Raw genomic sequence first — 113,861 nt, 5'->3', positions numbered from 1 at the left:
ATCGAGGCGATGTTGACGATCGCGCCGCCGTTCTCCTTCTGCCAGGCGTGCCAGGTCTTCTGGGCGAAGCCCAGCGCCGAGATCACGTTGGTCTCGAAGACCTTGCGGGCGACGTTCAGGTCCAGGTCCGCGATGGGCCCGAACACCGGGTTCGTGCCCGCGTTGTTGACCAGGTGGTCGAGGCGGCCGAAGGCCTCCATGGTGCGCTCGACGGCCTCGCTCTGGTGGTCGAGGTCGTGCGCCTTGCCGGCCACGCCGATGACCCGCTCGGCGCCGAGCTTCTCGACGGCCTCCTTGAGCGCGTCCTCGTTGCGGCCGGTGATGCACACCCGGTCGCCGCGCGCGACGAGGGCCTCGGCGACACCGTAACCGATGCCGCGGCTGGCGCCGGTGACGAGGGCGACCTTGCCGGACAGGGGCGGGAGTTCTGCGGTAGTCATGTCCGGTGTCCCCTAGTCGAGCGGTCCGCCGGCGACGTACAGCACCTGGCCGGAGACGAACCCGGCCGCCTCGCCGGTGAAGAAGGCGATGGCGTTGGCGATGTCCTCGGGCTCGCCGACGCGCTGGACCGGGATCGCGCCCGCGGCGGCCTTCTTGAAGTCCTCGAAGCCCATGCCGACGCGGTCGGCGGTGGCCTTGGTCATCTCGGTGGCGATGAAACCGGGGGCGACGGCGTTGGCGGTGATGCCGAACTTGCCCAGCTCGATGGCGAGGGTCTTGGTGAAGCCCTGCAGACCGGCCTTGGCGGCCGAGTAGTTGGCCTGGCCGCGGTTGCCGAGCGCCGAGGAGGAGGACAGGTTGACGACACGGCCGAAGCCGGCGTCGACCATGTGCTTCTGCACGGCCTTGGTCATCAGGAAGGAACCGCGCAGGTGCACGTTCAGGACGGTGTCCCAGTCGGAGACGCTCATCTTGAACAGCAGGTTGTCGCGGAGCACACCGGCGTTGTTGACCAGGATGGTCGGGGCGCCCAGCTCCGCGACGATCCGCGCGACGGCCGCCTCGACCTGCGCCTCGTCGGAGACGTCGGCACCGACCGCGATGGCCTTGCCGCCGGCCGCGGTGATCTTCTCGACGGTGTCCTTGCAGGCGGCCTCGTCCAGGTCGATCACGGCGACCGCGCGGCCCTCGGCGGCCAGCCGTACGGCGGTGGCGGCGCCGATGCCGCGCGCCGCGCCCGTGACGACCGCGACCCGCTGTTCAGTGGTGGACATGTGCTGTTTCTCCTCGCCCTTGAGAGAACCCGTACGACCCTTCGGGAGGGCCTTCCGGAGCGGTGAGCGACCGCTTAGTATCTTCAGTCCACACGACGCTAGAAGCCCTGGCACCCGGTGTCAACGGCACATCCGGCCGTTGTGATCCATTACCTCACCAGGAGGTCCAGCAATCGCTCCGTCTCGGTGGCCGGGTCGGCGGTCAGACCGGTGTGCACCGGGCCGGGCTGGACCACGGTGGAGCGGGGCGCGATCAGCCAGCGGAAGCGCCGCCCGGCGTCGTCCCCGGCCGCCTGCCCGGCCTCTGCGCCGCCCGCGCAGTGCCGCTCGATCGCGGTGAGCGCGGCCCGGATCCCGGCCACGTCGGCCTCCGCGTCCAGGGCGCGCAGCCGGGCCTCGTCCAGGTGGGTGCGGGCGCCGACGTAGCCCCGGGCACGGCAGTAGACGGCCACGCCCGCGTTCACGCACTCGCCGCGCTCGATCCGGGGTACGACCCTGATCAGCGCGTACTCGAAGACGTCCCGGTCGCCGCCCTGGCCGGCCCGGGTGATGTGGCGCTCGGTCACATGGCCGGCCATGTGGATGTGGGTCTCGCTCACTTGTCCTCCTTCGAGCCGACCCCGGTGACGCGGTCGGCGATGCCGGCCGCACGGGCGAGCAGCGGGCGCGCGTAGGCCCGGCGCAGGTCGTCCGGGGTGTCGAAGCCGGGTTCACCGGCGAGCCAGGCGTCCGGGATCTCGGCGGTGACCTCGGCGAGCAGATCCTCGGTGACGCGGGGCGCGAGGTCGGCGGCGGCCGCCGCGAGGTCGGGGGCGAAGCCGGCGAGGGCGTGCTCGGAGGCGTCGTAGGGGCGGGCCGCGGAGGCCTCGGCGGAGGGCCAGTTGTGGTGCCAGATCATGGTGGCGCCGTGGTCGATGAGCCACAGCTCGCCCCGGTGCACCAGGAGGTTGGGGTTGCGCCAGGAGCGGTCCACGTTGTTGACCAGCGCGTCGAACCAGACGATCCGCCCGGCCTCCTCGGGGCTCGCCTCGAAGGCGAGCGGGTCGTAGCCGAGGGCGCCGGAGAGGAAGTCCATGCCGAGGTTGGTGCCGCCGCTGGCCCGCAGCAGCTCCTGCACCTGCGGCTCGGGTTCACCGAGCCCCAGCACGGAGTCCAGTGCGACGGTGACCAGGCGGGGCATCCGGAAGCCGAGGCGCCGGGCGAGTTCGCCACACACCACCTCGGCGACGAGGGTCTTGCGGCCCTGACCGGCTCCGGTGAACTTCATGACGTAGGTCCCGAAGTCGTCGGCCTCGACGAGTCCCGGCAGAGAGCCGCCCTCGCGCAAGGGCGTGATGTAGCGGGTCGCGGTGACCTCTCTCAACATTTTCCCAGGCCATCCATCTCTTCAGCCTTGCAATGCAAGATCAACTTCAAGGGGGCGCGGCAGCAGGAATCGCCCGTCAACGACCCTGGGGAGAATCTGGGGAGTTTTGACCGGCATGCAGATGTCCCTGTCTCCCCAGGAGTCCGTCAATGGCCGTTCGCCCCTTGCTTCCGGCCTCGGGCATGAAGTGAGCATAGTAACCGAGGGTGATCGCCGGGGAGGAGTGCCCGAGCCAGCGCGCCAAGGTCACGACGGACTCTCCCGCCTCCAGCATGATCGAGGCATACGTGTGCCGCAGCACGTGGAAGCCGTCCTTCGGGGCCGCCGCCCACTGCCAGGGTTTCGCTCCCTCGGCGCGAGGCGGGATGATGCCGGCCTCCGCCAACGCGGGCTTCCAGGTGTAGGGGTTCCACGTGTTCACCGCGACGGCGTTGCCAAGTCGTGTGGTGAGCAGCAGGGAGAACTTCCTTCCCTGCCCCTCCGGCTTCCCCCACGGAAGCTCCACCTCCACTGGCGGGAACGCTTCGACGTGGCGCTTCAACTCCTCGGCCACCGAGGGGGGCATGTCGACGGTACGGGTCTTGGCTCCCTTCGGCAGGGCGAAGTACAGCCTTCCCTTGATCGCCTGGATCTGGCGGCGTACGTGGAGGACACCTCGCGCGTAGTCGATGTCCTCCGGGCTCAACCCGAACACCTCGCCCTGGCGGAGTCCGCAGCCCAGGCCGACTACGACGGCTATCCGGTTTCGCGGGCTGATCGCATCGCGGACTCGCAGTGCCCTCTCCAACGGCCACGCCTCGCGTCGCTCCTGCGGCGCCTTGGGCCACCGCACGGACTTCGCATGCATGGGATTCCTGGCAAGCCGCTTGTCGTCGACGGCCGCCTCCAGAATGGAGGACAGCTCGGACAGGATGCCGCGTCGGTAGTCGACCGAGGAGACAGTGGCCTCCAACTTCGCTATGTACGCACGCAGATCCGCCGCCGTGATGTTTCTTAGCGGGCGTTCGCCCAGGTGCGGAACGATGTGAAGGCGCACTCTCCGCTCCTGGTTGTCCTGAGTCTTCGGAACACCTCCTTTGCCCGGCGCCCAGTGCATCGTGATGTAGTCGGCCAGCGTGATGGATCCGTCGCGCGGGTCCACGAACTCGCCTCGTTCCTCGTCCGTGGCTGCCCGACGAAGCCACGCCTTGGCGTCCTCAAGGGTGTCGAAGGAACGGTCGCGGATGCCGGGGATGCCGGCGACCTTGTACCGCTTCCCCTTGCCATAGCGGGCAGTTCTTTCCCTTTTCCCGGATATCGGATCCTTCTTCTTCTTGATCCAACGGTCTTCGATGTAGCCGGGCAGGTTAGCCTCCTTATCAGGGTGAAACGGCGCTCTACTGTCTAGGGCGCGTCAGGCGTTGGGGATACGGCTGAGCCGTTGCTGTGGAGTGGCGTTCAGGGGATTCAGGGCGACGTTGGAACGGGAATCGGCCTGCTCCTGTTTACAGATCCACACATCAAGGGCTTCCCGCCGGTACATGACGCGCCCTCGCGGACCCATGCGGAAGCTCGGCGGTCCCTGCCGCCGGTGCCGCCAGACATAGAGCGTGTGTGGTGAGAGGCCGAGATACTCGGCGGCGTCCTTCACGTTGAGGAACGCGGCCCGGACGGCAGCCCTGGGAACGAGAGCGGATGAAGAGGCAAGCGACGGTTTTGCAGGCATAGAGTTTTCCACGGGGTGAGGTGGGGAGTGGGCTCAGGCGGGCGGAGTACCGGCTCTCCGCCCGCCCATCGCCCGTGGTGATGCGGCGGACAATCCGCGGCTCAGCCGGATGCGAACACGTCCATGGTCTCTACGATCGCCGGTTTGGTTAACCGGCGATCGTCGTCTATGTTGCCCCTCGCTAGCCCTGCGACCGGAAAGGTTCACCGGCTCGCGACGCCCGGCACGGCACCTCGCCGCGTTGTCGCGTCACCCGCGTACATCCAGTACGCGAGCGATGCTCCGCTTTGCGATGCACCGCGCCGGACGCCGAGAGCTTTCCGGCAAACCTTCCCGGCCACAGCACTAGCCAGGTCTCGGCTCCACCGAAAAGGCTCTCCGCTCAGACGGAGACACAGGACCCCGTGGAGACCGCGAGATAATCACCGATCGTTGGAGCGTCCCAGGCATCCAGGCCGCCGAGGGACAAGAGCACGGGTGAAGTGAAGCGAGCCGATCGGGTAGCAGACTCAGACAGACGGGCTTCCCAAGGTGGAGCCACGCCAGCGGGCCAACCCTCGCGGCGCTGACCCCGAGTGGTCTCGGAGAAGTGAGCGCAGCCGAGCGGTGGCACCGTCTGGCCTGGATTTTTGCGGGACGTTGTACGTTGACATGCCCTCGCGCAGCTATCCAGTCTTTCTGTGGTCCTTCTTGTCTGCCGTAGGCGAATGCGTCGCTTTGGCAACCCGGAGGCATCGCGGCAAAGAGTCATATTGCCGATCAGGCGGTGTGTCTAAAACGGAGTAAGGCCGCCCATGAGGCGAGTATCTACACGTGAGCAGCTGGTAGTGGACTACATGATGCCCTTCCATCGCCACGGCGGCGCTCCTGCCCGGCCGCGCAAGCAGTCAATGCGGTATTGCGCCTCACGCCGCCATTCCGGGCGACTGGCAGCGTGCTGCGCGGCATATGTCGCCATTCGCAACTCGCGTGCACCAGCGAGGAGTTCATACCCCTCCCACTCCGTGACGTCAACGCCGTAGGTCTTGCAGAACGCGGCGTACTCCTCTGCAGACACCGCGCCGGTCGTCGTGAGCTTCACCGCGGTCGACACGAGATCCCATTCCGGCGGGCCAAACGAAGCGCGCTCGAAGTCCATCAGCAACGGGCCGGCCTCCGTGCGCGCCACGTTGCCGACCCATGCATCCCCGTGGACTACACACTCGGGCAGGCCCTTCGGCCTCGAAGCCCATTGCTGCTTGAGATCTTCAAGCCGGCCGTTCAGCCATTGCCGGTCATCGTCAGAAATTGTGCTTGCCGCGTCGATGCGCTCAACCAGCCGGACGAACGGGTCCAGCTCACCCAGTGGCAGGTCTGGTTTTGGCAGGGCGTGCAGTTGCTTGAGGAGCACGACGACGTCGGTGACGGTCCCGATTTCGTGTGGCGGCAGCTCTTGCCAGAACGTCACCGGGTGCCCGCTGGCTGCGACCGGCTGCCGCAGGTCAAGGGCGCGTACGGCGGGCACGCCTTGGGCGGCCAGCCAGCGGGCGACCTGAACCTCGCGCGTTGCGGCGGCGGACTGGCCGGGCCGAGCGATACGCACCACCGTCCCCCCAGGCAGACGCCATATGGCGTTCTCGGCGATGCGTATCGGTTGGGCGTTGGTCGCGTCGAGGCCGGCAGCGAGGCACGCCTCCGCAAGTACGGCTTGGGTGGGCGTGGGCGAAGTGGTCACGCCTGCACCGTAGCCGCGATGCGTTCGCGCAGGTCGCTGGCCTCGGGGAGCTTCCGGTGATGGCTTGCGAACCGGGCGAGTTCCCGCAGGTCCTCGGCGGCCCGGCAGGAGGTCAGCTTGCCGACGTCGTCCAGTGCTCGGTGGCCGAGCACGACCGCGTGCCGCGGATCGTCGCCCTTGGCCATGACCAGGGAAGCGAGTTTTGTCTCGGAGATGGCACGCGAGCGGGCGAAGGCGTTGCCGTGTCCTTTCACTGCGATTTCGAAGCGGCGGGCCGCCTGCCCGGGGTCTTGGTCCGCGTGGACCGCGAGATCGAACAGCGCGTGGGCGGTGTCGCCGTGGTGCTGGGCGTAGTCGTAGTAGGCCATCCACGGCGGATCCTGTGCCGGGTCGGACTGCTCGAACGCGGCGTCGGCTTCTCCGACCGCGCGCAGGGTGTTGGCCACGTCGCGCATCTTGCCGAAGGCGCGGGCGCGTGCGGTGTGCAGCATGGCACGCTCAGTCGCGGTGAGTCGGTCGGAGCGCACCAGACCCTTCTCTGCGTGGGTTAGGCCGGTATCCGGATCTCCGACCCAGATTTCCTGCCGGGCCATGAACGAGTACGTCTTGGCGCGCAGGTGCCACTCCCCGGCTTCCTCCGCACATTCAGCGGCTAGCCGGAAGCTGACTCGGGCATCGTCATGGGCGTACGCGTCGAACTGCGAGGCGCCGACGACGATCCCTAACCGGGCTACGGAGGCGAGGAGTTCAGGCCGTAGGGGTTCGGGGCAGGGCACCGGCAGCAGGGAGGCGCCCCACGTGATGGCACTGCGGGCGAGTTCTCGCACCGCGCCGCCGCCTCCGTACTCGTTGTCCTGGCGATGGATGACATCGGCCAGCGATTTCAGTTGCCCGATCTCGCGCGGGCGGATCTGAGTCGGGATCTCCCGGGGGGCGGCTGGGGTCACGAGGTGGACAAGGTCTATGGGGGCGATGGCGGCAAGGCCGCTCGTGGCGAGGAAGGCGCGACGGTCCACAGAGGCAGGGCTCCCGCTTGGAGGTGTTGTGCTACCTCTGCCCAGGATGCGGCCTTCATGGACCTGAACCGGTTCCTCCGCCCTGGCAGGGGGTGCGCTTTCCGTTTCGGGGCGGGGTTTTTCCGTTTGCCCGAACACCATCCCCCACGCCCGGGTGAGGACTCCGCCCGTCTGCAGGACCTCGTCCAAGCGTTCAGCCAAGTCCTTCGAGCAGGTGGCGGTCCCCTTCTCGATCTTCTCAGTGAGTGAACCGCTGACCTGTACTTTCGCACCCAACTCGGCGTGGGTGAGAGGGCCGCGCTTCTTGCGCCAGGTCCGCAGTTCATGACCGAACCAGTCACGCGGGGACGCGTCCGGGGTCAACTGCTTCTCGGGTCTTGGCATGGGCTGTTCCTCGCTCGCGAATCGGAAGATCGAGGTTTCCGAATCAAGATCTGCACGCGGTCCTGGCGGCCTGGCTCAATGGTTGCTCACGGCCGCCACCCCAGTACACACCGCATCCGGCGCCGGTTGGAGAGATTTCGTCGAACGAGGGACTCCCCGTGAAGGCATATCTGATGGAGGCTCAACAGCCCGTTATCGATGGCACAAGCTCTGCGTTGCGCACGCAATCGGGAACATGCGAAATCGACGTCGCTCTGACAGCCGCTGCCGTCTCGGGCGTTCGTGACCTCGTCCGTGCGTGCCTGCGTCTGTGGGGCTTGGCCGAACTCGACTGGCGGGTCACTCTCACTGCGTCCGAATTCTTGACGAACGCCTTCCAGCACGCCCGCAAGGAGGATGAATCCTCGGTTCCAGTGAAGGTTGTCCTCACCCGCACCCCCGACGGGGTCTTCCTGTGCGTCAGTGACCCGCACCCCCGGCTTCCGGTCCCCGTCCCGGCTGGCGGCAACGACGAGGGCGGTCGCGGCCTGATGCTGATCAAAAAGCTCAGCAACAAATACGGCTGCTCGTCCACTGCACGTGGCAAAGACGTTTGGGCCACGATCCTGCGCTCCGCGTAGCCGCAACAGCCCTGCCTCCCACGAGACCCGAAAGGACCACCACCATGTGCCGGCACTCGCCGCTCTTCCACAGGGCCAACGCGAAGGCCGACGGCGGTTCATCGCCAACGACGCTGAGTTCGGAAAACTCGAATACGGTTTCGGGTTGGGGCCCGGCCCTCGCGCGTAACCTCTCTTGGGAGAGAGGCGCTGGCGAGGACTCTCGTACTTCCTGGTCTGCCTTCCGTATCCCCGCGGGCAGGGCCTGATGTATGCCTGCAGGGGCTTCAGCGTCGTGCAGTTACGACAAGCCTGCCTTCAGGCGCTCCGCTGCATCGCGCCAGTAGTCGACGAGCATCTCTCCCGGCCAGGCCGGCTGGCGGACGGAGCCTCGGGGCCCCATTTCCTGAAAATAGGGGGCCAGGTCAATCACTGGCGTCCCGTCGACGGCGTCGAGGTCGGTCACCAGAAGGTCGCGGCCGTCCACGCCCAACAGCCTCGGGTAGCTGACAGCCAACTGGTTGGGGCGCCGATGGTTTCGGTGGACGAACGTTCCGGTGGCCGGCCACTGCGCGTTGCCCCTCGGGCTGCGGGCGTGGAGCTGGATGTCCTCGGGCTGCGCCAGGTGGAAGCGCCACGTCACTGTCAGGTGAGAGAACTCGTCGATACCTTGCAGCGCTTCCAGGGGGTATGCCTCGTTGAGTCGGATCACCGACTGGACCCCGCCCTGGTAGTCGTCCTGAACGTGGGTGTGGCCGCCGACGACCGTTGCGATCGATCCGACTTCGTACGTCGTCACCGGTACTGGTTCCTCTCCATAGGGGATGCTGGTCCGCGGGCTGCCGTGGGACATCGAATGTCCGCGTCGCGATCAGCCTATGGCCCGGAGCATGCCGCGTGCCCGGTGATCCACTTCGGTGACATGGCGGCCTCCGCGTTGCCGGAGTGGCGAGAGGTCGCTTTGGATGCGGACGATGACGTCACGCGCCCGGCCGGACTGGATACCTGTCATAGCGTCGAGTGCTTCGTTCCAGGTTGCGCACGCCTCGTCGAGGCTTCCCCGCTGGACCTGCACCGAGCCGAGGTAGCCGAGCGTCACGCTGTGGGTGCGGGCGAACTGCTGACGTCGGCGCGTGGCCACACTCCGCTTGAAGTGGATCTCGGCATCAAGGGGCTGACCCATGTCGCGCAGAGCGCAGGCCGTCTCGTGGGCGAGGGAGGCTTCCTGGAAGAAGCCGACGCGGACCGGCGCTTCGTTGGTGTCGGCGCGTGCGAGGTCCCGCTCTGCGCGGCTTATGGCCGCGAGGGTGCCGGCCCTGTCGCCGTCGGCCGCGAGTGCGCGCGCGTGGACGATTGCCAGCAGCGCCCTTTCACGATGGCTGGCCTGGCCGTAGCGGTCGCGGGACATCGAGGCGTCGGCCAGGGCGAGCGCCCTGCGTGGATGCCCGAGGTCCACGGCCTGGTGGGCGAGGGCACGCAGGATATGGCCGCCGAGCGGGCCGTTTCCGGCTTCCGCCGCGATGCGGGCGGCGATGGTGAGGTAGCGCTGGGCGGTGCGGTGTTCGCTGGCGTCGAAGGCCATCCAGCCGGCGAGGTATGTCATCTCCGCGACGGCGGAGTACGTGTCGCGGCGGAGCTGATCTGTACGGAATCGTCCGCCGAGCAGCGGTACCGCTTCGTCGAGCAGGTGGCTGGCGAGGGCTTTGCGGCCGGATGCACCGCCTCGCTGCTGGTCGCGCGCGGAGTAGTAGACCGTAAGGTCGCGGACGTCGTCGACGTCGGCCTGGGTCACCGAGCGCGAGGAGACCGGTCGGCGGTTCGCCGCTGCAGCGGGGGCGGCTGCCCACCACGACGTGGTGGGCAGGGCGAGGCCGGCCGCGGAGTATGCGGCGGTGGCCAGCAGCTTGCGTCGGTGCATGTCGAGATCGTCGCTTCCAAGCTCGGCCAGTGCGGTCAGAGGGTCGACGCTCCAGTCGGATCCGGTGTCGGTCGTGCCTGTCGGCTCTTCTTCCAGTCCGAGGTCGGCCAGGGTGAGGCGGCGGCCGATCTTGCGGGACAGCGTCTCGCGCAGGATATGCGGCGCTCTGCCACTCGGCTTCGTGCCCTGGACCCACATAGCGATGTGCGAGCGGGAGATCGCCTCCAGCTCACGCACTCCGCACTCCGCGGCCACGCGGGCAACAGCGGCGGCTGCCTGCGGCTGGGACCAGCCTGCTTCGCGCAGGAGTGCGGCGAAAGCGGCGTTTCGTTCACGGGCCATGGACTGCCCCTCGGTTCCGAAATGATCTTTGACGCCTTTGACGGCCTTCCCAGCCGCACAGGCATACCCCTCGGACGGGATTCACGGTTCGCTCAACGTAGCTGCCAGATCACTCACTTCGCACACCAAGCGTCGGCTCCGGCCGATGATCTCAGCTCACTTTGGCTTGATCCGAACAGGAGTTGTGCCATGCGCCTTTCGCTGGACCCTCACCGAGGTGACAGCCAGCCCGTGGGCGGGCGCGGGCGGCGAGCGCCCGTCACCGAGGCGCCGGCGCCAGAGCGCGATCACGTGGTGGCCGCGTCGGAGACGGTGACGCTCGTGCTGGGCGAGGGTTCGCCGCTGCCCGCGAGCGCTGCCGATGTGGAAGATCTCGTTCGTCTTCTGCGCGGCCATGTTGCCCAGTTGGGCGCACGGACCGCTCCGGGGATTCCCGCCCTGCTGCGCGCGCAGCGGCTCTGCTCCGACAGCGTTCCCGAGGGCTTCATGGCGAGCCGGGTGTATCTGGTCAGGCTCGCCAAGGCCGTCCAGGAGCTGATGGCTTATGTGGAACGCGGCGGTCCCGGGCCGATCAGCGTGGAGGGCGGGCGGCGTTGGCGGAAGCCGACGGTCAACGTGCTGCGCGGGGCCGTCTTCGCCCTCGCCCTGGCCTGTCTGGTCTTCGCCGCTTCGGTGCCGCGGACGTGACCGTGACCGGTGCCGTCGTCATTGCTCTGGTCCTTGGGCCGACGGCCTGGCTGGTGCTTCGCGGCGAGCGGGCGGCGAGCCCTGTACGAGCCGTCGAGGACCTGCCGCCGCCCGGCAACGCTCCCCCCCAACTCGGTGGCCACCGACCTGCCTTCTGCCCACCGTTCCCGGCCGCTGCGGCGGCCCCGATACCACCCCGTCCCTGCGGGGCTCACGGAGATCCACACGATGAAACGGCTTCCGCGCATCGAGCAGTACGGCCTGATCGGCGACATGCAGACCAGCACCCACGTCTGCGATGACGGTTCGATCGACTGGCTGTGCCTGCCCCGCTTCGACTCGCCGGCCCCGTTCGCGGCCCTGCTCGGTTCGGAGAAGCACGGGGCATGGCGCATAGCCCCCGCCGCCGCCTACCAGGAGGGTGACGCAGCAAGCGCCGAGCGGCGCTATGTCGGCGAGTCCCTCGTGCTGGAGACGGTGTGGACGACCTCCTCCGGCAGTGTGACGGTCACCGACTTCATGCCGCCACGCAACGGAGCGCCGCAGGTGATCCGGATCGTGGAAGGCAAGGCCGGTCAGGTTGCCATGATGTCGGCGCTGCGCGCCCGCCCCGGCTATGGGCGTATCAGTCCGTGGGTCCACGAGGTGGGCGGGCGCATGGTGGCCGAGGGCGGCGAGGACGCGCTGTGGCTGGACACGGCCGCCGAGCAGCAGGAGAAGGACGGGGCTATCGTCGGCTCCTTCACGGTCGGCGCCGGGGACAGCGTGGCCTTCGTGCTGAGCTGGAGTCCGTCCCACGGATGCGCGCCCGAGATCTCGGAACCCGAAGTTGCGCTGGAGGAGACCCTGGCGTTCTGGGAGAGCTGGACCAGCCAGTGCACCTACACCGGGCCCTACCGTGACGCCGTCATCCGGTCGCTCATCACCTTGAAGGCGATGACGTACGCGCCCAGCGGGGGCATCGTCGCCGCGCCGACCACGTCGCTGCCCGAGGAACTCGGCGGCGCGCGGAACTGGGACTACCGCTATACCTGGCTGCGCGACGCCTCCACCACCCTGGCCGCGCTGCTCGGGGCGGGCTTCCGCCAGGAGGCCGACTCCTTCCGCCGGTGGCTCCTGCGGGCGGTGGCCGGCGATCCGGAGAACCTGCAGATCATGTATGGCATCACCGGCCAGCGGGATCTGCCGGAGCGGGAGCTGGGGTGGCTGCCCGGATACGAGAACTCCGCGCCGGTCCGGATCGGCAACGGCGCGGCCGACCAGGTGCAGCTCGACGTCTACGGCTACGTGATCGAGACCCTCTACCTCGCCCACGCGAGCGGCGTCGCCCCGTGCGGGGACACTGCAGTCCTCCACCAGCGGCTCGTTGAGCACCTGGCCGAGCGGTGGCAGATGCCCGACGAGGGGATCTGGGAAGTCCGCGGACAGCGGCGGCACTTCGTCCACTCCAAGATCCTGATCTGGGTGGCCGTCGACCGCACCATCCGCCTGGTCGAGGCCGGCGCCATGGAAGCCGACCTGGTCGCGCTGATCGAGCTGCGCGAGGCCATCCACCATGAGGTGTGCACGCGCGGCTTCGACGCCGAGCGCAACACCTTCACCCAGTCCTACGGATCGCCGGAGGTTGATGCCGCGCTGCTGCTGATCCCCCGGGTGGGCTTCCTGCCGCCGGACGATCCGCGCGTGGTCGGAACGGTGGAAGCGGTGCGCCAGCAGTTGTCCACCCCCGAGGGCTTCGTGCACCGGTACCGCACCGCCGGGAAGCGCGCCGGGGTCGACGGCCTGACCGGTAACGAGGGGTCCTTCCTCCTCTGCTCGTTCATGATGGTCGACGCGCTCGCCCTGACCGGCCGCCTGGACGAAGCCCACGCGCTGTTCAGCCGGTTGCTGGCCCTGCGCACCGACCTCGGCCTGCTCGCCGAGGAGTACGACCCCACCAGCGGGCGGCAGCTGGGCAACTTCCCGCAGGCGTACAGCCACATCGGGATCATCGGATCCGCGCTCCTGCTGCAGCAACTTGGCGCAGGTGCGCCTGCGGCCGAGGCGGACGTCCTCGTGGCGGCGAGTGCCTGATGAACACGCTCGCCATCACCACGCTCGTCCTGCTCGCCCTCGCGGCCGTCGTCGCCGGAGCGGCAGCCTGGGTCACCCGTCGCCGCTTGCTCGCGGCACGACAGCAGGTACATCTCCTGGCCCGCGAGCAGCAGGCCACCGAGCAGGCCCTGCACCGGCTGGTCCACGAGGTGCTGCCGCGGATCCACAAGACTGGCGGCGGGGCTGCTTCGTCTGTTGTGGCGCCGGAGTTGACCGGCACTGCGGTCGGCGAGCGGCTGGAGCTCGCGGCCAAGGCCACCGCCGGCCTTGTCCAGGCCACCGTCCGTGACATCCAGTACACCGCGCACCAGGAGATCGAACGGGTCAAGACGCGCGGGGCGGAGGAGCTGCGCCGTTCGCACACCGACGCGCAGGCGGAGATCGCACGCGTGCAGGCGAACGCCGTGCGGTCGACCGAGGCCGCAGTGCGCAGCGTGTCGTCGGCGCTGGTGGGCATGGCCGCCCGGACCAGCCGCAAGGTCAGCGAGGGGGTCCGGGCGCATCAGGACGACGCCGCCTTCGAGACGCTGACCGGGATCGACCGCACCGTCCAGCAGACGCTGCTGGTCGCGCAGGGCTGGACCGTCCTGGCCGGCGGCAAGCTGACCCGGCACTGGACCACCACGACCCTGACCGACGTGGTGCGGGCAGCGATGGGCTACGTCGAGGACTACCAGCGGGTGGCGCCGCAGGAGCTGCCCCTCGCGGTGAAGACCCATGCCGTGGGGCCCGTGGTGCACACCCTCGCCCTTTTGCTGGACAACGCGCTGCGGTTCTCCCCGCCGCAGTCCCGCGTCCACGTCTCCTTCGAGCAGGGCCACCACGGGGTCACCGTCATCGTGGACGACAGCGGCCTGCAGATGACACCGGAGCAGTTGGACGAGGCACGGGACGTCCTCACGGGCCAGCGCTGCGACGACATCACACGGCTCGGCGCCCTGCCCAAGACGGGTTTCCGGGTCGCCGCCGCTCTCGCTCGCGCCTATGGGTTCCGGGTCGACGTCCAGGCCCCCAACGCGCTGCTGGGTACCCGCGCGCTCCTCACCCTGCCCGAGGGCCTCCTCACCACCGTGGCCGAGGCCGCGCCCGCGCAGGCGGCGCACAGCGTACCGCAGGGCGCGCTCGCCCCCGTCCCGGAAAGCCGCCTGGCACTGGCCCCGCCGACGCGAGGACCGCAGCCCGTGCCCCTCCCGGCGCACCCGCCGGCAGAGGAGCGCCTCGACGCACCGGCCGCTGCCGGGACGACGGCCAGCGGGCTGACTCGGCGCCACCGGCGCGGCACGCCGGCGCCTGCTCCCGCCCGCCGCCCGGTCAACGCGGAACCGGGACGCGCGAGCGTGATCGCTTCCTGGGCCCGCGGCACCCAGGCGGCACGCGCCGAACTTGACGCCACCCCCTCCCCGATCCCTGACGAGCAAGGACACGAAGCATGAGCGAGAAGAACATCGGCTGGCTCCTGGCGCGCCTGGAGGAGACCGACGGCGTGGAGTACGCCGTGCTCGTCGCGGCCGACGGCATGAGCCCTGACTACACACCCCGCCTCCCGCAGGAGCAGGCGGAGAAGATCGCCGCCATCACCTCGACGCTGTGGGCGGCGTCCCGGGCCTACGACCACGAGACCGGCGGCGGGGGCGTGCGCCAGTTCGTCATGGAGTCGGTCGGCCACATCTCCCTGCTCATCCCCGCCGGGGAGAACACGATGCTCGCCGTCCGCACCAGCAGCCCCCACGTCGACATCGGTGTGATCGGCGAGGCCGCCCTGCGGCTGGCGGGAAGCGTCGGCGACCAGCTGGGCGTCAAAACCCGGGTGACCAGCGGCGTGGAAGCACCGCCGGCATGAGCAGGCCGCGGCAGGATCCCGACCTGGTCAGGCCCTACGTCCGCACGGGCGGACGTACACGCCCCAGCACGGATGTGCGTCTGGAGAGCGTGGTCTTCGCCGCGACCGGCACCCACCCCGGACTTAATGCCGACGGACGCCGCCTGCTGGCTCTGTTCGCCGGCGCCCGCGGCGGCGGTCTGGCCGTCGCCGAGATCGCCTCCGACCTCGCCCTGCCGCCCTCGACCACCCGCATCCTCGTCGCCGACCTCATCGGACTCGGGCTGATGACCCTCGCCCAAGCCCAGGACGACGACCGTCCTCCCGCCTCACTGATCGAAAGGGTCCTTCATGGCCTCCGCGCTCACGCCTGACCGGTTCGTCGCGCCGACGGTGACGGCGACCGCGAAGATCGTGGTCGCCGGAGCCTTCGGCGTGGGCAAGACCACCTTCGTCGGCAGCGTCTCCGAAGTGCCGCCCGTGCACATGGAAGAAACCATCACCCAGGCCAGCGCCCTGATCGACGACCTGGCCCGCACGCCGGAGAAAAGCACCACCACCGTCGGCGTCGACTTCGGGCGCAAGCACCTCGGCGACGACCTGGTGCTGTACCTGTTCGGCACACCGGGACAGGCCAGGTTCCGGTTCCTGTGGGAGGAGCTGATCACCGGCGCCCTCGGCGCCCTGGTCCTCGTAGACCCCCGCGACTTGGACGCCTCCCACGAGATCCTCACCCTCCTCGAAGAGGCCGGCGTGGCGTACGCGGTTTGCCTCAACCAGTTCGACGGCGCACCCCGCTACCCGCTCGCCGAGATCCACGAGGCGCTCGCCTTGGAGGCACACACCCCGCTGACCGTGTGCGACGCCCGCGAGCGGGCGTCCTGCATGCAGGCCCTGATCCAGCTCACCGAATACCTCGCACGTCTGGAGCCCCGACCGTGAGCACCGCGCCCCTTCGCATCTCCCTGTACGAGCCGGACTTCGCCCAGGACCCGCACGCCTTCTACCGGCGTATGCGCGAGCAGTTCGGGCCGCTGGTCCCGGTGGACCTGGCGCCCGGCGTGCCGGCCACGCTGGTCGTCGGCTACGAGCACGCTCGCCGTATCCTCGGCGACCCGCAGCGCTTCCCCGCCGACCCGCGCCGGTGGCAGACCACCGTCCCGGACACCTGCCCGATCCGGCCGATGATGGAGTACCGCCCCAACGCGCTGCGCTCCTCCGGCGGTGAGCACGCCCGCTACCGGGCCGCCAACACCGCCGCGCTCCGGGCCGTCGACCAGCATGCCCTGCGGGATCACGTCGAGCAGGTCGCCGCCCAGACCATCAATGCCTTCAAGACCGGTGGGAAGGCCGACCTGCTGTCCCAGTACGCCTGGCCGCTCGCCTTTAGGACGCTCAATTATCTGCTCGGCTGCCCCGACGAGGTCGGGCAGCGGATCGCGGACGGCATGTCCAAGATCTTCGACGGGGTCAACGCCTCCATCGGCAACCAGATCCTCGCCCAGGCCGTCACCGACCTCGTCGCCCTGCGCCGCCAGCGTCCCGGCGACGACGTGACCAGCAGGCTCCTGGTCCACGTCGCCCAGCTCAACGACACCGAACTGGGCCAGCAGCTCATCACCCTCTACGGCGCCGGCATCGAACCGCTGACCAACCTGATCACCAACACGCTCCTGGAGATGCTCACCAACCCCGACTTCTCTGGGGACCTCCACGCCGGAGACGCCTCCGTCCGCGAAGCCCTGGACACGGTCCTGTACCGCGACCCCCCGCTCGCGAACTTCTCCATGAGTTACCCGCCCCGGCCGGCCGATGTCGGCGGCTACCTGCTCCCGGCCGACGAGCCGGTGGTCATCAGCTACGCCGCCTGCAACAACGACCCCGACCTGGGAGCCCGCCCGCCGCTGGGCAACCGCGCCCACCTCGCCTGGGGCGCCGGCCCGCACAGCTGCCCGGCCAGCTCCCACGCCTACCTCATCGCTGAAGCCGCCATCCTCCACATCCTCGACGCCCTGCCCGAGATGGACCTCGACGCCCGCCGCGAGGACCTCACCTGGCGCCCCGGCCCCTTCCACCGCTCCCTGGTGACCCTGCCGGTCACCTTCCCCACCAGCTGAAAGAGACCCCGACATGCCCGAACAGATACTCGTCCTCGACCCCGCCGGCAGCGACCCGGACGCCGAACACCAGGCCCTGCGCGAGCGCGGCCCCGCCACCCTCGTGGACATCCTCGGCGTGCGCGCCTGGTCCGTCTCCGACCCCGCCCTCCTCAAGCAGCTCCTCACCAGCAAGGACGTCTCCAAGGACGGCCGCGCCCACTGGCCGGCCTTCGCCGAGACCGTCCCCACCTGGCCGCTGGCCCTGTGGATCGCGGTGGAAAACATGTTCACCGCCTACGGCACGGACCACAGCCGCCTGCGCCGCATGATCGCCCCCGCCCTCTCCGCCCGCCGCACCGCCACCCTCCAGGCTGACATCGAGACCCTGGTCACCGGCCTGCTCGACACCCTCGACGCCCTCCCGCCCGGGGAAAGCATCGACCTACGCGAGCACCTCGCCTACCCGCTGCCGATCGCCGTCATCGGACAGCTCATGGGCGTCCCCGCCGACCAGCGCGCCAAGTTCCGCACGGTGGTCGACAACGTGTTCGCCACCCACCTCACCGCCGGAGAGCAGACGGCCAACACCGCCGCCCTCTACGGCCTGCTGGATGCCCTCATCGCCAGCAAACGCACCACGCCCGGCGAGGACATGACCTCGCTGCTGATCGCCACCCGCGACGAGGAAGGCGACGGCTCCGCCCTCAGCGACGCCGAACTGCGCGACACGCTCCTGCTGATGATCAGCGCCGGGTACGAGACCACCGTCAACGTCATCGACCATGCCCTCACCACTCTGCTGTCCGACCCGCAGCAACTTGCCCACGTCAGGGACGGACGGTGCACCTGGCAGGACATCGTCGAGGAGACCCTGCGGTACGAGCCCGCGGTCAAGCACCTTCCCCTGCGCTACGCCCTCACCGACATCCCGCTCCCCGACGGGCAGACCATCCACTCCGGCGAAGCCATCCTCGCCTCCTACGCCGCCGCCAACCGGCATCCCGACCTGCACCAGAACGCCGACCAGTTCGACGCCACCCGAACCAGCAAGGCCCACCTCACATTCGGGCACGGCGTCCACTTCTGCCTCGGCGCCCCGCTGGCCCGCCTCGAAGTCGCCACCGCCCTGCGCCTGTTCTTCGAGCGCTTTCCCGACGCCCAGCTCGCCACCCAGCGCGAGGACCTGCCGCGTCTCCGAAGCCTCATCAGCAACGGCCACACCACCGTCCCCGTGCGCCTGTGCCCCACGACGACCATCTGATCGATATCAACGAGGAAGCTCGCCATGACCGCCCCCGACCCCTTCCCAACGCGGCGCCTCACCCCGTCCGAACGGCGGCTCGCCGCGTATGTGGTGAAGGGCCTGAACGCTCGCGAGATCGCATCCGCAGCCCAGCTCAAGCTGGGCACCGTCAACTCCAAGTTGCACAGCATGCGCTGGACGTTGCGCTGCCCCGAACGCTGTTCCCTCGCCGTCGTCGCACACCACCTCCTCGACGCCGAAGTGGTCATCGCCCCGACACCGCAGCGAGCCGCTCCGGTCCTCAGTCCCGAGCAGTTCAGCCTGCTCAAGGCCGTCACCACCTATAGCCAGCCCCTGTACATCGCCCGCGCCGCCAACCTCGTCACGGCCGACCTGCCCGCCGCGCTCGATCAGCTCCTCGCCGACACGGGAGCACAGAACACCACCCATTTGGTGGTCCTGGCTCACGGCTGGAAGCTGCTGCTGGCCGAGCAGGCCCACACGAAGCGAAGCGGAGCGAGCCAGTGACCCGGCCGACGGCCTCCACCACCAGCCAGGAGTGCCCCCCTCAGTTCCCGTTCGCTCCGGCCCCGCCGACCGCCGCATACGAGATGCGCACGCTCAGCACGGACGCCGAGCGCGAAGAAGCTGCCGCCCTTGTCCAGAACCGCCAACACTGGCTCACCATGCGCGGCCTGCCCGTACCTGCCCGAGCTGACATCCCCGCGCAGTTCCGCGAGGCGCAGACCCTCTCCGCCGGACTGTACGAAGACGGAAGGCTGCTGGCCTGCATGATCCCCGAGCATGACCCCGACCTCGGATGGGGTCAGCGGCCCGGCCTCTACCTGAGCTGTGTCCACACCTTGCCCGGCCAGGCTGATGACATCGCCCGCCTGATCACCCTGTGGGCGTCCGACTTCGCCGCCCGACTCGACCTCCACGTCGTACGGGCCGAGGCCCTGGCCCGCCACGCTCTCGATGCCAACCCCCTCGCTGCCCTCCTGCGTCGGCTCACCGACATCGGCTGGGACGTGCGCGGATCCGGCCCCGGACGCGACGGCGACCGAGTCGCCCGCCTCGAACTCCCCGCCGAGCACCGCCCCAGGCTCCGCCCGCTGATCAGCTGCCAGGTCCACGCGCCGCAGCCGACCCCGGATAATCGGAGCAGCATGTGACAACTGACGAACCGCAGCGGCCCGACCTCGCCCGCGAGCTGATCGCCCGCGCCGCGGAATCGGCCGCGTACCGGGCCAAACGCGTGCGCGACCAGCTCGACGCCGTCCAACTCGGACGGGCCCGGCACACCGACCACGCCAACACCAACGTGCTGCGCCGCATCCTGGGCGAGCACGACTGGCCCGGCCACCGCCTCGTCGGCCCCACCGCGGCCCGTGCCGCGTGGAGCATCGCCCTGCACAGCGACGACGACCCCGCGTTCCAGCGCGCCGCCACCACCCTGCTGGGACGTGCGGTCCAGGCCGGCGACGCGCTGGTCCAGCACTGGGCACGCCTGCACGACCGCGCCCTCATCACCAGCAGGCGCCACCAGGAGTACGGCACCCAATACCAGCTATGCGACGACGGCATCGAACTGTGCCCGCTGCGCGCGCCGGAGTCAGTCGACGCACGCAGGGCCACCGTGGGTCTGCCGCCGATCGCTGTCGCTCTGAAGGCGGTACGCCGCCGGTACGCCCCTGACGGCTCTGCCGATGAATCCCCGACCGTCGTCCTCACGGGGGCCGCGTGAAGAAGCGGAACCCCAGCTTCTCCACCAGTCGGCCTCCCGGCCGCAACTCCACCCTGCGAAAGGATCGTTGACAGATGAAGCTCACCACCGCCGTCCTGGCTGCCGGTGCTGCCGTCTCCCTCACCACCGCCGTGGTCGGAGCCGCCCGGCTCAGGCAGGACGCGCAGCACCAGACCGAGCGCAACGAGGCGGCCGTCACCCGCAACCAGCTCGACTGGCTGGCCCAGGTGTCCACCAACGCCGACCTCGCCAAGCTCTGGGCACCCGCGGACATCAACGTCGAGGAGTACATGCAGCTGCTCAACGCCAACCAGCTGATCTGCGCGCTCAGCCTCCGCGACCGCCTCGGCTTCGTCCGCGAAGGGCAACTCCCGTTCTACGCCTCGCTGATCATGAGCAGCGACGTCTGCCGGCGCTACTGGCACCGCTTCGGCGACCTCCGCGCCCGCGAGGCCGAGGGCGATGAGCGGGCCGAGCACTTCACCCGGCTGCTGGACCAGGCCGCGAAGAAACACCCGCAGACGCAGCCCGAAGCAGTCTGACCGCACCACACACCGACCTCCAGGCGTGCGACAGCTCAGGCGACTTCACCGCCCCGTCGCCGTCCGGCAGCAGACTCCGGGGCCCGTCCGGGCCTCGGCATCCCGCACCATCCATCACTCCTAGGAGGCATGCATGACCGCCATCCAGGCCGAGAGGCCGACCGCTCCCGCGCAGGCGGACCTCGTGAAGACCGACGACGACCCGTTCGGGCTCGACATCACCTTCATCGAGGGCACGCCGGCGACCGAGACGGTCCTGATGTGCAGCACGGGCGACACCTGCGGCAGCTCCTGCCCCAGCGCCTGCACCACCTCGTAAGCCGGATCACCCCGGCAACGCGGGCCGGACGGGGCTCTCCCCCGCCCGGCCCGCCCCGCCCGCCATACAGAAGATGAGGAGAGCCTGATGACACGGCACCGGCCCAGCCTGTACGAGGCCGCGGGGCAGGCCATGCTGCGCGCCGCGGTCCACACGACCGAGCCCGCCATGCCGCCCTGGCCGTCGACCGCGGCATCCGTGGACGAGTGGCGCGCGTGGCTGAGCACCGTGTGGTCCGACACCGACTTCCGCCAGAGCGTGTCGCAGGCGAGCCCTCGCTTGGCGGACCAGGTGCAGGCCATCATCGACGGCCGCACACCGAAGGTGCGCCGGATGCGCCGGGCGGCGCTGTCCACCGCCCGCTACGCGATCCGCTACGCCCGCCGTTCCACGCCTTACGGCCTGTTCGCCGGCGTCGCCCCGCTCGGCTTCGCCCAGACCACGTCCGTCCGCATCTGCGAGCAGCATCAGGCTGTGGCCCGCCCCGAGCCGGCCGGACTCGAAGAAGTGCTCAGCACCTGGGAGAGCGACGCGGCGCGCATGGCCGACGCCGAGGTCTGCGTCAACACCCTGATCCGACAGCGCGGCCAGCACATCCACGTGCCCTCCGAGGGCGACGCCGAGTTCCGCCTCACCCTCAGCCCCGCACTGCGTCTCGTCCTCGACCTGGCCCGATCGCCGATCGGATACCGCCAGTTGTCCGACAAGCTGGCCGCGGAGTTCCCCGCCGCGAGCGGCACGGCGCGCGACTGGCTGCTGGGTGAACTGCTGCGGGTTCGGCTGTTGCGTTCCTCGCTGCGCGCGCCCGCCACCGTCGCCGACCCCACCGACGCCTTACCGCCTGCAGCGCGCGCTCGGGCAGCCGGCCTGCGAACCGCGTGCGACCTGCGGCTGGACGCCGACGTGCGGCTGCCTGGCCAGGTGCTGACCGAAGTGGAGACCGCTGCGACCGTCCTGGCCCGCCTGGTCACCCATCCGAACGGGACGCCGACCTGGCGGCGGTGGATCGAGCAGTTCTCCGAGCGCTACGGCGAGAACACCGTGGTGCCGGTGGACGCGGCCACGGATCCCGACCGGGGCGTGGGCTTCCCGGCGGGGTTCGTCACGGCGAGCGAACCGCCCCGGCCGATGTCCCGGCGTGACCGCCTGCTGCTGGAGCTGGCCGGCACCGCCGCCACCGAAGGCAGCCGCACCGTCGCGCTGACCGGGGCGATGATCGAAGAACTGGAAGCAGCGGCCGGCGACAAGCCCCACGACCTGGCGCCCCACCTCGAACTGGCCGCACAGGTCCATGCCATCTCTGTTCCGGCCCTGGACCGGGGCGACTTCCAGTTGCGTGTGCTGACCGTCTCCCGCTCGGCCGGATCGATGACCGGCCGGTTCTGGCACCTGTTCCCTGGCGTCGAGGAGGCATACGCGAACCTGCCCACCGTCGATCCGGAGGCGGAACTCGCGCAGCTCTCCTTCCACGCGGGGCGGGTACCGGCCGACCTGCTCACCCGCGCGCCCCAGGCCCTATCCCGCATCGTCAGCGTCGGCGAATTCCGCCGCCCCGCCCCACACGTCCTCTTCCCCCGTGATCTGTCGGTCACCGTCGCCGACGGCCGCCCCCAGCTGGTGGAGTCCGCGACGGGCAAGCCGCTGGAGCTGCTGGCCCCCACCGCCATCAACTTCCTGTGGAACAGCTACACCCCACCGATGGCTCGCTTCCTCGGCGAGATCAGCAGGGCCACCTCCCCGCAGGTGACCTGGTTCGACTGGGGCGCCGCCTGGACCCTGCCCTTCATCCCGGCCCTCACCTACCGGCGCACCATCCTCACCGCCGCCCGGTGGAAGATCCGCAGCCGCACGCTGCCAGCCCGCACCGCACCACTCCAGCAGTGGACGGACCAACTCCACGCCTGGCGTGTCCGGTTCAGGGTGCCAGAGCGGGTCCTGCTCGCCGAGGACGACCAGCAGCTGCCCCTCGACCTCACCCGCGATGTCGACCTGGACCTCCTGCGCGCGCACCTGGACGCCAGTCCCTTCGGCATCGCCACCCTGCACGACGCGCCCCCGCCGGGCGCCGACGGGTGGATCGGCGGCCGGGCCCACAGCATCGTCGTTCCCCTGGCCAGGCGCTCATAACCATGACGACCGTGCCCCGTACGCAGGACCTTTCCGAGGGCGCCCTGGGGATGGCTCTGCTCGACATCGAGCGCCATGACCTGTCCACCGCCCGCCGCCACCTCACCCAGGCCACCGCCCGCGGGGTCAGCACCGGAAGCAACGCCAGTCTCTTCCACGGCGCACCCGCCCTGGAATTCGTCCTGACCCGCGCCCACGGGGCCAGCGACGACGTCCGCGCGGCCGTCGACCGCGTCGTGGACGCCCGGCTCGCCGCCGCCCACCGCCGCCAGGCCGCTGGCGCTCTGCCCCACCTGGCCGAATGGGACCTCATCCGCGGCCTGACCGGGCTCGCCGCGCTGCTGCTGTCCCGTCGCCCGACCGCGCCCCGGCTGCCCGACGTACTCGCCTGCCTCGTCGCGCTCGCCCACCCCACCCGCGACGACGGCCGAATCCTGCCCGGGTGGTGGTCGCCGGTCGGCCCGGACGGGAAAGAGATGGCCGGCGGGCACGGCAACAACGGCATGGCCCACGGCATCGCAGGGCCCCTGGCCGTGCTCTCCCTCGCCCTGCGCGCCGGCGTCAGCGTCCCCGGCCAGGAGGAGGCAGTCGGCACGTTCGCGACCTGGCTCGACCGGCACGGCGCCCACTACTGGTCCACGGCAGCACACCTGAACGCCGAGCAGCCGCCAGAGGCGGAACGGGCCCGCCAGTCCTGGTGCTACGGCCAGCCCGGCATCGCCCGCGCCCAACAGCTCGCCGCGCTCGCCCTCGGCGACCCCGCCCGCCGCCAGGCGGCCGAGAACACCGTCGAGACCATCCTGACCGATCCGCTGCGGCTCGCCCGTATCACCGACTCGACCCTCTGCCACGGCTGGGCCGGTCTGCTGACGCTCACCCGCGCGGTCGCCGCCGACAGCCCCAGCCCTGCGCGCTTCACCTCGATCATCCAGGACCTGCACCGACGGCTGGCTGCCGACTGGGAGCACCTGCCCAAGCCGGGCTTCATGGAAGGCCGTGGCGGAGCCCAACTCGCCCTGGACGCCACCGATACCACCGGCTGGACCCGCGTCCTGCTGATCACCTGACCACCATCTTGCCGCTTCGCAAGGAGTTCCCTGCCCATGACCTTCGACGATGAGAACCTGCCGCTCCCCGCGGACACGTCCTGGTGGCATGCCTCCGTGGCCTTCCCCGACCCGCCCGCCAACGCCGCGCGGGCCCTCGCGACCGCACTGGCCGGGCGGCGCTTCCACTTCCTGCGCAAGGACGCCGGCGTGCGCCTGCGCACCGAGCAGCCCGCCACCGGCCTGCTGGACCAGCTTGTTGCCGACCGCGTGATCACCGGCTGGACGAGCGGGATCTACGAGCCGGAGACCCATGCCTTCGGCGGCCCCGAAGGCATGCAGGTCGCACACGACGTGTTCTGCGCCGACAGCCCGGCCACGCTCGCCGAGACCGGCACCCCCGGCGCCCGCGAGCGAAGCGTGATGCTGCTGTCCGCCATGATCCGCGGGGCCCGCTTGGACCCGTTCGAAGCCGGAGACGTCTACGCCCGGTGGGCCGCCCTGCGGCCCGCCGTCGCCCCGCCCCAGGGGCACGCGCTGGAGCAAGCCGTCTCCGCGATGCGGCGGCTGATGAACGCGGACGCGGCTCTGCGCCCGGAGCCGGAGGCTGGCTGGGTCGAGCGCGTTGCCGCGTTCGAGGACGCCGGCCGCCGGCTGCGCCGACTCGCCGCCGACGGCCGACTGATACGCGGAATCCGGGGCGTCATCGCCCATCACGCGATCTTCGCGTTCAACCGCGCGGGCGTGCCTGCCCCCATGCAGGCCGCCACCGCGTGGCTCGGCCGTCACGTCGCCTTCTCCACCGGAGAAGGGGCTGACGTGTCTACCCGCAAGTCCGCCTCGGCGGACCCTAGCCTCCCTCGAATGGAGACCACCGTGACACCCGTGACCGACCCCAACCAGCTGCGCGAAGCCCTCGCCCAGCGACTCGTCGGCAGCGGCCACCTGCACAGCCAAGCGGCCATCGACGCCTTCCGCACCACCGACCGGCACGCCTTCCTGCCCGGCGTCGACCTGGAGAGCGCGTACAAGGAGGACGCGGTCCCGATCAAGCACGACGAGCACGGGGAGATGATCTCCTGTATCTCCGCGCCGTCCATCGTCGCCACCCAGCTCGAACAGCTCGGCGCCCAGCCCGGTCACAAGGTCCTGGAAGCCGGAGCCGCCACCGGCTACAACGCCGCCCTCCTCGGCAAGATCATCTCCCCCGGCGGGCAGGTCTGGACCCTCGACGTCGACCAGGACCTCGTCGCCGGCGCAAGCCAGCACCTCGCCGAAGCCGGTGTCGACAACGCCACCGCGGTGATGGCCGACGGCGCGGCCGGCCTGCCCGAGCACGCCCCCTACGACCGGATCATCTTCACCGTCGGCGCCGGCGACGTCCCCGTGAAGATCCTCGACCAGCTCGCCCCCGCAGGGCGCCTGGTCCTGCCGATGCGCATCCGCGGCAGCATCTCCCGCTCCTTCGCCTTCGAACGCGACGGAGACACGTGGAAGACCGTCTCCTGCGAGATGGCCACCTTCATCCCGCTGCGCAAGGGCGTCTGCGACGACGTGTACACCCTCGTGCCGATGACCGGCGAGGGCAACGTGCGCCTGGAGACGTTCAGCGAGCAGGACATCGACCGCGACGCTCTGCGTACCGTCCTCGACCAGCAGCAGACCAAGATCTACACCGGGGCGAAGTTCCGGCAGGGCTCCGCGTGGGAGTGGCTATACCTCTACCTGGCCTGCGTGCTGCCCAACGGCCTCTCCCGCCTCCCGGGACAGCGCCCCGGGTTCACACCGCACTTCGGATGGGGGTCCATGGCCGCCCTCGACGGCGGATCGCTCGCGTACCTGACCATCCGGGAGGGCGAGGACGAGAAGGGCCGGTACTGGGAGATCGGCGTGATCGGCCACGGCGAGAGCGGCGCCGACCTTACCGAGCGCGTCGTAAGCGAGATCCGCGCCTGGGACGCGACCGGCGGCAACGACGCTCCCGAACCGGGCTTCCGGATGGCCGTCGCCGACGCCCGTGACCGGCTGACGGCCAACGACCCGCGCTTCGTCGTCGACAAGCCCTACAGCCGACTCGTCGTCGACTGGACGCGCAAGGGCTGAGCCGATGATCCCCGCGATAGCCAGCCGCATCCCCCTGGTCCGCCGCACCAAGGCGCCCGCACTCCCCTTGAATGAGCGCATCAACCACCTCACCAGGCTGACCGTCGCACCCGCAGGTGCGAGCCATCACGACCTGGTGGCCCGCGCCTGCGGGGTCCTCAATTACGCCGCGCTCATTGCCTCCGACATCGGCCTGCCCGACCTGGCCGAGGATCTGTGCTGGCGCCAGCACCAGGTCTTCGCCAATGCCGGACGCCTTAGCGGACGGGTCGCCGTGATGTCACTGATGCCGCTCGTCAACCTCTCCCGGCTGCAGACTCGTGCCGGCCACGGCGAACTTGCCTACAGCTTGTTGCACTACCTCAACGACGCTGCCCGACACCGGAACAAGACCGACATCGACGGCCGCACCGTCGACCTCTCGGCCCTGACCGGCACGGACGAGGACCACCGCACGGTGTGCCAGGAGCTGTACGTCACCCTGCTCGTGGACGGCGCCCGCGCGCTCGCCCAAATCGGCCGGTGGACCGAGGCAGCCGACGCCATGGCCCAGCACCGCGGCATCGGCAACCGTCTCCTCGACGGCCGACAGATCAAGACCATGGCCCTGATGGAGCAGGGCCTGGACCAGCAGGCCCGCGACCTGATCGACACCACCCAGCCCACGGAGCCCTGGGAGAGAGCCATCGCCCTCCTCCTGCACGCCCACTGCCAGCCCGAAGACACCCCCGTTCCTGAACCCGACCTCGACCGCACCCTGGGAAAAGCCCTCCAGCTCCTTGCCCATCCCGATCCGCCGACCGCCGCCTTCCAGACCCGGACGGGCCTGTCAGCCCTGGAACTGGACCGCACCGGACGACATACCGCCCGCGTACTCGACTCCCTCGTCAGCGTCGCCCGACTCGACGCCTACGCCGCACGAGACGCACTGCACCACCCCGTCGCCGCGACCGCCCTGGACGACGGGGCAACAGACGCACTCAACGCAGTGATCGCCGCGGCCGGTCTGGGATCCGGCCTCCTGTCCGCCCACCACCACGAGACTCTGACAAACGCGGTCGACCACGCCGAGACAGAGCTGGAAAGCCTGCTGCAGGCCAGCCCAGATCCCAGCTAGGAGGAGGCTCCCGGGATGATCCGCCGTACTGCCCAAGCCGGTTGGCCCTTTCGGTGATTCGGCCACTTCCTGCCCGTACCCGCTCCAAGCCAGACCAGGGATCCCACGCCCTCAGGGCTCCCCCACGCACGAAACAGCGGGCTCCCCGACACGCCCGAATGACACGCGGTCGATATTGCAGCCTTTCCAGCCACACCTTCGGACCGCGTTGCAGCGTCATACGCGCGACAGGCCCCCCACTGACCAAATGCCCTCCGATCCCTCTTCAACGAAACCGAGGAACCGACCGACCGTGGCGCAGCAGCAAGCCCATCACTCCCTGTTTCCTCACCAACGGGAGGCTGTGGATATCCTGGGTAAAGCCTTGTACGACCTTCCGTGATGCTGCCTGCGGCGGCGCGCGCAAGCCGGGACAATCGGAGAAAGAACATCTGACGGAGAGGATGCGGTGAATGTCTGCGGAGCGGGTCGATGTCGCGTACACCCTGGTGAGCGACGCGGCCGGGGGCCGGGTGCTGCTGGTGCGCAACAAGGACACCTGGAGCCTGCCGGGCGGGCGGCGCGAGGCCGGGGAGACGCTCGCCGAAGCCGCGGTCCGCGAGACCAAGGAGGAGGCTGGCGTCCTCGTCGAGGCCGGCCGGGTCGTCCATGTCAGTGAGCGCATCGACGCCGCGGTGCACGACGTGTTTACCGTCTTCCGTGCCGAGTTGCTGTCCGGGGAGCCTGCGGCCGGGGGCCACGACGATGACGTGGTGGAGGCGGCCTGGGTGCCGGTGGACGAGGCCAGCGCGCTGATGCCGTGGTACCCGGATGGCGTGGCCGCGCTGCTGGCGGAGGCCAGTGCCGGCTACAGCACCAGCCGCGAATAGACGTCCGTCACAGCGGGCGGCGGGTCGCGGCGGGCAGACTGACAGCTGCGGCGTTGCCGTCCAGGGCGCGAGCGCAGACGTCGGCGGCGTGCCGTACTGCCTGCGTGGTGAGTTCCAGGTGCTCGTCGGTGTGGACGGCGGTCGGGTAGAAGATCCCCCGTACCAAAGCCCCAGCGCGAATGGCTTCGGCGAGGAACAGCGTCTTCAGCTGTGGCCCGTTGACCTGGGTGTTTCCAGTGGTCTCGAGGCCGAGGAAGCAGTCGTAGCCGGTCAGCCGGATGTGATCGGCCAGGCCCGCCTGTGCGAGCTGGGCGTCCACGGTGTGGCGGAGTTCTGCGCCGGTGGCGTGCGCGCGGGCGAGGGCGTCGGTGGTGGCGATCTCGGTGACCAGCGCGATCATGGCGGCCAGGGCCACGGCGTCGCTGCCGTGGGTGGTCGACAGCAGGAACAGCGGCGGCTGCCCCGGGAGCGGGCGGGTGTGGTCGCCGAGTTCCATCAGGTCGCGGCGGCCGGTGAGGGCGGACAGGGGGAGGCCGCCGCCGATGCCTTTGCCCCAGCAGGTCAGGTCCGGGTGCACGCCGGTGAGGGCGCGGGCGCCGCCCAGGCGGTACTTCAGCCCGGTGACGGTCTCGTCGAAGATGAGCACGGTGCCGTGCTGGGTGCACAGCTGCCGCAGCCGGGCGAAGAACGCCGGGTCGGGCGGGGTGAAGCGGACCGGTTCCAGGATGACCGCCGCCAGATCCTTGCCTTGGGTGGTGAAGAGGTACTCGATGGCGGTGGTGTCGTTGTAGGGGATGTTCAGGGTGCGGGCGGCGGGCTCTGGGTGGGTGCCGCCACAGGCGGCGGTGGTGCCGATGAACCAGTCGCCGGTGGAGAAGAACGGGTGGTCGGCGCATTTGGCGACCAGAGTGCGGCCGGTGGCGTAGCGGGCGAGTTTGAGGGCGCCGTCGACGGTGTCGGAGCCGTTCTTGGCGAACTTGACCATGTCGTCGCCGGTGGCGACCAGGCCGAGGAAGGTCTCGGCCGCCTCCAGCTCCATGGTGGTGGGCAGCTGAAAGGCGGTGCCGTGCTGCAGGGCGCGGGTGACTGCGGTGGTGACGGCGGGGTGGGCGTGGCCGAGCGGGCAGCAGGTGAGGCCGGCGAACCAGTCGGTGTAGCGGTGGCCGTCGGCGTCCCACACGAAGGCGCCCTCCCCGTGGGTGAGCAAGGGCGGGGCGGTCGCGGGCCACTGGTCGGCGGCCTTGCTGTAGGCGTGCGCCCCGGCGGGGACCAGGTGGCGTAGCCGCGCGGCGGCGGTGCGGCCGTGGGGGTGCAACTCGTGCATGACTACCGCTCCTTGCGTATCAGGTGAGTTTCAGGGACAGGCCGCCGTCGACGGTGATGACCTGCCCGGTCAGGTAGGCGGCGTCTTGGCCGAGCAGGAAGGCGGCCACGTTGGCGATGTCGGTCGGTTCGGCGAGCCGGCCGAGGGGGATGCGGCCCTGCAGCATGGCTCGGGGGAAGCCGGGATCGGCCAGCGAGCGTTCGGTCTCCACCGCGCCGGGGGCGACGGCGTTGATCCTCACTCGGGGTGCGTACGCGGCGGCCAGCGACCGGGTCAGCATCGAGGTGGCGGCCTTGGAGGCTTCGTAGGCGGCGGAGTCCGGGCCGGTGAAGGTCGCGGCGATGGAGGAGATCACCACCGCAGCGCGCATGGTCGGCTGCATGGCGGCGGCCCGCAACAGCAAGAAGGCCGCGGTGACGTTGGTGTGCAGCACGTTGTCGAAGCCAGCGGCGGTGAGCTCGTCGAGCCGGGTGGTGTCGATGACGGCTGCACAGTGCACGACCGAGTCCAGCCGCCCGTACAGGGCCACTGCCTGCCCGACGAGGCCCTCCGGCCCCCCCGGGTCGGCGAGGACCCCGGGCACGAAGACCGGACGGCGCCGCTTTGAGTCGAGGTCGGCGGCTAGCGCGTCGGCACGCTCGGGGTGATGGTGGTAGGTGGCCAGGATGCGGTGACCGTCGGCGTGCAGGCGGCGGACGACGGCCGCGCCGACGCCGCTGCTGCCGCCGACCACCAGCGTCACCGGCCCCTGGGCGCCGGTCGGGGCGGTCACGAGCGTGCCCCGGCCAGGTGGTGCCGGTCCATCCAGTCGGCGAGCAGCTTGCGGAAGCCGTCCAGCATGGCCTCATCGGGCCAGGCCGCCCCGAAGTAGGGGAAGGCAGCGAGGTATTCGATGCCCTGGTAGACGGTCAGCCGCTCCTCGAAACCGTCCGGCAACGCGGCATGGGCGGTATACCCGGCAAGGAACGCGCCGCGCAGCTGCGGGTGCGTGTCGAAGACCCACATGCCGAGCTTCACGAAGTCCCACACCGGGTCGTAGAACGCGGCGGCCTCCCAGTCCAGGAGCCCCGCAGCGTCCGGACTGTCTTTCAGCAGAAGGGTGTTGGGCAGGTAGGCGTCGCGATGGGTGAGCCGGGGCGTGATGTCGCCGTTCAGGCCGTCGATGAGCGCGGTGAGGCGGTCGGCGACCGCATAGAGGATCGGCGCTGGGAGGGCCTTGGCGTTCTCGGTCGCGGTGACCAGTCGCTGAAGGCGGGCGGTGCACGCGGCCTGCCAGGAGGGGTAGGTGACGGTGCCAGCGCAGTCCTCGGCGAACCGGGGCCCGGGTATGCGGTGCAGGGCGGCCAGGGCTTGTCCCAAAGCGCGGCCGAACTGGGAGGTTCCCTCAGTGTCGAGGCGGGCCAGGGCGGTTGAGCCGTCGGTGCCCTGGATCCAGGTCTGCACGTAGCAGGGGCGCTGGAGCGGGCCGCCGCCGTCGCCGACGGCGACCACGAGCGGCGTGGTGACCCCGCCGGCGGCAGCGATCTGCTGTGCGGCGACCTGCCGGAAGAGGTCGCACTGGTGCGGGCGCCGTATCCCGGTCTTGATCAGGTAGCGGCCCGAGGCGGTTCGTACGGTCCATGACAGGTGGCCCCAGCCACGCGAGAGCGGGGCAATGCGCTCCACGTGCTCCCCGGTGAGCTGGGTGAAGGCCACGCGGGCCAGCTCGATGGGCGGGTGGTCGGCGGCCAGGGCCGGCAGGGTCATCTCTAGCCTCCAGGGCGGTCGGAGAGTTCGGCGAGCAGGTCGGCGGAGGTCTCCAGGGCGGTCAGCGGTTGAGTCAGCCGCCACACCGGCACCTCCTGGGCCAGGGCGAGTGCCTGCTCCGGGCGCGGGTCCAGGGCAGGCAGATGCGGCTGGAGCCAGGACTCGTACGGGTCTGCGGCCGTCAGGTGAGCCGCGACCGGGGAGGCCGCGGCCTCGGCGGTGAGGCGGTGCACCTCGGGACGAGCGGTGCCACGGGCGAGCAGGACCAGGGCGGACACCTCGGTGGTCTCGGCGAGCGCGGTGCCGAGCGCGGCGGCCAGGCGGTGCGGCATCAGGTACAGCGCACGCCTCGGGCTGTCTTCCTCGGCTGCGGCGGTCAGCAGACCGGCGGTGCCTGCCAGGTGGGGCAGGACCTCGCGGCGGACCTCGACCGCACGAGGGTAGCCGCGGGCGACCACCCGGCCGTTGCCGCCCAGGTGGAGGGATGTGTCGTCGTTGGCGACCAGCACCCCAGGGTGGCGGTGCAGCGTGGCGAGGAGCGTGGTGGTCTTGCCCGCGCCCGCACCGCCGAGCAGGAGGACGCCGCCACCGTTCAGGGTGAGGACGGCGGCGTCGAGGAAGGCCGCGCCGTGGGCGGCTAGTTGGCGCCGCATCAGGGCACGCAGCAGCCGCACCAGTGGCCTCAGCCCGCCCGAAGAGGCGGGCGGGGGAAGATGAAGGGTGCGCTGAGCGGACCCGAGATACACAGCAGTCCCTGTGCGGGAGGGCACCGCCTCGCCGGCGGTGTTCCGTCCGACGTGTACGGCCCAGGTGCCCGGCGGGGCGTGGCCGGCCGGGCTGGAGGTGATCCACGGGTGGCATACGGCCGTGAGCTCGTCCAGCAGCACGTCATCGGCCTCCACGGTGACGCGGGCTCGGCCGCAGTGCAGCACGGCGGCGCTCATCGTGTGGCCCCTTCGGTGATTAGGTTGGTCAGGCGTGTGCGCTCGGCGGCGAGGTCGCGCAGCGCCGCCAGCGGGCGGGCGAGGGCGGGACCGAGGTCACGTCCGGCACGGCGCAGCGCGGTCAGGTGGGCGGGGTCGGGGAGTTGGGACAGCACCATGGCCGACCACAGTGCCCGGGTCTCCGCTGCGGTGAGCGGAGCCGCGGCGTGTCGCTGGTAGCCGGTCAGGACGGCACGGAGCAGGTGGGGCTTGAGGCGGTAGTCGCCGCTGCCGGTACGGGCGAGCATCAGCATCGCGTATGCCACGTCCGTGATCCTCGGGCGGCGGCCGACGCCGTCGAGGTCGATCACGCCCGTGATCCGCCCGCGGTGGTGCAGCAGGTTGTGGCCGTGGAAGTCCCCGTGCCCCCACACCCGGTCGGTCGTCTGCCGTAGCGCAGGGGCATGCTCGTAAAGCCGGTCCAGGTGGACCCGGTAGGCGTCCAGCAGCACGTGGTGCCCGGCTGCCACCTCGGCACAAGCCCGCCAGGTGTCCTCTGGCCCGGTCAGCCACGCGTCCCAGGTGGTCTCCGGGCCCACCACGGTGGTCGGGAGGCCGAGCTGATCGGGCAGTTGGTGGAAGTCAGCGAGCCGGGCGGCGGCCATCTCGGCCAGCTCGGCGGTCACCCGGTCCAGGGGACGGCCGGGCAGGTACTCCAGCAGCAGCCACGGCCGACCCTGCGCGTCGTACGTCCACGGCTGTCCGTCGACTGTGCGCCTCGGCACCGCGACGGGCAGGCCCCGGGTGCGGGCGGCGTGGTGGAAGCCGAGCAGGAAGGCCAGCCGCGCGGGGCGGGCATCGCGGCGCGGTCCGCGCAGCGCCCACCGGCGGCGCCCGGCGCTGTCAGTGAGCGCGACGACTTGGTTGGCGGTCGCACCGCCGCCCAGCAGCACGCCGCCGGCGGCCGGGATGGCGAAGGCGTCGCGGGCCAGCGCCACCTCCGTGTCAATGTTTGCTTTCACCGGTCACCTGCCGGGGCGAAGAAGCGGGCCAGTGGCCCGCTGGTCAGAGCAGCGGCGGCCCTGGTCAGGTATGCGGCGGTATCCGCCGTGTACGGCTCGGGCCGGGGGACTTCGGCGGCCACCGGCCCGGTGTAGCCGCCCGCTGCCAGTGCGTCGAGGGCATCGGCAAGCGGCAGACGGCCCTGGCCGGGCAGCACACGTGCCGGTCGGTCCTTCTCGGGTGCGGGTTCGGCGAGGTCGGCGAGGTGCACCCAGCCGACAGCGCCACGGGGCAGGCAGGCGATGTACTCGACCGGGTCGAACCCGGCCAGGGCGAGCGCCGCTACATCCACCAGCAGCCCGGCGTTGGCGCAACCGACCGTGCGCCAGATCCGTACGGCCTCCTCAAGGAGGGCCGGCGAGTGGATTTCGGCGTTCACTCGCAGGCCATGGCCGCTTGCCACGGTGGCGAGCCCGCCGAGCCGGGCCGCCACCATCGAGCCGCCCGCGGTCGCCGTGCGGGGGACGAACACCGACAGCCGCGGGCAGCCGACCGCGACGGCCAGGCGGCACGAGCGCTGCCACGCCTGAAGGGTCTGTGGCCACCGGTCGGGCGGGACGGTGAGGTCGGCGGGGGTGCCGGTGCCGCATGAGAGCTGCCCGACCCGGAGGCGATGGCGGGCCAGGAGGCGCACCAGCCCGGTGTGCCCGTGCCGGGAGTGGTAATGGGCGAGGGCGAAGGCGGGCACCTCCAGCACCGGGAAACCGGCCCGCCCCGCGGCCGGGACCAGTTGGTCGAGCGGCAGCCGGTACCCGGCGGTCGCCTGGTCGACTGCCGGCGTAAACACCGCAGCAGTGCGGGCCGGTTCCCTGGTCATCGCCCCACCTCCTTGTCAGTGCATCCGGTAGGAGCCGGCGAGGATGTCCGGCACACTGCCGGGCAGGGCCGCGAGGGCCTTGTCGACCAGCGGTGCCACTGCCTCCACGTCCGGGGCCGGGCCTCCGTCGGCTGCGGGTTCGACGCGCACCGCCGCGGCCCACGGATCGGTCAGCTCTCGTCCGCTCTGCCCGACCAGCAGCACCTCGGCGCCGTGCCCGAGCTCGGCGTGGATGCCGCTGGCGATCAGGTCGGCGGCCACGCAGTAGACCTTGCCGGTGTGGTAGACGGGGTTCTTGCCGGAGATGCCCTCCATGGTGAAGGGGCGCATCGCCGAGATCAGCCCGCCGTAGCGGTTGCCCCGCCCCACCAGGCCCTCGTCCCCGGTCTCGATCGAGGACCCGGTGTGGGTGAGGTACAGCTCCGGGCGCTGCTCGTCGTCGCGCGTGTTCAGCCAGATCCGCACCTGAAGATCGGGGTAGTGCTCCGCGGCGTGCCGGGCGAGTGCGGCGTGGGCCGCCTCCCGGTTGGCGACGTATGTGTCCAGGTCGGGGACATGGACGGCGATCTGCGGCACCGCGCAGGTCAGGTTCACCACCGCCCCGGAACGGTGGGCCATGACCTTGATGTCGCTGCCCAGCCAGGACGGCCGCGCGTCCCCGGCGAGGACGTGCTCGACGTCGAGGACGAGCTGCTCGGTCGGGGTGGGCGGGGAGAACGCCGCGCCGGAGGAGGTGTCGTTGCACGCCAGCTTCTTCAGCTCCGGCAGGTCGGCCAGAGACTGGGGGGCGAACCAGCGGCTGCGGACGTTCGCCGTGTTCTTCGCGCCGATGCCGCCGGGGCTGTCGCCCTGGCTGACTTCGTAGATCAGCCGCAGATCCTGCTGGATGTCCAGCATGGGGAAGCGGTCGGCGAAGAAGGTGCGGGTGGCGTCGGTGAGCATCTCGTGCACCGGGATCGGCTCGCCGGCGAACGAGCCGGAGGCGCGGCCGCAGAGCAGGACGCGGACGGGGGCGAGCATCTGCCCGCCGCCGAAGGCGACCTGGACCCGGCCCCCGAGGATGCCGGTCTTGTCGAACTGGTGGTGCAGCACCGCGCCGAAGCGCTCGTGGGTGTAGCGGGAGTAGACGGCCGAGAGGTGCTCGCCGAGTGCGTCGGCGAGGGTGTCGGGGTGGCCGTGGCCCTTGCGCTCGACGATCTCGAACGGCTCGTCCGCCCGGCGGGCGGCGGCGGGCACGTAGGTGAGGTTGCTGCGGTCCATCGCGGGAATCTCCTTGGCTCAGGCGGCCGGAACGGTGGCAAAGGCGGCGAGGTCGGTGGCGAAGGCGCACAGCTGCTGCCACTGGGAGAACAGGTCGTGCGGCGCGCGCCCGTGAGGGTCCTTGAAGAAGAACGCCAGCTCGTGAAGCGCTCCGGCGCGGCCCGTCTGGTGGGCGCGGGCGGTCAGGCGGGCCAGGTCCAGCACGAGAGGGGCGGCCAACGCGGAGTCGATGCCGGACCAGGTGAAGTCCAGGCGCATCCGGGCACCGAGGAACCCGGTGAACGTCACCAGGTCCCACGCGGTCTTCGCGTCCCCCAGGTCGGGGACCTCGTCGATGCGGACGCCACCCTCGGGCAGGTAGCCCAGCGTGGCTTCCAGCACTTCGGCCTTGCTGGCGGTCTTGGCGGCGTTCGCGCCAGGCTCGGCCAGAGTGGCGCCGTCCCCGCCGCCGAGCAAATTCACCGATGACCAGGAGCCCACCCGCAGGTTGCGGCAGGCGAACATCGGGGCCAGCACGCTCTTGACCAGCGTCTCCCCGGTCTTGCCGTCCCGGCCCGCGTACGGCACCCGCTGCCGCTCGGCGAGCTGGGACAGCGCGGGCAGCCGCGCCCCGGTCGACGGAGTGAAGTCCACGTAACCGCAGCCCGCGCTCATGGCCGCCCACGCGTACAGCGAGCTCGCCGGCAGCACCGCGTTGCCCGCCTTCAGAACGGCGGCGAGCGCGCCGGCGTCCTGGTGAGCCGGGTGCGGTGCGGCGGCCGGCTCGGTGGACGCGACGTGCACGACCACGACGCGCTCCAGGTCGTGGCGGTCGGCGAACGCGGTCAGGTCCGCGGCGATCTGTTCGGCGTCCCGGCCCGCGTGTCCGCTGGCCGGGGCAGGCCGCAGCTCACGTTCCACCTCGGTGAGGTCCTCGGCCAGGGCCTTGACGAGCCGGGCCGGGAGCACCCCGGCCTCCGCCAGGGCCTCGGCCTTCTTCTCCCACGGCACCTCGGCGACGTCGTGGCCGCCGAAGACCAGCTCGTCGACTCCGGGCAGGGCTGCCTCGGCGAAAGGCTCCAGAGCGGTCACCATGCCGCCGGTGCCGGCCAGGCCCGCCCGGATCGCCAGCGCGCCGATCACCGTGGTGGTCGCCACCGACCCGCGCGCCCCGACCAGCCACACGCCCGTACGGCCCGTGCCCGTCTTCTGTGCAGACATCCCCCACACCCCTCCATGACTCCGCGGCCCCCGCTGGGAAGGAGGCCGGTTGACGGGGCCTCAAGACAAGCGCCAACCGGGCCGGGTGCGGAATGCCCTTGTTGTTGCTGCGTGTTGCCTCACCACGACCGCCCTGGTCCCGGGTGTCAGTGGCTGCCCCTACGGTGAGCGGTGCACCGCCTCGCACTCTGTTGCTCGTCCTTCAGGGAGGCACCCCGCCGTGACGCCGCAGATGTTCACCCACCCGCTGGCCGTCCTCCGGCACACCTTCGGGCCCAAGCCGCTGACCGCCGAGCAGTACCTGCGACTGGTGGCGGTCCGTCATGCCGCCCTCGGTTACGGGGTCATGGCCACACGGCGGGAAAAGCAGAGCCGCTGGGAGAGCGGCGCTGCGACCCCCGACCTCCCGGCTCGGCTCGCCATCGCCGACCTGCACCGCATCCCGGCCGAAGCCGTGCACACCCTGCCCTGGCCCGACTGGTTGCTCCTGGCCCTCGATAACCGCTCGGTCATTGACTTACCGTGGACGCAGGCGGGCATGCTCCATGCCCTGGCGGACACCGCTCGCGGAGGGCCCATGGACCGACGTGCGTTCCTCATCGCCACCGGCGCCACCCTCACCGGCGCCGCCGACCACTTCCTCGCCTCCCTCGGACACCCAGCCCCCACCGCGACCACCGGCCGACTGACCGTCACCCCGGCCATGGTCGACCACCTCGAACAGCGCCTCGACCACCTGCGGCACCTCGACGACAGCCGGGGCGGCGGCAGCCTGCGCACCCTCGCCACCGAGGAACTCAAGCACACCACCAGCCTGCTGGACGACGCCCGCTACACCAGCACGGTCGGCACCCGACTCCACTCCGCCGTCGCCGAAGGCGCCCGGCTGTGCGGCTGGCTGTCCTTCGACTCCGGCCACCACGCCGCCGCCCAGCGCTACTATCTCACCGCCCTGCGCGCCGCAGCAGCCGCAGACGACCACGCCACCGGCGCCAACACCCTGGCATTCATGGCCATCCAGACCTACTCCACCGGCAACCCAGCCGACGCCGTCGACCTCGTCCAGATCGCGCAGAACGCTGTCGGCCCAGGCGGCACCCCACGCGTAAAGGCGATGCTCCATGCCCGCATCGCCCGCGCCTACGCCAAGACCGGCCAGACCAAACAGTGCGCCCGCGCCCTGAACGCCGCCTACGACGCCCACGCCCAAGGCCCACACGACGACGACCCAGCCTGGTCCTACTGGCTCTCAACCGGCGAGCTGGAAAACCTCTCAGGGTCGTGCGCACTGGATCTCGGCGACCCCGCCCGCGCCCTGCGCCACTTCGACGCCGCCCTGGCCGCCGCCTACGACCAGGAGGGCTACCACCGCGACCACGCCCTCTACCTCACCCGCACCGCCGAGGCCCACCTCGCCCAGGGCGACGTCGAACACGCCTGCGCCAGCGCCTCCCGGGCCGTCACCCTGCTCGGCGGCGTAGCCTCCGCCCGCAGCTCCTCCACCCTGAGCAGCTTCCGCGGCAAACTCGCCCCCCACCGCGAAGCACCGGCCGCCCGCGACTTCCTCGCCTCCCTCGCCACCTGACCGAAGCGTGGATACCCGCGGCCGCCCACCCGGCCTGCTTCCGCAGCCAGGTGCGGGTCCATCTCCGCCTCCACGGCGGCCTGCATCAGGTACTGGGCCAGCTCGGGCAGGGACCCCGCCCTCACCCATCAGCCTCAACCCGCCCTCGGCGGACTTCTCAGCCGCCAGCGCGGCCAACTCCTCCAGCAACTCGGCGGACAGACCGTTCGCGGATACCGGCATCGACTTCACGTCGGCACCCTCGAACCCCTCGGCAAAGCCGGCAAGCGACACGCCGCCGCTCGTCCCGATCGTGTGATCCGTCATCGTTCCCATCAGGTGACTCCTTCGTGGAGACTCAAACCTGATTCATGACACTCCCTCGACTCACAACCGGGTTCCCATGGTTCAGAATGCCTGGATTGGCAATTCGAACAATGGCATCAGGTCTTCCGCCAAGGCGAGCAGGAGACGGTCCGAGTACGCCGGTCCGACGAGCTGCACGCTGATCGGCAGCCCTTCCGCGGTCCGCGCAACGGGTACGACCAGGCTGGGCAGACCGATGTGGCTGGTGAGGTTGGCCCAGCTGGCCTGGTCGAAGAAGCTCCGCTCGGCGCCGTCGACCGTGAGAGTGCGGCCACCGGCGGGGAGCGCGGGGGTCGGGGCGGCCGGGGTGATGAGTACATCGTGCTCGACGTCGGTGAAGAACCGTTGCCACGTCTCCCGGAGCCGGAGACGTTCTTCGTTGGCCCGGAGCCAGGCGCGGTGCGTCTGGGTGCGGTGGCGGAGGAAGGCAGCCCGCGGGCTCGTGTCGTTGTCCTGGAGGCCGCGTGCGGCTGCGAGTTCGGCTGCGGCGGACTCGTCGTCGGTGGCGGCCGTCGCGGTGGCGTGGAGGAGTTGCTCGAACAGTCGGAGGGAGTCGGTGAAGCTGACGGGCCCGGTGGTGCTGCGGATCTTCATGCCAGCGGCGGCGAGGGTCTGCTCGACGGTATCGAGGGTGTGGGCCGTCGCACGGTCGATGGGGCAGCCCGGGTCTTGGGCCCACAGCGCGATGCGGAGCTGGCCGGCTTCCCGGTTCGCCGTAGGCAGCCTGATCTGCCAGGGGTTGTTCTCGGTGGGGGACGGTGTCGTCAGCGCGTCGAGTAGTAGTCCGAGGTCACGGGGGTGGCGTGCCAGGGGGCCTGGGGTGAGCATGTCGCTGCTGGTGATCCAACCCGGCGGTCTGGGGATGTGGCCGCGGGCGGGGACGAGTCCGAGCGTGGGTCGCAGGCCATAGATGCCGCAGTAGTGGGCCGGAAGCCGGAGTGAGCCGGCGAGGTCGCTGCCGAGGTCGGCGGGGGTGAGGTGGGCGGCGACGGCCGCGGCGGGGCCACCGGAGGAGCCGCCGGCGGTGCGGGTCGGGTCGTGCGGGTTGAGTGTGGGTCCGAACAGGCTGTTGTCGGTGTGCAGGTCCTGGCAGTAGGCGGGCGTGTTGGTCTTGCCCATGATCACGGCTCCTTGATGGCGGAGCCGTGCGACTGCGTCGGCGTCACGTGCGGGGACGTGATGCGCCAGTTCCTCGGCCCCGCTGGTGGTGCGGAGGCCAGCCGTCTCGAAGCTGTCCTTGATCGTGACCGGGAGGCCGTCGAGGGCGCCGATAGTCTTGTTGTGGGCGCGGCGTTCGTCTGCCGCGTGCGCGGCGTCACGGGCCGTGTCGTCGCGCGTGATGACGGCGTTGACGTGGCTGGCGGCGATCCTGTCGAGGTGGAGGTCGAGCAGTTCGCGGCTGGAGATTTCTCGACAGTCCAGCGCCTGGAGCTGGACGTACGCGGGCTGGTGGATGAGGTCAGTGGTCATGCGGGTACTCGCTCAAGGTCGTGGGCTCGCACGGGGTGGCGGGGCAGGTGGCGGGCGACGTCGAGTAGGGCGTCGACGTCGCCCATCGGCCGGTTGGTCTGCCGGTCAGCATCGGCGAACTCTGTGAGCTGGTCGGCAGCGGGGCGGTTCCCCTCGGCTCGGGCTGCGATGCCGGCCAGGATCTGGTCGGCCGTGACCGCGGCCGCAAGCTCCTGGCCACGTAGCCCCCGGGCTCGGTGGTGGGCTTCGCTGGTCTCGCGGACCGCGGCATCAAGGTACTGGCGGATTACGAACCGTCCGTCCCGGATTTCGATCGCGCGCCGGTAGAGCTTGATGGCGATGCCTCGGAATCGACGCCGCTGGGCCGGAGCAACTCGGTCGATCGGCAGTTCGATCTCGGGCGCCTCGCTGTAGAACGCCAGCCACAGCGGGCGCAGGCCGTAGTAGCTGCGGTACTGCTTGATCCGGTATCGGACGCTCTGGGCCTGGTCGCTGATCGTGGGCACGAGCCAGCCGATCAGTGTGAGCATGGCGCCGACATCGCCGCAGGTCCAGGCGAAGCCCTCCCATTCTGCGAGGGAGGTGTTGAAGGCGCCGGCGATCACGTCGCCGATGCGGACGGCGCTGTATCCGAGCGTGATGGTCGCACCGAGGGCGACGATGCGCAGGCCGACGCGGACGGACCCGCGGGCACTGCGGCGGGCCAGGCGCCAGCAGGCGCGGGCGAGGAAGACTTCGCCGATGGTATAGGCCGTGACGTAGAGGGTGAGGTACGCGGCGTACCAGCTGTCGTGCGCGTAGTAGAGCGTGAAGTCGATCGGATGCGGCGCCCTGGGCGTCAGCAGGGCGAACAGCACCAGCAGCCCGGCGATCACCGCGAAGCCGGCGCCGAGCCAGCGGCGACTGCGCCGACGGGCGGCCTCGGGCGGAAATCCCCAGTAGGTGAGGACCACCTGCTGGCAGGCCAGGAGCGCGACCACGCAGCCCTGCGCGAGGGGCACGGCGATGTTGACGGTGCCGAGCACCCGGTCGAGGTAGTCCCACATCGGCGTGATGGAGAACAGGAACGAGAGCCCTGACAGCAAGAAGACGGCGGCCAGCGCGGCCGAGGCGGGGTCGCGGCGCCGGGTGGGCACGTCCCGCAAAAGGCAGAGGAAGCCGAGCGTCGCGACGACGAGGCTGATCGGGTGGAGCAGGTCCTTCACGGCCGGGCCTCCCGTCGGCGCAGCAGCGTGTGCGTGACCCGGTCCTGCACGTCGTCGCCGGAGGACTCGTCGCTGCGCAGCCACCGGTCGATGATCTGGCGCTGGAGCAGCGAGGCGAGCTGTTCGGTGTCCCGCTCCTCGTCCTCGTCGTACTTGGTGCGCCCCAGCATCATCTGCACGGTGGCCGAGCCGACGCTGGTGAAGACCGTGGAGGTGAGCGCGGACGCCGGCCGGTTCTCGTGATGGCCGAGCAGCAGGTGGCTGAACTCGTGGGCGATGATGTGGTCCTGGTGCAGGACGCTGGTCCGCGGGTCGTAGAACACGTGGACGGCACTCTCCGTGACGGCGCACGCCCCGCACACGGAGGGCGCCTGCTCCCGGGGCACTAGGACCACCTTCCGTCCCGTACGGCGTGAGACCTCGTCGCCGAGATCGCGGATATTGGTGACGGGTGGGAGCTTCAGCTCGGCCAAGAGGTCAGGCCGGCGCAGCCTACGTGCGGACCACATTGTTTTTCCTTGATCACTTACTGAACACGGGCGCTCTATGCGCCAGTTGAGGGCGGCAACCCTTCGGATTTTCGTACACTCTCGACGATCCCCAGCACGGCATCTTTCCCGTCTGCGGAGACGTCGGATAGACGAAGAAGAACGTTCTTGATCTTTGCGTCGCGAAGCAGCGCGAGCAACTCCAGTTCCTGCACCGTCTTTTCGGCGACGACATCATCGAACCAGTAAGCGGGATCCACTCCGAAAAACCCTGCGAGCGCTTCGAGATGACGCTTCGTCGGGTTATCGCGTTGCCCGGTCCGCAAGAGCCACAGGTACTGCGCCGACAACTTGCCCAGCCCGCGCTTCTCCACGAGTTCGGCCACTTCGGCGTTGCTGAAGGGGCCGCGGTCGGGCGGGTGCACCGTGTCGAACAGGCGATTAAGGCGGTCCATGAGCCTCTTGGGGTTCACCTGACCTTCGGTCGACTCTCTCATGATCCTTTCCTGGGTGGACTTCGTCGTCACTTCAATGACCCTACCCCGCCATAAACGCCAGTTGACGGCATGATCCCGCGTATGAAAAGTTCTTCCCCACCAGCACGTATCCGTGTGGCGCATGCCGACCGCTTCAGGTCGGCCTGTCCGTTTGTACCGGCAGGAGCACGCCGGGCGACGTGGCGCAAGCCACATTCACCCAGCGACATACATCACGTCTGGCACGCAGTATTTGATCTTCGATCGGAAAGCGCGGAGGCGACCACAGAAACACTCCATTCACATCGCATTTCCGCCAGCCATCCACCAATTCGGACACAACGACACGCTCCCGACGTTCAAGGTAACCGCGGCAATGGCGCGCTTCGGCGCAAGGAAGTCGCACCGTATCGCGCCGTACAGGTGGCCGCGGCACGCGCTCATCGTGACTCTCTGCAACTAGTACAGAGTTTAAGAACCAAGTCTGGATCTTGACGCGGGTCCGTGCGTATGTTCGTCGTCCCCGGGCAGCCGCCCGCCGCGACGAACATGAGGAGAGCGCGAGCACGGACCGGACCGCGAAGGTCCACAAACAGCGACGGCGCCCGGGAGCGGTAACTCACGGACGCCGAACGCTAAGCGGCAACCCGCCCCGGCAAGGGCGGGGATTGCCCACCATCACCACGCTGAGTCCTTCCGACGGGCGCACCAGCGTGGCAACACTGCAAAGGGGAGTATCGCATGCCTCCTGCCCTGCGCAAAAGGCTCTTCCGCCGGGCCTGCGCCGCAGCCGCCTCCGTCTCGGCGCCTCAGCGCCCCGAGCCGGACCGCACCATCCTGGCCCCGGCGAGCCGCCGGACCCGCCCGCTCGTCGGGAGCGGCCGATGAGCAGCGAAGCCCGCGAGTGGGTGTGGGAGCACAGCTCCAGCCGAGGGGCCGCGCGCCTGGTCCTCCTGTCGATCGCCGACCGGGTGGCCGACGACCAGTGCATCTCCTGGGCCTCGCTGTCCAGCCTGGCCAAACGCACCCGCGCCTCGGTCTCCACGGTGCGCGAAGCCATCGAGCGCCTGCTCCTGGCCGGCGAGTTGGAGCAGCTCGACGACCTCGTCGGCCCACAGCGCAGCACGGTCTACCGCATGCCTCTCGCTGCCGAAGCTGTCACCCAGGGCCAGCGCGAGCAGCAGGAGGAGGCAGACGGCGACGCGGCGGCGGCAAACGAGCCCGCCGGTCCCGCGAAGCTCCGGCTCTCGGCTCTGCGGCGGTACGGGATCCGCCCGCGTGAGGTGCCGGAATCCCCTGCGAGGGTCCGGAAACCGGCAGTACCGGAAACCGGCAGGTCGAGGCGGAAACCGGCACAGCGGCGTACCGGCCACCGACACAGCGATGTACCGGCCACCGGCACACAGAACCGTAGTGAACCTGATTTGAACCGGAGGTACAGCAGTGGTGGTGCTGCCGTCCTCTCGGCTGCCGAGTGGCAGGTCGACCCCGCCACCCACACCTGGGCCCGCCAGCAGGGACACCTCGACCGCCTCGGCGAGCAGGGCCTGCGGGCCGCCGACGCGAAGTGGCGTGCCCACCGGGCAGGCCACGCACCGAGGCCGGCGGAAGCCTGGGCTGCCGACTGGCGCTCCTGGATCGCCCGGGAGCACGCCCCCAGCCGCCCGAACCTCTACGCCGTGCCCGGCCAGAACACCGCCGCGCTGGGGGGCATGACGCGGACGGAGGCCCACACCGCCGCCCTGCTGGCTGCCCTCGACGAGCCGACCGGAACGGAGGGCTGACCGTGGACCGCCGCGAAATCGCCGCCCTGCTGGCCTACATCGGCCGGCTCGACCCCCGCCTCATCCGGACGACCGAACGCGAGGCGGCCGACCAACTCGCCCAGTGGCACGAGTTGCTCGACGACGTGCCGATGGCCACCCCGCACGGCTGGGACGTCCGCGTCGCCGCCCGCCAGCACATCCGCACCTCGCCGTACCAGATCCTGCCCGCGGACCTGGCCCGTCCCTGGGAGACCTACCGGCGCGACCGCCTGGCCCGGCACTCCGACCCGACGCCGTCCGTCGACCCCGACGACCAGGCCGCATGGACCGCCGAGCTGGCCGGCACCCGCCGCGCCGTCGCCGCCGGCACCGCCCAGCCCGCGCAGGCCCGAGCGATCACCAGCGGTCGCGACGGGATCGGCCCGAAGCTGAAGGCGCGGCTGCGGGAGATCGGCTCCTGCATACCGCCCGCCGCTCGCGCAGCCCTCGCGCCCTACCGGCCCGCCCGCGCAGCCCGCGAGGCCGCCGTCGCGCAGGGAATGCCCGACGCGCTGAGCGTGCGGTGCGAGTGGTGCCTGGCCCAGCCCGGCGAGCCGTGCCGCCGCCGGCGGATCGGTCCCGACGGTGGTGCTCATGGAACCGCCCCGCGCGCGACCCCGCACCCCGGCCGACTCGACCTCGCCGCCGCCCAGCAGGCCCAGCGCACCGAGCAGGTCCAGCAGCCCGCCCTGGCCTGACGGGCGCACCTGGCGCGTGCACCCCGTCCGCTGCACCGCCACCCCACATCACCATCCCGCACTGGCTGCGGCGCACGCCCCGCGCCGCAGCCGGCACCCGACGCCGCAGCCACCGAGCACTGCCCTAACCGGTAGGCGCGGCAGCACATCGGAGACCCGCCTTGCGCCACATCACCACCCACGACGCGCCGGCCACCGGCCTGCGCGGCATCGGAGACACCAGCTGGCACCCCCTTGGAGCGTGCCACGGCATGGACGTCGAGGACGCTGACGCCGTGTTCTTCCCGGGGCCCCGGGATCACGAGGAGATCGCGGAGGCGAAGGAGCTGTGCGGCTGGTGCCCCGTACGCCGCGAGTGCCTGGACTTCGCCCTGGAGAACGTCCTCAAGGAGGGCGTCTGGGGCGGCCTGACCGAAGCCGAGCGGCGCCCGCTGCACGACAACCTGCACCAGCGCCTGGACTACCGGCGCGTGACCGCCTTCTTCCAGGGACGCAACGTGCACCTGACCGAGGCCGAGCGGCAGGTCGTCATCGACCACGCCTACGTCCGGGGCTGGCGGCCCGACCGGCTCGCCGCCGCCCTGCAGATCAGCCACAAGCACGCCCGCGACCTGCTCCGGCAAGCCGCCAACAAGGTCCTCGACCGCGACCGTAACTACGGCGTGCCCCGCCCCAAGAAGAAGCGGAAGAAGACCTCCAAGGCCAAGGTCACCCCCGCGCCCGCCGCTTCCGGCACTCAGCAGCCAGCATGCCGCCCGGCAGCGTCGGCCCCGGCGCACGCCTCTCTCGGAAAGGCAGCATGATCCACCCCGTCCTCGCCTTCGGTGCTACTTCGGACCTCCCTCTCCTCCTGGCCGCTACCGGGCCCGCCGCCCTCGCGCTCGTGCTGACTGCCTGGGCCATCCGGCACCGGGGAACCCGCCCGCAGAAAGGTCTCGGCGGCCCGGCGGTCAAGGTCGCCGCCGTCGCCGCCCTGGGCTGCACGGCCTACAGCGCCGACACGAGCTGGCGCTTCGCCGCCGACTACCTCGACATGGCCGGCACATCCGAGCGGATCGGCATGTTCGGCGCCGCCGAACTCGCCCTGTTCGCCACCGCGCTGATGGCGCGGCAGAACCTTGCCGTCCAGGGCGCCCCAGGTCTGCCGGGCACGCTGGTCTGGGTGATTACGACTGTGCAGGTGATCCCCGCCTACGCAGAGAGCGGCCCCATCGGCGGCACGGTCCGTGCCTTCGTCGGTCCGGTCATGGCGGCGATGCTGTGGCACCTGGCCATGGGTATCGAACTGCGGCTGCGCACCCCCGGCACCGCCTCGAACGGACTGTTCGCCGTCCTGGGCCGGGAGGCGCGCGAACGGCTGCTGTCCCGCCTGGGCATCGCCGCGCGAGACCGCGACGCCGCGCAGATCACCCGGGACAGGGCCACCGCCCGCGCGGTCACCCTTGCCGCCCGCCTCGCCGAGCGCACACCCGAGCAGCAGCGAAACCGTCGCGGCCGGCGGCTGACCCGACGCCTGTCAAAGGCGGTCGGCAGGGCCGCGGTCGGCACCGATCCCCTCCAGCGGGCACAACTGCTCGACCAGCTCGCCGCCCGGCGACACGCACTCGCTCTCGCCACGGTCCCGCTCCGTTCTCCCTGGTCCGCCGCGCACAGCGACGCATCGGCGGCCACGGTCCCCGCACAGCCGACACCGAATGTGGTGGTCCCCGTCTCCGGTTCCGACGAGCCGGTCCTGGACCGAGGACCGAGGACAGCTCGGGGACCGGTCCCCGAGGAGGCGGATCCGGAAGCCAAGGTCGGCGCGGGGACCGAGGGCGACGAAACAGGAATGCTCGCGGGGACCAAGCCGCCTGAAGACGGTGCGGTCCCGGGGACCGGTCCCGCCGATCCAGAAGCCGCAGCGCGAGACGCAGTGGCCACGCTGATCGACCACAACGCGCGAGAAATAGCAGCTCAGGGCCCGGAGTCCCATCGGGGACCGGACCTCGCGAAGTCGGGGACCGAGAGCACCGAGGACCGAGGACCGACCACCACCGAGTCCGGGACCGAAACCACCCAGGACCGAGGACACAAGGTCCCGCTCCACCGGAAGTCGGTCCGGAAGTCCCGGACGAAGACCAAGGACAAGCGTGCCCGGTCCCGCTCTCCCCAGACGGAGCGCCCGACACGCGAGCTGGGTGAGCCGGAGCGCCAGCTCGTCCACGAGGTACGCCCCCACGTTCCCGCCCTGCTCGAACGGGACGGCAACGGAGCGATCACCCGGGTGCAGCTGCGCGAAATCATCCGCCGCCAGGGCCTGACGGGTGTCGGGAACGACCGACTCGGCCTCGTCCTCCAGGAATTGCGGAACGAGGACATCACCACGACGAGGAGCGCCGCCCGATGAAGACCTGCCACCAGTTCAACACCGTCCGCGCGGAGTACGAGCGAGAGATCGGCTTCATGCTCGCTCACTCCGAGCGGCACGCGGGCAAGCCGTCCGCGAAAGCCAGCGCCACGCGGGCCGCCTCGGCGACACAGCGGATGGCGCGCGCGCTCAACAGCCACGTCGAGCGCTGCCCCGAGTGCGGCTGAACCGGCAAAACCCCAGCTCAAACCCCATCCCCTTCAGGTGGCCCGGCTCCACGCCGGGCCCCCGCCCCACTCAGGAGGTATGTCGTTATCCCGCGCCCACCTCGCTCCTCCGAGCCCACCGCCGCCGAGGCCGATACCTGGGCGGACGTCCTGGTCCATCGGCAACTCGTCCACGCCGTCGTCCGCACCCCGACCGGGCAGTGGCTCGTCCAGGACCGCCCCGACGGACCGGTCCGCGTCCTTACGAGCCCGGCCGATGTTCTCTCGCTGGCCACAACCATCCAGCATCGCACCCGCCCTATGAGGCCCGAATCCCGATGACGAACGCCAGCCTGAACGGCACCACCCCGGAACCTGATCGCGACTCCAACTCGGTCTCGGCGGGAGCAAGTTGGGGCGGAAGCATAGCTTCCGCCGAACCTGCCCCCGAGGGGGCGGGAGAGGACCTGCACCGGGGGGCGCAGGTCCTTCGGGCTTCGACCGGGGGCGGATCGAAGCCGGGGCAGGAGGAGAAGCAGACCGAGCTGCGCGCCCACCGACAGCGCGCTCTCCGCGCCCGTCAGCGACCGCGTCAGCCGCCCGAGAAGAAGCGCCTGCGCCAGCCCGCCACGCGATTCAACGAAGACGAGTACGCCCTGATCAAGTCCGCCGCCGCCCGATGCAATCTGTCTGTCGCCGGGTTCCTCGCCCGCTCTGCGCTCGCTGCCGCCCGTGACCTCGACCGCACCAGCGCTGAGATCGCCGACGAACGCGAAGTGATTACAGCCCTGTTCGACAGCAGGCGTCGGCTCGGCTGGGCCGGCAGCAACCTCAATCAGGCCGTCAAGGCGTTCAACTCTGGTGCGGACGTTCCTCAGCTCGAAGCGGCCGTCACCGCTGTTCGGCGTGCCGCCGACGCCGCGCATGAAGCAGCTGCACGGTTGATCGAGCACCGCGGTCGATGATCCCCAGCGTCAACGAATCGGGCTCCCGGACCATCGGGCTCCTCTCCTACCTCTACGGCCCCGGTAAACATGAGGAGCACACCGACCCCCACCTCGTGGCCTCCTTCGACGGGATGTCCCCCGACCCCGGCCGCGACCCGAACAGCACCCTCAAGGACCTCCAGCAGCTCCTGGACCAGCCCGTGATGGCCCTTGCCAAACACGCCCGTCCCGCCAAGCACGTCTGGCACACCTCCGTCCGCGCCGACCCCGGCGACCGGGTCCTGTCCGACGAGGAGTGGGCCGGCATCGCCCGCCGTATCGTCGCCGCCACCGGCATCGATCCCGGCGACGGACAGCCCGGCTGCCGCTGGGCCGCCGTGCGCCACGCGGACGACCACATCCACATCGTCGCCACCCTCGTCACCGAGGACGGCCACCGCCCCGACGACTTCCGCTCCGGCGCTCGCGCCCAGGCCGAAGCCCGGCTCATCGAGAAGGAACTCGGCCTCCACCAGGTCGCGCCGGGCGACGGCACCGCCGCACAGCGCCCCACGAGCGCCGAGCGCCACAAGGCCGAGCGGCTGGGGCGCGAGCGCACCGCCCGCGAGGAACTGCGCGAAGCCGTGCGACGCGCGGTGAGCGGGGCGAGGAGCGACGAGGAGTTCTTCGCCCGGCTGGCTGCCGCCGGACTTCTGATCCGTAAACGCGCCGCGCCCTCCGGCGACCTGCTCGGATACAAGGTCGCCCTGCCGGACGACCTGAACAAGGACGGCGAGCCGGTGTTCTACCCCGGCGCGCGCCTCGCCCCCGACCTGTCGCTGCCCCGCATCCGCGAACGCTGGTCCGGTGACGCCCAGGACGCCCCGGCTGTCCGGCGGGAGGATGCGGTCCGTACGGGGCCGGGCAGTCCGGCCGCCGCGCGTCGCGGGACGGCATCGGCCGTATGGCAGGCCGTACTCGTCGTCGAGCACGGCGAGGACGCCGTCGTCGCCGCCCACATCGCGGCGGCCGGCGAGGTCCTGGATGCCCTCGCCAAGACGTCCGCCGCCCACACCCGCCGCGAGCTGCGGGACGCCGCAACGGCTTTCGAGCGGGCCTCGCGCTCTCACGTCCGCGCTGTACGCGGGCACGATCGAGCACTGCGGCAGGCCGCCCGCGACCTCGTCCAGGGCGGGCCGGCCCTCGGCCGCGGTGAGGACGGCGCCACCACGGCGATGGCGATCGACATGCTGTTCTTCCTGATCACCGCCGCCGCGCACTGGCACGCCAGGAAGGGGCACGCCCAGCAGGCCGAGGCCGCCGCCCGGGCCGCCGAGCACCTGCGCACCGCCTACCGGGCCGCTGCGGCCCAGCCGCTCGGTGTGCTCTACCAACGCGGCCGGCGCCTGAGCCGGCCGATGCTCCAGCGGCAGGCGGTGCTGCTGCACGAGGCGCTGCCAGGGCTGGCCGAGCAGATCCTTGCCGAGCCCGGCTGGTACGCCCTGGCGGCGACCCTCGCGGAGGCCGAAGCCGCCGGCCACGACCCGGCCGTCCTTCTGGCCGACGTTGCGGAGCGCCGCGAACTCGGCACCGCGGGCTCCGTCAGCGACGTGCTCGTATGGCGAATGCGGCGGACGGCCGATCTGCCCGCCGACGCCTCCCACCTGCCCGAGACCAGCACCGCGGGGCGCCGGTCGGCAACGCGCGGGACGACGGCCAGGCCCTCCGCGCCCGGCAGGCGGCGCAGCGCAGAGGAGACGTCGCGTAAGCCCCTGTGAGCCCGTCGGCACGCGACCTCAGCGCATCACCGAGAGAAGGGATAGCGCCACCGCTGCGCCCGCAATCCACAGCATGGTCATACGCCACTTCGGACCTCGGTGGCGACCAGGTCCGATCTGTCCGGCGTCGGCATCTGTGCACCCACAGGACGGACAGGCATGGCGCAGGTGGGGTGAGTCAAGCCAGTAGGCGTCGCGAAGTTGAGCGGTCGAGGGAGACGACGACGTGTGATCGGGCACACCGTGGCAACGTCGCCGCGCCGTACCGAGACACGCTTCGCGGCCAACTCGTCATCTGGGCAGCCGAGAAACCGAGCACCCCCTCTGACCCGGCCGGAGGTGACTGTGGACTTTGCGAATTGAAACCGCAAGGGACGTGGGGCACGATCATGAAGCGCGCAGGACGAGGTAACAAGGTAGAGGAGGACGCCAGGGTGTTTCACCGGATACGCCGCCGGGCCAAGGAGCCGAGCGAAAGGCAGTTCGCCGAGCTGTATGCGCGGCTGCAGGGCCAGGTCCCGCCGGGCTTCGGAGTGCCGGCACCCGAGCCGCAGTCCGCCGAGTCGGCCGCCGTCGTCGACGACTTCCTTCCGCCCGAGTTGCGCGTGCCGAGCCACGACCAGGTCGAGGGCAAGATGATGCCGTGGAAGCAGCCCCTCGTCCTCGACGGCGAGATGGCCGCCTGCGCCCAGTGCGGCGCGTACCGGGACTGGCTCATCCTCTCCACCCGTGGCGAGATCTGGCTGCGCTGCCGGGCAGGCCACCAGCAGCAGGAGACCCGCATCGACACCGCCTGGTACAACCGGCACTCCGGGCCGGCGGACGCGACGCACGCCACGTTCGAGGACTGCCTGCGCCACCTCGGGCACTGACCACCACTTCTACGACCCCACCGGGCCCGCGGGCCCGCACTGACCACCCGTCGCCTAGCACCAAGGGGTCGCCATGCACGTTCACGTCTCCGTCACCGCCCTCGGCATCACCGCCGCTCTCCTCGCCCTGCCCGCCTGCTCCACCGACACCACCGGAGCCAAGACTTCCTCCGCCGCTCAGACGGGAAAGCCGGCCGACGCGGTCCAGGAGCCGGCCGCGCTCTCCTCGGCCGCGCTCGAGTCCCGCCTGCTCGACCAGAGCGACCTCGGCAGCGGCTACCTGCGCAAGCCGGAGCGCCCCGCCCAGCACGATGACGTCACCGTCATCGGCTGTCCGGCCCTGAGCGAGCTGGGCGGCGACGCGGCCACCGGCGGTACGCTCGCTTTCCCGCACAAGGCGAAGGCGGACTTCACCTACGGCGGCAGTTCCTCGGAGATCTCCGAGGAGCTGTACAGCGACAGGGCGCAGAAGCTGTCCGACGGCATCGGCCGGATCTTCGACGCCATGACCGGCTGCCCGACCTATCAGGTCGTCGCAGGCGAAACCTCCATCGGCATAGCCTCGCAGAGGCTGCGCGCACCCCATGGCCTTGGAGACAAGCAGTGGAGCCAGCTCCTGACGTTCTCCGCCGGAGGGCGAAGCAGCGTGGTCAAGCAGACCGCGATCCGCGACGGCAGCCTGCTGCTGATCGTCTCCGGTTCCCCGGCCCTCGTCGACCGCCACCTCGGCAAGGCTCTCGCCAAGGCCACGGCGACGAGCTGACAGCGAATCGGTCTGGCCTGGCCGCCACTGTGCGGCCGGTACCTCCGGCGTGCCGGAGCCTGTGCGGGCACGACCTCCTGAAGCGCCCCGTGTCGCGCGTCCACGCGTTGCCTTTCACTGGTGACCCCAGCATGTACGAAGCCCGGCCTTTCTCTCGGGGAAGGCCGGGCTTCGTCGTGCCTGGTGAGGCGGGCGGGGTCCGTGGGCGCCATTCCCACGTCGGGGCTCAGGGCCCGGGGATACCTTCGGGCGTACCGCGGTCCGCCCGCCTCTCCCGCTCTGGCCGAGAGCGGGGGCCTTCACCGCCGGACGGTGAACGCCTCCGCTCTCGGATGGAGCAGGTGCGTCGTCGACGATGTCATCGGCCCCAGTGCCGGCCGAGGACGTGTCGATAGATTGTCTGCGTGCTGACCCCAAGGGTCCGTGCCGTGGCGGTGACGGTGGTCCCGGGGGTTGCGAGCATGTCGCGAGCCTGTGCGATCTGCCCCTCGTCGAGCGGTACGCGCCTTGGGCGGGAGGGAGAATCGCTGGCGGCGGGGTCGTAGCCGAAGGCGATGGCGTCCTCGTAGGTCAGGCCGGAGGCCATACAGCGGAAGAGACACAGGACGATCTTGCGTCCCAGTTTCCTCAGCGCCGTGGCGTGCGCGTCGCCGCCAGCACGGCGCATCGTGTAGTAGGCATGGGCGCCCGGCGAGTGGCTCACCATGGAGAAGGCCACCGCGTGCAGCGTGCTCCGTAGGTGCGTGGAGGACGCCCGGCGGAAGGCGACCCGCACGGTCTGGCCCGAGGCCCAGGTGACCGGAGCGACGCCCGCGTAGGCGGCGAGGGAACGTCCGCTGCCGAAGCGCTCGACGGGCCGGTCCCCGATCTCTGCCAGGAGGTAGGCGCCGAGGATGGCGCCGACTCCTGGAATGCCAGCCACCAGGGGGTGGAACGGATGGGCGGTGTAGAGCTGCGCCAAGTCCCGCTGCAGGTCGTCGGCCCTCCGGACGGCATGGTCGAGGGCTGCCAGGAGGTGCCCGATGCGCAGGGCTTCGGCGCGTTCGACGCGGGGGTCGAGGAGCATCACCGGGCGGGAGAAGACCATGCGCAGGCGCTCGGCCTCATCCTGGACCGTGCGTTTCCTGCCCGCTGCGGTCAGCAGCGCCGCCAGACTCCTGCGGTCAAGCTGGGCGGCGGCACGAGGGCTGGGGGCGGCGGTCAGGACGGCTCGCGCCTGGGGGCTGCGCAGCCCTCCGACGCTGGCCGGCCACGCCGATACGGCCGCCGGCCAGATACGCATCAACGCCGCCCGCAGAGAGTGCAGGGCTTCGGCACGGTGGGCTACGGCTGCCCGGTGGGCGTGCGCCACGACGCGGAGTGCCTCCGCCTCCGGGGAGTTCACGACGAGGGGACGGTACTCGCCCGCCAGAGTCATCGAGGCGATCAGCCTCGCATCGGCGCGATCTGTCTTGGCGATCCCCCGAGCGAGCCGGTGCCGAGCGGCGCGGGTGGGGTCCACATGGACGACCTCCATCCCCGACGCCGCCAGCGAGCGGGCGAACAGGAGGTTCACGTCCTCGATCCCGGTGACCGTTGCTCGCCACCTGCGTCCCAGCGGGGCGAGGAAATCCTGGTAGCGGGCGACGGGATCCGGGCTCTCGGCGTAAACGATCCGGGTCTCGCCGAGGACGGTACCCGACCGGTCAACCACGGCGACGTCGAGCCACTGGTCCGACCAGTCACATCCCGCGAAGAGCAAGCAATCACCTCGGATTGTCAGGGAGAAGAACGACGTGCCGGAGATCTAGCCGGCCGGGGCGCGCAGGAGGCGCTCTCGGGTGGCCTCGGGCAGCACCCGGCGCAGGACCGGTGCGGTCGAGCTGAGGGAGGCGGCGAAGGCTGCGACGAGATCGTGCGGGACGCTGGCGGCGAAGGAGGCCGCCCACAGGCACGGTGCCCCGAGTGTGGGCTGGGCCCATGCCTGCCATCCAGCCGGTCCCGCCTCGTCGGCCTCGACGGCCAGGGCGCGCGGGTCGGCGTCCTGGATGAGGGGCGGGACCTCGCCGAGGCTGATGTGCGAGGTGAACGTCGGGTCCGTCGCTGTCTGGGGCTGGTCGATGTCGTAGAACCATCCGTGGGCGGCGACAGCGTCGAGGACCAGTTCGGCTCCGGCGAACGGCACGGCAGGCTGATCGCTTGCGTCGAGCGCGACGAGGAAGTCAATCACCGCCTCGCCGGGGACGTCGCGGGTGAAATAGGCCGACCATTGGGCGAGCGGGCTGCTCGCCTCAGCGCGGGCGGAGATCTGCCAGGCGATCGGCAGATCCCCCAGGTGGAACGGCTCGTCCGGCAGGACCCACTGGGCCCAGCGCAGGGCGTCGGGGCTGATGTGCAGGACGGTGCTGCGCAGGACCTGGCGGTCCTCCGGTGCCTCGTCCGGCTCCTGTCGTCCGCGGACGATCGTCAGGTTCGTCCAGCCCAGGCCGGCGAGCGTGTCGGCGACGATGTCGTAGAGGCGCCCATCGTCACCGGCAAGGTGCCGGGGACCGACCCAGAACGCGGGCTGGCCGCCGCGCAGGGTGGACGACTCAGGTGGGAAGTCGGGGTACAGAGGCGCCTCCAAGGGCTCGGTGCGTATCTAGTTGCCGCCGGCGCGGCGGCGGGGGCGGCGCGGGGGTGCCTGGACGGGGCCTTGCCACGTCAGCTCGATGGCGACCTCCGGCGGCAGATGGCCGAGCTGTGCGTCCGCGCCCCGCCCTTCGGCGAGGTAGACGACGGTCCGGCCGGTCTCGTCCACCGACTGCAGCACCTGGGCCAAGCGGTGGGCCATCGGGAAGAACGGGTTCATGGCCTGGCGGACCGGAGCACTCCGGTCGCAGCCGGACAGCAAGTCGATGAGATCGCCGACGGTCATCTCCGGGGACGTCACGAACAGCCTCCTGGGGCATGGGGGAATGGGGGCGGTGGAGCTGGCCGGCCTTCGGACGGCCAGCCCGCTCATGGGGAGGGCACTGCCTGTCGGTGTCCGCATTGTCAGAGGCGGCGTGAGGCCTCCAGCACGCGCGCTACGGCTGCGGCGACGATGTCGGCCGGCGTCTCGATGTCGAACGACAGGTGGTAGCCACGCACCTTCGACGTGCCGGTGACGGCGATCTTCCATCCCTCGCCGTCCGAGCCGGGGCGTCCCAGCGGGAACCAGCCGTCCTTGGAGCTGACGTGCACGTCCGCGCGATCATCGACAATCAGGTGGAAGTCCTCGGCGGAGAACTGGTCGATGACCAGGGTCGGCTGACCAGGGCCGAGCTGCCACTCCCGCAGTCGCAGGGCTTCGACGGTGGTGGAGAAACCGGGGCCCGCAGGGGCTACGGTCACGGGCAATCACCTCTCCGACCTGCGGTTTCTTGCAAGGTCGTCTACGTTGACATGCCCTCGCGCCCGTTGGCCAGTCTTTCCGCGATCTTTCCTGTCTGCCCCCGGCGAACTTGTCCTTGGGCAATGAAGCCAGGCGCCCTGCCATCCAATCGAGGCGTTTGACACCGAACCTAGGCGTCCACGCCCTCGCCCACTCCGATCGGCCGGTACCGCCGCGGTCTGCGATCAACCATCGATGTCATAGGTCGCTTCCAACTGCGCAAGGTATTGGGCGGCGGCGGGGGCCTCTGCCGCGCCGATCCGCTGGTAGAGGCTCACCGCTTCGCGGAGACTTGAGAGCGCTGCGGGGTAACTGCTGGTGAGCTCGCAACAGCGGGCGACACCTTCGAGAGCGCGGGCTTCCTCAAGCTGATTGTGGATCGTGCGGGCGAGTTCCAGGGCGCGCTCGTAATGAGCCTGTGCCTGCCCCGGGTCCCCACATATCAGACGAAGCGCTCCAACGCGGTTCAGCACCTCCGTCTCACCGGCCCGGTCACCGATGTAACGGTAGGCATCGTGTACCTGCTCCAGTACAACAGCGGCACTTGTATAACTACCGGTTGCGACCTGCACAGCCGCCATGTGGTTCAAGGCGTTAGCGTGGCCGTTTCGGTCGCCGATGTCGCGGTAGACGTCCAACACTTCCTCAAGCACCACGGTGGCACCGGCGTGATCCCCTGTCGCGATCCGCACAACCCCCACGCCGTGGAGGGCGTGGGCATGGCCGAGTCGGTCTCCGGTGTCGCGGTAGGCGGCGAGGGCCTGCTCGAGCACCACCGTGGCTCCCGAATAGTCCCCAGTCGCGATCCGCACAGCCCCCAGGTAGTTGAGCGCGTGGGCTTGGCCGTTGCGGTCGCCGATGCTGCGGTAGGCGGCGAGGGCCTGCTCCAGTACCACGGTGGCTCCTGGATAGTCCCCGGTCAGCCGCCGCACACCTCCCAGGTAGTTGAGCGTGTTGGCTTGGCCGAGCTGGTTACCGACGATGCGGTAGATGTCCAGAGCCTGCTCCAGCACCACCGCGGCCCCCGGGTAGTCCCCGGTCAGCCACCGCACAGCCCCCAATTGGCAGACGACGTTGGCTTGGCCGAGCTGGTTACCGACGGTGCAGTAGATGTCCAGAGCCTGCTCCAGCACCACCACGGCCCCCGGATAGTCCCCAGCCAGCCGCCGTACAGCCCCGAGTTCGTGGAGGGCGCCAGCAAGACCAGCTTGATCACCGACATGTCGTGCCGCGGTGACGGCAGCCACGTGCAAGGTGATGGCTTGCGCCCAGGGACCGTCGTTGCGCAGGTACGCAGCGATTGCAGCAGTGAGGCCGACGATGCAGGCGTGGTGGTCTTGTGCGGTGGCGTGGTCGATACAGGCAAACAGGTTGGCGCGCTCCATGATCATCCATGCCTGTGCTCGGTACCGGTCGGGCAGGTCGGGTGCCGCTGTCGGAGTGGCGACGGGCACGGTGTCAGCGCGTCGGGGACTGCGGGCGAGTTGGACGTCGGCGCGCTCGGCGGTGTGCTGGTAGTAGTCCAGCAGCCTCCTCAGCGCCTGCTTGCGCTCGACGGCACAGTCACCGGCGGCAAGGTCGTGAGCGTAGACGCGTAGCAGGTCGTGCAGGCGGTAACGGCCGGCGGCCGGAGAATCGATCAGGTGGTCGTCGTAAAGGGCTTCCAACTCTTGCCGTGCTTGGGCGAGCGAGATGTCGGCGATAGCAGCAGTGGCGTAGGCGTCCGCATCGGTGCCCGGATGTAGGCCCAAGCGGCGGAAGAGGCGTTGCCGTGCGGTGGGCAGGCCGCTGTAGGAGGTGTCGAAGGCTGCGGCGACGGCGCGGTCGTCTACAGCGAGTTCACTCAGGCGATCGCTGGTGGCAGCGAAGTCGTCGGCAAACTGGGCGAGGCTCCAGTGGGGGCGGTGCGCGAGACGACCGGCGAGCAGCGCGATGGCCAGCGGCAGGTACCCGCACAGCCGCACGATCCGCACAACGGCATCGGTGTCGGCGGCCGTCGTGATGGGGCGGTGGGCCAGACGGGTGAACAGCACAGTCGCGTCGTTGGGCGGGAGGGTGTCCAGCGCCAGGGGCGTGGCACCGTCCAGGGCGGCGATGCGCCGCCGGCTGGTAACCATCACCAGGCAGCCCCCGGATCCGGGCAACAACGGCTCGACCTGCGCGCGGCCGGCAGCGTCGTCCAGCACCAACAGCATCCGCTTCCCGGCCAGCCGGTCCCGCCACAATCCGACGCGGGCTTCGAGGCCGTCGGGGATGTTGCGCGGGTCCACGCCGATGCCGAGCAGCAGGGCAGCGAGGGTTTCTGCGGGGTCTGCCGGGTGCTGGCCGGGAGTATGGGCCTGCAGACGCACGAACAACTGCCCGTCGGGGAAGCGGTCGGTGAGCTGGCGGGCGACATGTACGACGAGGGCGGTCTTGCCTACCCCGGGCATGCCGTCGACGGTGTGGATGGACACCACCTGGGCCAACTGGGCGGCGGCCAGGAGCTGGTCCACCTCGGCCTGGCGACCGGTGAATTCGACCACGTCCCGCGGCAGGGTCCGCAGCGCGGTGACCGGCGCGGGCGCTGTTGGCGCCTCCGGGGTGACGTGCAGATCCCGCCCGGCCATATAGACCCGCGCGTTGCCTCCGGCACGCGCCTCGATACGCATCGGCGGTGTGAAGTTCCCACCTGCGTCTTCGTTCGGGAAGTAGGTCATGAGCCGGTGATGTGCTGGTCGCGGCCAGCCATATACACCCGGGCGTTGTCACGCGCTTCCGCCTGCATGACAAGCGACTGGGTCCAGGTCTGCCCGCCTGGGGGCAGGGCCGGGGTGAGCTGTTCATCCAGCAACCTCTGCAACTCGGCGCCCAGAGTGGGGTTGTCAAGGAGGAGCTGCTGCAGGCGCATGCGCCAACTGCCCACGAGGGCCTGCTCGGTGTCTTCATCACCTTGCTGCCGGGCAGCGAGGACCCGGGCGCGGAGGGCTTCCAGCTCGGCTCCCACGTGGTCGGCCTGCTCGGGACGGATCCGTCTCCATAGGGCTACCGTCGCCGCTCTTGCCTGCTGCCAGGCGTCCGTGGCCATAGCGCTGACCAACGCCGTTCCTGCCGCGAGCACGATCGGATCCATCCATCCCCCTTGCGGAAGGCACCCGGAGCATCACTGTACGTGCACAGAGGGTTGCCAGGGAGAGGCCCTGGCAATGTCGGCCCGTTCGAGACCACCGGTTCGCGCCCGTGGCCAGTTTGGTCAAAGTGACCGCCCCGGCATGGGCGTTGCCGTGTATGCGGCTGAATTGGATGACAGGACGACTACCTGAACTGGTCGCCGCAGGTCAGCGACCCGACTCGGGCCCAGATCATTTGAGACCAGACAGCGTCGGAGGAGGGCCGGATCACCCCGCCACGGCCCCGCACCCGGCGCCGGGAGCGGTCTGGGGCCGTGCCGGAGTAATCCGCATGATCCCCGCACACGTCCCCGACGAACCGCCGCTGACCTACGCCGACAGCTTCGACTTACCCGTCCTGTTGCGTAGCGGGCCTGCGAAGAAGCCCCGGCGGCAGTGGCGGACGGCCAAGCATAAGGCGTGGTCCGGATCGGACGGATTCCCGGCCGCCGACGGCTGATACACGCCGACCACCACGTGGCGAGAGATCATCAAAGCCGCCACCGAAGTCGGCCTCAGCGGCGGTCACAGACGCGCCGAGCACCGTTGCGGATGGCCGGCACGGTCAAGCCTGTTCCGGCCATCCGCTATACGGGTCCAGACGCCGGCGCGGCGGCCTCGCGGACGTAGTCGGTGAGGTCTTTTGGTTGACGGCCCGGGGCCTCCTGGACGTGGATCTTCACCTCGCCGTCGACCGGCGGCCTCTCGACAACCCGTGTGCCGGTGTCGGCCTCGGGCACGCCCCGGGAGCTTCGTGACTACTTCAACCGTTGGCGGATGCGTTGCCGTGCCCAGAGCGCCGAGACCGTGGGCACGATCGCGGGGCGTTCATCACGGCCGGAGGCTCAGGAACCAGCCACGTTTGTGGGCGCGGTCCAGCCTGTAGCTCGGATCCACTCGACCAGGTCCAGGGTGGCCGGCTCGATCGAGCGCACCGCCGCGAGGTCCGAAGGGTATTCCACCGCCTTCGCGAACTCGCGGAACATCACCTTGTCGAGGTCGTTGGAAAGCACGCTCAACGGGAGGGCCTCGTACCGTGCCGGGAGCCCGGCGCGCGCGCCGAACGCCGCGGCGATCTGGGGGCCCGTCAGCTCGTCGCCGACGAGCTCGACGGCTCCGCCGGGCGCCTCCGCGGTGTCGAGCAGGAGCGCGGCAGCGACCCGGCCGATGTCCCTGACCGAGATCATCTTCAGGGCGACGTCCTCCGGCAGCGGCATCCTCAGCACGATCTCCCCATGCTCCAGGCTCGGTGCCATCACGCTCGCGAAGTTCTCCATGAAGGCGGTCGCGCGAACCATCGAGGCCCGGAGGCCGGACTTTCTCAGGTGCTCCTCGATCGAGTGCTTCGAGTCGTGGTGCGGCACACCCCGCTCCCGGTCCGCTCCGAAAACCGAGTTGAACACGACGTGCGGGACGCCCGCCTCGGCCGCCGCGTCGACGAGCGCGGTACCGACGCGGATCTCCGCCTCGACCTCTTCGAGGCTGTTCGCCTCCGGGGTCATGAAGTAGAACCCCTCGACCGTCGCCAGCACGGCGGCCAGCGACGCCGGGTCGTCGGCCCGGATGGCCGCCAGCTCGACGCCGCGGGCGACCAGCGCCTGAGCCCGGTCGGACTGCGGGTTGCGGACCAAAGCCCGCACCCGCGCCTTGTGGTCCAGCAGCGCGTCGACCACCGCCCCGCCCTGTTGCCCCGTCGCGCCGAAGACTGCGATCGCGCCGGTCGTCTGTGTGCTCATCGCTGCCACCCCTCACTAGTTCACGCCATGAACTAAATTAGTTCACGGCATGAACATCGTCAAGGTACGGGTGTAGCGGGACCTCACGGTGTGATGGGTTGGTTCGAGGTGGGCGAAGAGAGGTCCGAGGTGTCCACGATGGCGGTGGCCACGCGCTCGAAGTCGCGCTGGTCGTCGGCGTCGAGGTTCCCCGCGATCTCGGGCAGGCGCTTGGCGACCTCGGCGAAAACGGCCTCGGCGAGCGCCTTCCCCGTGGGCGTCGCACTGAGCATGACGACCCGTCGATCCTGCGCCGAGCTTGCCCGGCCGACCAACTCGCGCCGCGCGGTGCGATCGACCAACTGGCTCAACGCGTTCTTGGTCATACCCAACGACGCGGCGAGGTCAGCCATCTGCCGCGACTCGTTCCTGACTGCGCAGAGCAGCGTGGCCTGCGAGGGGGTCAGGTCGAACTCGGCACAGATCTGCGCGTACTTGCGCTGAATCACAACCGAGAGCCAGAAGAGCTTGTCGCCATAGTCCACGCCGACCTCCCCGGTCCGATGACAAACGAACAGGCTACTCGTCGCGGGCCGGCAGTCTGCACCGGGCGGCCTTCTAGGCTCGACCATTGGCGTTCGTCCCACAATTTGGGTGATGACGGTACCGCTGGCCGCCCTCCTGGCTGGTCCTGGCGTTGAGCCCCGCCGGCAAGGTGCGCGAACCGCCGCCCACCGTCGCGTCAGACCATCTGGCCGGACAGGCGATACAGCTACGTTGCCAGAGGCAGCCGAAGGATAAACGGCTATCCGAGCCCCGAGCAGGACTCGCCCCCGTGCCCCGCGCGGGCACGGGGGCCAACTATCGCTGAACGTCACACCTCACCCGCAAGGATGCGACGAAAATCGAACACATGATGCAATAGCTTGTATGTGTTGCTCTGCTGTCCCCGAGGATCTGGTCGCCGCGCAGTACACCTGGGAACGGACCTATCGGAGCCTTGCCGATCCGGCTAACCGGCAGCGAACGACGGCCCTCCGCCGGCGCCTGCTGCAGCTGTCGGTCCAGGTGTGGTGGCATCCCTGCTGGCAGCAGGCCGGCACCGGTCAACGGACAGCGCTGCGCTCCTCGGCGGGGGAACTGGAACCAGGGACCCGTTAGGTAACAAGCCCGCACGGTGACCGGCGAGCTGCCGGAACCCCTTCGGCCGACATAGCGCTCACCGCAGAGCCCCCAGCTTCCAGGCTGTGGAATCCGGGGGCTCGGAGTCGTGGAGAGGGGTGGAGGGCGGGTCAGCGCTCGGTGGAGTCGTCGGTGGGACTGTCCGTGCGGCTGCGGCGTGACAGGAGGAGAGCGCCTCCGCCTGCTGCGAGAGCCGCGCCGCCGATCAGCCACGGTGTGGCGTCGGCTCCGGTGTGGGCGAGGGAGCCCGTCGGCGCCTTCGGCGTGGAGTCTCCGACCGGGGTCGCGGCGACGGGCTCCGGTGTGTCGCTGCCCGAGGCGGAGGGCGTGGCCCCTCCGGCACCGCTGCTCGGCTTGCCCGGACTGGACGGGGAGGGGGTGGGCTTGTGCGTCGGCTTGTCTGAGGGGTCGGGCTTCGGGTCGGTGGCCTTCTTGGCGTTGGTGACGGTCACGGTCACCGGGGCGCCGGGACCCTCGGTGACCGTCTTCGTCGGCTTGTACAGGCCGTAGCCAGCGGGGGCCTTGATCTCCTTGACCCAGAACTGAGTACTGCGGCTCGACACGGGCAGCTCGCCGGAGGCCGTGCCCTTGGCGCCCGTCGTCAGGATGAGCAGTGCGGAGGTACCGGTGCCGATGTTCACGGTCGCTCCGGGCAGGAGCTTGCCGGTCTTGTCGTCCTTGGCCTGCAGAAGGACCTTGGCGGCCTTGAGCAGTTCGATGATCGTCAGCCGGGTGGCCGCGCCCGAGGTGACGATGACGTCCTGGTCGGCGACCACCTCGTGGAGCGGGCTGCCGGACGCCGTCTGCTTGAGCCGGTAGACACCCGGTGCGAGGCCGGGGAAAACCAGCTTCCCCTGGGCGTCGCTCTGTCCACGTGCGGCTTCCTGGCCAGCGGAGTCGAGCAGCAGGAAGTGGCGCCGGGCAGGGCGTCTCCGGCCGTGTCCTTCGTGGTGATCTCGACGCTGCCCGAGTCCGGGGCCGGTGACTCGGCGGGGGCGCCGGACGCTGAAGGGTTCGGCTCTGAGGCGCTCGCGGCGGGCGCCCAGGTCAGGGTGCCAACTGCCGCGACGGCGACGGCAGCAGCGGATCGGACGAGACGTGCGTGCACGAGGAAGAAAGCTCCTTGGGACAGGAGATGGAAAAGGTCATCGGGTGTGGCCGGAGGCCGGGGCGGGAGGTGGCGGGACGACGGGTGTGGTGCCGCTCGGTTGCCTGCCTGTCGGGGTGGCGATGTAGAGGGCGCGGCGGGTGGAGGTGGGGACGTCCTGGACGGTGCGCTGCAGCGGTTGCGTGGAGATGAGCGAGGCGGTGAAGGCCGCGACGAGCGTGGTGGGCGTACCGAATGAGAAGCGCGCCGTCCAATGCGGCTCGTCGACGAACCCGCCCCAGGCTCGCCAGACCACCCCCTTGGGAGCCGCGGTGGCGTACTGATGGCGTACGCCACCGAGTCCTTCCGGGGTGAAGAAGCTCTGGGTCCCGTCGGTCTTGACCTCGTGGCGCCAGCCGCGGGCGAGCAGCGGCGCGTACGCCGGGTGCTCAGCCATCGGTTCCTTGAACAGCCAGTCCCGGTCGGAGTGCCGGTCTTCGAGGTAGAGGTCGAGCAATTCGGTGTGGACGTCGTGGAGCAGTTCGACGGGAGTGGTGGCGTCGAAGGTGATCCGCCAGGCCGGCTTGGTGAATGGGGCCCGGTGGGCGTTGATGGTCCACGTGCCCTTGCCGGGCTTGTCGGGCTGGGGGTCGAAGGTGGTCTGCAGGCGTAGGCACGGGCTGGACGCGGCGGCCGTGCCTGCTTCGGTCTGGGCGAACGGCCAGCGCTCGTCGAAGGGGAAGGCCCACACGGCGCGGGGGTCAGCGACGCCGGGTCCGGCGAGGTGACGGGGCAGGATCTGCACGCTCTGGGCCGGGTCGAGGTTCTCAAGGGGGTGGGTGAGCATGGGCAGGGCTCCTGCTGGAAGAGTGCGGAATGCCGGGTTGGAAGGGCGCGGCTCAGCGAGTGCGAGCGCCACTGGGCGCGGTCGGCGGGACGGGAGCCGTGTGGGCGGTCCTGCTGGCGGCATGGCGCGGCGCGGACGCCGTCCACGCTCCTGGGAACCAGACGGCGGTGTATTGCTCGATGGCGTCGCGGAGCCCTGTGAACTCAGCTCCTTCCCAGGGTGGTTGACCGGCGCGGTGGTACTTGCTGAAGGTGCCGTGAGTGGAGTTGTCCAGGGGCCTGTTGCTGGCCACGTCGCGGCGGTGGAAGGTGCCGTGGTCCAGGAAGCTGAGGGCGACTGCGTCGATCTCGCCGCGGTCCGGGTGGACGACCGCAAGGCGGAGGCCGCCGTAGGTGTCCGCGTAGATGGTGCGGGTGAAGTCGATGCGGAGCCGAAGGTGAGTGCCTGGAGTCGGGGTGGCGAGGTAGGTGTTGCCCACGACGGTGCTGTCGTGGAAGGGGAGGCGGAGTTCGGCGAAGAACTCAGGGGCTTGCAGGGACAAGGAGGATCTCCGGTCAGGTCAGGAGCTTCTACCGGCGCGGGCCTGGCAGGGCCGGTCGGCTGGTGGTGCTCCAGCGCGGGACGCTGGCCGCGGGCAGGGCAGCCGGACGGCGGGATGCAACGGCCCTCTGCACGTCGAGCGGAGTGGGAGCCGGCGGGCCGGGCGGGAGGATCGGGGTGAGCTGGGCCATCCCCTTGATGTAGCTGGAGGTCGCCTCGCGCCACCGGGGCAGGGGAGACGGGTCGGCGACGCACTCGGTGACGGCGGTGAGCAGGGCGACGGGGGTGTCGGTGCTGGCTGTGGCGTACCAGACGGGCCGGTCGATGGACTTGCCCGCCCAGCTGCCAGCGGGCATCGCGCGTGGTCAGTTCGGCTTCCGGACCGAGGTCGCCCGTGGTGAACTCCATGCCGGCGTGCCCGTCCGGGGCCTGGACCGCGAAGACGCCCAGCGCGGACGGTCGATCTGCCAGCCCTGCTTCAGAAGCGGGACGACCGCGAGGAAGGGATCGTGCTCGTCGATTCCGGCGACCGGCCGGGCGAGGTAGGCGTCCGGCCCCTGCTCGTACGCCGTGGCCAGGGCTGTGGTGAACGCGGTCACGAACTCGGTGGGGGTGCGGTCGTTGAAGCAGACGCCCCACGCGGGCGGCCCGAAGGAGTCCTTGTAGGCGTTGATGCGCTAGAGTCCGTCGTCCTCGCCTTCGGGCAGGTAGCCCAGGCGTACGCGCCGGTCGGAGGCACTCACGTACACGTTGGAGTCCTCGTCGTACCGCAGGTCCCAGCCGAGGTCGAGCAGCGGGGCGAGTGCGGGGTCGCCGGTTCCGGTGGTGGAGGCGAGGTGGCGCGGCCAGACGTAGGCGTCGCCGTCGATCTCGTGGTGCGGATCGGGCTGTGGGTTCATCGGTCGGCCCTCGTGGTGACGGTGATCTCGTCGGCGGCGGTGTCGAGGCGTTCGGTGACCTCGGCGGTGGTGCGGCCGGTGACGATGTAGAACCCGGCCCGGGCGGTGAACAGGTCGCCGTCGGGCGGCAGGACGAGCTGGTCGCCGATCTCGCGGATCCACTGCACCTGGCGCAGCCAGGGAGTGTGGGCGGCGAAGGGCTGGGTGATGTGCCGGGCGGTGAGGGTGCCGGAGGCGTCCGGGTAGAGCATGCGGATGCCCGCGGCTGCGCTGCGGGTGGGGGTGAGGTCGGGTGCTCGGCCGCAGGCAAGGTCGGCGGCGGCCCTGGGCAGGTCGATGCCGGTGGCGAGGCGGACGAGGTGGCCGATCATGTCGCCGCCGATGCGCGCGTTGACCTCGATCAGCCGGGGCCTGCCGTCCACGAGGCGCAGTTCGACGTGCTGCACGCCGTCGGCGATGCCCAGGGCCTTGACCGCAGCGGCGGCGGCCGGGGCGACCCAGGGCAGGAGCGGGTCGGCGGCGTCGACGGTGTGGCCGGTCTCGTCGAAGTACGGTGCGGGCCCCAGGTGCTTTCGGGTCACGGCGACTGCCGTGGTCACGCCGCGGTGGGTGACGCATTCGACCGAGACTTCCGGCCCGTCGAGGCACTCCTCGACCAGGACGCCGGTGTCTTCGCGGCTGCGGCTGGCGCCGGCCGAGGCGAACGCGAACGCGGCGGGCAGTTCTTCGGGCTCATCGATGCGGATCACGCCGATGCTGCCCGCGAACGCCGCGGGCTTGATGACCGCCGGCAGGCCGAGGGTCATCGTCGCCAGGCCGGCCTCCAGCAGGGTCCGTGCCTTCATCGAGGCGGCCGAGGGCACCCCGTGGCGGGCGAACAGGGTGCGAGCCGTGGCCTTGTTGCGGCAGGCCCGCATCACCTCGACGGGCGGCGAGGCCAGACCGAGTGCGCGGGCGAGTCGGGCGGTGGCGACGAGGTGCCACTCGTCCCAGGTGACCACGCCAGCAAGGTCGTGGCGCCCGGCCAGCGCCCGGCCGCCGGCGAGCAGCGCTGCGGGGTCGCCCAGATCGACCACGGCGTGGTCGACGATGAACAGCTTCTCCCACGACGGCTCGGTGCCGGTGAGAAGGACGACGTCGTACGCGGCGGCCACCTGCTCCAGGCAGTAGCCGCGATAGGTCTCGTCGCCGGGAGAAACGACGAGCACGAGGGGACGAGCGGACAAGAAGAGGTTCTCCGTATCAGTGGGCGGCGGGACGAGAGGCGAAGGGGTGTCTCAGGCGGCACGGCGGCGGCGCAGCTCGAACGCTGCAGCCCAGCGGGGGTGTTCGCTGATCAAGCGGCGGGCGTAGAGGGCGGTGTAGTTGTTGTTCAGCCCGTCGACTCCGTCAGGGAGCTGGCGGCGCAGGTCCTCGAACAGGTCCTTCAAGCTGACCCGGGTGGCGCCGGCGGCCAGGCGGCGAGCGGCCATGCGTTCGAGGGCCCGGTAGATGTGCGGGTTGTGGGCGTCGAAGGCGTGGAACTGCTCGGTGATGGTGCGGCCGGTCGCGCGGTGCGATCCGAGGGCGGCGATGGACATGCAGTTCTCCACAAACTGGGGGTGCAGCGGGGTCAGGTGCGCAGGGCGGGATCGGTTCGCAGGCGGGCGAAGGCACAGAACAGGCCGAGGGCCTGCAGCGCGGCGCAGATAGTGATGACGTGGCCCAGTGCGTCGGTCGGGGTGAGGGCGGTGAGCACGCCGGCGACGGGGAAGGGCAGCAGGAGGATGAGGATGGTCGCCGACAGGGTGCTGCCGAATTTCTCCGGAGGGATCAGGCGGGAGCGCAGGGTGCGCAGGACGGCCGTCATGCCGCCTTCGCCCGCCATGAGGACCGCGACCAGGACGAGGTAGGACCGGTAGTCGGGGGCCTGGGCAGCGGCGAGACAGCCGAGGGAGGCGAGGGCGGCGCAGGTGGCGCCGACCGGCCACAGGCCGAGGCGGTCGAGCGTGAACCGGCAGAGCGTGACGCTGAGGAGCGTCGCTGCGGCAGCGGTGGACCAGACCAGGCCGACTGCGGTGGTGGACTGCCCGAAGTGCTGGACGACGATCACGGGGCCGGCCGCCTGGAGCAGGCCGGTGGCCAGGTTGGACAGGGTCAGCCCGGTCACGAGCCAGCCGAGCGCGGGCAGCGATCGGATGGTGCGCCACCCCGTGAGCAGTCCGGCGCCGGACTGTCCCTTTGGTGCATGGGCCGGTGTCACGGGTGAGGGAGGGGTGCGCAGGGCGAGCAGCGCGGCAAGCAGCGAGAGCATGGTGATCACCGCGAGCATCGTCGGCGGGCCAGCGAGCAGGAGCACTCCGGCGAGCGCCGGACCGGCCAGGGTCGCTGTCTGGTCGATGCCGAGCAGGACGGCCTGGACACGGTGGGCCCGCCGTCCTGCTCGGCGTCCGGCGGCGGCGCCCGCGGTCTCGGCCGCGATATAGCTGAACTCGGTGAGCACGCCGGTCGTCGCCGCCAGCACCATCACGGTCGCGCTCGCCACGGTGCCGGACGGGCGGAAGTGGAGCAGAACCGCGCCGACGGCGAGGGCCAGCGCCCGGCCCAGGGAGGCCAGGTGGAAGACCGCCGCGGCACCGCGCCGGTCAACGAGCGATCCGGCCCACCCGACCGCAGCCAGCCGCGGGATCCACTCCAGGGCGAAGGCGGCGCCCGTCAGCGCGGCGGAGCGCGTCGTGGCCAGGACGAGCAACGGGACGCCGTAGGTGGACATCGCGAACGCCAACGCGTCCGCCGTGCGCGGCAGGTAGACGCTGCGCATCAGCCCGCCGGTGTGGCGTGCGTACCGGGGTGTGACCGCTGCGCTCACGCGACCGGCTCAGGCTCAGACACCCTGGCCACCTGGGGATTGTCGGCCAGCCACTGGCTCAGGAGCATGCGGCAATGGGCCAGGCCCGCCTCGGCCTTGTCGCCGGTCCGCGGGGAGGGACCGCCGACTCGCTCGGTGGTGAGCGATGGTGCCAACAGGCCGAGGACGTGTCGGATGCGGCTGCTGAACTCGCAGACGGGGGCCGGGACGGCGTGACGCCGGGCCCAGCGGGCCATCGCGTCGTACACGTCGGCCAACTCCGTCCCGGGCTCGGTCAGTTCCAGACCGGTGCCGGGCGCGGTCCGGATGAGACCGTGAGCGCGGGCCATGCCAGACGCACTGCCCAGTTGGTGCGTGGAGAGGTCGGGCAGGATGCCGGCCAGTCGTCGCGGCGGTATGGCGCCGTTGTCGTCGATCTCGGTGACCAGGCGGACCAGGGGGCGCGAGGCGAGCAGTTCGACAGCGTGGCGCACTTCGGCAGCAGTGAAGGGGCTGTTCATCGGCGCGGGCCTCCCGCCGGGATGGCTGCCTGCGGGCGGGCGGTCGTGGCGTGCGAGAAGAGATCACCGTTGTGCCAGGCCGGAGAGGACTGGGGTATCCGGGCGGGTGGGAGTGCCGTGGGGGCCGGCCGTGACTGGCTGCTGAGCCACTGCCTCGGCGCGGGCTCCGCCTGCGGGTGGCCCCAGACCGGGTGCTGGGCCGCCTGTTCGAGGGGCTGCCCGGCGGACCATGCGGACAGGGTGCCGAGCACGGGGCCCAGGCCGTCGCCGGCCGCAGACAGCCGGTAGGGCCGGCCGATGCCGTCGGTGTCGACCAGGCCGTCGGCGACAAGCTGGCGCAGCGGCGGGTAGATGTTGGTCCAGTCGCTGCTGGGCATCACGATCCGGGCCAGAGCCCGGCCGCTGACCTCCTGGCGGGACCTCAGCGCCCATAGGATGGCGGCGGCATGGCGCCGGGTGAGCAGGGTGAGGCTGTCCTCGATCTGCTCGATCGCGGCCAGCGGGCCGTCCGCGTTCTCCAGATGTTCCTCGGCCCAGGTAACGATCAACGGCAGGACCGGCAGCAGCGCAGCGCCACGTTCGGTGTGGCCGTAGGTCACATGCCGTGCGGTGTGTTCGGTGCGTTCGACGAGTCCGGCGTCGCACAGCACCTTGAGCTTGGGGTGAAGCTGGCCGTTCTGCAGCCAGGACACCTTGGCCGCCAGCTCGCTGTAGCGCAGCGGCGGGCCGGAGAGGGCAAGGAGGATCCTCACATTCCAGCGCGGGGTGATCATGGCGAGGGCCTCGGTGACCCGGGCGATGTCGGCGTCAGTGCCAGGGGGCAGAGCGGTGATGGCCAAGGGAGGAACTCCTGGGTGAAGGAAAGGGGGGATCGCCTGCGGTCAGCGGCTGTGCGCCGGACTCGGGGCCGCAAGAGGCGGAGCCGGAGCAGGCGGCGAGGGAGTCGGCGGGGTCGGGGCCGGGACGCGGGCCAGGCTCTGCAGGACGGCGGCGACCGTTTTGACCTGGACCTCGCGGACGGCGACGGCTTCGGCGAGGCGGCGCGCACCGTCGAGGAGGTGGGAGACCTCGTGCGGGCCGATCTGCCGTTCGGGGTGGATGAGCCGGGCGAGGTGGTCGCGGTGGAAGTCGATGCTGCGCTCGGCGAGGGCGAGGTCGTCGTGCATGCCGAGCAGGGCGGAGAGCATGCCGGGCGGCTGGTCCTGGGCGTGGGCTTCGAGGTCGGCGAGCGGTGCGCCGTACAGGTCCTCGATCCGTCCGGCTATGTCGGTGGACGTGGGGTGGAGCAATCGGGGGCTTTCACGGTCGGCGGGCCCGGGCCGCCCCGGCACGCTGGGGTGCCGGAGCGGCAGACGGGGGCAGGGCTGCGGTGGCCCTGAGCTGTGCCGTGCGGAGGGGCCGGGCCTGCTGGGCGGGCGGGGGCATGGTGCGCAGCAGCTCGCCGAGGGCGGCGCGGTAGCCGTCGCGGGCCTCCAGTGCGGCATCCAGCCACTGCGCGTCGAAGCGGAGCTTGTCCGCCGACAGTTCGCCCATGTCGCGGCCCGGATCCATGTCGGCGTGGACGCGGTCGCGGACGCGGGCGACCTGCTCCTCGGTGAGCGCCAGGAAGGACCGCAGTTCCAGGGCACGGGCGAGCGCGGGCGAGGCATCGTGGCCGGCAGCCGCCTCATACAGGTCGGGCACCGGCTTCCCGAAGATCTTCTGCAGGTCGGCGTCCATGGTGCTGGCCTTGTCCCGGCTCATCGGGCGGCCCTTGCCGATCGCCACGCCGTCGCCGGTGCGGCTGTACCCGCGGGCCGGTTGGGGGCGCTGGTCTGCACCGCCGGCCCTGTGCGGGGCCGGCGGGCGAGGCGCTCTGCGGCGAGGTCCTTCTTCGCCGGAAGGTCCGGGTCGAGGAGCCATCGCACGACCAGGGCCCGGCCGTCGCGGGCGGTGACGGCAGCGTTCACCCGCTGGGCGAGGCCCATCGTCGGGTCGTCGACCTCGCTGGGCTGGGTCTGCAGCGCGGCGAGGAGGTCGTCCTCCGCGCGCTCCAGCACCAACTGGGCCTCGACGAGAAGGCCGTGCCACTTGACGACGTCGGTGGCGTCAGGATTCGCGGTCGGCGCAGCGGCGACCGCGGCCTTCAACTGGTCCATGCCCATGCCGAAGCACGCTTCGATCCGTTCCGTGAGTACACCCACGACATCCGCAGAATCCTCGGATATGCCGTCAGACAAAGGGGATCTCCTGTTCTGGAAAGGCCAATCCCTTGGGGACTATGAGGGGCGCCCGGGCCGATGCATGGGGGGAATGCCCGGGGCGCCCGTACCCGGCGGATCAGCCGCTTGCCGGGACGTGCTGAAGTCCGGTCAGCCCAGGCACATACGGACGTCGCGGTAGACGTACGTGCCGGAGACCCAACCCTTGACGCCGGTCGGTGCCGCGCTGGCAGTGGTGGCGGACAGCACCGGCAGCGCGAGTGCGCCGAGCATCGCCGCGGATATGGCCATTCGGGTGGAGCGCATGCGGAAGAAACCTCCGAAAAGGCGTGGGGAATGTGCGGAAGGGCGCCGCGGGGGTTGTCCCGCCGGCTGTATAAGAGTCCGGAGAATCGCCGGTTTGGCCAACCGGCGATCGTCGGCTATGTTGCGCCACCCACGTCGGGCTGAGCGCTCAGCGCCAACGGCCCGGGCGGGCGCGGAGCAGGGGCCTTCGCCACACCGGCCGGGCGGCTGCCGGGACGTACCGGCGGGAGAGAGCCGGCCTCGCCGGCAAGCCGGTCGTCGCGCCACTGCAGGGCCTCGCCCACCGAAGCCGAGGTACTTCTCCTCGTCAGCGTCGAGGTCGTCCAGATCGAAGTCGACTTGGGGGATGGACTTCCAAAGCGGCGCCGGTTCAGTGGGAGACAACAAGAGCTTTTCGGGGGAATTCAGCGCCGCTGCGCCGGAGTGGACGGCGATGTGCCGGGTCGAGCTGGGACCTTCGGCGCCTGCGCCGTGGGGCTCCGGCGGGCGGCGAACAGCGCAGTGCGTCCGGCGTCGGTGAGCGCGACCGGCTGGCCTGCGTGTACGGGGTGGGCGGTGTCACGGGCGACCAGGCCGGCGTCCTCCAGTCGCCGTAGCTTGGCGTGGGGGATGCGGGTGCCGGAGGCGGCTGTGACGGACATCCGGCCGGTCAGCAGGTGTTCGTAGAGCTTGGCGCCGCCGGCGATGGCGAGCAGCGCCGCCTGGTCGTCTGTTGAGAGCTGCTGCGGGTCGGGCGCGGTGGACGCTGCTGCGGCTTCGATGGGTTCCAGGGCGGCGAGCACCGCGCGGGCAGCGGCGTCCCGCGCGTCGGCAGCCTTTTCCAGCTGGTCCGCGGTGCGGTCGATGCGCGTGAGCAGGGAGCCGTCGACGTCGAACTCACCGCTGGAAAGGCGGTTGAGGAGGCACAGGTAGAAGGTGACGCCAGTCTGGGTCTTGGCCAGTTCCCTGTGCCGGTCCACCAGTTGGGCGTGCTGCTCGTCGAGAACGCCGCGGTCGGGGTAGGCCCACAGGGTGTCGATGTCGTGCCCGGTGGCGGCTTCGAGGCGATGGTCGAGCGGGGAGACCGCGCGCCGGGCGGGTGTCGGCGCGAGTTCAGGGGGCATAGGCGGCGCTCCGTGCGTTCAGCGAGTGGGGTGGTGCGCGGGGTTCGGTGCGGGACGGGGCAGACCTGGCGTCGCGGTGGGCGGCGGAGCGGGCCGGGGAACGGGCGCGCGGGTGGTCAGCTGCGGGGAACGGGAGCGTGCCGCGTGGGTGCGGGCGCTCAGCGGCCGGCGAGTCATGCCCAGTCTGCGGCCGACCTCGTCGTAGACGTCGTTGCCCGCGCGCGGCCGGATCGCGACGACGTGGATCTCCTTGTGGTGGGCGGATTCCGCGGGCGCCGGGCGGACGGCGTAGACGACTCGCCAGTCCTTGCGCGCGTCGACGAACAGCTTCCTGAAGCCCTCCAGGTCGCCGTCGAGGCGTAGCCCGAAGCGCTGCGCGTTCACGACTTCCTGCAGGTAGGCGAGGGTGAGGTCGCGGATGTCGCTGGGGGCCTGGAGGAGATCAGTCAGCGCCCGGGGGTCGAAACTCAGTGCGAATGCGGGCTGTCCCTGCCCCGCGGTCATGACGTCGACTCGTCCGGCTCGGCGGGCCCTGCGGCTTGTGCCGTGGCCGCTGTCTCCGTACGCACGGAGGGCGGCGGGCCGGGCAGGAGACGGTGTGCGGGCCGGTCAGGAGAGGTCATGCAGGCCGACAGCGGTCCGCCCGGTGCGCGGATCGCCGCGACGGCGTGGGTGAGGAAGTCCCGGTGCCACACGAACAGACCGGAGAGCCCGGATTCGGGGTCCTTGTGGTGCTGGTAGGCGAGCCACAGGGCATGGAGCCAGGCCACGACGTCGTCGTGCTCCTGCCATTGCAGGCACCAGGGCGCTGCGGTGGTGACCTCTGCTCCGTAGACCGGGAGGAAGAAGTCGTCGACCCAGTCGGACAGCGCGTCGAGTTCGTCCTCGCGTTCCTCTCCGTCCAGTTCCAGGATCGGGCGGGGCTCGGGTGGAGCGGCGGCCGGCGGGCCGCCGAGTCCCGGCATGCCGAACGCGGCGAACGGCGCTCCGCCCGGCGCTGGGGCGGACGCGAGGTGGTCGAGTTGCTGGGCCTGTTGCGCCGACTGCTCCATGAGCCGCCGCACGCTCGCTTCGATTCCCTCCAGCTGCGGATCCGGGATACGAATCGGCTCCAACTCTCCATCGCCAGAAGGTTTTACGGATTCGGGCATTGAGAAGTTCGGCCTCCTACGAGACGCGGAATGAGGGAAATGCGGGGGCGTCCTTGCGCGGCGCCGCCGGCGAATTGCATGGTGCTCCGGCGGTATTCGCCGACGGCTGCGCGTGAGGGCTGGTCGCCTTGGCGGCGGGCAAGGACGCGGCTCAGGCGGTGAGAACCACGTCGTCCTGCGTGAGGGTCGCGCGGATCGTCTCGGTGAGCCGGTCGGCCGCGATCGACGCGTAGTGCTCGGTCTTCTCCACGCCGATGAAGTCCCGGCCTTCCAGCAGGGCGGCAACGCCCGTGGAGCCGGAGCCGGCGCAGAAGTCGAGGACCGTGCCGCCCTCGGGGCTGATCTTGACCAGCTCGCGCATCACCTCGACCGGCTTCTGCGTAATGTGCTGGCGCTTCGCACCCGACGGCTGCGACGCCGAGTACATGCCAGGCAGATAGACCGGGTTCCGGGAGCCGTCGATCGGCCCCTTACTGGCCCAGACGATGAACTCACAGTTCTGGGTGAACCGGCCCTTCTGGGGCCTGGCCTGCGGCTTGTGCCAGGCCAGGACACCGCGCCACAGCCATCCGGCCGCCTGGATCGCGTCCGTGGTGGTCGGGAGCTGACGCCAGTCGGTGAACAGCAGCGCGGTCCCACCGGTCTTCGTCAGGCGGTGCGCTTCGGTCATGATCTGCGTCAGCCAGAAACCGTAGGAGCGCTGGTCCATGTTCTCGCCGGTGAAGTCGGCGAGGTCGTTCTTGGCGTCGGCAGAGGTGTACTTCTGCTTCGCGGAGCGCGTGGTGCGCTCCTTCGCGGTCCGGCCGCCGCTGTTGTACGGCGGGTCGGTGATGACGGAGTCGACGCAGCCGTCCGGAAGGCCGGAGAGAACGGCCAGAGCGTCGCCCTGGTGCAGGGAAAAAGGCAAAGATGAACCCCGATTCGGGTGCGGAAACGCGGAGGGAAAGAACCGCCTCGCGCAGGAGTCCTCGCGGGCCGGAAGTGGGCATGCAGAAGCCCAGGGCCGCAGACCGAGGAGGGCGAGGGGGAATCCAAAAACTGTAGAGGCGAAACCGCCGACGACCAAGAAGTGCCCTGCCGAGGTATCGGTTTCCGGCACCTCACGCCGACTTTTTGGTCAACCGCCGATCCGCGCCTACTGTTTTTGAACCGCCCGGCGCACACCGCCGCTGGCTACTCCCACGCCACACCTCACGGAGGTACCCCCTGCCCTGGCACGCCTAGCTCACCGGCCCGGCCGCACGGAGCGAGCGGCAACTCGCCCCGCACCGGCCCGCCTCCGATCGCCCACCCCGGCCGCCGCGCCCTTCCGAAACGCCTCGCGCACGCGGCACACCGGACACCGCACCCCCAAGGACACGTTCATGACGTCTCACTACCCACCCATGTCCGCTGACCGGCGAGCGGTCCGCTCGGATTGAAGGGGCCCGCCGCCGGCATCGGCGTCGTCTTCCTCTCCCCGATCCTGATCGCCGGCATCGGCATGATGCTGGCCTCCTCGGCCGACGCCGTGCAGAGCAGCAGTTCCTTCACCAGCTGCCTGAGCGACATCGACAGCGACAAGGTCGCCGAGCAGGTAACCAAGATCCTCGACGGCGCGTCCGGCAAGGACGTGCACGTCGAGGGCCTGGACCTGCCCGCCGAGCAGGTCCCCAACGCCCAGACGATCGTGGCCGCCGGCCTCTCCCTCGACGTCCCCAAGAAGGGACAGATCATCGCGCTCGCCACGGCGATGCAGGAGAGCCGACTGCGCAACCTCGCCTACGGCGACCGCGACTCCCTCGGTCTGTTCCAGCAGCGTCCCTCCCAGGGCTGGGGCAGCGCCGAGCAGATCCGCGACCCCACCTACGCGAGCGAGCAGTTCTACAAGCACTTGCTGAAGGTGAGCGGGTGGCAGCAGATGACCGTCACCCAGGCCGCCCAAGCCGTCCAGAAGTCCGGCCTGCCGGACGCATACGCGCAGTGGGAGCAGTTGGCCACCGCGTTGCAGGCCGCCATCGCCAAGACCTTCCCGGGCGGCGGTGACGCGGGCGGCAAGGGCGCGGACAAGGAGCCGTCGACCAGTGCGACCGGCTGCGCGGACGGTTTCGGGTTCGGCCGCATCCCCGAGGGGAGCGTCCCGAAGGGCTACGCGATCCCCAAGGACGCGGATCCGAAGGCCCGTAAGGCCATCGCCTGGGCGATGCAGCAGCTCGGCACGCTCTACCAGTGGGGCGGATCCTGCACGAACGCGCACGGTCCCGACCCCATGGGCCGCTGCGACTGCAGCTCTCTGATGCAGCAGGCGTACGCGCACGCCGGCGTCACGCTCACGCGCACCACGTACACGCAGGTCCACGAGGGCAAGGCAGTCCCTCCCGCCCATCTCAAGCCCGGTGACCTGATCTTCAGCCGCGGTAGCGCCACACGGCCCGAGCACGTCGGCATGTACATGGGCGAGGGCCTCGTCATCGAGGCGCCGCGCACCACCAAGCCGGTCCGGATCACCCCGATCAAGGACTGGACGATCCTCGCCGCCCGCCGCGTCCTCTGACGCCGCACCCGCCCGGCATCGCCCCGGGCGGCCCGGCCCCGCGGCCGCTTCCGCGCCCTGCGCGCACCTCCCCTTCCGCTTTCGCCTTCCCCGCCGGCCCCCGCTGGGCCCGCGTATGCAAGGAGCCCCACCACCCCTATGTCCGTCCTTCTCGCAGACCGCGTCATCCAGCTCGCTTACGACCCAGGAATCTCGCCCAAGGGGGGTGGCCTGCCCGGCCTGAGCGTGCTGAAGAACGTCGTCAACTCGATCAACATGTTCGGGATCATCGCCGTCGTCGGCGCCCTCGCCGTCTCGCTCGGCGTCTGGGCCTGGGGCCACCACACCGGGGGCCACCAGGCCGAGGCCAACGGGAAGAAGGGCGCTGTGATCGCCGCCGGTGCCGCCCTCGGTCTGGGTGCCGCGAACGGCATCGTGACCTTCTTCTCCGGCCTGGGCTCGCAGGTCCATTGATGCGGAAACGATCCCCCTCCCTCTCACTGTCCTCGTACGGCACGGGGTGGTCGGCGAACCGGCGCATCGCGATCGTCGCCGCCGCCGTCGCCGTCCTGCTCGCCATCGCCGGGGTCGTCGCCCTGCTGACCGGAGGCGGGAACAGCCACCCGGCTCCGGATACTGCGGCGCCTGCCCCGGCCAGCAGCCCGTCCTCCTCCGAGGCCGCACCGAAGCCTGCCTCCGGATCCGGGTCGGTGCCCAAGCCGCCGCAGATCTCCGAGCCGGTCGCCTACGCCAAGTCAGCGGCCCGGATGCTGTGGTCCTACGACACCCGTGACACCAGCCGCGACCAGCAGCTCGCCGGCATGCGCGCCTGGATGACCACCGAGACCAAGTACGCCGACTGGGCCTCGGTCTCCGGCCAGGTTCCCGACCCGGTCCTGTGGTCGAGGATGGCCGACCAGGACCAGCACGCAACCGCCCACGTCACCGAGGGCCACTACCCCGGCGCGTTCAAGCAGGCCCTGGCCGAGGACCCCTCCGCGATCACCGAGGCGTACATCTACGTCGTCACCGTCAACGGCAAGCAGACGCTGAGCTGGAAGAAGGGCGGCTCAGGGGCCGAGGACCGGGCCGTGACCCTCGCCGTCCAGTGCCGCCCGGACCACGACTGCACCCTGGCCGCCATCGCTCCGAGCGTCACGCAGTGACCCGCGCCTGAGACAGGAAAGGAGGAGCAACTCCCCGTGGGTTTCTGTGATTACCCCCTGGCCGACAAGTTGTGCGCGGCCGGTGACGCGGTGGATTTCGCATCCGACCCCGGCAAGGCCATCGGTGACTGGATGGCGAAGTCCGCCGGTGAACTGGCCGCCGCCGCAGCCGATCTGGCCGCCGAGGCGGTCGACACCACCACGAAGGTGGATCTGAACGCCGGATGGTTCCGTGACAACTACGAGATGCTGCTGCCACTGGGCCTGGTCCTGCTGGTCGCCGCACTCTGCGCACAGCTGGTCCGGGCCGCCATCCGGCGCGACGGGCAAGCGCTGACACAGGCGTTCACCGGCACCATGAGCGGCGTCCTGTTCGCCTTCTGCGCCATCGCCCTGACCACGGTGGCCGTCGACGTCGTCGACGCCGTCTCCGATGGCCTGTTCAAGACCGCACACCTGAACATCGAGACCGCCGTGCGCCGCATCGTGAAGGTCAGCCAGATCGGATCGCTGTCCGGACTCGGCTGGCTCGTCGCGGTCGTCGCCGGGCTCGGCGCGGCCATCGGCGCCTTCCTCTACTGGTGCGTAATGATGGTCCGCAAGGTCGGCATCCTCGTCATGGTCACCCTCGCCGTCTTCGCGTCCGCCGGCGGCGGCTGGGAAGTCGCCCGGCGCTGGCGCAAGGGCTGGATCGAAGCCACCGCCACCCTCGTGGTCTCCAAGCTCCTGATGACCGTGATCTTCGTACTCGGCATCGCCGCCATGGGCAAGACCGAGGCCAAGGACGGCACCGCCGCCCTGGCTGACGTCATGTCCGGCATCGTGATCATGATCCTGGTGCTGCTGTGCCCGTACGCGGTCTTCAAGTTCGTGCACTGGGCGGCCGACGGCACCGACGGCGAATCCATCCACCGTGCCGGCGGATCCGGTGCACAGATCGCTCGGGCCCACGCCGAGAAGGCCGCCCGCAAGGTCGCCGCTGCCGCAGCCACCGCCGGAACCGGTGGCGCCGCTGCCGGCGCAGGTGCCGCACCCCAAGGCCCCGACGGCGGAGGCTTCCCCGGCGACGTCGCCGCCAACCCGACCGGCGGAGGCGCCGAGGGCAAGGAAAGCTCGCAGAGCGACGGAACGGGTGCCTCGCCCGGAGGCGACGCGGTCAAATCAGGTTTGGAGAAGGCCGTCCAGCCCGCGCCGACCAGGGTGTCCAGCGACACCAGCGGCCAGGCGGGAGGCAGCCCGGGACCTGGCGGATCCGGCACGAGTGCCGCATCAGGGCAGAGCGGCGGTTGGCAGTCCACCCCTCCGATCACAACCCCGCCGCCGCAGGGCGCACCGCCGTCCTCCGGCACGCTGGACGCCCCGTCCAGCGGGGCGAGCGGGCCGCCGCCGCCTCCGACCGGCCTCTGATCCCCTGACCGACCCCCGGGGGCGGGACGTGCACGCTCCCTCCCGCCCCCGGGTTCCACCCGCGCCCTCCAGGACCCGCCCCTTGACTGATCTCTCCGTCGCCCCGGTCACGGTGAAGTTTCCGCACCGGTCGCGCCGCGGCATCCTCCTCGGCCTCTCCCTGCCCCAACTCATCCTCCTCTCCTGCACGCTGGCCCTGCTGCTGATGACGGTGATCTCCACCGGACTGCTCGGTGCCATCACCCTGACACCGCTGTGGGCCGCCTCTGGTGCACTCGTCGCGATCCGTCGGCACGGCCGCTCCCTCATCGACTGGGCGCCGATCGTCACCCGGTACGCGCACCGCCGCCGCACCGGCCAGACGCTCTGGCTCGCCCGGCCCGTCACCCGACCCCGGCAGAACGGGCTGCTCCACCTGCCGGGCGCCGCCGCCTCCCTCAAGGTCGTCACGCCCGGCGACTCCGCCAACGGCGCAGCAGCCATCCACGACCCGCACCAACAGACCCTGACCGCCATCGCCCGCGTCTCCGGCCGCGCCTTCGCCCTCCTCGACCCCGCCACCCAGAACCACAACGTCACGGCCTGGGGGCGCGCGCTTGCCGGCATCGCCCGCACGGGGCACGTCGCCACCGTGCAGGTGCTGGAGCGCACCGTCCCCGACAGCGGCGACACCCTCACCCGCCACTGGACACAGAACGGCCAGCCCCAGGCCCCGGTCGCCGGGCAGATCTACTCCGAGCTGGTCGCTTCGGCCGGTCCCGCCGCCGCCCCGCACGAGACCTACCTCGCCATCTCCCTCGACCTCAGGGCCGCCCGGCGTCTGATCAGCCAGGCCAGCGGGGGTCTACCCGGGGCGTTCACCGTCATGGAGCAGACGACCGCGTCCATCGCCCAAGCTGCCCGCAGCGCCGGCCTCCAGGTCACCGGGTGGCTGAGCGCGCGGGAGATCGCCGCCGTCATCCGCACCGCCTACGACCCCAACGCGCTCGCCGCACTCCAGCAGTGGTCCGAGACCGGCCGTGCCGAAGCCGACCCCGCAGCCGCTGGCCCCGTTGTCCAGGTCGAGGAGATCGACCGTCTCGCCACCGACAGCGCACGGCACGCGACGTACTGGGTGGAGAACTGGCCGCGCATTGAAATGGGGGCCGGCTTCCTGCACGGGATTATGTTCACGGCCGGCGTGCGGCGCAGCCTCTCTCTTATATATGCGCCGCAGGGGCTTGAGTCCGCGCTGCGGGATGTCCAGCGGAAGAAGGCGGCGATCATCGCCGACGCCACCGAGAGGGCCCGCCGGGGGCAGGTCGACAGCGAGGAAGACTCCGTCGAGTACGCCGACGTCAAGACGCGGGAGCGCCAGCTCATCGCCGGGCACGCGGACGTGGCCCTGACCGGTCTGGTCACTGTCACCGCCGACACCGACGCGGCCCTGGACGCCGCCTGTGCACAGATCGAGACCGCCGCCGTCACCGCCGGAGTCGACCTGCGGCGCCTGCTCTTCCAGCAGCCCGATGCCTTCACTGTCGCAGCGCTCCCCCTCGCCCGCACGACTCTGTAAGCCTTCCGATTGCCGGGACATCCGCTGATACCCATCACCGAACACGACCACCTGGTACACGAGCTGCGGAGCCTGCTCTCCTCCTGCCAGGAGCTGACCGCCCGCCACCAGACCCTCCTCGCCCCCTACCGCGATCCCGACGGCTACGTGTTCGAGGACCAGGCCGACGACTACGACAAGGTCCGGATCAAGACCGCCGTCGAGGCCAGCGACCACCTCGACACCGTCATCGACCGCCTCACCACCCTCGTCGGCCCGACAGCGCCCCGGGCGTTCGCCCTCACCTTCGCCGGTCGTGAGCGACACGACGGCGAAGCCCCGACGACCTTCGTCGTCAACGCGACCAGCCTCAACGACGCCGCCCTGGTCCTGGCCGGCCTTCCGAGCTGGCACGAGTGGTACCAGAGCACGGGCGTGGACATCGTCTACCTGCCGGAACAGAGTCACCCGGGCCTCCCGACACGCGGCCACTTCGCCGACCTCCGCAGCGAACAACGAACCGCTGCGTCCCCGCCCGACACCACGCTGCCCTCCGCCGCCCGGTTTGCCGCTCCCGTCACCGCCATGCCACCGGCCCCCACTCCCGCCTCCTCGGCGGCAAGGACACCTCATTGACCCAGCCACGTCCCGCTGAAACCACCTCACATCCCTACCTGCGGGCCGCCACCGCCGGAATCCGCCACCACACCCGGGCCCTGAGCCGTTCGCCACAGCCGAGACCTGTGGACCGCACCCACCTCGACACGCTCCACGCCCACTGCGTCCAACTGCACCAGCTCCTGGACCAGTTGGCCGAGGCAGCGCGGCCCCCCTATCCCGGAGCGGGCCGCCACCTTGCCGAAGCGCACACCCGACTATGGCAGGCCACCAACGAGATCCACACGGCCTTCCACCTCCTGCCGGTCGCACACACGGACTCCACAAAATGCCGTCCCGAGCAGCTCCCGGAAGGACCGCCCTTCCTCACCATCTGCCAGCGCCACCTCGCCGCGGGCCACATCGTCCGCCGCAAGACCACCCCCACCGACCTCCGCCCGCACACCACGGCCTGCGTGCGATGAGCACCACCCGCAGAATCGAGGGCCTCCGATGAGCCACCGGCCCGCCCGTCGCGCCCGCCGCGCGTCCGCCAGCCCGCTGTTCACCCCCCACGGCACCGACCGCGCCAGCCGCAAGGCCGCCCGCCGCCAGCTCGCCGAGGCCATCGCCAAAGCCCGCGCCGAAGCCAGCACCCACCAGAGCGACAGCACGGCCGCCGAGCACCAGATGCCCGCCGCGCTCTACCCAGCGGGCGGACGCCCCGGGCCTGCCTCCGCGCGCGGGAACCGGCTGAAGGTGCCCGCCCACCGCATGACCACCGCGGTCGCGGCCGGCGCCTATCCCTTCCTCGCCGAAGGCGGACTCGGCGCCGAGGGCATCTACATCGGCCGCGACGTCCACGCGGAAGCGTCGTTCGTCTTCGATCCCTTCGCGCTGTACGGCCGCGTCGAGGGATTCACGAACCCGAACCTGTTGCTCGCCGGCGTGATCGGCCAGGGCAAGAGCGCGCTGGCCAAGTCCTTCGCGCTGCGATCGGTCGCTTTCGGATACCGGGTCTACGTTCCGTGCGACCCGAAGGGCGAGTGGACGCCGGTCGCGGAAGCCCTCGGGGGCCGGTCCGTTGCCCTCGGTCCCGGACTGCCCGGACGTCTGAATCCCCTGGACGCGGCCCCGCGGCCGGAGAGCGTGTCCGAGGCCGACTGGGTCGGGGAGGTCCGCAAACGACGCCTGCTCCTGCTCGGCTCCCTTGCCCGCACCGTCCTGGGCCGGGACCTGATGCCCATGGAGCACACCGCCTTGGACGTCGCTCTCGACGCCGTCGTCATCCGCGCAGCTGAGATGCACCGCACCCCGCTCCTCGTCGACATCGCCGCCACCCTCAACAACCCCCACGCGCTGGTCGAGGCCGCCGGGATGATGTCGGGCCAACTCGGCGACGCCGCCCGCGACCTGGCCCACGCCATGCGGCGCCTGGTCCACGGTGACCTGGCCGGCATGTTCGACGCCCCCTCCACCGTGAGCTTCGACCCGAACGCGCCGATGCTCACCATCGACTTGTCCCGCCTCGGCGGCTCCGGTGACGACACCGCCCTCGTCCTCGCGATGACCTGCGCCTCTGCTTGGATGGAATCCGCCCTCTCCGACCCCGGCGGCGGGCGACGCTGGATCGTCTACGACGAGGCGTGGCGCCTCATGAGACACGTCGGCCTGCTCCAGCGGATGCAGGCCCAGTGGAAGCTCTCCCGCGGTCTCGGCATCGCCAACCTCATGGTGATCCACCGGCTCAGCGACTTGCTCACCGCAGGCGACGCCGGATCACAAGGCCGGGCCCTGGCGGAAGGACTCCTCGCCGACTGCAGCACCCGGATCATCTACCGCCAGGAGACCGACCAGCTCCGCGCCGCGGCCTCCCTGCTCGGCCTGACCTCCGTCGAGATGGACGCCATCGCGCACCTCAACCGAGGACGCGGCTTGTGGAAAGTCGCAGGTCGGAGCTTCATCGTGCAGCACCTCCTGCACAGCCACGAACTAGCGCTCTTCGACACCGACGCCCGTATGCACTGAGAGATCAAGAGGCCCGTGAAGCCCGACCTCCAACGCGACCTGATACCGAGCGACGACGTGCTCCAGCTTATCGGCGCCCTCAACGCGATGAAGGACAAACTACTCAACGCTGCCCAGCAGTAGGAGCTGCTGGACGAGTACAGTCACGTACCGGCCGCGCCTTCCTACACCGCGCTGCTCCAGCACGCCACCGACGCACACGATGTCCTCCGGCTCGCCGCTGACTTTGCCCGGAGTCCACACCACACCACCCGCGCCGACAGCACCGTTCTGAAGCATCTCGGCACTGCGGCGACCATGTCGAGCCACGCAGCACCGCACTTCACCGAGACCGCGAAGTGTGCCGTGGCCCTGCCCCGGTCTGCCAACCCGACCGACCGGCACTACCTCGCGAATCGCCTGGTCATCGATCACGCCTCAGCCCGCGCCTTCCTGCGGCACACCGCGGAATCACTTCGCGACGCGGACAAGGAACTTGACGACCACCTCGGCTTCCAACGCTTCCTCGCGACGCTCATCCGTCAGGAAAGCCCGCCAGCCCCTCCGCCACCAGGCCGGGCGGTCGCCACCACTGACCGCGCCTGCCCGGAGCCCGATCCACCCACATCCCCAAGGAATGCTCTGAACCGCACCGCTCATTTCAGCGACGCCGACTGGGCCGAATACCAGCAGTGCCAGGCCGAGCACGACGACCTCATGGCACAGCTCGCCGACCGCGAAGCCCAGCTGGAACACGACCTGATCGCCGCCTACGACGAGTACGAACTCGACTTCAGTCCAGTTCCGAAGCCGGAAACCGACCTCGCTCGCCGAACGCCACCGCCACACCGACCGGCGTCCCGCAGGAAAAGCCGTGGCCACTGACGACGCGAAACCCACCGACGCCCGCGCGGCTCCACCCGCGCCGCTTCCCGACCACCGCGACGTGAACATGCCGTGGTGGCAGGAGCTGTGGCGTCGCCACGCGCACATCACCACCCCGCTGCGGGCGCGCGGACTGCCATGCGACATTGAGTTCGGCCTCAGCGCCTACATCGTGCGCGTCTCACTCCCTGACGACAGCTGCCTGATCATCGGTCCGCCGCAGGAGCCGCCCTCCGACCGCCCGCCCGGAGACCCCGAGGGCTGGATCGTGACCCGTGAGCGCATCAGCGACCGGTCAAGCCTGTCCGAACGCATCTACGACTCAGCTCCTGCCGCCTACCCGGGTGGCCCCGAGCAACCAGAAGCCCGCCACGGCGGCAGCGTCCAACCCCTGATCGAGGCGATCGACCACCGCCTCGCCCAGCTCGGGCTGCTGCCACATCGCCTCTCGCCCACCGCAAACCCGCCCACGCTCACGGACACGACGACGCACCACACACCCAAGGCCCCCGCCATCCCCAACACCACCGACCCCGCCTCCGCCTCCGCCTACGGTGACGCCATCCTCGCCCTGACCGACCAGCTCAACGGATCCCAGTCGTATACGGACGCCGCCGCCCTCCTGCACCAGATCGCGGACCCGAACACCGGTCTTCTGGAACGGCTCGCCGACTTCGTCGAAGCAGCAGCGGAGAAGGCCAAGGAATCCGAGGATGACGACGGATTCGACCTGTCGTACGACCTCGCCGACGCCGCAGCGGACATCCGCAAGCTCGTCGAAGTCCTGGACGTGGCCGAAGACCGGATGCGGGCCCTGTCCCCAGTGCCTGCAACGCCACGGCCTCCAGCCGGCCCTTCCCGTACGCCGGCGCCTGCCCCGCCTGGCCTCCCACCAGCGGCGCCGCGGCGCGCACGGTGACGCCGTCGTGCCCGTATCCGGTTTCATTCTTCGCCAAGGAGGACCCGCCTGCCCGCGCACACCACCATCTCGTTCGCCGCCGAACTTGCCGCGCGTCTCCCCGGCCAGTGGCACACCGAACTCCAGCAGTACCCCGCGTTCGAAGACCAGTGGCCACTCGCCGACGTGATCTGGGACTGGGGCCCCTCCCACTCGGCACCCCAGGACTGGCCGCTCCATCACGCCGTGCTCGCTCACGGCCCCGGTAGCCAGCAGTTGTGGATCGCCCGTCGTCCCCGTCACACCCGGCAGTTCCTCGTGGCTCCGCTCAAGCCCGCCGAAGCCAAGCCCCACCACTTCCGCCACGCGATCGAACCGCACGGCATCTCCGTACCCGATGACCCGATCCGCGCAGCCGTCCAGGTCACGCGCCGGGTGCTGCCCCTCTACACCAAAGCTCTCAACGCAGTCCGGTGCGCCGCCCGCAACGAGCCCGACCCGCCGCACCGGACCGCCGCCCGAGAAGCCAGCGAGTCACTCACCCTGGTCTGGTATCCGGACGGTGTCGTGGGCGCCCCGTATGCGAGCGTGCCCCCCGCGGCCCGCACCACCCTGTTCGCAGCCCGTTTCCAGTACGACCCGCACCAGGCGGCGTTCGTCCTGCCCCTCGCCTACAGCCCCGAGACGCGGGCCGTAATGCTGCAGCAGGTGGTACAACGGCTCACCGCCGACGGCATCGGCGTCGACTTCCGCCAGGCCGCCACCGGCACCCGCATCCACCGCCCGACACCGGCACCCGGCACGCCCGCCAGCGCGCGGCAGCCGACGTCCGCAGCACGGCGATAGAACGGGCCGCGCATGCATCGCCTCCTGCCCTCCGACGCGGATCAACGCGCGCTGCTGCACGACGTGGCCGACCGTCTCAACACCATCGCCGACCAGCTTCCCCTGCCCGACCAGATCCGCGCCGACCCCGGGCTCAGCGAGATCCTCGACGACGAAGTACGCCACCTGACCCGCCTCCTGGGCTACCTCACCGGGGAGAGCGCCTTGCGACAGCGGGCCGCCGCCCGTTACCCGGCCCAGGTCACGGTGCTCCAGCGCCGCACGACGCTCGCGCTCGCGCGGGCAGCCGAGCCCGCCGGTGCCGCGCTCGCCGCTTTCGGCGCCGCGGTCCACTGCCTCGGGATCCTCACCGACCTCACGCACCAGCCGGCGGGCCCTGCCCGCGCCCGGGCTCACTACACCGCGCTGGATCAACTCGTCGTCCGCTTCGCCGAGAGCCGCGCACACCTGGCCCGCGCCGCGAAGCACCTGCGGCAGGCCGCCGACACTCGCTCGGTGCCAACCGGCCCGAGGCCGGCCCCGCCCTCCCCGGCGGCATCCCCAGCCCGCCCTCGCTGAACGTTCTCCCCGAGGAGTCCCCCTGAGAGACCCCGACTTCGATCTGTACGACAACGTCGGCCGCGACGCCGACCAGATCGCCGCCGCACGCTCCGGCATCGCCACTCACAACGACCTGCTGCGGTGGGCGAAACGGGACGCGAAGCCGTTCCTTGCCGAGCACCCTCTGCCCGAACAGCCGCTGTCGACACCGGACATCGCCCCCTACCTCGCCGCCCTCACCGCGGCGAAGACACCCGCCGAGGTCAGCGCCGTCACCCAGCACCTCCTGGACGCCGCGCAGCCCGCGCTGAGTGCGGTGAGCGCGGTCCTCGTAGCCATCGCCCGATGGGGCGGCCGCAATCGCGCCGCGGAGCCGGGGAGTCCGCCCAAGATGCTGATGAGCGCGGCCAGTCAGGTCCTGGCGCCACTGGACCTTGCCGACCTGGCCGACCTGACGGTCCTGCGCACCGAATACGACCCCTCACCCACCCCGCCGGCACCGCCCCAGGACCGGACAACGCCCAACCCTCCCGCGGCTCCGCCCGGCACGCCCGGTCCGAAGCGCGCCCGCTGACCCCCCAAACCCCTCACGAAGGAGGCACCCCCTGTCGACCAGCTCCTTCCTAGCCCGCCCCACGACCGACGGCTACGACGGCATCTTCGTCCACTACGACGGCCAGCCGAGTCAGAGACTGCCTCTGCTCCTCGCCGCCTTCCAGCACCGCTTCGACCGTGATGTGGACGCCATGGCCCGGCACCTCATCGACGATGTGGCCATCGGCTGGGACGAACTGGGCACCGATCTCCTCGACGGTGCACCGCCCGCGATCGTCACCGCGCTCACCGGCGGTGAGCAGTGGCCCAGCAGGGCCCTCGACAACTTCCTGATCACACCTGACGGCTCCCCGCCGGTCCGCATGACCGTCACCGAACGGACGGCGGTTGACCAGGAGTTGACGTGGGGCTATATCCTGCGCCCCAAGGGCATCGAAGTCATCAGCGTACAGCTCCTGGCGGGCTGGGGTCCGGTCGTCGGCTGGGACACCGACCCGCGTACTCGCTTCAGCGACCACACCGCTCGATGGGCTTTTCACCTGCCGGTACCGGCGGTCAAACCCGGCCGGGCTGCCCGGCCCGCGCAGCCCGCATCCGGCACCGCATCCCGGCGCAGCGCCGCTCGCCGCTGAACCACCCCGCTCATCGAAGACCCTGCCTTGCCCGCACCCCTGATCACGGTGCTCATCGCGCCCCGCCTGCGCGAAGACCACGCCTGGCATCGTTTCCTGACCGTCGTCGACCACGCCCCGACGCTGCTGGACCGGTGCCGACCCGCGAGCAGCCCGTGGCCCGACGATGCCGCAGCCCTCTCCCGTCCGGCCGACGCCGTGATCGATGCCGAGGGTCTGGTCGACGAGATCGTCCACGGCGGGGACGTGCCACAGCAACGAGCGCCGAGCACGCGCGTGGTCAGCCATCGAGACGTGGCTCACCGACGGCCAAGCGTTCTTGCGTCCGGCCCGCATCCGCGCACCCCACCGCCGCCCGGCCCTGCCCCGTCACCGCGCCAGCCTGGCCCGCGCACCGCGGCCCCTGATCCTTCCGCCCACGGCCCCGAGGAGAAACCCGCCCCCTTGCGACCCGGCACCCACTTCGCCTTCGGCGACCACGAGGAACACGGCTTCGTGGCCTCCTTCACCTCCTCCATGCCCGCACACCTCGCCCACTGGTACCTGAAGCGCGAGCAGTTCGAGCCCCTTCCCGGAAAGCCCGGTCTGTACCGGCTCAGCGAGCCCGAGCGCGACGGAGTCCGCCGTACCCGCCAAGCCGTCCACGACCTGCGCCGCCACGGCTACACCGTGCAGGCCGACATCCGCCTCGACCCGTCCCTCTCGGCCGGCCCGCCACGCCCTGTCCGGCCCAACGGAATCCAGGAGCGCCGCAGCCGTCTCGCCCAGGCCGCCGCCGGCCGGACGACGCAGCGCCCCGCACCGCCCACCACGTCCCCGCCGGCGGGCCGGCCGGGCCCGCCGAAGCCCGCGCACGCTCCGACCGTCCACCTGACGGCCGCGACCGGCGGGCGGTCCCGATGACACCCGCGAGCAGTCCGCCCCCCGACGGCCCCTTGCCGAAAAATCCCGAACTGGCCAATTTGGCACGCGGCTTCCGTTTGCGGATGGCGGTCATCGACTGCGAGACCGAGACCGCGCTCGACATGACACGCGACCGCTACGGCCGTACCGTCCACGCGGGCGCCGCGGCAGCCGCACGAGCCCACCGCGACAAGGCCGCGGTGGAGGCATACGCCATCTACCTCGCCCCGCACGCGGAGGCTCTCCTTGATGCCGCTCGCCTCGTGCTCGACGAGCTGCCACCCGCCCGGCACCTGGCCGGGTGGCGGGCCGTCCTGGACGGCCTGGCTGCCTGCTCCGCCGAGATCCGCCGGGCCCTCGACCACCCGGCCGCCCCCGGCTCCCCGGCCGAACGCACTCAGCACGCGGCCCTGTGGCCCCACCTCACCGCCTGGGCGGACCACAGCTCCATCATCAGCAACCTCGTCGACCAGCGCGACGGCCAGCACCACAAGGCTCCGCTGACCGACGAGGAACAGCAGATGTGGACCGAGAGGGCCCAGGCCGCGCAGCGGCGCGGTGAGCTGGATCTGACCGAGTCGTGGTACGCCGCCGACGGGCAGCCGATCACCCTCGCTTACCTGGTCGAGGACGACGACTCGACGGTGGTCGCGCTGCGCGGCGATCCGGGGGTACCGGGCTGGCAGGTGATCGGGCACTACGCCCACGAGTACGAGGCGGGCAAGGCCCTGCCCGCTCCGGTCCCGCCCGGCGTGCTGCGCGCGGACGTCTCCCGATTCAACCGCCCGGCACCGGCACCGGAACTGCCCCTGCAGGACCTCATCCGCGACGTCGTCGAAGGCCACAGTGCCGGTGACGCAGCGAACGCTCTCCTCGGCGCCGTCCAGCGCGGCTACGCCGCCGGTCCGATGGTCCGCCTGCAGGAACTCCTGGAGACGAGCAGCCAGTTCGCCAGCGCTTTGGAGACCGTGCAGGGCCGTCAGATCGCCGCCCGCCTCACAGCGCTGGGCCGGCAGATCGAGTTCCTCACCCACGAGGTCGAAGAGGCGGCCGAGGACCTGGGCGCGACCGTCGCCGTTCTGCCGCCGCACCGCACCCCGGTGCTGCGCACCCGCTCGCGCCCGGCCGTGGACACCACACCGCCCACGCCGCCACCCCGCGCCAGCACGACCGCCCGCCACCGCTAGACCCCGAGAAAGCCCCCCGTTGTCCCCGACTGCACCCCGGCCTCGGCACCGCGCATCACCTACGGCGCGGTGCCGGGCAGCCCGCAAGTCCGGCGTCTCCTCGGCGGCACCCTCACCGGCCGCCTCCCCAACGAAATGGCTCTCGTCGCCATCCTCGTGTGGGCCACCACGAGCGGCAGCTGGATCGTCTTCGGCGGACTGCTCAGCGCCCTAGAAGGACTGTCATCGTCGGTGGTGCAGCCGGTCAAGGGGCGCCTCATGGACCGCCACGGCCAGACGGCGGTGCGTCTTCCGGCCGCTGTGCTCAACTCGGCCCTTCTGGTGGCCCTTCCACTGACCGGACGGCCGGACATGGCCTCGCCACGGCCACCGTCGTCGCCGCCTGCCTGACCGCCCGGCCCCTGGAGGCCGGCACAAGACGTCCTGATCAGGGCGCACCCCCACCTTCCAACCCCTTTTGCGGAGATCGAATTATGGCCGTACGTACGCACTGGACCGTGGAGCACGCCTGCTCCCACATCGTGGATCATGACCTGTCCGATCGCCCTGCCGACAAGCGGGCAGGCTTCGCCCGCTGGCTCGCGTCGAAGAACTGCACCGACTGCTGGAAGGCGGCACGCGACGCCGACTCCGAGTCCAAGGAGGAGTGGCTCGCGACCAAGCGGGCCGAGGAGCAGAAGGCAGCCGTCGCGTGGGCGAAGCAGTTCGACATGCCGCAGCTGGAGGGCCCGGAGAAGGCCCTGGACTGGGGCGAACGCTCCCGCCACCAGCTGATGACTGCCGCGCACACCGTGCTCGTCGTCGAGGGCACGTGGGACGAGGCGGACTGGGCGGAGCTGGAAGGGAAGGCCCGCGCCATCACCCGAGCCGGATGGTGGATCGACCAGCGCGACGCCGACGGCACTGACCTGCTCGAACTCCTCGAAGCAGCCAGTGAGGCGGACCGCGGGACGGAGAACCCGTTCCGCTGACGGCGGGGCAACATAGCCGGAGAACGCCGGTTAGCCAAACCGGCGTTCCTCCGGACTATTGATGCTCCCACCCCGTCACACATCGCGTGGAAGGAACCGCGTGCTCCCTCCGTCCTGGGAACATCAACCCACCCCTGTCACCGCCGTCACTCCCGATCCGCTCACTCCCACCCGGGACATCACCCACGCCCACTTCCAGGCCGGTGACACCGTGGTCGTCCTGAAGGGGGTGGCCGGCGGAGAGCTGTGGGGCGATGCGATGCGGGTCGTCGCTCCGTCCTGGCACACCCCGACCGACGAGGACGGGTGGCGGCTGCGTGACGCGACCGGCGGCGCCCAGTCCTACGTCACCGCCCACCCCCGCTACCTCGTGCACCTCTCACGCCGCTGCCCGGACTGCCTGATCTACCTGCGGGCCATGGAGGACACCCTCCTCGCGCGGTTCGCCGGCCGCGACGAGCTGATCGACTGCGGCTGGTACGCCACCACCGCCCTGGGACATCTCGTGCACATCGCCGACGTACGGAGCGGTCGGTGATCCCCCGCCTTCACGAGCGAACCCACTCGCCGCGCGAACCGCTCGCCGAGGCGCTCGGACGGCCCCTTTCCCCGAACGAGGGCTTGACGGAGTACACCGTCGTCGCCCACTGGCCGGGCCTGGACTACTACACCCCGGACGACGAGCAGAGAACCTGGACGTCCGTTCAGTGGGCCGAGCACCTCGCAGATCCCTACCTGGAGCATCCGGTCGCCGTCAGCCCGGACGACGACCGGCGGGCGATCCTCCACCTCGACATCCGACTCCACCCAGACGACCGGGAGCTGACCGGCCCCGAGTGGTCCGAAACCGCCCATCGGCTCGCGCGGGCCGCTGGTATCGAGGTACCCGGCGCCGCAGAGCACGGTTGGCGGTGGATCGCCGTCCAAGCCCAGCCCGGACGCTTGGATCTGATCGCCAATCTGTTCCACCTCGATGGCACCTGGCGCACCCCGCCCGCCGACATCCTGCAGCGCCTTGCGGGCGAAGCGCGCCGCATCGAACAGGACTTGAACCTGATCCCCGTCCACACCGGCCTAACCATGCGGTCCGCTGCCCGCTCGGTCCCCGCCGCATCCACGCAGCTCGCGGGCGTCCTCGCGCGGCTCGCCGGCGAACAGGACGGCCCGCTGGCCACGGTCTGCGGACTGGTCGAGCACACCGCTTACCGGATCGCCCGCCAGCCGGGGGCTGCCAGCACGGACACGGCGCACCGTCTGGAGCTGATCGCCCGCCGCCTCCACGCGATTCAGCAGGACCTGGACACCACTGCGGCCCACCTGGTCCACCCCCGTGCCGCCGCCGCACCGGCCGCGCCCCGGCGCACCGCCCACAGATCTCCGTAGGAGAAACGTCTCCTTGCCCCGCACCACCGACCGCTTCCTGGACATCCGCCGTGACCCGCACTCCGAAGAACTCCTCGCCCGCGGCGGTGACCTTGAGGCACACAGCATTCTCCAGCGCGCGGGGTTCATCGCGGTTGTCCGCCTCCACGAGACCTACCACCGCGCCCCCCGCCGGCCTCACCGAGGCCGACGAGTCCCGTCTCGCCAGCGACGCCGTAGGGCGCCTTCGGGCCGTCGGGTACCACGTCGACTGCGACGAACCGTTCGACACCGAAGCCCGCCCCGCCAGCTATCCCACGCTCGGCGCGTCGGTCTGCCACCTCGCCGAACGCCTGCGCGAAGCCACCGATACCGCTGAGGCAGCTGGCATCCTCACCGAACTCACCGCGCCCCACGACGGCGTCCTCGCCGGGTTCGAGGAAACCCTCGGCGCCCTGGCGGAGTTCTTCGACGGCCTCGGCAACGCGAGCGATCCGTACACCGCCCGGCGCCTGCGCTACCTCGCCGACGAATACGTCCGCGTCATCCACTCCGACCTCGCGCACACCCGCGAACGGCTGGCCGACCGGCACGCCGCTCACCCCGGCCGCCGCCCCTGCGCCGAGCAGGTTCCCGACCACGAGCCCGAACGCTCCGCCATGTGCGCCTGCCCACCCCCGCCTCGTGCACTGCCGGCCCCAGCACCGCCGCCCGTCGGTGCCACCCGCCTTCGCCGCTGAGCCCCCGCAACTGCCCAAGGACACCATGCACGACCACGACACCTCCGAGCGCCTCGCCTCGTACGCCGACGTCCTCGCCGGTGAACTCCCCGACACCTGGACCAGCACGCACCTGCCAGCCGACGCCAAGGACGACCTCGCCGAACTCTCCGACCGGATCTGGGACCTGGATCTGGTCGCCGCCTCCCTCGCCCAGCACCCGCTGACCCAGGCAGCCGTCCTCAGCCGCCCCGACGGCGCCCAGCTCGCCCTCCTGGACCGGCACGACGGACGCGACGGTTTCCTCATCGCTGCCGTCGCCCCGCGCGCCCTGCCCGACGAGGCGTACCGCGCTGTCCCCGAGCCCAACGGCGTCGCCCTGGCGGACGACCCCTTCCTGAGCGCCGAGCAGGTCGCCGGTGATCTGCTCACCCGCTACGACCGTGCGCTCGCACAGGTCCGGCACAACGCCCTCGGCGGCATCCAGCCCTCCCAGCCGGACCGGATCGTCCTGACCTGGCAGCCGGACGGCAGCGTCGCCACCGCCCCCGCCGACGACCGGGCCGGCACGATCCTCGTCGCCCACGGCTTTATCCAGGACCCGCAGAGCGGCATCTACCGCCTGGGTGGTGACGACACCCAGGTCCAGGCCCGCGCCCTGCGCGCGATCGGCCCGCGCCTCGACGTGCTCGGCATCGGTACCGCCCTCCAGCACCCCGCCGGACGGACCGCGCCCACCTCCGCCCCGGCATCCATGCCGCCGGCCCCGGCCGGCACCCGTACGCCAGCCGCCAGGACTCGATGAACCAGCCGGAGGCCGACCTCGGCATCCCCGCCCTGCTCCTGACCGGTCATGACGTCAAGTGCACGCCCGGCGTCTTCGACGAAGCCACCCGCCGGCAGGCCATGCCCGGCCTCCGCACCAGAGCGGCCCGTCCCCCCGCGCAGCAACCGGCACCGGACGGCTCCCCGTCGCACTCCGCACCGGCCCGCCGTACCCCGTAAGACGCCCGGGCGGCCCCGGCACCCCACCGGGGCCGCCCAGCACACAGCCCGACTCCCGGAGAAACCCGTAGCACCCCGCACACCCCCACCGATCAGCAACCGGCTCAAGCCCCGACTCGCCACGGCCCTGTTCCGCCGCTATCTGCGCGCCTGCATTCCCACCGGCCCCGACCACACCTCCCCGCCGACCGGCGCCCGCCCGGAGGCTGCCCTCGCCGAGGCACAGCGCGTCGGGCAGCACCACCACCACTGACCGTCCACCGACCCGGAGGAGCATGTCCCACACCGCCCCCTATCCGGTGAGACTGGCCGACCAGATCACCCGCCAGCTCGGCCAGCTCGCCGACCACCTCTCGCAGCTTCCCCCGCCCCAGGCCGCGCAGGTCATCGCCCGCGTTCTCGACCCGGACGTCGGAGTCCTCGGCGGCGTCACTCACCTCGTCGCCACCGGAAGCGTGTTCGCCAAGGACCAGGCAGAGCGCGGCGCGCCTCCCGCGGAGGTGTGGCTCGCTCTGGGCCGTGCCTCGAACGAACTGCACGACATCACCCTCGACCTGGATGAACACAAGGACGCCCTGCAGCACGTCAGCACCCAGCCCGCCACCACTGCGGCGAATCCCCCAGTGCCTGCACCGCTCGTCGTCCGGCGGCGTCGGTGAAGAAGAAGCAGTGGCAGGGCTGGGGGCCCGGCGAGCAGGCCGAGCAGCACTACCTCATTCAGCCCCGGGCCCTGGCCGGAGGCGGCGACATCCGGCACGTCTCGGAGTTCCTGCGTGCCTCGGGCTGGCGGGACAAGTCCCAGCCCGGCGGCCCCTTGTTCATGGAAAGCCCTGACCGCACAGTCCGTCTCTCCTACAGCCCCCACACCCAGCCGGGCGGATGGACGATCCGCGGCGCGGCCCGGGGACCGCAGGCCGAGTGGGAGGTGCTACTGGGCCGGCATACGCCGGTGGAGATCATCGCCGGGCTGACCGACCAGCTCGCCCAGCCCCGCTCCGCACACGCCCCGAACGTGTGGGCGCCCCTGGAGGAGCAGCAGTGGCGGACGCGGACCGAGGGCATGCACTACGTCGCGACCAGCCCCGACGGGCTCGCGTGGATGCACTTCCGGCAGAACACGGACGGCCGCGCCCCGTGGTGGGCCGGCGCCCAGGACGGACAGGGCATCGGCTGGAGCGCGCAGTTCACGTCGAGCACGCCGATGCATCTGGTGGAAGCGTTCTCGGCCGCGCTCGCCAGCCCGGAGCCGGTGATGCGCCCGCGCGGACGCGTCCCGCACAGCGCGCAGATCACGGCCACGTCGGTCTCCGTCCTGCCCTCCCAGCTCAGCGCCTGGCAGCAGGCCCGCGTCACCGCTGCCCGCGCCGCCACCTGGGCCCGCAACAGCGCCCGAAGCACCAGACCGCGCACCACCACCCGCGCCCACGCCGCCGCCGACGGCGCACGAACCCGCCGCTGACCACGACACCCACCACCCCGAGGAGCCCGATGCCCGCACTCACCCCGGACACCATCCGCGCCGCGACCGACACCCTCTGCCGCCTCACCAAATACCTGCGCGAGAACCCCGACCCCAAGGAGGCGCTCGCTCTCGTCGAGCCCCTCCTCGACGAATACACCGGCCTGCCCATCCAGCTCGGCGACACCCTGCGCGCCCTCGCCCGCGCCGTACAGAGCCACCCGAACACACCGCACAGCGAGAAGATCAGCGATCTGGTCACCAAGCTGCGTGCCGCAGCGTGGGTACAGACCGACCAGTACATGCTCCACTACGTCCTGGACGAGCTGCGCAAGGTGATCGTCAGCGCCGCCTCGAGTGAGCCGGGTTGCGGTCGGTGCCACTGAGCGAACAGCAGCTCGCCCCCTTCGCCGACAAGCACGCCTGGCAGATCCCCTTCGACACCAGCCCCCGCCACCTCGCCGGCCCCGGGGATGCCCGCCACGTCACCCACGGCCTGGCCGCCGCCGGATGGAACGCCGTCTCCGACCCTTTGAGTGCCGAGATCGTCCTGCGCAGTCCCGACCTTCGCCACAGCCTCCAGTTCGACCCGCAGTCCGCCACCTCCGCGTGGTGGCGGCTGCGGGCCGAGACCACCGACACCGAGCCCGGCTGGTAGGCCGAGTTCGGTGAACTCGTGCCCACCGAGGTCCTCGCCGGCTTCACCGACGCCCTCATCACCTTGCCGCCACAGCAGCAGGATCCGTGGCAGCCGGTGACCTCGGCAGACTGGCACCGCGACTCGGACGGCGCGGCGCGCTCGCCGGACTCCATGTGCCACATCGAACTGCGCCCGCTGAGCGAATTCAGTGGCCGGTCGTCCTGGCACGTTGAGACCTGCGAGCCCGGCGACGGGCAGTTCCCCGGCCCGCGCATCTGGCACGCCTACTTCAACGAGGACGTCCCCGCCCACCTCGTCGGATCGTTCCTCACCGCGCTGGCCGACCGCAGCCCGCTCCCGCGCGGCATGTACGACCGCACCGGCCACTACAGCGCCGTGCAGGCACCCAGCCCGCTGCGCCCACAGCAGGTGGTCGACGCCCACACCGCACGCATCGAGTCGCTCCGCGCCCGAGCACGCTCCGCCCACCGGCAGCAGACGAAACCCGCGCCGACCCCGTCAAAGGCCCACACCGCCCAGCCAGCCCCCCGCCGCTGAACCGACAGGACCCCTCCCCATTTCCGCCGATCACCGCACCCACCGCGCCCTCCTCCGTCACCTCGACCATTACGTGAGCGACAGCCAGAAGATCCTCGACGCCTGGGACGCCTACTCCGACGAGCACACCGACCTCGACGGCTGGCCCTACGACGACCATGCCTACGGAAGGCGCGCGAGCCAGCGCGACGCCGACACCGCCGCGGCGTTCGAGCCGCTCCGGTACGGCGCCCGTCACTTGCTGGCCACGGCCGAGACACAGCTGACACGATTGCCGGAGAACACGGTGCAGAGCCGCTGGGTCTACCAGTTGGGCGTCCTGCGCACGGCCCTCGACCGGCTTGACGAACTGCACGAGCAATGGCTGCTCGCCCGCGACGCCCTGCCCTCCACTGCCACGCCCGGCACGCCGGACTTCGACGACGCCCTCGCCGAGCATCACGCCGAATCGTGGAGCTACCTCGACGACTGGGCCACCCACGGCAAGGCGCTCCGGGAAATCAACACCGCAGCCCGCAAGGCCCCTTCACCCCTGGCCCCCGCACCGGCCCTCGCCCCCGCCCGGCGAATCGCGGCACGGAAGTGACCATGCCCCCGGCTCCCGAGACCGTCGAAATCGACTTCATCACCCCGCGCCACCTCGCCGGCGGCGGCGACCCCGCCTGGATCACCGTCCCCCTTTATCGCGCCTGCGGATGGAGTTACGGCGACGACCCCCTGATGCCGCGCGTCCTGCTCTCCAGCCCTGACCAGAAGGCCCTCCTGTGGCTGGAGCCCGACCCCGACGACCAGTGGTGGACCCTGCACCACGCCGCCGAGCCGGACCGTCCCGCCTGGTACGCCAGCTTCGGCGCCCGCACCCCGGTCGAACTGATCGCCGCAGTGACCGACGCCCTCACCGATCCGGCACCAGCCACTGACGCGCTGTGTGACCCGTACGGAGCGCTCCGGCAGGCCGGCTGGTCACCGTACGGCGACAACGGCCTCGCTTCTCCCGACAAAACTGCGTACGTCGAGCGGCTGGGAACACCGGCTGATCCGGGAGCCTGGTTCGTCACCGTCACCCTCGGCACGTACCAGAAGGTCTGGCAGGCCCGCTTCGGCGCCCACACCCCGCCCCACCTCGTCGCCGCGTTCACCACCGCGCTCGCCGACCCGAAACCCGTGCTGCGCACCGACGGCCCCGGCGCTCTTCCGACCCGCGACACAACCATCGTCACCCGCAACACCACGAACGTCCTCGCCGTGTACGTCGCCAGCGCACTCGAAGAACGGGGCCGCCGACTCGCCGGCCGCTCCACCCCGTCCCCGGCACCGCCCCCAGCAGACCCTGCACACAGGGCCAACCGGGGCCGCGCCCTGTGACCCGCTCTCCGCTGGATCTCGCTTGACCGAACACGCTGCCCCACCCGTCCTGGTCGCCCCCCGTCACATCGCCGGTGCCGGGGAGGCCGGCATCGTCATCACGCACCTGCGTGAGCACCACTGGCGCGACCTGCTGGAACCCGGCAGCCTGCGTACCTACCTCGAAAGCCCCGACTCCACGATCCGGCTGTGCCTGGAGCCCAACCCGGAACGCCCCTGGTGGACCGTGGTCGGCACCCCGCCCGATGGCGAACTGTGGCACTCCAGTTTCGGGGCCCGGACCCCCGCCGAGATGGTCCTCGCCTTCGCCCAGGGCCTGACCCACCCGGATCACGTGCCGGACATGGATCTCTTCGATGTCCTGCACGACGCGGGCTGGACCCGCCCCTTCGCCAGGAACCCGTACTACAAGCTCCAGGCACCGGATCAGCTCGCCCTCTGGGACCTGCGCCGGGACGAAGAGGTCACCGGCTGGTACGCACGCTGCCGCGTCTACGGCGAACCACTGTGGTCCGCCGTGCTCAGCGCCCACACTCCACGCCCCGCGGTTACGGCGTTCGCCACCGCCCTCGCCGACCCCAGGCCGCTGCCCCGGTCACCTGACGTCATCCCCACGGCCGCCCACAAATTCCTCGCCCGCCGCACAGCCGTCCCGCGTCCCACGACCGAGCTTCCGGCCCGCACGCCTCCCACGCCGGCCGTCCGCATCCGTTGACTCCTGGCTTCCCAGATCCCGGTCCACGGTGCTCCCCGCATCGCCGCTCGCCTCCCTTCCTGGCATCGAGGCCGTGCCGAGCCGCTCAGCACTCCCGACCAGTAACTCCCCCCTCCGGAACAGCCTTTGCCTCAGCCCTCCTCCAACTCCAGCGACGGCTACGACATAGCCTTCAAGATCCTGCTCGGGATCCTCGCCGTCACCGTTCCCCTGTCCAACCTCGCCTGGCTCGGCGGGCAGATCGCCTCCCGGGCCACCGGCTCCGGGCCCGACGCCCCCTACCAGCCTGTCCAAGCCCTCCTGCACCCCGCCCGGCTCTGGCCCCGCCTGGGGGAAACGTCCCTCCTCGTCGGCACGCGCATCCTGCCCGCCGCCGTGCTGCTCGCTCTCGGAATCACCGCCGTCACCCTCTACCAGCGGTACAAGGGCAGTGGCGGGCGCAAGAAGCGCGTCACCGGCATGGCCAAGCGGTCTGACATCGAGCCGCTGATGGCCAAAGCCGTCACCAGTAAAGCCCGTTCGCTTCGTCCGAGCCTGAAGACCGCAAAGCGCATCGAGGGCCGCGACACCGGCGTCCTCCTAGGCAACCTCCAGGGCACCCGGCACGAGGTCCGCATGGGATTCGAGGATGTCGCCGTCGCCATCATGGCCCCGCGCTCGGGCAAGACCACCTCGCTCGCGATCCCCTCCATCCTCGCCGCCCCCGGCGCCGTCCTGCTGACCTCGAACAAAGCGGCCGGCGACGCCTACACCGCCACCTACGACGCCCGCGCCGCAGTGGGACGGGTCTGGGCGATGGACCCGCAGCAGATCGCCCACGCCGCCCGCGAGATGTGGTGGAACCCCTTGGCGGACGCCAAGACACTCGACGGCGCCGGGCGGCTGGCCGGCCACTTCCTCGCCGCCTCCGTCGACGCGAGCCAGCAGGGCGACTTCTGGTCCAAGGCCGGCAGCAACGTGCTGAGCCAGTTGTTCCTCGCCGCCGCCCTGGACGAGCGGCCGATCACTGACGTGATGCAGTGGCTGGCCTTCCCCGCCGACCGCACCCCGCTCGACATCCTGCGCGACCACGGCTTCACCGCGGTCGCCGCCCAGCTCAAGGGAACCGTCGAGGGGCCACCGGAGACCCGGGACGGCATCTACGAGACCGCCCGGCAGTACGCTTCCGCGCTCCTGAACGCGGAGATCACCGCTTGGGTGACGCCGCAGAAGGACGTCCCGGAATTCCGGCCGGAGCAGTTCGTCACGTCCACCGACACGCTGTTCCTGCTCAGCAAGGACGGCGGAGGCGGAGCCTCGGCTCTGATCGCCGCGTGCGCGGACTCGGTGATGCGGGCCGCGACCGCGCAGGCCGAACGCGCCGGCGGACGCCTGGACCCACCCATGCTGGCGATCCTCGACGAGGCCGCCAACGTGTGCAAGATCAGCGACCTGCCGGATCTGTACTCCCACCTCGGCAGCCGCGGGATCATCCCGATCACCATCCTCCAGTCCTACCGCCAGGGCCAGAAGGTATGGGGGGAAGCGGGCATGGACGCCATGTGGTCCGCCTCGACCATCAAAGTCATCGGCAGCGGCATCGACGACCCCGACTTCGCCGACAAGCTGTCCCGCCTGATCGGCGACCACGACGTGGAAACCACATCCACGTCCCACTCGGAATCCGGCAAGAGCACGTCGGTGTCGATGCGGCAGGAGCGAATCCAGCCCGCCGACGCAATCCGCGCCCTGCCCAAGGGCACCGCCCTGCTGTTCGCCACCGGCCTGCGCGCCGCCATGCTCGACCTCCGTCCGTGGTACCGGGAGCCCGGCGCGCAGGACCTGTCCGCTGCCTCCGCCCGAGCGTCGCAGGCGATCACCGCCCGCGCCGTCGCGAAACACACGCCCACGCAGTCCGACTTCGGGAAGGCCGCGTGAGCAACACCCCGCTGTACCTGGTGCCGGTCCGCTCACGCCAGGCGAAGGAGTTCGTGCGGACCTGGCACCGCCACCACCCGCCGCCCGCAGGGCAGATCTTCGCCGTCGGTGCCGCCGACGAGACCGGCATCCTGCGCGCCGTCGCCATCGTCGGCCGCCCTGTCGCCCGGCACCTCGACGACGGCACCACCCTCGAAGTCACCCGGACCGCCAGCGACGGCACGCGCAACGCCAACTCGCTGCTGTACGGGGCGGCGTGGAGGGCAGCGAAGGCGCTCGGATACCGGCGGCTGATCACCTACACGCAGGCCGGTGAGAGTGGTGCCTCGCTGCGCGGAGCCGGGTGGCGCGTGCTGGCCCGCCGTCCTGCGCGGCCGGGCTGGCACACACCGTCCCGGCCACGGACGGACCGCGGGATCGATCAGATCGCCCGTACCCTCTGGCAAGCCCCCTGAACAGGGCTGCCATCGACATTCACGAACACCACGAACTCGACGACATGTGCCCTGCGGCAGCGCTGGCCGCCGTCATCGACGACGTCCGCTCTCACTCCATCGGCGCCGGGCCCAGCGGCTTCTTCACCGCCCTGCGCCACATCGACCTGCTCAGCCATCTCGCCCTGCGCTTCGCCGGCGACGCCTACCACCACCTCGGTTCAGCCCACGAAGCAGGCTCCCTGGCACCCGGTGGCCGCACTTGCCGCTGCGGCCGTCCCACTCAGCAGAGCACAACACCACTACACACAGGCCATGGTGGCGCTCGCCGCGCTCAACAAGCCCCACGCCGGCACATCCATGGCGGCACGACTGAACAACATGGAGCACCACCGCGCGCTGCGCGCCCACCTGCACGCCGCCGCACAGTCCCTTGACGAGGCCCGCACCACACTGCACACGCCCGCCCCGTCCCGGCCCCCGTCTCCGTCAGCCAACCCCTCTGGGCCCGACGGGACACCGCACCCCATGCCCCACCCCGGAGAGACCACCATCACCAACAGGATCCGTCGGCTCGATCTGCTCGCGCAGGCCGACCGCCTCCAGCAGCTCGGCTCCGACTTCGACACCCTGAAGAACGACATCAGCAACCTGACGGCGCACCCTGGCAGCGAACTACTGGAGCAGCTCACCCCCAAGATCACACAGACCCACCGGCTGACCGGCCGAACTCTGGAGCGGCTGACCGAACTCGGCACCAGCCAGTACGCTGCCGTCCCCGGCAGCAGCGCCTCTCTGGCGGCCCTCAGCAGCGTCGTGGAGTCCGCGTCGATGGCCGCGGCCAGTCTCGCGTCCGCCATAGCCGCGAATCCACTGGACACGACTGACGAAGCGGACCACAAGGCCCGCCAGTCCTCGGCCGCCCCCCGCCAAGCCGAACTGCTCACCGAGGCCACGCGCTTCCTCGACCTCAGCGTGACCGGCTGCCACTTCGTCGCTGGAGGCATCCTCCGCAACCTCAGAGCCCACCCCGCGCACATGCCGCTGCTCCCCCAGCTGACCGACGCCCAGTACACGGCCCTGGAGAAGATCGGCCAGGACGGCACCAGGGTCATCCGGTCGCTGCGCGGCGACCGGCAGACCGTCCGGGCCGGCGACGGCAGCACCATCCACGCCAAGCCCTTCGCCGTACTCGCGGAGAACCGGCTCATCCGCGTCCCGCTCCGCGGCACCTCACTCGTCCTGGACGTCACGGTCACCGCCGCCGGGCAGCTGATCCTGGACATGCACAAGCCCGCGCGCACGCCGACGTCGGCACCGCCCAAGGCCAAGCCCGCTGCCGCTGCTGCAACCGGCCACCGGCGATGAGCGCCCTCGCGGACAACGACCTCGTACTCGTCTCGCCCCGGTACCTGGCCGGATCCGGATCCAAGCCCGCCAACGCGCTCGGCCCCCTGATCCACCTGTTCCACTGGCACCACCACGACCCCGCCAGCGGCCACATTGGCCTGGACAGCCCCTGCGGCACCCTCTTCGTCGACTTCGAACCGGCCCGGGCCGACGGCATGTGGTGGACCATCCGCCACCACGAGCCCTACTGGCAGGCACAGTTCAGCCGTCAGACGCCCATCGAGGCCATCGCCGCGGTCACCCAGGCCCTGCCCCAGCTCCTCGACGACATGCGGCACGCCGACCGCATCCCCCTCGCCCCGTACACCATCGCCCAGAGCGCCGCCCTCAACAGCTGGAGCAGCCACGGCGAGGACGGGACCACGGTCCACACCTCCCCCGACGGACACTGCGTCCTCACCCACGAACCGAGCAGCGAGCTGACCTGGCGGATCAGGAACTCGCTGTACGAGGGCTTCGACACCAAGTGGAGCGCCACCTTCACCGTCGATACCCCCGAGCCTGTGGTCGCCCAGTTCTTCGCCCACCTCACCTCCATCGTCCCCGTCGAGCGCATCTTCGGCGAGGTGCCGTTCCTCGTCCGGGACAGCGCCAGCGCGCTGATCACCCCGGTCCGGAGCGCAGCGGTGAACCCCCACACCCACCACGCCATCGCCCAAGCCGACCAGGCGTACACCGACCAACGCCGGAGACGATGACTGCCGCCCCAACCATTCCCGAACGCCTGCTCGGCCTCGGCGCCGAAGCAGCAGCCATCCGCGGACTGCTACCCGCGCTCTCACACCTGCACGACGACCCTCTCACCCACCCAGTGAGTGGCGCTGGAAGCCGTCGCCGCGGGACGCGTCATCCTCGCCCGGCACCTGAACATGACGCGGCTCGGACGCGGGGACGTCCGTGTGCACATCAGTAGCATCCGTTCCCTCGAAGACCGCGGCCTCGCTTCCCCCAGACAGTGCACGCGCGTCTCTTCGGCCTCCCAGCCGGCGACGAACCGCTGCCCACCGCGCTCGACGCGCTCCTGCAGGCCACCCACACCGCGACCAGCCCCGAGCAGAAGACCGCGGTCCTGCACCGGCTCGCCGACCAGCTGGGCAACGCCGCCTACATCATCGAGCGATACCACCACCCGGGCCGTCGCCCGCACCGCTCCCGGACCGTCCCGGGCGCCCGCGCTGGCCCCAGCGCCTCCTGCTGGACGAGCGGCCCGCTCCCACTGATCCCACTCCGCCTCCCAGACCCGCAGCAGATGACGACATCACCCGACTCCGACCACACGCTGTACGACATGGACGCGCCCGTGTCCCCGAAGCCCGAGGAACGGCTGCTGGCCCTCGCGGGCCTCTACACCCAGCACAACGACCGGATCGACCTCTGGCTTCACGGGCGCGCCGTCCTCGGCCCGGACGCCTACGCGGCCTCCGCCCGCCATCTGGAACGCGCGACGTACGCCTGCATCACAACGGTACGGAAACAACGCCTGCCCTCCACCGAGCCGATGGCCAGCGCCGTCGTGCGGCTCAAGCAGATCGCTCACCTGACCGGCGGAGCCACCCGCTACCTGACGACCGCGCAGCCCGTCGTACGCGACGCCGACGCGAAACGCGGGATCCCCGGCCCCCGCCGCAGGCTCGCTCAATGCTTCCAACTGGCGCGCGAACTTACCGCACTTGCTGCGCCGGCCATCATCGACTCCGCCACCTGCATCGCCCACCGGCTGCCCGTCGGCACATACAGCAGCAGCCCCGCCACCACCGGCCTCGACTCGGCCCGGCGCGACGTCCTGGTGGAAGTCGCCCGTGGCCGCGTCACCGCCTTCCAGACAATGCCGATGACCTACGTCCAGGCCACAAGAGTGGACTCCGGGACTCTGCGCGACCTGGAGGCGGAACACCTGGTATGCCGTGAGCCCGGCTCCGCGCCCTCGCCCTATTACGGCGGCGCACCGTACGACCGTGTACGTCTGACGGCCCTCGGAATCACCGCTCTCAGCACAGCGATCCGCTGGCCCACGCGCATCGGGCCGCCCGCAGCCCGCCCTGCCCTCCCCCCTGCCCCCGCATGGGCGAGCACCCGCGCGCACCGCTGACAGCACCTCTGGCCCAGCCAAGTCACCTGTTCGGTCACGGACTTCCCCACACGCCCATCGCCAGGCTCTCAACCCGGGCCTGAACACCTCCGCCCCTCCCCCACTAGGACACGCCCATTCCCGCCTCCCCCACGCTCACCTGCATTTCGCTCGGAGGCGGTCTGTACCGAGTTCAGCGTGTTGCATGCGGTCTGATGCGGTACGGCGTGGTTCTGTTCCGGGCCATGAGCGATCAACTGCACGACGCTGAGCATCGACTTGGGGTCTGGAGTCTTCGACGGTGGGGGTCCGACCGGGCGGTTCCTTGGTACGCGACCGATCCAGCGCTTGTCGGCCTGCCGAGTCTGGGTGAGCTGGGCTCGCGGCTCGGATTCCGTACGGGCCAGGAATTCCTGATCAATTCCGATGGACGCGCCATTCCCACGGTAAATGCGTTCTTCGGATCACTGCGTATGCGGAACCGGTCGGCGGGAACCCGGGAGAAGTACGGGTACGCGCTGTGCACGTGGCTGGGCTTCCTCGACGCGGTCGGCCGCCGCTGGGACGGAGCTGACGCGGAGGACGTCGGGGGCTTCAAGTTCTGGCGGATGACAGATGAGGCGAATCCGCAGCGGGTGGCCGGCGGCACCGTGTCGGACAACCTGGACGCGGTCAACGCGTTCTACGACTGGGCCTCCGCCCGCTACGGGGTACGGAATCCTGTGATCCGGGTTGCCCGTCAGCGGGGTTCGTCGCGGGTGGGCGGGGACGGGTTCGAGGCCGCGCCGCATGTGGTGCGCGAGCGGGATGTGAAGTGGCTGGACCCGGGCGGCTACGCGTTGTGGCGGGATGTGGGCCTGCGGGGCCTGGACCGTGAGGGCCGGGAGGTGACCCGGTGGCGGGGCCGCAACAGTCAGCGCGACTGCGCCTTCGCGGACGGTCTGTTTGGCACGGGGCTGCGGCTGACGGAGTGGGCCAGCGTTTTGATGCTGGAGCTTCCCGCCGAGGAGCACGGGCGGTCGTATGCCACGTCCCGGTTGGCGGCAGCCTGTGCGAAAGGCGGCCGGGGGCGGCGATTTTGGATGCCGCGCACGGTGCTGGCGGATGCGCTCGGCTACTCCGAGGGCGAGCGGGCCGCGGCGGTACGCCGCGCCCAGCGCCACGGCCGCTACGAGCGGCTGCGCCAGATCTTGGTGCTGCACCGGGTGCTCGGCAGTCGCCGTCTGGAGTTGGCCGACGGCTCGGGGACGCTGACCCGGGTGTCGCTGGATGCGCTGACGCCGCAGGTCAGGCGACGAATCTTCCTGGAGACCCCGTCGGGACTGGCTCCGGCGGCCTTGTGGCTGAACGAGGACGGCATGCCGCGGGCCCCGCGCGGCTGGCAGCACACTTTCGACACTGCGAATGAGCGGGTGGCCCGCGCCGGGCTGCACGGAGTGGCGGCGACCGCCCACATGCTGCGGCATTCGATGGCTCTGCGCTGGTTCTCGGTGGGGCGGCTGCTCTATGAACGCCGCTTCGCCCACCTGGACGGCGAGGAACTGCGGGACTTCCGTGCTCAGTTCGGCGACGCCTGGCACCTGGTGCAGACACTCCTGGGCCACGCGGACGTGTCCACCACGATCGACGTCTACCTGGAGCCGTTTCGCGACCTGGACGTCTCGCTGCTGATCGAGCACGCCCACGGGGCGGTCCTGACGGAGCTGATGGCGGAGATGTTCGCCGGGCACCGGCAGGTCATCACCGCCCCGGCGGGGGCGGGCCGGTGAACGGGACGGGACGACGCGCGGTGCTGCCGGGATCCGGCTACCGGCTGCCGCAGCGTTTGTTCGCCGACGAGGACCAGTGCCGGGTGCGGTTCTTTCCCGAACGCGGCGGCGAGCCAGTGGACATCGACCTGTCCGTGCTACCAGTGACACGGGAGTTGCGTGACTGGATGGCCCTGGGGGTGCTGGGGGTGACCGGCCCGGCCGGGACCCGTCGCACCACTACCTCGGCCCTGGACACCGTGAACATCCTCAAGCGGTTCTGCCGCTATCTGGTGTCCCTGTCGAATCCGCCGACCACACCGGCTCAGCTGCGCGCCGTCCACCTGGACGGATTCATGCTGACCGGGACCAAGACGCTCCACCGGGACATGTCCGCGCTGCGCACCATCTTGCGCTTCGCGCCCGATCCGCCCGCGGAGTTCGCGGCCCGCCTGGCCCAGGCCAAGGTCGCCAAGTCGGACGCGCCGACCCGCAGTTACACCGAAGCGGAGTTCCGCCGCATCGCCGCACGGGCCCGCACGGAACTGCGGGCCGCCGCGACGCGCATCCGCGCGGGCCGCACGCTCCTGGCCCAGTGGCAAGCGGGCGCCGTCAGTGCCGAGGACGCGCCCCGGGAGTGGATGCTGGGTTCACTGCTGGACCACGTCGACCGGCACGGAGACATTCCGCGCTACGACTACGGACACCCCCGGAACTGGCCCCACGTCCGCGAAGCTGGCGGCATCGGCGCGGTGATCACGCGCCTACACCTGACCTACCGCGAGATCGGGGCGGCGGCAGTCCTGCTGTTGTGTCTGACCGGGCAGAACTATTCGACACTCGCCACGGCGACGACCACGCATCACCGGCCCGACGGGCACGCCGGGGGCACCGCGACAGCGCAACTCGACCTGGTCAAGCCACGTCGCGGGACCCGCAAGGCATCCATGACGGTGGCCCTGCGCGATGTTCCCACCGCCGGTGAGCACGAGACCCGGGATGATCTCCGCACTCCCTTCGGGGTCTACTCCCTGCTGCTCGACCTCGGCTCTGCCTCCCGCAACGTGCTGAAGACGGACGCGCTGTTCGCGTTCTACAACGCCAAGAACGGGCCGAACGCCCAGGGCTACCGGCACGGACTGCCCAAACAGATCCTGCAGTTGTGGGGCAAGGGCACCGATCTGGTCTGCGACGAGCCCGACGCCGATGGACGGCCGGTGCCGCTGCACATCGACAGCCGCCGCCTGCGGCTGACCTGGCTGGAACTCAATCAGCGTCCCGTCGCCCATACCGAGACGACCCTCGCCAACGAGTACCTGGCCCGCAACCGCAGGAATCTGGCCGAGTACCAGAAGGTCGTCGCGGGCGTCCTCGATGAGCAGGTCGCCCGCGCCCGCAGCACACCGCCGATCCCGGTGCTGACCGCAGCCGATGTCGAACGGGCCCGCACCGATCCGCAGGCCGTGGCCGCCCGGCACGGCTTGGACACCCATACCCTCCAGCAGCTCGTCGGCGGCCGACTCGACACCGTACTGGCGGGCTGCACCAACCCCACGAGCGGCCCCTTCAGCCCGCCGGGCGAGCCCTGCGGAGCCTCCTTCCTTCTCTGCCTGTCCTGCCCTTGCGCCCGGGCGATGCCGGCCCATCTGCCCGTCCAGGTCCTCGTGATGGACGCGCTGAAGGATCGTCAGCAGGAGATGACGCCGCTGAAGTGGGCCGAACGCCTGGCCGAGCCCGCAGCCCGGCTGGCCGATCTTCTCGGCCACCACTCACCCGCCACCGTCGAGGACGCACGCGCCGCGGCTACCGACGCCGACCACGCACTCGTCGACCGCTTCCTGAACCGAGGACTGGACCTGACATGAGTTCCGCCATCACAGCCACCGCCGAGCCGGTGGTCCGTCGCCTGCTGCCCGGCCCCGACACACCAGTCCTGTCCACGCGCCCTCTGCGGCCCGGCAGCACTCCCGCGGAAATCGCGGCGTTCAGGGACGACCGCTGGAACCTGACTCCGGCGCTGTTCCAGGAACACGCTTCCCGCGTCTGCCTGGACTTCCGCGACGCCCCGGACACGTTCCGGCCCGTGGTCAAACTCCTGGTCTGGCTGATGATCAACCACAAGGACAGCGACGGCACCGGCTTCCTCCCCGGCGTCCAGCGCCCGGCGATCCGCACCGTGGTGGGCTACTGCCGACACCTCAAGCAATTCACCCAGTGGCTGATCGGCCAGGGCATCAGCCGCCTTGGCCAGGTCACCGCCACGGACCTGGACAAGTACGCGGCCAGCGTCAGGGCCGCACCGTTCTCCCACGACCTGCGCGAGGACCTCCTGGCCGCGGTGGTACGCACCTGGACCCTGCGCGCACTGCTGCCCGGCGAGGAAGACCGCCTTCCCCAGGCACCACCCTGGAACGGCGAACGCGTCCAGGACATCCTCGGCCAGCGCCGCACCAGCGACGAGAACCGCACGCCCCGCATCCACCCCGCCACCGTGACCGCCCTGATGAAGTGGTCCCTGCGCTTCATCGAGGACTTCGCCGACGACATCATCGCCGCCTTCGACGAGTACAAGACGATCTCGGCCCCCACCGGGGCCACCCCGCACTCCGACAGCACTCTCACGCGGCGCCCGCCCAACACCGTCCCCGCCCTGCTCTCCGGCCTCCTGGACGACTACCGCACCCGCGGCCGGCCCCTGCCCGGACGCCGCGACGCCAGCGGCAGCGTCACCGCCAACACCTACTTCCTCAGCCGTCAGCTCGGCGTCCAGATCACAAGACGGGCCGCCGCCGAGATCACCGCGTCCGGGCTTCCTGTCGCGGACGACACCTACCTCACCACGCCCGTTCACGCCCTCCTCGACGACCGCCCCTGGCTGGACACCCACATCACCTATGACGAGGCCCCCGTACTCGCACGGCACCTGAGCACGGCCTGTCTGGTGACCATCGGCTACCTCTCCGGCCAGCGCCCCGGCGAGACCCTCAATCTCGAACGCGACTGCATCGAGCACGACCCGGCCACCGGCCTGATCCTGCTGCGCGGCAAGCACTTCAAGGGCGTTCGCCACCCCGACGGCAGCCCACGCGCCGAAGGAGAACCGCGAGCCGATCCCTGGGTGGTCACCACCCCGGTCGCCACGGCCGTCGCCGTGTTGGGGCGCCTCCACGACGCACGGCTGCTGTTCCCCAACACCCTGCTGGTCAACGGCAGGTCACGCGCCGGCTCCCTGCGCGAACGCGTCGGACGCGCCCGCGGCGACTCCATCTGCAATAAGGACATCGGCCGCTTCATCGACTGGATCAACCAGTACTGCGACGCCCGACAGCGCGCCGACGCGATCCCCGCCGACCCCGCCAACCCGAAGATCGCGCTCGGCCGACTGCGCCGCACGCTCGCCTGGTTTATCGTCCGCCGCCCCCGCGGCCTGGTCGCCGCCGCGATCCAGTACGGCCACGTCCGCGTCAAGATGACGCTCGGCTACTCCGGCAACTACGCCTCCGGCTTCCCTGATGACCTCGCATTCGAGGAATGGCTCGCCCGCCTCGACGACCTCGCCGACGCCCACGACCGGCTCCAGGCCGGCGAACACGTCAGCGGACCCGCCGCCGACACCTACCGTCACCGCGTCACCGCATCCGCACGATTCGCTGGACGCGTCCTGCGCACTAGCCGCGAAGCCCACACCCTGCTCACCAACCCCGACCTGCAGGTCTTCCCCGGCAAGGGCATGACCTGCGTCCTCGACGCCGCCCGCGCCGCCTGCCGCCTCAGCGCCGACGAACGCAGCACACGCCGCACCCCTGACATCGACGGCTGCAAGCCCTCATGCGTGAACATCGCCCGCACTGACCGGGACATTGAAGTCCTGCGCATCCGCGCCACCGATCTGCAGACCGCGGTCGACGACCCTCTGGCTCCACCGATGCGCCACACCCGTGAGCAGCACGAACTCGCCCGGCTCCAGCAGATCATCGCCGACCACCAGGAGAAGCGACCGTGAGCACCGACCGTCAAGCCGAACGCGACGCCATCCAAGCGGCAATGCAACGACTCCTCGCCGGAGCCCCCATCCGTTCCACTGGGGCCCTCACCGTCGTCCAACTCGCCGCCGAGGCCGGAGTCAAGAGATGGGTGCTCACCCACAAGCACCCCGACCTCCGCCAGGAATTCGAAGCCGCCCGAGAGAGCGTCAACGGGATCCCGGCCGCGTTCCAAAGCCTCAAGGCGAAAGCCCACGACCTCGAAACCGCGAACACGCGCCTACGCCAGCACAACACCGAACTTGCCGAACGAAACGAGATCTATGCCCAAGTCATCCACGCTCTCACCACCGAACTCGACGGGCTCCGTGCCCCGCGGTCGCTGCCCTCAAACGTTCGAAGACTGTCTTAGCAGCTCACCAGCCGCAGCCGACCCCATCTCCATAAACAGCGACCACACCATGGGTTGGCGAAAGGAGCCACGCCCTAGTCAGCACCCCTGGCCAGTCCGTCGCGATCTCACTCACCAGCGCGCCGACGACGTCTGGTGGAAAGTCCATCACAGGCTCCGGCTTTCCTTTCCCAGGACTGAGCATCGGTCTGCTATCGATGAGCAACCCAATCGGCTTGCTTGGCGCCACTGCACGCACGCCTGCGAGCTGCTTCGTGAGCTTCCCCTCGATCGCGCGTCCCACACTCCCCCGCATCTCACGGAGCGTCACACGCCACCGTCCATCTGGCGCCCACCGTCCGGACCAACCAACGGTGATGTCGTCAAAAGAAACGATCACGCGGAGCTCGTCGGGACAGTCCCAAAAGCCGATCGTGGGAACGGGGAACGGCCCACGCGGCAGCTGTCGCATGTCGACGAACGGCTTCCCGCGCTCAACTGCTTTGGTGGCCATGGCCACCACTCGGGCATACAGCCGGTCGCGCTCTTTCGGCTTAGCGCCCATCCATGGGCCAGCGCCGACAGACACGATGAGACCACCGCCGGGCGCTCTCGTCGCGATACCCGTCAACCGCTCAATGAGGCCATGCGCCACCGCGTCCTGCGTCGCCACCCGCTGCTTGTTCTCCTGTGGTGCCGGGAGAACCGTGTGATCGACAAAGCCAGCGAGGCCGCCAATGGCTATCTCAGCATCCACCGGGATCGGTGGAACGAACGGATAGTGGTCGCTCTGACGCTCGGGACTGCCCATCAGCTCAGCCTGATGTCCCTCATCACGCAGGGCCGCGATGAGTTCCGAGAATGCAGTCTGCTCACGCGGCTTGTCGCCCATGATCGCCAGGACGGTCTCAGTGATGCTCTCCGCTGCCATCCCAGCCCCTCGTCCACGTCATACGCAACCAAGCTCCATCCTGCCAGCAAGCTGACAGCCCCAAGGCCGGACCGCCACCTCAACTCTGACGTCCCGGCACCCCGCCCGGGACAGTGGACAGCGTCGATGCAACAGTGCCGAATAGGTGACAGAGGTGCCGGCATCCAGTCCAGCGCCATGCTCGCCCTCTCCGCCAACGGCGTGCTTCCCAAGGTCGATTACGCCATCTTCGCCGACACCGGCTGGGAGTCCCGCGCCGTCTACCGGCATCTCGACCGGCTGGAAAAGGAGATGCGCGTCTCCTCCGGCAACATCCGCGTCGACGCACTCAACCCGGCGCACCGCTTCGTCTCCATGCCCCTGTACATCCTCAACCAGGACGGGAAGCAGGGCATGACCCGGCGCCAGTGCACCGGGGAATACAAGATAAAGCCGATCAAACGACAAATTCGTGAGCTTCTCGGATACGCCTACCCCCAGCGCATCCCGAAGGACGTCTTCGTCGAGCAGTGGGTGGGCATCTCCACCGACGAGTTCCACCGCGCCAAGGACGCCGACGTCCGCTACATGCGCAACCGGCACCCCCTCATCGACATGGGCTGGTCGCGCACCGACTGCCTCGCCTACCTGACCTCGATCGGCTTCGCCGACACCCCCAAGTCCAGCTGCCTCGGCTGCCCGTTCCACGGGAACGCCCAGTGGCGGCACATCCGCGACGCCTCTCCCTCCGAGTGGGAGGACGTCGTCGCCTTCGACGCCGCCATCCGCTCGGGCAACGCCCGCGCGAACGCCGGAGGCAACCCGCTGCTCGGCCAGGCGTTCCTGCACCGCTCCCGAGTGCCGCTCGACCAGGCTCCGATCGACCACGTCACCGCCGCCGAGTGGGCCGCCCTCCAGCAGGGCCCCGACGAGCACACCGCGGTGCTGGAGCAGCTGGAGGAGGGGGTGGTCGACGGCTGCTCCCCGTGGGCCTGCCGCGGGGACGCCGAGGCGGTGCAGGACGACTTCGGGCTCGCCTCGTGAGACGGATCGTCCTTGATCTATTTGCCGGTCCCGGGGGCTGGAGCCACGCTCTCACGGTGCTCGGTGTGCGGGATGTCGGGCTGGAGTGGGACACCTGGGCCTGCAACACCCGTGCCCGTGCGGGGCAGTTGACAATCCAGACGGATGTCGCCCGCTATCCGGCGTGGATCTTCTCCGGGCGGGTCCTCGGGCTGATCGCGTCCCCGCCCTGTCAGGCGTGGTCGAGGGCCGGCAAGCGCCTCGGCCTGGTCGACCAGCCCCTCGTTCACCAGGCCGTCGCCGACCTCGCCGCCGGCCGCGACACCCGCGAGCAGCTTCTGACCGCGTGCGCCGACCCGCGCTCCCTCCTCGCCGCCGAGCCCATGCGCTACCTCCACGCCCTGCACACCGCCGGGGAGCCTGAGTGGATCGCCATGGAGGAGGTCCCCGACGTCCTGCCCCTGTGGAAGCAGTACGCGGCCATCCTCCGAGGGTGGGGATTCTCGGTATGGACGGGGATTCTCAACTCGGCCGATTTCGGGGTCCCTCAGACACGCAAGCGCGCGATCCTCCTCGCCTCCCGCGCCCGAACTGCCGAACCACCGCCGCCCACGCACGCCCAAGTTACCGAAAACGACACGCTGTTCGGGCCCGGTCGCGCTCGATGGGTATCGATGGCCGAAGCCCTGGGGTGGGGCCGGACCGACGGGCCGGTGCCCACCGTGTGCGCGGGCGGCGGGCCCGGAGGCGGCCCCGAGCCCTTCCCCTCTGGCTCCCGCAAGACCCTCACCGACGCCCGCGACCGCGGCACCTGGGCCCCTCGCCCCAGTGGCCTCATCCTGTCTTCCCACCACCAGCCTCCTCACCCGGCCGTACGGGAGGACAGCCCTGAGGAACGCGCCGCCGACCACGCGGCGACCATCGAAGCCGGCTCGTGGGCGTGGTCGTTGCGCAGCAACAACCAGACCAATGCCACCATCAGGTCGATCCAAGAACCGGCCGGGACGCTGTTCTTCGGACACCGCGCGAACGAATGCACCTGGGTCGCCGAGCCCTCCCTCGGCGACGAGGACACCTCTCAGGGCCAGCCGGTGGCGGCTCCGGAGCCGATCCGGATCACCGCCCGCGAGGCGGGCATCCTCCAGAGCTTCCCCGCCGACTATCCCTGGGCCGGCAACAAGGGCCAGCAGTTCTCTCAGATCGGCAACGCCGTTCCCCCGTTGCTCGCCGGCCACCTCCTCGCCCCGCACCTCGGTGTCACCCTCGACCCCGACGACTTCAACCTCGCTGCCTGATGCCCCACGCCCCCGAACCCGACGAAGACGACCTCGACGCCATCACACCGCCCCAGCCGGTGTTCCACGTCGAGCAGGCCCTCCTCGGGGCCTTCCTCCTCAGCCCGCACCGTCTGGACGACGTGCGCGGCATCGCCGCCGACTCGTTCTCCACCGCCGCGCACGCCGCCTTGTACGCCGCGATCAGTACCCTGCCGCGGCCCGACCCCGCCGAGCACGCGAAGAACACCACGTGGCTCGACCGCGTGCTCGACACGGCCCGGGAGCAGGCGCGCGGGCTGACCGCCTCCTACCTGCACGCCCTCGTCCAGGTCTGTCCCTGGCCCAGCCACGCCCCCGCCTATGCCCGGATGGTCGAGGCCGAGCACGCCCGCCGCCGCCTGCAGACGGCCGCCGAACGCCTCGTCCACACCGTCCACGACGTCTGCCTCCCGCACCCTGTCCAAACGGTGCTCGCCGAGGCCGACGCGCTCGCCGCGGTCGTGGACGACATCGCCAACCGCTTCCCGCCCCGCGCAGGCGTGCTGCCCCGCACCACGGCACCGCCGCCGCCCGCCGCGCCCAACCTCGCAGAGGCCGTCGAGGAGGAGCAGATCCTGCTCGCCACCGCCACGGCCTACCCCTCCGACATCGACTCCGTCCGGTGGCTGCTCCCCGACGACCTCACCCTGCCGCTGCACGCCGGCCTGTGGCAGTGCCTGACCGCCCTGGCCCGCCGCCGCGAGCCCGTCGACCCCGTCACGGTCCTGTGGGAAGCCCAGCAGCGCGGCCTGTTGGACGACGGCAGTGAACCGGGCGAGGTCCTGCGCATGCTGGCCGAGCCGGCCGGTTCCGTCGAGCACTGGGGCGAGCGGGCCCTGCAGCGCTCCCTCCTGGCCACAGCCGAACACACCGGCCGTCGCATCGAGGCGTATGCCGGCGACCCGGCGAACACTCCGTTCCAGCTCGTCGTCGGCGCTCGCCGCGCCCTCGCCGACATCGCCGCCGTCCGCACCCGCTGGCAGCACGCCACCGGAGCCACTCCGCCACAGCGGCGGCGACCGTCCACCACCCGCGCCGGCCCGCCGACCACCACGGCCGCGCACGCCGCCCGGTCCACACGAGCAACCCGATAACCCCCGCGTACGCCGGTGGCCGGACCCGAAGGCCCGGCCACCGGCAGAACAGACGAGACCCCACGTGACTCCCACCATCGACGCCCACGTCCGCCTCGACACACACCCCACTCACCCGAGCGCCGTGACCGCCGTCCTGACCGGCAAGCAGGCCCGCGCCGCCCTCATGGCTCTGGAGGCTGCCGACTGGAGCGTCGCCGCCACAGGCGTCCTGGTCCTGGCCCGCATTGATCACGAGGAGCCCTACTGGGCCGACGACGCAGCCAAGCACCTGATCGCTGAAGGCATCACCGTCGAGATCACCCCGCGGCTCCAAGAAGCCATAGACGAGGAATGGACCTGGGCGAACTATCCGATGCCATGGTGCACCCGCAGCGAAATCCGCGAGGTCTCCAATCAGGCGCAGAAGATCCACGACGACATCCACCACGGCCAGCTCCTCATCCACGCCCACGCCCACGACGGCCACACCACCGTCGCGGTCGGCACATACCTCCATCAAGGCGGCAAGTCCGTCTACCTGCACGGCGAGGACCACCTTCGCCAGGTCGCCGACACCTTCGACTCACCCGCGCAAGCCCTGCTCGCCTTCGAGAAGGTCCACTCGGCCGAGATGCGCCCCGGCCCAGCTCCCCTGACCGAGACCGAACGCGACGCCATCGCAGCGCGCTCAGTCTTCGACGTCACCACAGCCAGGTCCAAACCCTCCCGCCCGCAGCCGGAAACCGTCCCCGTCTACCTGGCCGATGCCGGCGACCACGACGCACTCCTCGACACCTTCCTCAACGCGCACGACGAGTTCGAGAAGTGGCGGAC

At 70.6% G+C, this 113,861-nt stretch carries 119 protein-coding genes and 2 pseudogenes (2 of these 121 cut by a window edge); 73 read left to right on the top strand and 48 right to left on the bottom strand.

Annotation, left to right across the window (positions count from 1 at the left end):
- The 8 genes from AB0927_RS12345 to AB0927_RS12310 all read right to left on the bottom strand — a co-directional run.
- Window positions 1-440, bottom strand: the 5' portion of a protein-coding gene (locus AB0927_RS12345; protein ID WP_366667507.1) for an SDR family oxidoreductase. The gene continues 325 nt to the left of window position 1, outside the view; the window shows 440 of its 765 coding nt (coding positions 1-440); the start codon lies at window positions 438-440; its stop codon lies off the left edge, out of view.
- Between the two features lie 12 nt (window positions 441-452).
- On the bottom strand, window positions 453-1,214 hold the full coding sequence (gene fabG / locus AB0927_RS12340; RefSeq protein WP_067049389.1) for a 3-oxoacyl-ACP reductase FabG: 762 nt from the start codon (window positions 1,212-1,214) through the stop codon (window positions 453-455).
- A gap of 149 nt (window positions 1,215-1,363) precedes the next feature.
- Window positions 1,364-1,813 (bottom strand): DUF3037 domain-containing protein, encoded by a 450-nt coding sequence (locus AB0927_RS12335; protein ID WP_366667506.1) that lies wholly within the window; start codon window positions 1,811-1,813, stop codon window positions 1,364-1,366.
- Window positions 1,810-2,580: a HipA family kinase gene (locus AB0927_RS12330; RefSeq protein WP_366667505.1), complete on the bottom strand. Its 771-nt coding sequence runs from the start codon at window positions 2,578-2,580 to the stop codon at window positions 1,810-1,812. Before AB0927_RS12330 ends, AB0927_RS12335 begins: the two co-directional genes overlap by 4 nt.
- A gap of 76 nt (window positions 2,581-2,656) precedes the next feature.
- A complete protein-coding gene (locus tag AB0927_RS12325; RefSeq protein ID WP_366667599.1) occupies window positions 2,657-3,925 on the bottom strand; it encodes a tyrosine-type recombinase/integrase in 1,269 nt (422 codons plus the stop codon).
- A gap of 48 nt (window positions 3,926-3,973) precedes the next feature.
- Window positions 3,974-4,285 (bottom strand): helix-turn-helix domain-containing protein, encoded by a 312-nt coding sequence (locus AB0927_RS12320; protein WP_366667504.1) that lies wholly within the window; start codon window positions 4,283-4,285, stop codon window positions 3,974-3,976.
- A gap of 832 nt (window positions 4,286-5,117) precedes the next feature.
- Entirely contained in the window at window positions 5,118-5,999 is an 882-nt protein-coding gene (locus AB0927_RS12315) for an aminoglycoside phosphotransferase family protein (RefSeq protein WP_366667503.1), read from the bottom strand.
- Complete coding sequence (locus AB0927_RS12310; RefSeq protein WP_366667502.1) at window positions 5,996-7,399, bottom strand: helix-turn-helix transcriptional regulator; 1,404 nt, start codon at window positions 7,397-7,399, stop codon at window positions 5,996-5,998. Before AB0927_RS12310 ends, AB0927_RS12315 begins: the two co-directional genes overlap by 4 nt.
- 158 nt (window positions 7,400-7,557) lie before the next feature.
- Here AB0927_RS12310 and AB0927_RS12305 point away from each other — a divergent pair, with 158 nt between their 5' ends.
- A complete protein-coding gene (locus AB0927_RS12305; protein WP_366667500.1) occupies window positions 7,558-8,019 on the top strand; it encodes an ATP-binding protein in 462 nt (153 codons plus the stop codon).
- Window positions 8,020-8,299: 280 nt separating this feature from the next.
- Here the strand turns inward: AB0927_RS12305 and AB0927_RS12300 are convergent, their stop codons facing one another.
- Together AB0927_RS12300 and AB0927_RS12295 are read right to left on the bottom strand one after the other, a co-directional pair.
- Complete coding sequence (locus AB0927_RS12300; protein ID WP_366667499.1) at window positions 8,300-8,797, bottom strand: SAM-dependent methyltransferase; 498 nt, start codon at window positions 8,795-8,797, stop codon at window positions 8,300-8,302.
- Between the two features lie 72 nt (window positions 8,798-8,869).
- Entirely contained in the window at window positions 8,870-10,258 is a 1,389-nt protein-coding gene (locus AB0927_RS12295) for a Tat pathway signal protein (protein WP_366667498.1), read from the bottom strand.
- Window positions 10,259-10,447: 189 nt separating this feature from the next.
- Here AB0927_RS12295 and AB0927_RS12290 point away from each other — a divergent pair, with 189 nt between their 5' ends.
- The 18 genes from AB0927_RS12290 to AB0927_RS12205 all read left to right on the top strand — a co-directional run bounded on the left by AB0927_RS12290 (window position 10,448) and on the right by AB0927_RS12205 (window position 28,070).
- Complete coding sequence (locus AB0927_RS12290) at window positions 10,448-10,945, top strand: DUF6415 family natural product biosynthesis protein (protein WP_366667497.1); 498 nt, start codon at window positions 10,448-10,450, stop codon at window positions 10,943-10,945.
- A gap of 228 nt (window positions 10,946-11,173) precedes the next feature.
- Window positions 11,174-13,018 carry a glycoside hydrolase family 15 protein gene (locus AB0927_RS12285; protein ID WP_366667496.1) on the top strand — a complete coding sequence of 615 codons (1,845 nt, stop codon included), beginning with the start codon at window positions 11,174-11,176 and terminating at the stop codon, window positions 13,016-13,018.
- The gene (locus tag AB0927_RS12280; RefSeq protein WP_366667495.1) at window positions 13,018-14,472 is read left to right on the top strand and encodes an ATP-binding protein; all 1,455 of its coding nucleotides are present in this window, start codon (window positions 13,018-13,020) and stop codon (window positions 14,470-14,472) included. Before AB0927_RS12285 ends, AB0927_RS12280 begins: the two co-directional genes overlap by 1 nt.
- Window positions 14,469-14,879 (top strand): roadblock/LC7 domain-containing protein, encoded by a 411-nt coding sequence (locus AB0927_RS12275; RefSeq protein WP_366667494.1) that lies wholly within the window; start codon window positions 14,469-14,471, stop codon window positions 14,877-14,879. Before AB0927_RS12280 ends, AB0927_RS12275 begins: the two co-directional genes overlap by 4 nt.
- The gene (locus AB0927_RS12270) at window positions 14,876-15,232 is read left to right on the top strand and encodes a DUF742 domain-containing protein (protein ID WP_366667493.1); all 357 of its coding nucleotides are present in this window, start codon (window positions 14,876-14,878) and stop codon (window positions 15,230-15,232) included. Before AB0927_RS12275 ends, AB0927_RS12270 begins: the two co-directional genes overlap by 4 nt.
- Window positions 15,210-15,800, top strand: a complete 591-nt coding sequence (locus AB0927_RS12265) for an ATP/GTP-binding protein (protein WP_366667492.1) — start codon at window positions 15,210-15,212, stop codon at window positions 15,798-15,800. The genes AB0927_RS12270 and AB0927_RS12265 overlap by 23 nt, the downstream gene beginning before the upstream one ends.
- A complete protein-coding gene (locus AB0927_RS12260; protein WP_366667491.1) occupies window positions 15,797-16,975 on the top strand; it encodes a cytochrome P450 in 1,179 nt (392 codons plus the stop codon). Before AB0927_RS12265 ends, AB0927_RS12260 begins: the two co-directional genes overlap by 4 nt.
- 13 nt (window positions 16,976-16,988) lie before the next feature.
- A complete protein-coding gene (locus AB0927_RS12255) occupies window positions 16,989-18,218 on the top strand; it encodes a cytochrome P450 (RefSeq protein ID WP_366667490.1) in 1,230 nt (409 codons plus the stop codon).
- A gap of 24 nt (window positions 18,219-18,242) precedes the next feature.
- On the top strand, window positions 18,243-18,728 hold the full coding sequence (locus AB0927_RS12250) for a LuxR C-terminal-related transcriptional regulator (RefSeq protein WP_366667489.1): 486 nt from the start codon (window positions 18,243-18,245) through the stop codon (window positions 18,726-18,728).
- Window positions 18,725-19,375, top strand: coding sequence for a hypothetical protein (locus AB0927_RS12245; protein ID WP_366667488.1), 651 nt, complete (start codon window positions 18,725-18,727; stop codon window positions 19,373-19,375). The genes AB0927_RS12250 and AB0927_RS12245 overlap by 4 nt, the downstream gene beginning before the upstream one ends.
- Window positions 19,372-19,947: a DUF6624 domain-containing protein gene (locus AB0927_RS12240; protein ID WP_366667487.1), complete on the top strand. Its 576-nt coding sequence runs from the start codon at window positions 19,372-19,374 to the stop codon at window positions 19,945-19,947. Before AB0927_RS12245 ends, AB0927_RS12240 begins: the two co-directional genes overlap by 4 nt.
- A gap of 74 nt (window positions 19,948-20,021) precedes the next feature.
- Complete coding sequence (locus tag AB0927_RS12235) at window positions 20,022-20,489, top strand: DUF6082 family protein (protein WP_366667486.1); 468 nt, start codon at window positions 20,022-20,024, stop codon at window positions 20,487-20,489.
- 133 nt (window positions 20,490-20,622) lie between these two features.
- Window positions 20,623-20,808 carry an FxLD family lanthipeptide gene (locus AB0927_RS12230; protein WP_067230160.1) on the top strand — a complete coding sequence of 62 codons (186 nt, stop codon included), beginning with the start codon at window positions 20,623-20,625 and terminating at the stop codon, window positions 20,806-20,808.
- Between the two features lie 87 nt (window positions 20,809-20,895).
- A complete protein-coding gene (locus AB0927_RS12225; RefSeq protein WP_366667485.1) occupies window positions 20,896-22,935 on the top strand; it encodes a lantibiotic dehydratase family protein in 2,040 nt (679 codons plus the stop codon).
- A gap of 2 nt (window positions 22,936-22,937) precedes the next feature.
- Complete coding sequence (locus AB0927_RS12220) at window positions 22,938-24,002, top strand: lanthionine synthetase C family protein (protein ID WP_366667484.1); 1,065 nt, start codon at window positions 22,938-22,940, stop codon at window positions 24,000-24,002.
- A gap of 36 nt (window positions 24,003-24,038) precedes the next feature.
- Window positions 24,039-26,084 (top strand): methyltransferase, FxLD system, encoded by a 2,046-nt coding sequence (fxlM, locus tag AB0927_RS12215; RefSeq protein ID WP_366667483.1) that lies wholly within the window; start codon window positions 24,039-24,041, stop codon window positions 26,082-26,084.
- Window positions 26,085-26,088: 4 nt separating this feature from the next.
- On the top strand, window positions 26,089-27,201 hold the full coding sequence (locus AB0927_RS12210; protein ID WP_366667482.1) for a hypothetical protein: 1,113 nt from the start codon (window positions 26,089-26,091) through the stop codon (window positions 27,199-27,201).
- Between the two features lie 452 nt (window positions 27,202-27,653).
- Entirely contained in the window at window positions 27,654-28,070 is a 417-nt protein-coding gene (locus AB0927_RS12205) for an NUDIX domain-containing protein (protein WP_366667481.1), read from the top strand.
- 7 nt (window positions 28,071-28,077) lie between these two features.
- On the opposite strand, the gene AB0927_RS12200 is transcribed toward AB0927_RS12205, so the two are convergent.
- The 8 genes from AB0927_RS12200 to AB0927_RS12165 are packed head-to-tail and all read right to left on the bottom strand — an operon-like array spanning window position 28,078 to window position 36,402.
- Window positions 28,078-29,394, bottom strand: coding sequence for an aminotransferase class III-fold pyridoxal phosphate-dependent enzyme (locus tag AB0927_RS12200; RefSeq protein WP_366667480.1), 1,317 nt, complete (start codon window positions 29,392-29,394; stop codon window positions 28,078-28,080).
- A gap of 19 nt (window positions 29,395-29,413) precedes the next feature.
- Complete coding sequence (locus AB0927_RS12195) at window positions 29,414-30,166, bottom strand: SDR family oxidoreductase (RefSeq protein WP_366667479.1); 753 nt, start codon at window positions 30,164-30,166, stop codon at window positions 29,414-29,416.
- Complete coding sequence (locus AB0927_RS12190) at window positions 30,163-31,140, bottom strand: aminoglycoside phosphotransferase family protein (protein WP_366667478.1); 978 nt, start codon at window positions 31,138-31,140, stop codon at window positions 30,163-30,165. Before AB0927_RS12190 ends, AB0927_RS12195 begins: the two co-directional genes overlap by 4 nt.
- A 2-nt stretch (window positions 31,141-31,142) precedes the next feature.
- Window positions 31,143-32,084 (bottom strand): hypothetical protein, encoded by a 942-nt coding sequence (locus AB0927_RS12185; protein WP_366667477.1) that lies wholly within the window; start codon window positions 32,082-32,084, stop codon window positions 31,143-31,145.
- Window positions 32,081-33,085: a phosphotransferase gene (locus AB0927_RS12180; protein ID WP_366667476.1), complete on the bottom strand. Its 1,005-nt coding sequence runs from the start codon at window positions 33,083-33,085 to the stop codon at window positions 32,081-32,083. Before AB0927_RS12180 ends, AB0927_RS12185 begins: the two co-directional genes overlap by 4 nt.
- Complete coding sequence (locus tag AB0927_RS12175; protein ID WP_366667475.1) at window positions 33,082-33,942, bottom strand: sugar phosphate isomerase/epimerase; 861 nt, start codon at window positions 33,940-33,942, stop codon at window positions 33,082-33,084. The genes AB0927_RS12180 and AB0927_RS12175 overlap by 4 nt, the downstream gene beginning before the upstream one ends.
- A 15-nt stretch (window positions 33,943-33,957) precedes the next feature.
- Window positions 33,958-35,202, bottom strand: a complete 1,245-nt coding sequence (locus AB0927_RS12170) for a methionine adenosyltransferase (protein WP_366667474.1) — start codon at window positions 35,200-35,202, stop codon at window positions 33,958-33,960.
- An 18-nt stretch (window positions 35,203-35,220) separates the two neighbouring features.
- The gene (locus tag AB0927_RS12165; protein WP_366667473.1) at window positions 35,221-36,402 is read right to left on the bottom strand and encodes an inositol-3-phosphate synthase; all 1,182 of its coding nucleotides are present in this window, start codon (window positions 36,400-36,402) and stop codon (window positions 35,221-35,223) included.
- A gap of 220 nt (window positions 36,403-36,622) precedes the next feature.
- Between AB0927_RS12165 and AB0927_RS12160 the strand changes: the two genes are divergently transcribed.
- Window positions 36,623-37,987: a transcriptional regulator gene (locus AB0927_RS12160; protein ID WP_366667472.1), complete on the top strand. Its 1,365-nt coding sequence runs from the start codon at window positions 36,623-36,625 to the stop codon at window positions 37,985-37,987.
- Between the two features lie 387 nt (window positions 37,988-38,374).
- Here the strand turns inward: AB0927_RS12160 and AB0927_RS12155 are convergent, their stop codons facing one another.
- Genes AB0927_RS12155 through AB0927_RS12140 form a run of 4 tightly spaced genes read right to left on the bottom strand, consistent with a single transcriptional unit; the run spans window position 38,375 to window position 42,022 of the window.
- Entirely contained in the window at window positions 38,375-39,802 is a 1,428-nt protein-coding gene (locus tag AB0927_RS12155) for an amidase family protein (protein ID WP_366667471.1), read from the bottom strand.
- Entirely contained in the window at window positions 39,799-41,007 is a 1,209-nt protein-coding gene (locus tag AB0927_RS12150) for an MAB_1171c family putative transporter (RefSeq protein WP_366667470.1), read from the bottom strand. Before AB0927_RS12150 ends, AB0927_RS12155 begins: the two co-directional genes overlap by 4 nt.
- Window positions 41,004-41,516 (bottom strand): hypothetical protein, encoded by a 513-nt coding sequence (locus AB0927_RS12145; protein ID WP_366667469.1) that lies wholly within the window; start codon window positions 41,514-41,516, stop codon window positions 41,004-41,006. Before AB0927_RS12145 ends, AB0927_RS12150 begins: the two co-directional genes overlap by 4 nt.
- Before the next feature lie 35 nt (window positions 41,517-41,551).
- The gene (locus tag AB0927_RS12140) at window positions 41,552-42,022 is read right to left on the bottom strand and encodes an XRE family transcriptional regulator (RefSeq protein WP_366667468.1); all 471 of its coding nucleotides are present in this window, start codon (window positions 42,020-42,022) and stop codon (window positions 41,552-41,554) included.
- Between the two features lie 833 nt (window positions 42,023-42,855).
- Here AB0927_RS12140 and AB0927_RS12135 point away from each other — a divergent pair.
- The 9 genes from AB0927_RS12135 (at window position 42,856) to AB0927_RS12095 (ending at window position 51,366) form a co-directional block, all read left to right on the top strand.
- Window positions 42,856-43,755, top strand: coding sequence for a helix-turn-helix domain-containing protein (locus tag AB0927_RS12135; protein ID WP_366667467.1), 900 nt, complete (start codon window positions 42,856-42,858; stop codon window positions 43,753-43,755).
- Between the two features lie 2 nt (window positions 43,756-43,757).
- On the top strand, window positions 43,758-44,474 hold the full coding sequence (locus AB0927_RS12130; protein ID WP_366667466.1) for a hypothetical protein: 717 nt from the start codon (window positions 43,758-43,760) through the stop codon (window positions 44,472-44,474).
- Window positions 44,475-44,635: 161 nt separating this feature from the next.
- The gene (locus AB0927_RS12125) at window positions 44,636-45,277 is read left to right on the top strand and encodes a WhiB family transcriptional regulator (protein ID WP_366667465.1); all 642 of its coding nucleotides are present in this window, start codon (window positions 44,636-44,638) and stop codon (window positions 45,275-45,277) included.
- Entirely contained in the window at window positions 45,274-46,860 is a 1,587-nt protein-coding gene (locus AB0927_RS12120) for a hypothetical protein (RefSeq protein ID WP_366667464.1), read from the top strand. The genes AB0927_RS12125 and AB0927_RS12120 overlap by 4 nt, the downstream gene beginning before the upstream one ends.
- On the top strand, window positions 46,857-47,048 hold the full coding sequence (locus AB0927_RS12115; RefSeq protein ID WP_366667463.1) for a hypothetical protein: 192 nt from the start codon (window positions 46,857-46,859) through the stop codon (window positions 47,046-47,048). The genes AB0927_RS12120 and AB0927_RS12115 overlap by 4 nt, the downstream gene beginning before the upstream one ends.
- Window positions 47,049-47,365: 317 nt before the next feature.
- Window positions 47,366-47,992, top strand: coding sequence for a hypothetical protein (locus AB0927_RS12110; RefSeq protein ID WP_366667462.1), 627 nt, complete (start codon window positions 47,366-47,368; stop codon window positions 47,990-47,992).
- Window positions 47,989-49,731 carry a relaxase/mobilization nuclease domain-containing protein gene (locus tag AB0927_RS12105; protein WP_366667461.1) on the top strand — a complete coding sequence of 581 codons (1,743 nt, stop codon included), beginning with the start codon at window positions 47,989-47,991 and terminating at the stop codon, window positions 49,729-49,731. The genes AB0927_RS12110 and AB0927_RS12105 overlap by 4 nt, the downstream gene beginning before the upstream one ends.
- Window positions 49,732-50,165: 434 nt before the next feature.
- Entirely contained in the window at window positions 50,166-50,603 is a 438-nt protein-coding gene (locus AB0927_RS12100; protein WP_366667460.1) for a hypothetical protein, read from the top strand.
- A gap of 73 nt (window positions 50,604-50,676) precedes the next feature.
- Window positions 50,677-51,366 (top strand): hypothetical protein, encoded by a 690-nt coding sequence (locus AB0927_RS12095; RefSeq protein WP_366667459.1) that lies wholly within the window; start codon window positions 50,677-50,679, stop codon window positions 51,364-51,366.
- A gap of 358 nt (window positions 51,367-51,724) precedes the next feature.
- Here AB0927_RS12095 and AB0927_RS12090 read toward each other — a convergent pair whose 3' ends face one another.
- The 25 genes and pseudogenes from AB0927_RS12090 to AB0927_RS11970 form a co-directional block, all read right to left on the bottom strand.
- A complete protein-coding gene (locus tag AB0927_RS12090; protein WP_366667458.1) occupies window positions 51,725-53,107 on the bottom strand; it encodes an IS110 family transposase in 1,383 nt (460 codons plus the stop codon).
- A gap of 45 nt (window positions 53,108-53,152) precedes the next feature.
- Window positions 53,153-53,971: a DUF317 domain-containing protein gene (locus AB0927_RS12085; protein ID WP_366667457.1), complete on the bottom strand. Its 819-nt coding sequence runs from the start codon at window positions 53,969-53,971 to the stop codon at window positions 53,153-53,155.
- A 15-nt stretch (window positions 53,972-53,986) separates the two neighbouring features.
- A complete protein-coding gene (locus tag AB0927_RS12080) occupies window positions 53,987-54,277 on the bottom strand; it encodes a hypothetical protein (protein ID WP_366667456.1) in 291 nt (96 codons plus the stop codon).
- A gap of 104 nt (window positions 54,278-54,381) precedes the next feature.
- The gene (locus AB0927_RS12075) at window positions 54,382-54,720 is read right to left on the bottom strand and encodes a DUF317 domain-containing protein (protein WP_366667455.1); all 339 of its coding nucleotides are present in this window, start codon (window positions 54,718-54,720) and stop codon (window positions 54,382-54,384) included.
- Between the two features lie 225 nt (window positions 54,721-54,945).
- A complete protein-coding gene (locus tag AB0927_RS12070; protein WP_366667454.1) occupies window positions 54,946-57,459 on the bottom strand; it encodes a tetratricopeptide repeat protein in 2,514 nt (837 codons plus the stop codon).
- Window positions 57,456-57,872, bottom strand: a complete 417-nt coding sequence (locus tag AB0927_RS12065; protein WP_366667453.1) for a hypothetical protein — start codon at window positions 57,870-57,872, stop codon at window positions 57,456-57,458. The genes AB0927_RS12070 and AB0927_RS12065 overlap by 4 nt, the downstream gene beginning before the upstream one ends.
- 882 nt (window positions 57,873-58,754) lie before the next feature.
- Window positions 58,755-59,645, bottom strand: coding sequence for an NmrA/HSCARG family protein (locus AB0927_RS12060; protein WP_366667452.1), 891 nt, complete (start codon window positions 59,643-59,645; stop codon window positions 58,755-58,757).
- An 83-nt stretch (window positions 59,646-59,728) separates the two neighbouring features.
- Window positions 59,729-60,169: a MarR family transcriptional regulator gene (locus tag AB0927_RS12055; protein ID WP_366667451.1), complete on the bottom strand. Its 441-nt coding sequence runs from the start codon at window positions 60,167-60,169 to the stop codon at window positions 59,729-59,731.
- 747 nt (window positions 60,170-60,916) lie between these two features.
- A pseudogene (locus AB0927_RS12050) lies at window positions 60,917-61,914 on the bottom strand (SpaA isopeptide-forming pilin-related protein).
- Between the two features lie 37 nt (window positions 61,915-61,951).
- Entirely contained in the window at window positions 61,952-62,740 is a 789-nt protein-coding gene (locus AB0927_RS12045; RefSeq protein ID WP_366667450.1) for a DUF317 domain-containing protein, read from the bottom strand.
- Window positions 62,741-62,792: 52 nt separating this feature from the next.
- On the bottom strand, window positions 62,793-63,281 hold the full coding sequence (locus tag AB0927_RS12040) for a hypothetical protein (RefSeq protein WP_366667449.1): 489 nt from the start codon (window positions 63,279-63,281) through the stop codon (window positions 62,793-62,795).
- Window positions 63,282-63,309: 28 nt separating this feature from the next.
- Window positions 63,310-64,179: pseudogene (locus AB0927_RS12035) on the bottom strand (DUF317 domain-containing protein).
- A complete protein-coding gene (locus AB0927_RS12030) occupies window positions 64,176-65,405 on the bottom strand; it encodes an ATP-grasp domain-containing protein (protein ID WP_366667448.1) in 1,230 nt (409 codons plus the stop codon). The pseudogene AB0927_RS12035 and the gene AB0927_RS12030 overlap by 4 nt, the downstream one beginning before the upstream one ends.
- 51 nt (window positions 65,406-65,456) lie before the next feature.
- Window positions 65,457-65,759: a hypothetical protein gene (locus AB0927_RS12025; RefSeq protein ID WP_366667447.1), complete on the bottom strand. Its 303-nt coding sequence runs from the start codon at window positions 65,757-65,759 to the stop codon at window positions 65,457-65,459.
- A 32-nt stretch (window positions 65,760-65,791) separates the two neighbouring features.
- Window positions 65,792-67,027: an MFS transporter gene (locus AB0927_RS12020; protein ID WP_366667446.1), complete on the bottom strand. Its 1,236-nt coding sequence runs from the start codon at window positions 67,025-67,027 to the stop codon at window positions 65,792-65,794.
- Window positions 67,024-67,527: a regulator gene (locus AB0927_RS12015; RefSeq protein WP_366667445.1), complete on the bottom strand. Its 504-nt coding sequence runs from the start codon at window positions 67,525-67,527 to the stop codon at window positions 67,024-67,026. The genes AB0927_RS12020 and AB0927_RS12015 overlap by 4 nt, the downstream gene beginning before the upstream one ends.
- Entirely contained in the window at window positions 67,524-68,366 is an 843-nt protein-coding gene (locus AB0927_RS12010; protein WP_366667444.1) for a helix-turn-helix domain-containing protein, read from the bottom strand. Before AB0927_RS12010 ends, AB0927_RS12015 begins: the two co-directional genes overlap by 4 nt.
- Before the next feature lie 42 nt (window positions 68,367-68,408).
- Window positions 68,409-68,816 (bottom strand): hypothetical protein, encoded by a 408-nt coding sequence (locus tag AB0927_RS12005; protein WP_366667443.1) that lies wholly within the window; start codon window positions 68,814-68,816, stop codon window positions 68,409-68,411.
- A 10-nt stretch (window positions 68,817-68,826) separates the two neighbouring features.
- Window positions 68,827-69,270: a hypothetical protein gene (locus tag AB0927_RS12000; RefSeq protein WP_366667442.1), complete on the bottom strand. Its 444-nt coding sequence runs from the start codon at window positions 69,268-69,270 to the stop codon at window positions 68,827-68,829.
- On the bottom strand, window positions 69,267-69,746 hold the full coding sequence (locus AB0927_RS11995; protein ID WP_366667441.1) for a hypothetical protein: 480 nt from the start codon (window positions 69,744-69,746) through the stop codon (window positions 69,267-69,269). The genes AB0927_RS12000 and AB0927_RS11995 overlap by 4 nt, the downstream gene beginning before the upstream one ends.
- A 132-nt stretch (window positions 69,747-69,878) precedes the next feature.
- On the bottom strand, window positions 69,879-70,034 hold the full coding sequence (locus AB0927_RS11990) for a hypothetical protein (protein WP_366667440.1): 156 nt from the start codon (window positions 70,032-70,034) through the stop codon (window positions 69,879-69,881).
- Window positions 70,035-70,438: 404 nt separating this feature from the next.
- Window positions 70,439-71,137 carry a hypothetical protein gene (locus AB0927_RS11985; protein WP_366667439.1) on the bottom strand — a complete coding sequence of 233 codons (699 nt, stop codon included), beginning with the start codon at window positions 71,135-71,137 and terminating at the stop codon, window positions 70,439-70,441.
- An 18-nt stretch (window positions 71,138-71,155) separates the two neighbouring features.
- Complete coding sequence (locus AB0927_RS11980) at window positions 71,156-71,641, bottom strand: hypothetical protein (protein ID WP_366667438.1); 486 nt, start codon at window positions 71,639-71,641, stop codon at window positions 71,156-71,158.
- The gene (locus tag AB0927_RS11975; protein WP_366667598.1) at window positions 71,638-72,189 is read right to left on the bottom strand and encodes a DUF4913 domain-containing protein; all 552 of its coding nucleotides are present in this window, start codon (window positions 72,187-72,189) and stop codon (window positions 71,638-71,640) included. The genes AB0927_RS11980 and AB0927_RS11975 overlap by 4 nt, the downstream gene beginning before the upstream one ends.
- A 250-nt stretch (window positions 72,190-72,439) precedes the next feature.
- Window positions 72,440-73,195, bottom strand: a complete 756-nt coding sequence (locus AB0927_RS11970; protein WP_366667437.1) for a site-specific DNA-methyltransferase — start codon at window positions 73,193-73,195, stop codon at window positions 72,440-72,442.
- A 510-nt stretch (window positions 73,196-73,705) separates the two neighbouring features.
- Between AB0927_RS11970 and AB0927_RS11965 the strand changes: the two genes are divergently transcribed.
- The 40 genes from AB0927_RS11965 (at window position 73,706) to AB0927_RS11770 (ending at window position 108,723) form a co-directional block, all read left to right on the top strand.
- Window positions 73,706-74,821 carry a C40 family peptidase gene (locus AB0927_RS11965; protein WP_366667436.1) on the top strand — a complete coding sequence of 372 codons (1,116 nt, stop codon included), beginning with the start codon at window positions 73,706-73,708 and terminating at the stop codon, window positions 74,819-74,821.
- A 138-nt stretch (window positions 74,822-74,959) separates the two neighbouring features.
- A complete protein-coding gene (locus AB0927_RS11960; protein ID WP_366667435.1) occupies window positions 74,960-75,274 on the top strand; it encodes a DUF6112 family protein in 315 nt (104 codons plus the stop codon).
- Complete coding sequence (locus AB0927_RS11955; protein WP_366667434.1) at window positions 75,274-75,966, top strand: hypothetical protein; 693 nt, start codon at window positions 75,274-75,276, stop codon at window positions 75,964-75,966. The genes AB0927_RS11960 and AB0927_RS11955 overlap by 1 nt, the downstream gene beginning before the upstream one ends.
- A gap of 36 nt (window positions 75,967-76,002) precedes the next feature.
- Complete coding sequence (locus AB0927_RS11950) at window positions 76,003-77,373, top strand: ATP-binding protein (protein ID WP_366667433.1); 1,371 nt, start codon at window positions 76,003-76,005, stop codon at window positions 77,371-77,373.
- An 82-nt stretch (window positions 77,374-77,455) separates the two neighbouring features.
- Window positions 77,456-78,928, top strand: coding sequence for an SCO6880 family protein (locus tag AB0927_RS11945; protein WP_366667432.1), 1,473 nt, complete (start codon window positions 77,456-77,458; stop codon window positions 78,926-78,928).
- Window positions 78,929-78,937: 9 nt separating this feature from the next.
- Window positions 78,938-79,543 (top strand): hypothetical protein, encoded by a 606-nt coding sequence (locus tag AB0927_RS11940; protein WP_366667431.1) that lies wholly within the window; start codon window positions 78,938-78,940, stop codon window positions 79,541-79,543.
- Window positions 79,540-79,989: a DUF6238 family protein gene (locus tag AB0927_RS11935; RefSeq protein ID WP_366667430.1), complete on the top strand. Its 450-nt coding sequence runs from the start codon at window positions 79,540-79,542 to the stop codon at window positions 79,987-79,989. The genes AB0927_RS11940 and AB0927_RS11935 overlap by 4 nt, the downstream gene beginning before the upstream one ends.
- A gap of 28 nt (window positions 79,990-80,017) precedes the next feature.
- Entirely contained in the window at window positions 80,018-81,532 is a 1,515-nt protein-coding gene (locus AB0927_RS11930) for an ATP-binding protein (protein WP_366667429.1), read from the top strand.
- 297 nt (window positions 81,533-81,829) lie between these two features.
- Window positions 81,830-82,396 (top strand): hypothetical protein, encoded by a 567-nt coding sequence (locus tag AB0927_RS11925; RefSeq protein ID WP_366667428.1) that lies wholly within the window; start codon window positions 81,830-81,832, stop codon window positions 82,394-82,396.
- Window positions 82,386-83,315, top strand: coding sequence for a hypothetical protein (locus AB0927_RS11920; protein WP_366667427.1), 930 nt, complete (start codon window positions 82,386-82,388; stop codon window positions 83,313-83,315). Before AB0927_RS11925 ends, AB0927_RS11920 begins: the two co-directional genes overlap by 11 nt.
- 165 nt (window positions 83,316-83,480) lie before the next feature.
- Complete coding sequence (locus AB0927_RS11915) at window positions 83,481-84,140, top strand: hypothetical protein (protein WP_366667426.1); 660 nt, start codon at window positions 83,481-83,483, stop codon at window positions 84,138-84,140.
- A 12-nt stretch (window positions 84,141-84,152) separates the two neighbouring features.
- Complete coding sequence (locus tag AB0927_RS11910) at window positions 84,153-84,698, top strand: hypothetical protein (protein ID WP_366667425.1); 546 nt, start codon at window positions 84,153-84,155, stop codon at window positions 84,696-84,698.
- 379 nt (window positions 84,699-85,077) lie between these two features.
- Window positions 85,078-85,254 carry a hypothetical protein gene (locus tag AB0927_RS11905; RefSeq protein ID WP_366667424.1) on the top strand — a complete coding sequence of 59 codons (177 nt, stop codon included), beginning with the start codon at window positions 85,078-85,080 and terminating at the stop codon, window positions 85,252-85,254.
- A 172-nt stretch (window positions 85,255-85,426) separates the two neighbouring features.
- Window positions 85,427-85,867 carry a hypothetical protein gene (locus AB0927_RS11900; RefSeq protein ID WP_366667423.1) on the top strand — a complete coding sequence of 147 codons (441 nt, stop codon included), beginning with the start codon at window positions 85,427-85,429 and terminating at the stop codon, window positions 85,865-85,867.
- Between the two features lie 444 nt (window positions 85,868-86,311).
- Window positions 86,312-86,770, top strand: a complete 459-nt coding sequence (locus tag AB0927_RS11895) for a hypothetical protein (RefSeq protein WP_366667422.1) — start codon at window positions 86,312-86,314, stop codon at window positions 86,768-86,770.
- On the top strand, window positions 86,767-87,957 hold the full coding sequence (locus tag AB0927_RS11890; protein ID WP_366667421.1) for a hypothetical protein: 1,191 nt from the start codon (window positions 86,767-86,769) through the stop codon (window positions 87,955-87,957). Before AB0927_RS11895 ends, AB0927_RS11890 begins: the two co-directional genes overlap by 4 nt.
- A 69-nt stretch (window positions 87,958-88,026) precedes the next feature.
- On the top strand, window positions 88,027-88,347 hold the full coding sequence (locus tag AB0927_RS11885; protein ID WP_366667420.1) for a hypothetical protein: 321 nt from the start codon (window positions 88,027-88,029) through the stop codon (window positions 88,345-88,347).
- Between the two features lie 83 nt (window positions 88,348-88,430).
- Complete coding sequence (locus AB0927_RS11880) at window positions 88,431-88,928, top strand: hypothetical protein (RefSeq protein WP_366667419.1); 498 nt, start codon at window positions 88,431-88,433, stop codon at window positions 88,926-88,928.
- A 100-nt stretch (window positions 88,929-89,028) separates the two neighbouring features.
- Window positions 89,029-89,466, top strand: a complete 438-nt coding sequence (locus AB0927_RS11875) for a hypothetical protein (protein WP_366667418.1) — start codon at window positions 89,029-89,031, stop codon at window positions 89,464-89,466.
- Complete coding sequence (locus AB0927_RS11870) at window positions 89,463-90,311, top strand: relaxase/mobilization nuclease (protein WP_366667417.1); 849 nt, start codon at window positions 89,463-89,465, stop codon at window positions 90,309-90,311. The genes AB0927_RS11875 and AB0927_RS11870 overlap by 4 nt, the downstream gene beginning before the upstream one ends.
- A gap of 134 nt (window positions 90,312-90,445) precedes the next feature.
- Complete coding sequence (locus tag AB0927_RS11865; RefSeq protein ID WP_366667416.1) at window positions 90,446-91,030, top strand: hypothetical protein; 585 nt, start codon at window positions 90,446-90,448, stop codon at window positions 91,028-91,030.
- A 25-nt stretch (window positions 91,031-91,055) separates the two neighbouring features.
- Window positions 91,056-91,814 (top strand): hypothetical protein, encoded by a 759-nt coding sequence (locus AB0927_RS11860; protein WP_366667415.1) that lies wholly within the window; start codon window positions 91,056-91,058, stop codon window positions 91,812-91,814.
- Window positions 91,811-92,014 (top strand): hypothetical protein, encoded by a 204-nt coding sequence (locus AB0927_RS11855; RefSeq protein WP_366667414.1) that lies wholly within the window; start codon window positions 91,811-91,813, stop codon window positions 92,012-92,014. Before AB0927_RS11860 ends, AB0927_RS11855 begins: the two co-directional genes overlap by 4 nt.
- A 275-nt stretch (window positions 92,015-92,289) precedes the next feature.
- Window positions 92,290-92,673, top strand: a complete 384-nt coding sequence (locus tag AB0927_RS11850; protein WP_366667413.1) for a hypothetical protein — start codon at window positions 92,290-92,292, stop codon at window positions 92,671-92,673.
- Window positions 92,670-93,473 (top strand): DUF317 domain-containing protein, encoded by an 804-nt coding sequence (locus tag AB0927_RS11845; RefSeq protein WP_366667412.1) that lies wholly within the window; start codon window positions 92,670-92,672, stop codon window positions 93,471-93,473. Before AB0927_RS11850 ends, AB0927_RS11845 begins: the two co-directional genes overlap by 4 nt.
- 29 nt (window positions 93,474-93,502) lie before the next feature.
- Window positions 93,503-93,859, top strand: a complete 357-nt coding sequence (locus tag AB0927_RS11840) for a hypothetical protein (protein ID WP_366667411.1) — start codon at window positions 93,503-93,505, stop codon at window positions 93,857-93,859.
- Complete coding sequence (locus AB0927_RS11835; RefSeq protein ID WP_366667410.1) at window positions 93,850-94,131, top strand: DUF317 domain-containing protein; 282 nt, start codon at window positions 93,850-93,852, stop codon at window positions 94,129-94,131. Before AB0927_RS11840 ends, AB0927_RS11835 begins: the two co-directional genes overlap by 10 nt.
- Window positions 94,132-94,149: 18 nt before the next feature.
- Entirely contained in the window at window positions 94,150-94,671 is a 522-nt protein-coding gene (locus AB0927_RS11830; protein WP_366667409.1) for a DUF317 domain-containing protein, read from the top strand.
- 73 nt (window positions 94,672-94,744) lie between these two features.
- Window positions 94,745-95,257, top strand: a complete 513-nt coding sequence (locus AB0927_RS11825; protein WP_366667408.1) for a hypothetical protein — start codon at window positions 94,745-94,747, stop codon at window positions 95,255-95,257.
- A 2-nt stretch (window positions 95,258-95,259) separates the two neighbouring features.
- Complete coding sequence (locus AB0927_RS11820; protein ID WP_366667407.1) at window positions 95,260-96,036, top strand: DUF317 domain-containing protein; 777 nt, start codon at window positions 95,260-95,262, stop codon at window positions 96,034-96,036.
- A 22-nt stretch (window positions 96,037-96,058) separates the two neighbouring features.
- Window positions 96,059-96,751: a DUF317 domain-containing protein gene (locus tag AB0927_RS11815; RefSeq protein WP_366667406.1), complete on the top strand. Its 693-nt coding sequence runs from the start codon at window positions 96,059-96,061 to the stop codon at window positions 96,749-96,751.
- A gap of 126 nt (window positions 96,752-96,877) precedes the next feature.
- A complete protein-coding gene (locus AB0927_RS11810; protein ID WP_366667405.1) occupies window positions 96,878-98,668 on the top strand; it encodes a TraM recognition domain-containing protein in 1,791 nt (596 codons plus the stop codon).
- Window positions 98,665-99,123: an XF1762 family protein gene (locus AB0927_RS11805; RefSeq protein ID WP_366667404.1), complete on the top strand. Its 459-nt coding sequence runs from the start codon at window positions 98,665-98,667 to the stop codon at window positions 99,121-99,123. Before AB0927_RS11810 ends, AB0927_RS11805 begins: the two co-directional genes overlap by 4 nt.
- 294 nt (window positions 99,124-99,417) lie before the next feature.
- A complete protein-coding gene (locus AB0927_RS11800; RefSeq protein ID WP_366667403.1) occupies window positions 99,418-100,470 on the top strand; it encodes a hypothetical protein in 1,053 nt (350 codons plus the stop codon).
- Window positions 100,467-101,210, top strand: a complete 744-nt coding sequence (locus AB0927_RS11795) for a DUF317 domain-containing protein (protein WP_366667402.1) — start codon at window positions 100,467-100,469, stop codon at window positions 101,208-101,210. The genes AB0927_RS11800 and AB0927_RS11795 overlap by 4 nt, the downstream gene beginning before the upstream one ends.
- A gap of 257 nt (window positions 101,211-101,467) precedes the next feature.
- On the top strand, window positions 101,468-102,601 hold the full coding sequence (locus AB0927_RS11790; RefSeq protein WP_366667401.1) for a hypothetical protein: 1,134 nt from the start codon (window positions 101,468-101,470) through the stop codon (window positions 102,599-102,601).
- Between the two features lie 452 nt (window positions 102,602-103,053).
- Window positions 103,054-104,349, top strand: a complete 1,296-nt coding sequence (locus AB0927_RS11785) for an integrase (RefSeq protein WP_366667400.1) — start codon at window positions 103,054-103,056, stop codon at window positions 104,347-104,349.
- A 20-nt stretch (window positions 104,350-104,369) separates the two neighbouring features.
- Window positions 104,370-106,193 carry a hypothetical protein gene (locus AB0927_RS11780; protein ID WP_366667399.1) on the top strand — a complete coding sequence of 608 codons (1,824 nt, stop codon included), beginning with the start codon at window positions 104,370-104,372 and terminating at the stop codon, window positions 106,191-106,193.
- On the top strand, window positions 106,190-108,331 hold the full coding sequence (locus AB0927_RS11775) for a hypothetical protein (protein WP_366667398.1): 2,142 nt from the start codon (window positions 106,190-106,192) through the stop codon (window positions 108,329-108,331). The genes AB0927_RS11780 and AB0927_RS11775 overlap by 4 nt, the downstream gene beginning before the upstream one ends.
- On the top strand, window positions 108,328-108,723 hold the full coding sequence (locus AB0927_RS11770; RefSeq protein WP_366667397.1) for a hypothetical protein: 396 nt from the start codon (window positions 108,328-108,330) through the stop codon (window positions 108,721-108,723). The genes AB0927_RS11775 and AB0927_RS11770 overlap by 4 nt, the downstream gene beginning before the upstream one ends.
- A 4-nt stretch (window positions 108,724-108,727) precedes the next feature.
- Here AB0927_RS11770 and AB0927_RS11765 read toward each other — a convergent pair whose 3' ends face one another.
- Complete coding sequence (locus AB0927_RS11765) at window positions 108,728-109,633, bottom strand: hypothetical protein (protein ID WP_366667396.1); 906 nt, start codon at window positions 109,631-109,633, stop codon at window positions 108,728-108,730.
- Between the two features lie 177 nt (window positions 109,634-109,810).
- On the opposite strand from AB0927_RS11765, the gene AB0927_RS11760 reads away from it, so the two are divergent.
- From AB0927_RS11760 to AB0927_RS11745, 4 genes are all read left to right on the top strand, one after another.
- A complete protein-coding gene (locus AB0927_RS11760; protein ID WP_366667395.1) occupies window positions 109,811-110,656 on the top strand; it encodes a hypothetical protein in 846 nt (281 codons plus the stop codon).
- 5 nt (window positions 110,657-110,661) lie between these two features.
- On the top strand, window positions 110,662-111,930 hold the full coding sequence (locus AB0927_RS11755; protein ID WP_366667597.1) for a DNA cytosine methyltransferase: 1,269 nt from the start codon (window positions 110,662-110,664) through the stop codon (window positions 111,928-111,930).
- A complete protein-coding gene (locus AB0927_RS11750; RefSeq protein WP_366667394.1) occupies window positions 111,930-113,045 on the top strand; it encodes a DnaB-like helicase N-terminal domain-containing protein in 1,116 nt (371 codons plus the stop codon). The genes AB0927_RS11755 and AB0927_RS11750 overlap by 1 nt, the downstream gene beginning before the upstream one ends.
- A 64-nt stretch (window positions 113,046-113,109) precedes the next feature.
- Window positions 113,110-113,861: the 5' portion of a DUF317 domain-containing protein gene (locus AB0927_RS11745; RefSeq protein ID WP_366667393.1), read on the top strand. The gene runs 598 nt beyond the window's last position; the window shows 752 of its 1,350 coding nt (coding positions 1-752); it begins with the start codon at window positions 113,110-113,112; the stop codon falls past the right edge of the window.

Source organism: Streptomyces sp. NPDC048106, from assembly GCF_040706415.1.
Taxonomy (GTDB): Bacteria; Actinomycetota; Actinomycetes; order Streptomycetales; family Streptomycetaceae; genus Streptomyces.
The sequence above is the reverse complement of the archived record's forward strand: the minus strand, read 5'-3'. Positions and strand labels throughout refer to the sequence as shown.

What these genes read in the sequence shown, in the direction of transcription:
- fabG (WP_067049389.1), bottom strand. Translation starts at nt 1,214, where the DNA reads ATGTCCACCACTGAACAGCGGGTCGCGGTCGTCACGGGCGCGGCGCGC.
- AB0927_RS12330 (WP_366667505.1), bottom strand. Translation starts at nt 2,580, where the DNA reads ATGTTGAGAGAGGTCACCGCGACCCGCTACATCACGCCCTTGCGCGAG.
- AB0927_RS12320 (WP_366667504.1), bottom strand. Translation starts at nt 4,285, where the DNA reads ATGCCTGCAAAACCGTCGCTTGCCTCTTCATCCGCTCTCGTTCCCAGG.
- AB0927_RS12310 (WP_366667502.1), bottom strand. Translation starts at nt 7,399, where the DNA reads ATGCCAAGACCCGAGAAGCAGTTGACCCCGGACGCGTCCCCGCGTGAC.
- AB0927_RS12295 (WP_366667498.1), bottom strand. Translation starts at nt 10,258, where the DNA reads ATGGCCCGTGAACGAAACGCCGCTTTCGCCGCACTCCTGCGCGAAGCA.
- AB0927_RS12290 (WP_366667497.1), top strand. Translation starts at nt 10,448, where the DNA reads ATGCGCCTTTCGCTGGACCCTCACCGAGGTGACAGCCAGCCCGTGGGC.
- AB0927_RS12285 (WP_366667496.1), top strand. Translation starts at nt 11,174, where the DNA reads ATGAAACGGCTTCCGCGCATCGAGCAGTACGGCCTGATCGGCGACATG.
- AB0927_RS12280 (WP_366667495.1), top strand. Translation starts at nt 13,018, where the DNA reads ATGAACACGCTCGCCATCACCACGCTCGTCCTGCTCGCCCTCGCGGCC.
- AB0927_RS12275 (WP_366667494.1), top strand. Translation starts at nt 14,469, where the DNA reads ATGAGCGAGAAGAACATCGGCTGGCTCCTGGCGCGCCTGGAGGAGACC.
- AB0927_RS12270 (WP_366667493.1), top strand. Translation starts at nt 14,876, where the DNA reads ATGAGCAGGCCGCGGCAGGATCCCGACCTGGTCAGGCCCTACGTCCGC.
- AB0927_RS12265 (WP_366667492.1), top strand. Translation starts at nt 15,210, where the DNA reads ATGGCCTCCGCGCTCACGCCTGACCGGTTCGTCGCGCCGACGGTGACG.
- AB0927_RS12255 (WP_366667490.1), top strand. Translation starts at nt 16,989, where the DNA reads ATGCCCGAACAGATACTCGTCCTCGACCCCGCCGGCAGCGACCCGGAC.
- AB0927_RS12250 (WP_366667489.1), top strand. Translation starts at nt 18,243, where the DNA reads ATGACCGCCCCCGACCCCTTCCCAACGCGGCGCCTCACCCCGTCCGAA.
- AB0927_RS12235 (WP_366667486.1), top strand. Translation starts at nt 20,022, where the DNA reads ATGAAGCTCACCACCGCCGTCCTGGCTGCCGGTGCTGCCGTCTCCCTC.
- AB0927_RS12230 (WP_067230160.1), top strand. Translation starts at nt 20,623, where the DNA reads ATGACCGCCATCCAGGCCGAGAGGCCGACCGCTCCCGCGCAGGCGGAC.
- AB0927_RS12225 (WP_366667485.1), top strand. Translation starts at nt 20,896, where the DNA reads ATGACACGGCACCGGCCCAGCCTGTACGAGGCCGCGGGGCAGGCCATG.
- AB0927_RS12220 (WP_366667484.1), top strand. Translation starts at nt 22,938, where the DNA reads ATGACGACCGTGCCCCGTACGCAGGACCTTTCCGAGGGCGCCCTGGGG.
- fxlM (WP_366667483.1), top strand. Translation starts at nt 24,039, where the DNA reads ATGACCTTCGACGATGAGAACCTGCCGCTCCCCGCGGACACGTCCTGG.
- AB0927_RS12210 (WP_366667482.1), top strand. Translation starts at nt 26,089, where the DNA reads ATGATCCCCGCGATAGCCAGCCGCATCCCCCTGGTCCGCCGCACCAAG.
- AB0927_RS12205 (WP_366667481.1), top strand. Translation starts at nt 27,654, where the DNA reads ATGTCTGCGGAGCGGGTCGATGTCGCGTACACCCTGGTGAGCGACGCG.
- AB0927_RS12200 (WP_366667480.1), bottom strand. Translation starts at nt 29,394, where the DNA reads ATGCACGAGTTGCACCCCCACGGCCGCACCGCCGCCGCGCGGCTACGC.
- AB0927_RS12190 (WP_366667478.1), bottom strand. Translation starts at nt 31,140, where the DNA reads ATGACCCTGCCGGCCCTGGCCGCCGACCACCCGCCCATCGAGCTGGCC.
- AB0927_RS12185 (WP_366667477.1), bottom strand. Translation starts at nt 32,084, where the DNA reads ATGAGCGCCGCCGTGCTGCACTGCGGCCGAGCCCGCGTCACCGTGGAG.
- AB0927_RS12175 (WP_366667475.1), bottom strand. Translation starts at nt 33,942, where the DNA reads ATGACCAGGGAACCGGCCCGCACTGCTGCGGTGTTTACGCCGGCAGTC.
- AB0927_RS12170 (WP_366667474.1), bottom strand. Translation starts at nt 35,202, where the DNA reads ATGGACCGCAGCAACCTCACCTACGTGCCCGCCGCCGCCCGCCGGGCG.
- AB0927_RS12165 (WP_366667473.1), bottom strand. Translation starts at nt 36,402, where the DNA reads ATGTCTGCACAGAAGACGGGCACGGGCCGTACGGGCGTGTGGCTGGTC.
- AB0927_RS12155 (WP_366667471.1), bottom strand. Translation starts at nt 39,802, where the DNA reads ATGACCACTGACCTCATCCACCAGCCCGCGTACGTCCAGCTCCAGGCG.
- AB0927_RS12145 (WP_366667469.1), bottom strand. Translation starts at nt 41,516, where the DNA reads ATGTGGTCCGCACGTAGGCTGCGCCGGCCTGACCTCTTGGCCGAGCTG.
- AB0927_RS12135 (WP_366667467.1), top strand. Translation starts at nt 42,856, where the DNA reads ATGAGCAGCGAAGCCCGCGAGTGGGTGTGGGAGCACAGCTCCAGCCGA.
- AB0927_RS12120 (WP_366667464.1), top strand. Translation starts at nt 45,274, where the DNA reads ATGATCCACCCCGTCCTCGCCTTCGGTGCTACTTCGGACCTCCCTCTC.
- AB0927_RS12115 (WP_366667463.1), top strand. Translation starts at nt 46,857, where the DNA reads ATGAAGACCTGCCACCAGTTCAACACCGTCCGCGCGGAGTACGAGCGA.
- AB0927_RS12110 (WP_366667462.1), top strand. Translation starts at nt 47,366, where the DNA reads ATGACGAACGCCAGCCTGAACGGCACCACCCCGGAACCTGATCGCGAC.
- AB0927_RS12105 (WP_366667461.1), top strand. Translation starts at nt 47,989, where the DNA reads ATGATCCCCAGCGTCAACGAATCGGGCTCCCGGACCATCGGGCTCCTC.
- AB0927_RS12095 (WP_366667459.1), top strand. Translation starts at nt 50,677, where the DNA reads ATGCACGTTCACGTCTCCGTCACCGCCCTCGGCATCACCGCCGCTCTC.
- AB0927_RS12070 (WP_366667454.1), bottom strand. Translation starts at nt 57,459, where the DNA reads ATGACCTACTTCCCGAACGAAGACGCAGGTGGGAACTTCACACCGCCG.
- AB0927_RS12065 (WP_366667453.1), bottom strand. Translation starts at nt 57,872, where the DNA reads ATGGATCCGATCGTGCTCGCGGCAGGAACGGCGTTGGTCAGCGCTATG.
- AB0927_RS12060 (WP_366667452.1), bottom strand. Translation starts at nt 59,645, where the DNA reads ATGAGCACACAGACGACCGGCGCGATCGCAGTCTTCGGCGCGACGGGG.
- AB0927_RS12045 (WP_366667450.1), bottom strand. Translation starts at nt 62,740, where the DNA reads ATGCTCACCCACCCCCTTGAGAACCTCGACCCGGCCCAGAGCGTGCAG.
- AB0927_RS12025 (WP_366667447.1), bottom strand. Translation starts at nt 65,759, where the DNA reads ATGTCCATCGCCGCCCTCGGATCGCACCGCGCGACCGGCCGCACCATC.
- AB0927_RS12015 (WP_366667445.1), bottom strand. Translation starts at nt 67,527, where the DNA reads ATGAACAGCCCCTTCACTGCTGCCGAAGTGCGCCACGCTGTCGAACTG.
- AB0927_RS12000 (WP_366667442.1), bottom strand. Translation starts at nt 69,270, where the DNA reads ATGAGCCGGGACAAGGCCAGCACCATGGACGCCGACCTGCAGAAGATC.
- AB0927_RS11990 (WP_366667440.1), bottom strand. Translation starts at nt 70,034, where the DNA reads ATGCGCTCCACCCGAATGGCCATATCCGCGGCGATGCTCGGCGCACTC.
- AB0927_RS11985 (WP_366667439.1), bottom strand. Translation starts at nt 71,137, where the DNA reads ATGCCCCCTGAACTCGCGCCGACACCCGCCCGGCGCGCGGTCTCCCCG.
- AB0927_RS11980 (WP_366667438.1), bottom strand. Translation starts at nt 71,641, where the DNA reads ATGACCGCGGGGCAGGGACAGCCCGCATTCGCACTGAGTTTCGACCCC.
- AB0927_RS11975 (WP_366667598.1), bottom strand. Translation starts at nt 72,189, where the DNA reads ATGGAGCAGTCGGCGCAACAGGCCCAGCAACTCGACCACCTCGCGTCC.
- AB0927_RS11960 (WP_366667435.1), top strand. Translation starts at nt 74,960, where the DNA reads ATGTCCGTCCTTCTCGCAGACCGCGTCATCCAGCTCGCTTACGACCCA.
- AB0927_RS11955 (WP_366667434.1), top strand. Translation starts at nt 75,274, where the DNA reads ATGCGGAAACGATCCCCCTCCCTCTCACTGTCCTCGTACGGCACGGGG.
- AB0927_RS11930 (WP_366667429.1), top strand. Translation starts at nt 80,018, where the DNA reads ATGAGCCACCGGCCCGCCCGTCGCGCCCGCCGCGCGTCCGCCAGCCCG.
- AB0927_RS11925 (WP_366667428.1), top strand. Translation starts at nt 81,830, where the DNA reads ATGTCGAGCCACGCAGCACCGCACTTCACCGAGACCGCGAAGTGTGCC.
- AB0927_RS11910 (WP_366667425.1), top strand. Translation starts at nt 84,153, where the DNA reads ATGCATCGCCTCCTGCCCTCCGACGCGGATCAACGCGCGCTGCTGCAC.
- AB0927_RS11905 (WP_366667424.1), top strand. Translation starts at nt 85,078, where the DNA reads ATGAGCGCGGCCAGTCAGGTCCTGGCGCCACTGGACCTTGCCGACCTG.
- AB0927_RS11900 (WP_366667423.1), top strand. Translation starts at nt 85,427, where the DNA reads ATGGCCCGGCACCTCATCGACGATGTGGCCATCGGCTGGGACGAACTG.
- AB0927_RS11890 (WP_366667421.1), top strand. Translation starts at nt 86,767, where the DNA reads ATGACACCCGCGAGCAGTCCGCCCCCCGACGGCCCCTTGCCGAAAAAT.
- AB0927_RS11880 (WP_366667419.1), top strand. Translation starts at nt 88,431, where the DNA reads ATGGCCGTACGTACGCACTGGACCGTGGAGCACGCCTGCTCCCACATC.
- AB0927_RS11860 (WP_366667415.1), top strand. Translation starts at nt 91,056, where the DNA reads ATGCACGACCACGACACCTCCGAGCGCCTCGCCTCGTACGCCGACGTC.
- AB0927_RS11855 (WP_366667414.1), top strand. Translation starts at nt 91,811, where the DNA reads ATGAACCAGCCGGAGGCCGACCTCGGCATCCCCGCCCTGCTCCTGACC.
- AB0927_RS11850 (WP_366667413.1), top strand. Translation starts at nt 92,290, where the DNA reads ATGTCCCACACCGCCCCCTATCCGGTGAGACTGGCCGACCAGATCACC.
- AB0927_RS11840 (WP_366667411.1), top strand. Translation starts at nt 93,503, where the DNA reads ATGCCCGCACTCACCCCGGACACCATCCGCGCCGCGACCGACACCCTC.
- AB0927_RS11820 (WP_366667407.1), top strand. Translation starts at nt 95,260, where the DNA reads ATGCCCCCGGCTCCCGAGACCGTCGAAATCGACTTCATCACCCCGCGC.
- AB0927_RS11800 (WP_366667403.1), top strand. Translation starts at nt 99,418, where the DNA reads ATGGTGGCGCTCGCCGCGCTCAACAAGCCCCACGCCGGCACATCCATG.
- AB0927_RS11795 (WP_366667402.1), top strand. Translation starts at nt 100,467, where the DNA reads ATGAGCGCCCTCGCGGACAACGACCTCGTACTCGTCTCGCCCCGGTAC.
- AB0927_RS11785 (WP_366667400.1), top strand. Translation starts at nt 103,054, where the DNA reads ATGCGGAACCGGTCGGCGGGAACCCGGGAGAAGTACGGGTACGCGCTG.
- AB0927_RS11775 (WP_366667398.1), top strand. Translation starts at nt 106,190, where the DNA reads ATGAGTTCCGCCATCACAGCCACCGCCGAGCCGGTGGTCCGTCGCCTG.
- AB0927_RS11765 (WP_366667396.1), bottom strand. Translation starts at nt 109,633, where the DNA reads ATGGCAGCGGAGAGCATCACTGAGACCGTCCTGGCGATCATGGGCGAC.
- AB0927_RS11760 (WP_366667395.1), top strand. Translation starts at nt 109,811, where the DNA reads ATGCTCGCCCTCTCCGCCAACGGCGTGCTTCCCAAGGTCGATTACGCC.
- AB0927_RS11750 (WP_366667394.1), top strand. Translation starts at nt 111,930, where the DNA reads ATGCCCCACGCCCCCGAACCCGACGAAGACGACCTCGACGCCATCACA.